Annotated in this window: 102 protein-coding genes, 1 pseudogene and 2 riboswitches (1 of these 105 cut by a window edge); of the genes and pseudogenes, 41 read left to right on the top strand and 62 right to left on the bottom strand. The window is 66.1% G+C overall.

Annotated features, from left to right (window positions below; all coding sequences use genetic code 11):
- Positions 1–1,015, top strand: partial view of an ABCB family ABC transporter ATP-binding protein/permease gene (locus ACUCV3_RS16590; protein WP_279727369.1) — the 3' portion only. The gene continues 830 nt to the left of window position 1, outside the view; 1,015 of the gene's 1,845 nt are visible here — the last part of the coding sequence; the start codon falls outside the window, past its left edge; it ends in the stop codon at positions 1,013–1,015.
- A 4-nt stretch (positions 1,016–1,019) separates the two neighbouring features.
- On the opposite strand, the gene bluB is transcribed toward ACUCV3_RS16590, so the two are convergent.
- The 11 genes from bluB to phhA all read right to left on the bottom strand — a co-directional run bounded on the left by bluB (position 1,020) and on the right by phhA (position 14,222).
- Positions 1,020–1,655, bottom strand: a complete 636-nt coding sequence (bluB, locus tag ACUCV3_RS16585; RefSeq protein WP_279727368.1) for a 5,6-dimethylbenzimidazole synthase — start codon at positions 1,653–1,655, stop codon at positions 1,020–1,022.
- Positions 1,655–2,260 carry a cob(I)yrinic acid a,c-diamide adenosyltransferase gene (gene cobO / locus ACUCV3_RS16580; protein WP_279727367.1) on the bottom strand — a complete coding sequence of 202 codons (606 nt, stop codon included), beginning with the start codon at positions 2,258–2,260 and terminating at the stop codon, positions 1,655–1,657. The genes bluB and cobO overlap by 1 nt, the downstream gene beginning before the upstream one ends.
- 2 nt (positions 2,261–2,262) lie before the next feature.
- Entirely contained in the window at positions 2,263–5,982 is a 3,720-nt protein-coding gene (gene cobN / locus ACUCV3_RS16575; protein WP_482240907.1) for a cobaltochelatase subunit CobN, read from the bottom strand.
- Complete coding sequence (gene cobW, locus ACUCV3_RS16570) at positions 5,982–7,034, bottom strand: cobalamin biosynthesis protein CobW (protein WP_279727365.1); 1,053 nt, start codon at positions 7,032–7,034, stop codon at positions 5,982–5,984. Before cobW ends, cobN begins: the two co-directional genes overlap by 1 nt.
- A gap of 177 nt (positions 7,035–7,211) precedes the next feature.
- Positions 7,212–7,453, bottom strand: a riboswitch (cobalamin riboswitch).
- 30 nt (positions 7,454–7,483) lie between these two features.
- On the bottom strand, positions 7,484–7,861 hold the full coding sequence (locus tag ACUCV3_RS16565; protein WP_279727364.1) for a Rieske (2Fe-2S) protein: 378 nt from the start codon (positions 7,859–7,861) through the stop codon (positions 7,484–7,486).
- Positions 7,858–8,502 (bottom strand): maleylacetoacetate isomerase, encoded by a 645-nt coding sequence (maiA, locus tag ACUCV3_RS16560; RefSeq protein ID WP_279727363.1) that lies wholly within the window; start codon positions 8,500–8,502, stop codon positions 7,858–7,860. Before maiA ends, ACUCV3_RS16565 begins: the two co-directional genes overlap by 4 nt.
- On the bottom strand, positions 8,499–9,791 hold the full coding sequence (fahA, locus tag ACUCV3_RS16555; protein ID WP_482240906.1) for a fumarylacetoacetase: 1,293 nt from the start codon (positions 9,789–9,791) through the stop codon (positions 8,499–8,501). The genes maiA and fahA overlap by 4 nt, the downstream gene beginning before the upstream one ends.
- Entirely contained in the window at positions 9,788–11,104 is a 1,317-nt protein-coding gene (hmgA, locus tag ACUCV3_RS16550; protein WP_482240905.1) for a homogentisate 1,2-dioxygenase, read from the bottom strand. The genes fahA and hmgA overlap by 4 nt, the downstream gene beginning before the upstream one ends.
- Positions 11,097–12,137 carry a 4-hydroxyphenylpyruvate dioxygenase gene (gene hppD / locus ACUCV3_RS16545; RefSeq protein ID WP_037519495.1) on the bottom strand — a complete coding sequence of 347 codons (1,041 nt, stop codon included), beginning with the start codon at positions 12,135–12,137 and terminating at the stop codon, positions 11,097–11,099. The genes hmgA and hppD overlap by 8 nt, the downstream gene beginning before the upstream one ends.
- A gap of 10 nt (positions 12,138–12,147) precedes the next feature.
- A complete protein-coding gene (locus tag ACUCV3_RS16540; protein ID WP_279727360.1) occupies positions 12,148–13,359 on the bottom strand; it encodes an amino acid aminotransferase in 1,212 nt (403 codons plus the stop codon).
- Positions 13,356–14,222, bottom strand: coding sequence for a phenylalanine 4-monooxygenase (gene phhA / locus ACUCV3_RS16535; protein WP_279727359.1), 867 nt, complete (start codon positions 14,220–14,222; stop codon positions 13,356–13,358). The genes ACUCV3_RS16540 and phhA overlap by 4 nt, the downstream gene beginning before the upstream one ends.
- Positions 14,223–14,316: 94 nt before the next feature.
- On the opposite strand from phhA, the gene ACUCV3_RS16530 reads away from it, so the two are divergent.
- Positions 14,317–14,802 (top strand): Lrp/AsnC family transcriptional regulator, encoded by a 486-nt coding sequence (locus tag ACUCV3_RS16530; protein ID WP_004209492.1) that lies wholly within the window; start codon positions 14,317–14,319, stop codon positions 14,800–14,802.
- Between the two features lie 46 nt (positions 14,803–14,848).
- Here ACUCV3_RS16530 and ACUCV3_RS16525 read toward each other — a convergent pair whose 3' ends face one another.
- Positions 14,849–15,835, bottom strand: a complete 987-nt coding sequence (locus tag ACUCV3_RS16525) for an alpha-ketoacid dehydrogenase subunit beta (RefSeq protein WP_125998009.1) — start codon at positions 15,833–15,835, stop codon at positions 14,849–14,851.
- The gene (locus tag ACUCV3_RS16520; protein WP_279727357.1) at positions 15,832–16,827 is read right to left on the bottom strand and encodes a thiamine pyrophosphate-dependent dehydrogenase E1 component subunit alpha; all 996 of its coding nucleotides are present in this window, start codon (positions 16,825–16,827) and stop codon (positions 15,832–15,834) included. The genes ACUCV3_RS16525 and ACUCV3_RS16520 overlap by 4 nt, the downstream gene beginning before the upstream one ends.
- A gap of 204 nt (positions 16,828–17,031) precedes the next feature.
- On the opposite strand from ACUCV3_RS16520, the gene ACUCV3_RS16515 reads away from it, so the two are divergent.
- Together ACUCV3_RS16515 and ACUCV3_RS16510 are read left to right on the top strand one after the other, a co-directional pair.
- Positions 17,032–18,039: a zinc-dependent alcohol dehydrogenase family protein gene (locus tag ACUCV3_RS16515; protein WP_482240904.1), complete on the top strand. Its 1,008-nt coding sequence runs from the start codon at positions 17,032–17,034 to the stop codon at positions 18,037–18,039.
- Positions 18,040–18,055: 16 nt separating this feature from the next.
- Positions 18,056–18,355: a hypothetical protein gene (locus ACUCV3_RS16510; protein WP_017500048.1), complete on the top strand. Its 300-nt coding sequence runs from the start codon at positions 18,056–18,058 to the stop codon at positions 18,353–18,355.
- A 129-nt stretch (positions 18,356–18,484) separates the two neighbouring features.
- On the opposite strand, the gene ACUCV3_RS16505 is transcribed toward ACUCV3_RS16510, so the two are convergent.
- Positions 18,485–20,173, bottom strand: a complete 1,689-nt coding sequence (locus ACUCV3_RS16505) for an FAD-dependent oxidoreductase (RefSeq protein WP_482240903.1) — start codon at positions 20,171–20,173, stop codon at positions 18,485–18,487.
- A gap of 134 nt (positions 20,174–20,307) precedes the next feature.
- On the opposite strand from ACUCV3_RS16505, the gene ACUCV3_RS16500 reads away from it, so the two are divergent.
- Entirely contained in the window at positions 20,308–21,108 is an 801-nt protein-coding gene (locus ACUCV3_RS16500) for an enoyl-CoA hydratase/isomerase family protein (protein ID WP_279727353.1), read from the top strand.
- Between the two features lie 142 nt (positions 21,109–21,250).
- On the opposite strand, the gene ACUCV3_RS16495 is transcribed toward ACUCV3_RS16500, so the two are convergent.
- From ACUCV3_RS16495 to ACUCV3_RS16465, 7 genes are all read right to left on the bottom strand, one after another.
- Positions 21,251–22,354 (bottom strand): Gfo/Idh/MocA family protein, encoded by a 1,104-nt coding sequence (locus tag ACUCV3_RS16495; protein WP_482240902.1) that lies wholly within the window; start codon positions 22,352–22,354, stop codon positions 21,251–21,253.
- A gap of 1 nt (position 22,355) precedes the next feature.
- Positions 22,356–22,586, bottom strand: coding sequence for a biotin/lipoyl-containing protein (locus ACUCV3_RS16490; RefSeq protein WP_004209482.1), 231 nt, complete (start codon positions 22,584–22,586; stop codon positions 22,356–22,358).
- Between the two features lie 118 nt (positions 22,587–22,704).
- Entirely contained in the window at positions 22,705–23,358 is a 654-nt protein-coding gene (locus ACUCV3_RS16485) for a carboxymuconolactone decarboxylase family protein (protein ID WP_004209481.1), read from the bottom strand.
- A 22-nt stretch (positions 23,359–23,380) separates the two neighbouring features.
- The gene (locus ACUCV3_RS16480; RefSeq protein ID WP_037508193.1) at positions 23,381–23,683 is read right to left on the bottom strand and encodes a DUF1330 domain-containing protein; all 303 of its coding nucleotides are present in this window, start codon (positions 23,681–23,683) and stop codon (positions 23,381–23,383) included.
- A 17-nt stretch (positions 23,684–23,700) separates the two neighbouring features.
- Positions 23,701–25,050: an MFS transporter gene (locus ACUCV3_RS16475; protein WP_482240901.1), complete on the bottom strand. Its 1,350-nt coding sequence runs from the start codon at positions 25,048–25,050 to the stop codon at positions 23,701–23,703.
- Positions 25,051–25,211: 161 nt separating this feature from the next.
- Positions 25,212–26,630, bottom strand: coding sequence for an acyl-CoA reductase (locus ACUCV3_RS16470; RefSeq protein ID WP_482240900.1), 1,419 nt, complete (start codon positions 26,628–26,630; stop codon positions 25,212–25,214).
- On the bottom strand, positions 26,627–28,012 hold the full coding sequence (locus ACUCV3_RS16465; RefSeq protein WP_482240899.1) for a hypothetical protein: 1,386 nt from the start codon (positions 28,010–28,012) through the stop codon (positions 26,627–26,629). Before ACUCV3_RS16465 ends, ACUCV3_RS16470 begins: the two co-directional genes overlap by 4 nt.
- Before the next feature lie 69 nt (positions 28,013–28,081).
- Between ACUCV3_RS16465 and ACUCV3_RS16460 the strand changes: the two genes are divergently transcribed.
- The 3 genes from ACUCV3_RS16460 to ACUCV3_RS16450 are packed head-to-tail and all read left to right on the top strand — an operon-like array spanning position 28,082 to position 30,872.
- A complete protein-coding gene (locus tag ACUCV3_RS16460; protein WP_482240898.1) occupies positions 28,082–28,735 on the top strand; it encodes a TetR/AcrR family transcriptional regulator in 654 nt (217 codons plus the stop codon).
- A gap of 50 nt (positions 28,736–28,785) precedes the next feature.
- The gene (locus ACUCV3_RS16455; RefSeq protein ID WP_270091914.1) at positions 28,786–30,012 is read left to right on the top strand and encodes an MFS transporter; all 1,227 of its coding nucleotides are present in this window, start codon (positions 28,786–28,788) and stop codon (positions 30,010–30,012) included.
- Positions 30,009–30,872, top strand: a complete 864-nt coding sequence (locus ACUCV3_RS16450; protein ID WP_279727348.1) for an SDR family NAD(P)-dependent oxidoreductase — start codon at positions 30,009–30,011, stop codon at positions 30,870–30,872. The genes ACUCV3_RS16455 and ACUCV3_RS16450 overlap by 4 nt, the downstream gene beginning before the upstream one ends.
- A gap of 94 nt (positions 30,873–30,966) precedes the next feature.
- Here the strand turns inward: ACUCV3_RS16450 and ACUCV3_RS16445 are convergent, their stop codons facing one another.
- The 4 genes from ACUCV3_RS16445 to ACUCV3_RS16430 all read right to left on the bottom strand — a co-directional run bounded on the left by ACUCV3_RS16445 (position 30,967) and on the right by ACUCV3_RS16430 (position 36,955).
- On the bottom strand, positions 30,967–31,902 hold the full coding sequence (locus tag ACUCV3_RS16445; protein ID WP_279727347.1) for an SDR family NAD(P)-dependent oxidoreductase: 936 nt from the start codon (positions 31,900–31,902) through the stop codon (positions 30,967–30,969).
- A 2-nt stretch (positions 31,903–31,904) separates the two neighbouring features.
- The gene (locus ACUCV3_RS16440; protein ID WP_482240914.1) at positions 31,905–32,942 is read right to left on the bottom strand and encodes an NAD(P)H-dependent amine dehydrogenase family protein; all 1,038 of its coding nucleotides are present in this window, start codon (positions 32,940–32,942) and stop codon (positions 31,905–31,907) included.
- Between the two features lie 26 nt (positions 32,943–32,968).
- Complete coding sequence (locus tag ACUCV3_RS16435) at positions 32,969–35,158, bottom strand: TonB-dependent receptor (RefSeq protein WP_482240897.1); 2,190 nt, start codon at positions 35,156–35,158, stop codon at positions 32,969–32,971.
- A 132-nt stretch (positions 35,159–35,290) separates the two neighbouring features.
- A complete protein-coding gene (locus ACUCV3_RS16430; protein ID WP_279727343.1) occupies positions 35,291–36,955 on the bottom strand; it encodes an MFS transporter in 1,665 nt (554 codons plus the stop codon).
- A gap of 160 nt (positions 36,956–37,115) precedes the next feature.
- On the opposite strand from ACUCV3_RS16430, the gene ACUCV3_RS16425 reads away from it, so the two are divergent.
- The gene (locus tag ACUCV3_RS16425; RefSeq protein WP_482240896.1) at positions 37,116–38,372 is read left to right on the top strand and encodes an acetyl-CoA C-acetyltransferase; all 1,257 of its coding nucleotides are present in this window, start codon (positions 37,116–37,118) and stop codon (positions 38,370–38,372) included.
- Between the two features lie 82 nt (positions 38,373–38,454).
- Positions 38,455–38,919 (top strand): MarR family winged helix-turn-helix transcriptional regulator, encoded by a 465-nt coding sequence (locus ACUCV3_RS16420; RefSeq protein ID WP_004209468.1) that lies wholly within the window; start codon positions 38,455–38,457, stop codon positions 38,917–38,919.
- 114 nt (positions 38,920–39,033) lie between these two features.
- Here ACUCV3_RS16420 and ACUCV3_RS16415 read toward each other — a convergent pair whose 3' ends face one another.
- The gene (locus ACUCV3_RS16415; protein ID WP_004209466.1) at positions 39,034–39,336 is read right to left on the bottom strand and encodes a hypothetical protein; all 303 of its coding nucleotides are present in this window, start codon (positions 39,334–39,336) and stop codon (positions 39,034–39,036) included.
- Between the two features lie 198 nt (positions 39,337–39,534).
- Positions 39,535–40,326 (bottom strand): SDR family oxidoreductase, encoded by a 792-nt coding sequence (locus tag ACUCV3_RS16410; protein WP_279727338.1) that lies wholly within the window; start codon positions 40,324–40,326, stop codon positions 39,535–39,537.
- Positions 40,327–40,545: 219 nt separating this feature from the next.
- On the opposite strand from ACUCV3_RS16410, the gene ACUCV3_RS16405 reads away from it, so the two are divergent.
- Genes ACUCV3_RS16405 through ACUCV3_RS16385 form a run of 5 tightly spaced genes read left to right on the top strand, consistent with a single transcriptional unit; the run spans position 40,546 to position 46,150 of the window.
- Positions 40,546–41,772, top strand: a complete 1,227-nt coding sequence (locus ACUCV3_RS16405; protein WP_279727419.1) for a CaiB/BaiF CoA transferase family protein — start codon at positions 40,546–40,548, stop codon at positions 41,770–41,772.
- Positions 41,773–41,808: 36 nt separating this feature from the next.
- Entirely contained in the window at positions 41,809–42,099 is a 291-nt protein-coding gene (locus ACUCV3_RS16400) for a hypothetical protein (protein WP_037508179.1), read from the top strand.
- 10 nt (positions 42,100–42,109) lie between these two features.
- Complete coding sequence (locus tag ACUCV3_RS16395; protein WP_279727337.1) at positions 42,110–43,606, top strand: class I adenylate-forming enzyme family protein; 1,497 nt, start codon at positions 42,110–42,112, stop codon at positions 43,604–43,606.
- 1 nt (position 43,607) lies between these two features.
- Positions 43,608–44,762 carry a CoA transferase gene (locus ACUCV3_RS16390; protein WP_279727336.1) on the top strand — a complete coding sequence of 385 codons (1,155 nt, stop codon included), beginning with the start codon at positions 43,608–43,610 and terminating at the stop codon, positions 44,760–44,762.
- Complete coding sequence (locus tag ACUCV3_RS16385) at positions 44,756–46,150, top strand: amidohydrolase family protein (RefSeq protein ID WP_279727335.1); 1,395 nt, start codon at positions 44,756–44,758, stop codon at positions 46,148–46,150. The genes ACUCV3_RS16390 and ACUCV3_RS16385 overlap by 7 nt, the downstream gene beginning before the upstream one ends.
- Here ACUCV3_RS16385 and ACUCV3_RS16380 read toward each other — a convergent pair.
- Entirely contained in the window at positions 46,112–47,059 is a 948-nt protein-coding gene (locus ACUCV3_RS16380) for an enoyl-CoA hydratase/isomerase family protein (protein WP_482240895.1), read from the bottom strand. The two genes, ACUCV3_RS16385 and ACUCV3_RS16380, sit on opposite strands and share 39 nt — an antisense overlap.
- Before the next feature lie 73 nt (positions 47,060–47,132).
- Here ACUCV3_RS16380 and ACUCV3_RS16375 point away from each other — a divergent pair, with 73 nt between their 5' ends.
- The 3 genes from ACUCV3_RS16375 (at position 47,133) to ACUCV3_RS16365 (ending at position 50,915) form a co-directional block, all read left to right on the top strand.
- Positions 47,133–48,704 (top strand): class I adenylate-forming enzyme family protein, encoded by a 1,572-nt coding sequence (locus ACUCV3_RS16375; RefSeq protein WP_482240894.1) that lies wholly within the window; start codon positions 47,133–47,135, stop codon positions 48,702–48,704.
- A 77-nt stretch (positions 48,705–48,781) separates the two neighbouring features.
- The gene (locus ACUCV3_RS16370) at positions 48,782–49,648 is read left to right on the top strand and encodes a helix-turn-helix domain-containing protein (protein ID WP_278983936.1); all 867 of its coding nucleotides are present in this window, start codon (positions 48,782–48,784) and stop codon (positions 49,646–49,648) included.
- Complete coding sequence (locus tag ACUCV3_RS16365; RefSeq protein WP_037508167.1) at positions 49,641–50,915, top strand: amidohydrolase family protein; 1,275 nt, start codon at positions 49,641–49,643, stop codon at positions 50,913–50,915. The genes ACUCV3_RS16370 and ACUCV3_RS16365 overlap by 8 nt, the downstream gene beginning before the upstream one ends.
- Positions 50,916–51,081: 166 nt before the next feature.
- Here ACUCV3_RS16365 and ACUCV3_RS16360 read toward each other — a convergent pair whose 3' ends face one another.
- The 5 genes from ACUCV3_RS16360 to ACUCV3_RS16340 form a co-directional block, all read right to left on the bottom strand.
- Positions 51,082–52,443, bottom strand: coding sequence for an aromatic ring-hydroxylating oxygenase subunit alpha (locus ACUCV3_RS16360; RefSeq protein WP_482240893.1), 1,362 nt, complete (start codon positions 52,441–52,443; stop codon positions 51,082–51,084).
- Between the two features lie 74 nt (positions 52,444–52,517).
- Positions 52,518–53,297, bottom strand: coding sequence for an enoyl-CoA hydratase/isomerase family protein (locus tag ACUCV3_RS16355; protein ID WP_279727328.1), 780 nt, complete (start codon positions 53,295–53,297; stop codon positions 52,518–52,520).
- Positions 53,297–54,544 carry an acetyl-CoA hydrolase/transferase family protein gene (locus ACUCV3_RS16350; RefSeq protein WP_279727327.1) on the bottom strand — a complete coding sequence of 416 codons (1,248 nt, stop codon included), beginning with the start codon at positions 54,542–54,544 and terminating at the stop codon, positions 53,297–53,299. The genes ACUCV3_RS16355 and ACUCV3_RS16350 overlap by 1 nt, the downstream gene beginning before the upstream one ends.
- The gene (locus ACUCV3_RS16345) at positions 54,541–55,422 is read right to left on the bottom strand and encodes an HpcH/HpaI aldolase/citrate lyase family protein (protein WP_482240892.1); all 882 of its coding nucleotides are present in this window, start codon (positions 55,420–55,422) and stop codon (positions 54,541–54,543) included. The genes ACUCV3_RS16350 and ACUCV3_RS16345 overlap by 4 nt, the downstream gene beginning before the upstream one ends.
- A 10-nt stretch (positions 55,423–55,432) precedes the next feature.
- On the bottom strand, positions 55,433–56,599 hold the full coding sequence (locus ACUCV3_RS16340; protein ID WP_279727324.1) for an acyl-CoA dehydrogenase family protein: 1,167 nt from the start codon (positions 56,597–56,599) through the stop codon (positions 55,433–55,435).
- Between the two features lie 164 nt (positions 56,600–56,763).
- On the opposite strand from ACUCV3_RS16340, the gene ACUCV3_RS16335 reads away from it, so the two are divergent.
- The 3 genes from ACUCV3_RS16335 to ACUCV3_RS16325 all read left to right on the top strand — a co-directional run bounded on the left by ACUCV3_RS16335 (position 56,764) and on the right by ACUCV3_RS16325 (position 60,371).
- Positions 56,764–57,930 (top strand): CaiB/BaiF CoA transferase family protein, encoded by a 1,167-nt coding sequence (locus ACUCV3_RS16335; RefSeq protein ID WP_279727418.1) that lies wholly within the window; start codon positions 56,764–56,766, stop codon positions 57,928–57,930.
- A gap of 118 nt (positions 57,931–58,048) precedes the next feature.
- Complete coding sequence (locus tag ACUCV3_RS16330; RefSeq protein WP_017500016.1) at positions 58,049–59,431, top strand: aromatic ring-hydroxylating oxygenase subunit alpha; 1,383 nt, start codon at positions 58,049–58,051, stop codon at positions 59,429–59,431.
- A gap of 19 nt (positions 59,432–59,450) precedes the next feature.
- Positions 59,451–60,371 (top strand): TIGR03619 family F420-dependent LLM class oxidoreductase, encoded by a 921-nt coding sequence (locus ACUCV3_RS16325; protein WP_279727322.1) that lies wholly within the window; start codon positions 59,451–59,453, stop codon positions 60,369–60,371.
- Here ACUCV3_RS16325 and ACUCV3_RS16320 read toward each other — a convergent pair.
- Both ACUCV3_RS16320 and ACUCV3_RS16315 read right to left on the bottom strand, forming a co-directional pair.
- Complete coding sequence (locus ACUCV3_RS16320; RefSeq protein ID WP_279727321.1) at positions 60,368–61,282, bottom strand: acyl-CoA dehydrogenase family protein; 915 nt, start codon at positions 61,280–61,282, stop codon at positions 60,368–60,370. The two genes, ACUCV3_RS16325 and ACUCV3_RS16320, sit on opposite strands and share 4 nt — an antisense overlap.
- Entirely contained in the window at positions 61,282–62,427 is a 1,146-nt protein-coding gene (locus ACUCV3_RS16315) for an acyl-CoA dehydrogenase family protein (RefSeq protein ID WP_279727320.1), read from the bottom strand. The genes ACUCV3_RS16320 and ACUCV3_RS16315 overlap by 1 nt, the downstream gene beginning before the upstream one ends.
- Positions 62,428–62,567: 140 nt before the next feature.
- Here ACUCV3_RS16315 and ACUCV3_RS16310 point away from each other — a divergent pair, with 140 nt between their 5' ends.
- The 4 genes from ACUCV3_RS16310 (at position 62,568) to ACUCV3_RS16295 (ending at position 67,463) form a co-directional block, all read left to right on the top strand.
- Positions 62,568–62,882: a Rieske (2Fe-2S) protein gene (locus ACUCV3_RS16310; protein ID WP_279727319.1), complete on the top strand. Its 315-nt coding sequence runs from the start codon at positions 62,568–62,570 to the stop codon at positions 62,880–62,882.
- A gap of 238 nt (positions 62,883–63,120) precedes the next feature.
- The gene (locus tag ACUCV3_RS16305; RefSeq protein ID WP_347881895.1) at positions 63,121–64,329 is read left to right on the top strand and encodes an acyl-CoA dehydrogenase family protein; all 1,209 of its coding nucleotides are present in this window, start codon (positions 63,121–63,123) and stop codon (positions 64,327–64,329) included.
- Positions 64,326–65,306, top strand: a complete 981-nt coding sequence (locus ACUCV3_RS16300; RefSeq protein WP_279727317.1) for an acyl-CoA dehydrogenase family protein — start codon at positions 64,326–64,328, stop codon at positions 65,304–65,306. Before ACUCV3_RS16305 ends, ACUCV3_RS16300 begins: the two co-directional genes overlap by 4 nt.
- 24 nt (positions 65,307–65,330) lie before the next feature.
- Positions 65,331–67,463 (top strand): hypothetical protein, encoded by a 2,133-nt coding sequence (locus tag ACUCV3_RS16295; RefSeq protein WP_482240891.1) that lies wholly within the window; start codon positions 65,331–65,333, stop codon positions 67,461–67,463.
- A gap of 40 nt (positions 67,464–67,503) precedes the next feature.
- On the opposite strand, the gene ACUCV3_RS16290 is transcribed toward ACUCV3_RS16295, so the two are convergent.
- Positions 67,504–68,046: an Ivy family c-type lysozyme inhibitor gene (locus ACUCV3_RS16290; protein WP_482240890.1), complete on the bottom strand. Its 543-nt coding sequence runs from the start codon at positions 68,044–68,046 to the stop codon at positions 67,504–67,506.
- Positions 68,047–68,192: 146 nt separating this feature from the next.
- Here ACUCV3_RS16290 and ACUCV3_RS16285 point away from each other — a divergent pair, with 146 nt between their 5' ends.
- Positions 68,193–68,636 carry a hypothetical protein gene (locus ACUCV3_RS16285; protein ID WP_279727314.1) on the top strand — a complete coding sequence of 148 codons (444 nt, stop codon included), beginning with the start codon at positions 68,193–68,195 and terminating at the stop codon, positions 68,634–68,636.
- 142 nt (positions 68,637–68,778) lie between these two features.
- Complete coding sequence (locus ACUCV3_RS16280; protein WP_069335496.1) at positions 68,779–69,438, top strand: DUF6891 domain-containing protein; 660 nt, start codon at positions 68,779–68,781, stop codon at positions 69,436–69,438.
- Between the two features lie 28 nt (positions 69,439–69,466).
- Here ACUCV3_RS16280 and ACUCV3_RS16275 read toward each other — a convergent pair whose 3' ends face one another.
- The 5 genes and pseudogenes from ACUCV3_RS16275 to thiC all read right to left on the bottom strand — a co-directional run bounded on the left by ACUCV3_RS16275 (position 69,467) and on the right by thiC (position 72,960).
- Complete coding sequence (locus ACUCV3_RS16275) at positions 69,467–69,868, bottom strand: hypothetical protein (protein ID WP_482240889.1); 402 nt, start codon at positions 69,866–69,868, stop codon at positions 69,467–69,469.
- Positions 69,869–70,136: 268 nt separating this feature from the next.
- Positions 70,137–70,301 (bottom strand): annotated as a pseudogene (locus ACUCV3_RS16270) (LysR family transcriptional regulator); the annotation flags it as partial.
- Positions 70,302–70,486: 185 nt separating this feature from the next.
- Positions 70,487–70,753, bottom strand: coding sequence for a DUF2442 domain-containing protein (locus ACUCV3_RS16265; protein WP_004209434.1), 267 nt, complete (start codon positions 70,751–70,753; stop codon positions 70,487–70,489).
- Positions 70,737–70,970 (bottom strand): DUF4160 domain-containing protein, encoded by a 234-nt coding sequence (locus ACUCV3_RS16260; RefSeq protein ID WP_010335477.1) that lies wholly within the window; start codon positions 70,968–70,970, stop codon positions 70,737–70,739. Before ACUCV3_RS16260 ends, ACUCV3_RS16265 begins: the two co-directional genes overlap by 17 nt.
- A gap of 94 nt (positions 70,971–71,064) precedes the next feature.
- Positions 71,065–72,960, bottom strand: coding sequence for a phosphomethylpyrimidine synthase ThiC (gene thiC, locus ACUCV3_RS16255; protein ID WP_279727311.1), 1,896 nt, complete (start codon positions 72,958–72,960; stop codon positions 71,065–71,067).
- A 54-nt stretch (positions 72,961–73,014) separates the two neighbouring features.
- Positions 73,015–73,124, bottom strand: a riboswitch (TPP riboswitch).
- A 108-nt stretch (positions 73,125–73,232) separates the two neighbouring features.
- Here thiC and ACUCV3_RS16250 point away from each other — a divergent pair.
- The 6 genes from ACUCV3_RS16250 (at position 73,233) to ACUCV3_RS16225 (ending at position 83,165) form a co-directional block, all read left to right on the top strand.
- Complete coding sequence (locus ACUCV3_RS16250) at positions 73,233–73,517, top strand: hypothetical protein (protein WP_029547380.1); 285 nt, start codon at positions 73,233–73,235, stop codon at positions 73,515–73,517.
- Between the two features lie 20 nt (positions 73,518–73,537).
- Positions 73,538–75,634, top strand: a complete 2,097-nt coding sequence (locus ACUCV3_RS16245; RefSeq protein WP_279727310.1) for a prolyl oligopeptidase family serine peptidase — start codon at positions 73,538–73,540, stop codon at positions 75,632–75,634.
- Between the two features lie 621 nt (positions 75,635–76,255).
- On the top strand, positions 76,256–79,600 hold the full coding sequence (locus ACUCV3_RS16240) for a transglutaminase family protein (protein ID WP_482240913.1): 3,345 nt from the start codon (positions 76,256–76,258) through the stop codon (positions 79,598–79,600).
- Between the two features lie 3 nt (positions 79,601–79,603).
- Positions 79,604–82,087, top strand: coding sequence for a circularly permuted type 2 ATP-grasp protein (locus tag ACUCV3_RS16235; RefSeq protein WP_482240888.1), 2,484 nt, complete (start codon positions 79,604–79,606; stop codon positions 82,085–82,087).
- Positions 82,084–82,989, top strand: coding sequence for a transglutaminase family protein (locus tag ACUCV3_RS16230; protein WP_482240887.1), 906 nt, complete (start codon positions 82,084–82,086; stop codon positions 82,987–82,989). Before ACUCV3_RS16235 ends, ACUCV3_RS16230 begins: the two co-directional genes overlap by 4 nt.
- Complete coding sequence (locus tag ACUCV3_RS16225; RefSeq protein WP_125985443.1) at positions 82,986–83,165, top strand: hypothetical protein; 180 nt, start codon at positions 82,986–82,988, stop codon at positions 83,163–83,165. Before ACUCV3_RS16230 ends, ACUCV3_RS16225 begins: the two co-directional genes overlap by 4 nt.
- 154 nt (positions 83,166–83,319) lie before the next feature.
- Here ACUCV3_RS16225 and ACUCV3_RS16220 read toward each other — a convergent pair whose 3' ends face one another.
- Both ACUCV3_RS16220 and ACUCV3_RS16215 read right to left on the bottom strand, forming a co-directional pair.
- Entirely contained in the window at positions 83,320–84,690 is a 1,371-nt protein-coding gene (locus tag ACUCV3_RS16220; RefSeq protein ID WP_482240886.1) for a cytochrome P450, read from the bottom strand.
- Positions 84,687–85,811 (bottom strand): hypothetical protein, encoded by a 1,125-nt coding sequence (locus ACUCV3_RS16215; RefSeq protein ID WP_482240885.1) that lies wholly within the window; start codon positions 85,809–85,811, stop codon positions 84,687–84,689. Before ACUCV3_RS16215 ends, ACUCV3_RS16220 begins: the two co-directional genes overlap by 4 nt.
- Positions 85,812–85,832: 21 nt before the next feature.
- On the opposite strand from ACUCV3_RS16215, the gene ACUCV3_RS16210 reads away from it, so the two are divergent.
- Together ACUCV3_RS16210 and kdsA are read left to right on the top strand one after the other, a co-directional pair.
- Positions 85,833–86,126: a hypothetical protein gene (locus ACUCV3_RS16210; protein WP_125998056.1), complete on the top strand. Its 294-nt coding sequence runs from the start codon at positions 85,833–85,835 to the stop codon at positions 86,124–86,126.
- A gap of 5 nt (positions 86,127–86,131) precedes the next feature.
- Positions 86,132–86,959 (top strand): 3-deoxy-8-phosphooctulonate synthase, encoded by an 828-nt coding sequence (gene kdsA, locus ACUCV3_RS16205; protein WP_007706803.1) that lies wholly within the window; start codon positions 86,132–86,134, stop codon positions 86,957–86,959.
- 27 nt (positions 86,960–86,986) lie between these two features.
- Here the strand turns inward: kdsA and ACUCV3_RS16200 are convergent, their stop codons facing one another.
- The 4 genes from ACUCV3_RS16200 to ACUCV3_RS16185 all read right to left on the bottom strand — a co-directional run bounded on the left by ACUCV3_RS16200 (position 86,987) and on the right by ACUCV3_RS16185 (position 92,781).
- Positions 86,987–88,252, bottom strand: coding sequence for a glutamate-5-semialdehyde dehydrogenase (locus tag ACUCV3_RS16200; protein ID WP_482240884.1), 1,266 nt, complete (start codon positions 88,250–88,252; stop codon positions 86,987–86,989).
- A gap of 238 nt (positions 88,253–88,490) precedes the next feature.
- Entirely contained in the window at positions 88,491–89,594 is a 1,104-nt protein-coding gene (locus ACUCV3_RS16195; RefSeq protein WP_099233209.1) for a helix-turn-helix transcriptional regulator, read from the bottom strand.
- A 110-nt stretch (positions 89,595–89,704) separates the two neighbouring features.
- The gene (locus ACUCV3_RS16190; RefSeq protein ID WP_010335491.1) at positions 89,705–90,352 is read right to left on the bottom strand and encodes a class I SAM-dependent methyltransferase; all 648 of its coding nucleotides are present in this window, start codon (positions 90,350–90,352) and stop codon (positions 89,705–89,707) included.
- Positions 90,353–90,492: 140 nt separating this feature from the next.
- Positions 90,493–92,781, bottom strand: a complete 2,289-nt coding sequence (locus ACUCV3_RS16185) for a CDC48 family AAA ATPase (protein ID WP_026109514.1) — start codon at positions 92,779–92,781, stop codon at positions 90,493–90,495.
- 337 nt (positions 92,782–93,118) lie between these two features.
- On the opposite strand from ACUCV3_RS16185, the gene ACUCV3_RS16180 reads away from it, so the two are divergent.
- Together ACUCV3_RS16180 and ACUCV3_RS16175 are read left to right on the top strand one after the other, a co-directional pair.
- Positions 93,119–94,003, top strand: a complete 885-nt coding sequence (locus ACUCV3_RS16180; RefSeq protein ID WP_004209412.1) for a LysR substrate-binding domain-containing protein — start codon at positions 93,119–93,121, stop codon at positions 94,001–94,003.
- Positions 94,004–94,095: 92 nt separating this feature from the next.
- Positions 94,096–95,253, top strand: a complete 1,158-nt coding sequence (locus tag ACUCV3_RS16175; RefSeq protein WP_482240883.1) for a GGDEF domain-containing protein — start codon at positions 94,096–94,098, stop codon at positions 95,251–95,253.
- A 21-nt stretch (positions 95,254–95,274) separates the two neighbouring features.
- Here ACUCV3_RS16175 and ACUCV3_RS16170 read toward each other — a convergent pair whose 3' ends face one another.
- Complete coding sequence (locus ACUCV3_RS16170) at positions 95,275–95,946, bottom strand: glutathione S-transferase family protein (protein WP_004209410.1); 672 nt, start codon at positions 95,944–95,946, stop codon at positions 95,275–95,277.
- Between the two features lie 152 nt (positions 95,947–96,098).
- On the opposite strand from ACUCV3_RS16170, the gene acs reads away from it, so the two are divergent.
- Complete coding sequence (gene acs, locus ACUCV3_RS16165) at positions 96,099–98,042, top strand: acetate--CoA ligase (protein ID WP_482240882.1); 1,944 nt, start codon at positions 96,099–96,101, stop codon at positions 98,040–98,042.
- A 118-nt stretch (positions 98,043–98,160) separates the two neighbouring features.
- Complete coding sequence (locus ACUCV3_RS16160; RefSeq protein WP_482240881.1) at positions 98,161–98,673, top strand: cytochrome b; 513 nt, start codon at positions 98,161–98,163, stop codon at positions 98,671–98,673.
- 134 nt (positions 98,674–98,807) lie between these two features.
- On the opposite strand, the gene ACUCV3_RS16155 is transcribed toward ACUCV3_RS16160, so the two are convergent.
- Together ACUCV3_RS16155 and ACUCV3_RS16150 are read right to left on the bottom strand one after the other, a co-directional pair.
- Complete coding sequence (locus ACUCV3_RS16155) at positions 98,808–100,016, bottom strand: UbiH/UbiF/VisC/COQ6 family ubiquinone biosynthesis hydroxylase (protein WP_125985592.1); 1,209 nt, start codon at positions 100,014–100,016, stop codon at positions 98,808–98,810.
- A gap of 195 nt (positions 100,017–100,211) precedes the next feature.
- Positions 100,212–101,303: a branched-chain amino acid aminotransferase gene (locus ACUCV3_RS16150; protein WP_069338818.1), complete on the bottom strand. Its 1,092-nt coding sequence runs from the start codon at positions 101,301–101,303 to the stop codon at positions 100,212–100,214.
- Between the two features lie 154 nt (positions 101,304–101,457).
- Between ACUCV3_RS16150 and ACUCV3_RS16145 the strand changes: the two genes are divergently transcribed.
- Together ACUCV3_RS16145 and ACUCV3_RS16140 are read left to right on the top strand one after the other, a co-directional pair.
- Entirely contained in the window at positions 101,458–102,483 is a 1,026-nt protein-coding gene (locus tag ACUCV3_RS16145; protein ID WP_063976061.1) for a threonine aldolase family protein, read from the top strand.
- Entirely contained in the window at positions 102,473–103,408 is a 936-nt protein-coding gene (locus ACUCV3_RS16140) for a DMT family transporter (RefSeq protein WP_279727296.1), read from the top strand. The genes ACUCV3_RS16145 and ACUCV3_RS16140 overlap by 11 nt, the downstream gene beginning before the upstream one ends.
- Before the next feature lie 7 nt (positions 103,409–103,415).
- Here the strand turns inward: ACUCV3_RS16140 and ACUCV3_RS16135 are convergent, their stop codons facing one another.
- From ACUCV3_RS16135 to ACUCV3_RS16080, 12 genes are all read right to left on the bottom strand, one after another.
- Positions 103,416–103,574 (bottom strand): hypothetical protein, encoded by a 159-nt coding sequence (locus tag ACUCV3_RS16135; RefSeq protein ID WP_004209402.1) that lies wholly within the window; start codon positions 103,572–103,574, stop codon positions 103,416–103,418.
- Positions 103,575–103,651: 77 nt separating this feature from the next.
- Positions 103,652–104,467, bottom strand: coding sequence for a Rossmann-fold NAD(P)-binding domain-containing protein (locus tag ACUCV3_RS16130; protein ID WP_482240880.1), 816 nt, complete (start codon positions 104,465–104,467; stop codon positions 103,652–103,654).
- Positions 104,468–104,492: 25 nt separating this feature from the next.
- Positions 104,493–104,855 (bottom strand): HesB/IscA family protein, encoded by a 363-nt coding sequence (locus ACUCV3_RS16125; RefSeq protein ID WP_125998063.1) that lies wholly within the window; start codon positions 104,853–104,855, stop codon positions 104,493–104,495.
- Complete coding sequence (locus ACUCV3_RS16120) at positions 104,855–105,316, bottom strand: SUF system Fe-S cluster assembly protein (protein WP_010335502.1); 462 nt, start codon at positions 105,314–105,316, stop codon at positions 104,855–104,857. Before ACUCV3_RS16120 ends, ACUCV3_RS16125 begins: the two co-directional genes overlap by 1 nt.
- Positions 105,313–106,518: an aminotransferase class V-fold PLP-dependent enzyme gene (locus tag ACUCV3_RS16115; protein WP_279727294.1), complete on the bottom strand. Its 1,206-nt coding sequence runs from the start codon at positions 106,516–106,518 to the stop codon at positions 105,313–105,315. Before ACUCV3_RS16115 ends, ACUCV3_RS16120 begins: the two co-directional genes overlap by 4 nt.
- On the bottom strand, positions 106,515–107,267 hold the full coding sequence (locus ACUCV3_RS16110; protein ID WP_279727293.1) for a SufD family Fe-S cluster assembly protein: 753 nt from the start codon (positions 107,265–107,267) through the stop codon (positions 106,515–106,517). The genes ACUCV3_RS16115 and ACUCV3_RS16110 overlap by 4 nt, the downstream gene beginning before the upstream one ends.
- Positions 107,264–108,025, bottom strand: coding sequence for a Fe-S cluster assembly ATPase SufC (gene sufC, locus ACUCV3_RS16105; protein WP_048936788.1), 762 nt, complete (start codon positions 108,023–108,025; stop codon positions 107,264–107,266). Before sufC ends, ACUCV3_RS16110 begins: the two co-directional genes overlap by 4 nt.
- Positions 108,026–108,032: 7 nt before the next feature.
- Entirely contained in the window at positions 108,033–108,488 is a 456-nt protein-coding gene (locus tag ACUCV3_RS16100) for a hypothetical protein (RefSeq protein ID WP_048936865.1), read from the bottom strand.
- 35 nt (positions 108,489–108,523) lie between these two features.
- Entirely contained in the window at positions 108,524–108,757 is a 234-nt protein-coding gene (locus ACUCV3_RS16095) for a cytoplasmic protein (RefSeq protein ID WP_080993525.1), read from the bottom strand.
- Positions 108,758–108,819: 62 nt separating this feature from the next.
- Positions 108,820–110,304 carry a Fe-S cluster assembly protein SufB gene (gene sufB / locus ACUCV3_RS16090; RefSeq protein WP_010339231.1) on the bottom strand — a complete coding sequence of 495 codons (1,485 nt, stop codon included), beginning with the start codon at positions 110,302–110,304 and terminating at the stop codon, positions 108,820–108,822.
- Complete coding sequence (locus ACUCV3_RS16085) at positions 110,301–110,711, bottom strand: RrF2 family transcriptional regulator (RefSeq protein ID WP_004209390.1); 411 nt, start codon at positions 110,709–110,711, stop codon at positions 110,301–110,303. The genes sufB and ACUCV3_RS16085 overlap by 4 nt, the downstream gene beginning before the upstream one ends.
- Before the next feature lie 246 nt (positions 110,712–110,957).
- Complete coding sequence (locus ACUCV3_RS16080; protein WP_482240879.1) at positions 110,958–111,902, bottom strand: helix-turn-helix domain-containing protein; 945 nt, start codon at positions 111,900–111,902, stop codon at positions 110,958–110,960.
- Positions 111,903–112,057 lie beyond the last annotated feature (155 nt).

The raw sequence follows: 112,057 nt of genomic DNA, 5'->3' as shown, positions 1-112,057 counted from the left end.
CGGGGCGATGGCCTATACCGTCTGGGGCTGGAGCCGGGGGCAGTTCTCCACTGGCGACGTGGTGCTGGTGAACACCCTCCTGTCGCAGCTGTTCCGCCCGCTCGACCTGCTCGGCATGGTCTATCGCACCATCCGCCAGGGCCTGATCGACATGGAGGCGATGTACAAGCTGATCGATACTGAGACGGAGGTGGCCGACGTGCCCGGCGCCCCGCCGCTGCAGGTCGCGGGCGGCGCGGTTCGCTTCGACGCTGTCCGCTTCGGCTATGATCCCGAACGCGAAATCCTCCATGGCGTCAGCTTCGCTGTGCCGGCGGGCAAGACGCTGGCCATCGTCGGCCCATCGGGCGCGGGCAAGTCGACCATCGCCCGCATCCTGTTCCGCTTCTACGATATCCAGGGCGGTACCGTGTCGATCGACGGGCAGGACATCTCCGCCGTGACGCAGGCCTCACTGCGCGCCGCGATCGGCATCGTGCCGCAGGACATGGTCCTGTTCAACGACACGGTCGGCTATAATATCGGCTATGGCCGCGAAGGCGCGCGCCAGGATGAAATCGAGGCGGCGGCCAAGGCGGCGTCGATCCATGATTTCATCATGAGCCTGCCCCAAGGCTATGACACCCGCGTCGGCGAACGCGGCCTCAAGCTGTCGGGCGGCGAGAAGCAACGCGTCGCCATCGCCCGCACGCTGCTGAAAGACCCGCCGCTACTGGTGCTGGACGAAGCGACCAGCGCGCTCGACAGTCGCACCGAGACCGAGATCCAGACCGTGCTGCGCGACATCAGCCGCAAGCGCACGACCTTGGTGGTCGCCCATCGCCTGTCGACCGTGGTCGATGCCGACGAGATCATCGTGCTGGACGCCGGTCGCATCGTCGAGCGCGGCCGCCATGCCGATCTGGTCCGCGCCGACGGCCTCTACGCGACCATGTGGGCGCGCCAGGCAACCGAGCGCGACGACATGCCCGAAGAGCCGGGGATCGAGGACATGTTCGAGGTCGCCCCGCAATAAATGGTCAGCGCTCGCTGATCTGCGCCAGCGGATCGAGCCGGGCCTGCCAGCCCAGCCGGTCCAGTTCGGGCGTGTCGGCGACCGTCTCGGGATGGCCCAAGCACAGCAGGGCGGCGAAGGTCCAGTCGTCGGGCACTGCCAGCGTCCGCGTGACAAAGGCGGGATCGAGGATCGATACCCAGCCGAGCGCCAGCCCACGCGCCCGCGCGGCCAGCCACAGCGTGTGGATCGCCAGCATCACCGAATGGAGCCGGGTCTGCGGCATGGTCGCCGCGCCCAGCCCCGCGCCGGCCTGCGTCGCATCATCGCAGAAGACCGCGATGATCTCCGGCGCCTCGCCCAGCCCGTGCAGCTTCAGCGCGCGATAGGCGTCATGCCGGGTCGCGTCGGTTATCTGGCTGGTGGCCCGCTCCCGCTCGGCATCGACATGATCGGCCAATGCCGCGCGCAGGGGTGGCGTCCGCACCCGGACGAAGCGCCAGGGCTGGCTGTTGCCGACTGACGGCGCCAGTTGCGCCAGCGTCAGCAGTTCCAGCACCATCGCCTCGTCCAGCGGATCGGTGCGGAAATGGCGCACGTCGCGGCGCCAGGTCAGCAGCTCCGTCAGCGTCACGCAGAAATCGGGATCGAAGGCCTGCATCAATATTCGATGCCGGCCTGCGCCTTCACCCCGCTGCGGAAGGGATGCTTGATCATGGTCATTTCGGTGACCAGATCGGCCGCCTCGATCAGCGCCTCGGGCGCATTGCGGCCGGTGACGACGACATGCTTCATCTCGTCCCTGCCGGTCAGCACCGCCAGCACCTCGTCCAGCGGCAGATAGTCGTAGCGCAGCACGATATTGAGTTCATCGGCCAGCACCATCGCATAATCGGGGTCGGCGACCATGCGCTTCACCTCGTCCCACGCCGCGCGCGCCAGCGCGATGTCGCGGCTGCGATCCTGCGTGTTCCAGGTGAAGCCCTCGCCCATCGGCTTGAACTCGATCTGCTCGGGAAAGGCATCGAACACCGCCTTCTCGCCGGTGGTCATCGCGCCCTTCACGAACTGGACCACGCCGACCTTCTTGCCATGGCCGATCATGCGCACGACCATGCCCAGCGCCGCCGTGGTCTTGCCCTTGCCCTTGCCGGTATGGACGATCAGCAGGCCCTTTTCCTGGGTCTTGGTCGCCATGATCTTGTCATGGGCAGCCTGCTTCTTCTTCATCTTTTCCGCATGCTGTTCGTCGGTGCGTTCGACCATCGTCACTCTCCAGAAAGCTCGGCGAGCAGCATGCCCGCGCTGTTGGACTTGGGTTTCCACAGGCCGCGTTCCAGCGCCTCGCTCAGCCGGGCGGCGGTCTCGCGCAGGGCGGCGGGGTTGGCGTCGGCCATGAAGGCGCGCACGGCCTCATCCTCGATGAAGGCGGCGTGGACGGCGTCGAAATGATGGTCGCGCACCGCATGGGTGGTGGCGGCAAAGGCGAAGAGATAGTCGACCGAGGCGGCGATCTCGAACGCGCCCTTGTAACCATGGCGCATGACGCCGGCGATCCATTTGGGGTTGGTGACGCGGGCGCGGACGATACGGCCGATCTCGTCCTCCAGCGTGCGGATCACCGGCCGTTCCGGACGGCTATGGTCATTATGATAGCTGAGCGGCTTGGCACCTTTAAGATGCTCGATGGCGGCGGCGATGCCGCCCTCGAACTGATAATAATCGTCGCTGTCGAGCAGGTCATGCTCGCGATTATCCTGGTTCTGGACGACGGCATCGGCCTGGGAGAGGCGCGTGGCGAACAGGCTGCGTTCGCTGTCGCCCTCCACCCCCGCGCCATAGGCATAGCCGCCCCAGTCGAGATAGACGTTCGCCAGATCGGCGCGGCTGTGCCAGATCTTCTCGTCAATCATCGCCTGCAGTCCCGCGCCATAGGCGCCGGGTTTCGATCCGAACACGCGGGCACCGGCGCGGCGCGCGGCCTCCGCCGCATCGGCACCATCCGCCACCAGCGCCGCCTGCTCGGCGCGATGCCGGGCGGCGGCGGGATTATCCTCGTCCGGTTCATCCAGCGCCATCACCGCACGGGCGGCGCTGTCGATCAGGTCGATCTGTTCGGGAAAGGCGTCGCGGAAGAAGCCGGAGACGCGCAACGTCACGTCCACGCGCGGCCGGCCCAGCTCGGCCAGGGTCATCATCTCGAAGCCGACGACCCGCCCCGAACTCCATTCCCAGCGCGGCCGCACCCCCATCAGCGCCAGCGCCTGGGCAATATCGTCGCCGCCGGTGCGCATATTGGCCGTGCCCCAGGCGGACAAGGCGATGGCGCGGGGATAGTCGCCCTCGCGCTGGAGATAATCGTCGACCAGCAATTGCGCCGATCGCTGGCCCAGATCCCAGGCGACAGCGGTCGGCACGGCGCGGGTATCGACCGAAAAGAAATTGCGCCCGGTCGGCAGCACGTCGGGCCGGCCGCGCGTCGGTGCGCCCGATGGCCCCGGCAGCACGAACCGCCCGTCGAGCCCGGCCAGCAGGGCCGCCGCCTCGCGCGGACCACAGGCATCGACGCGCGGCGCCAGATCATCGGCGATCGCCGCCAGCACGGCGGTGCTAGCCGGGCCGACCGGCGCCGCGCCGTCGACCAGCGCCGCCGCCAGCAGCTCCAGTCGCTCGACCATGTCGCCATGGGTGCGCCAAGGGTCTGTGGATAAGTCCGCCAGCGGGGCCGGACGCAGCCCATGCCATGGCGCCCCCAGCAGGCAATCGAGCGGATCGAAACCCAGCCCCAGATCATCGGCCAGCGCGCGCAGCAAGGAGGCCTGCCCCGGATGATCCAGGCCACGCGGCGTGCGCGCCAGCGCGATCAGCAGGTCGCGCCGCAACCGCCCCTGCGGCGAGGCGGTGAAGACATGCAGCCCGTCGCGGATCTGCAATTCCTTGAGCTCGCACAGATAATTGTCGATCGCGGCAAGCGCGTCGTCATCGTCGCCGGCGGCGCCCGCATCTTTGTCCAGCCCCTGGCTGCGGGCAAGGTCGATGATATCGCGGCGCAGCCGGTCGAGCCGGCGCGGGTCCATGCCGGCGGCGAGATAATATTCGTCCACCAGCGCTTCGAGCTGTTTCAGCGGCCCATAGCTTTCCGCTCGCGTCAGCGGCGGGGTCAGATGGTCGAGGATGACGGCGCCGATGCGGCGCTTGGCCTGCGTCCCCTCGCCCGGATCATTGACGATGAATGGATAGAGTTGCGGCACCGGCCCGGCGCAGATTTCGGGGAAGCAATCGGCCGAGAGCGACACCGCCTTGCCCGGCAGCCATTCCAGATTGCCATGCTTGCCGACATGGACCAGCGCCTGCGCGCCGAAATCCTGCTCCAGCCAGACATGGAAGGCGAGATAGGCGTGCGGCGGCGGCAGCGCCGGGTCATGATAGCTGCTCTTGGGATCGATATTATAGCCGCGCGCCGGCTGCACCGCGATCGCGACATGGCCGAAGCGATGGACGGCGAGGCGAAAGGCGCCGTCGCGCACGAAGGGATCGGCCTCGGGCGCGCCCCAGCGATCGACCATGGCGTCACGCGCGCTGTCCGGCAGAGCGGCAAAGGCGGCGCGATAGACATCGAGCGACAGGCTGACCTCGCCCGGTCGGTCGATCGACGCCCGGTCATTGGTGACGCCGCCGGTCATCAGCCGCATCAGTGCAGCGCCATCGCGCGGGGCGTCGCCGATCGCATAGCCGGCCTCGCCCAGCCGGCACAGGATCGCGGCGGCGCTGGCCGGCGTGTCGAGGCCGACGCCATTGCCGATCCGCCCGTCGCGATTGGGATAATTGGCCAGCACCAGCGCAACCCGGCGCTCGGCAGGCGGCGTGCGGCGCAGCGCTGCCCAGTTGCGCGCCAGATCGGCGACGAAGGCGACCCGGTCGGGTGCCACGCGCGGCACGACGATGCCGCACTGGGTTCGCGCGTCGAACCGCTCGGCCGCCTTGAAAGCCACGGCGCGGGTGAAGAGGCGCCCGTCCACTTCGGGCAGGGCGACATTCATCGCCAGGTCGCGCGGACCAAGGCCACGGGCGGACCCGCGCCAGCTGCCTTCCTCGACCCCCGCAAAGGCGGTCTGCAGGATCGGGCAATCGGCCTGTTCCAAGATGCCCGGTACGCGCGGAACGGACGACGAGGAGGCGGCAAAGCTGGTCGCATTGACGATGATGTCGGGCGCGATATCGGCCAGCAGCCCGCCGAGCCAGTCGCGCACGAACGGCTCGCGCAACGCACGCACATGCACGGCGGCAACGTTGAAGCCGCGCGCGCCAAGGGTCGCTACCATCGCATCGACCGCGCTCAGCGTGCCGGCCACCACCAGCGCGCGATAGAAGATCAGCAGTGCCACCGGCCGCCCCTCGACCCAGGTCGCGCGCAGCTCGGCCACGCCCGGCCGGTCGTGACCTGGCAGGTACAGGCCCGCGTCGGCGATCGGCAGCGGATGATCGGGCTCGCCCGCATCCGCGCCGATCAGCCGCGCGGCGCAGCGCAGGAAGGAGAGCGCATTGGCGGTGCCGCCCTGGCGCAGATAGTCGCGCAGCTGCTCGCGCATCGCCGCCGGCACGGTGGAAGCCAGATCCAGCGCGGGATCGCCCTCGCGCCCATCGGCGATCGCGGCGAAGGCGATGCCCCGTTCACGCGCGACCTGCGCAATCTCGTCCACGCCATAGGGCCAATAGCTCTTGCCGCCGAGCAGGATGACGCAGACGAAGCGCGCCCTGGCGATCACCTTCTCGACATAGAGGTCGACCGAATAGGGATGTTTGAGCTGCAGCAGATTGGCCAGCCGCACGCTCGGCGCATCATCGGGCAGGCGCGCGGCAGCGGCGGCGAAACAGGCCAGGTCGCTGTCCGCCACGGTCAGGATGACGATGTCGCCGGGCGGCTGATCGAGGTCGATCGCCTCCTCGCCGTCGCTGATCGTTCCCGGCGTGGCGGACAGAAGATGCATCAGCCGAGCACGGCCTGGATGTCGGCATCGATCGCGGCGCGGTTCAGCCCCTTCTGGCCGATCACCACCAGCTGGGTGCGGCGCGCTTCCTGCGGCTGCCAGGGACGGTCGAAGAAATGCTGGATGCGCGGGCCGACCGCCTGCACGACCAGGCGCATCGGCTTGCCCGCGACCGCGACCATGCCCTTGACGCGCAGCACGTCATGGGTGGCGATCAGCGCGGACAGCGCCTCCACCAGCGTGTCGGGATCGACAACGGCATCGCCGCCGACGACGAAGCTGTCGAAATCATCATGGTCATGATCCTCGCCCTCCGCCTCATGGTGCGAGGGCCGGGCGTCGAGATCATCCTCTGCCGCCGCGACGATGCCCAGCAGCGCGCCGATATCGACCGCACCATGGGCGGCGCGGACGATCTTCACGCCGGGCCGCGTCTCGGCATCGACCTGCGCCTCGACCGCGGCCAGCGTGTCGGCATCGACCAGGTCGCTTTTGTTCAGCACCACCATGTCGGCGCAGGCGAGCTGATCCTCGAACAATTCCTCCAGCGGACTGTCATGGTCCAGATTGGGGTCGGCGGCGCGCGCTGCGGCCAGGGCGGCCTCGTCCGTGGCAAAACGGCCGGCGGCGACCGCATCGGCGTCGATCAGCGCGACGACGCCGTCCACCGTAGCGCGGGTGCGGATGTCGGGCCACTGGAACGCCTTGACCAGCGGCTTGGGCAGGGCCAGCCCCGAGGTTTCGATGATGATATGGTCGGGCGGGCTCGGCCGGTCGAGCAGCGCGGTCATGGTCGGCAGGAAATCGTCGGCTACGGTGCAGCAGATGCAGCCATTGGCCAGCTCGACGATATCCTCTTCCGGGCAGGCGGCGTCGTTGCAGCCCTTCACCAGTTCGCCGTCGACGCCGACATCGCCAAATTCGTTGATGATGAGGGCGAGCCGGCGCCCCTTCGCATTTTCCAGCAGATGGCGGATCAGCGTGGTCTTGCCCGCGCCCAGGAAGCCGGTGATGACGGTGGTCGGGATCTTGGCAGATGCAGTGTTGGCCATGACAAATACTCGCGCGCCGGAGCAACCGGGGCGGGAGCGAACCGGGCGCGCACGCACGGCCGGCCGGCATCGCGGACGGGCGCTTGTTCGCCCGCAGATGCGTGACCGCGCGGCTCCAGCCGCCAACCTGTCGCTCAGACGGAACACCGTGCCCCGGCCATCCCCTGGACCAAAGCAAGAGCGACCTAAACGCCGGCAGGTCTCCTGGCTTGCGGGTCATAGCGGGAGGAACGGCCTTCCCAGGCCTCGCAGGATTTAGCGTCCGGCCCAGTGGCTGCTGATCCCGCATCGGGGACAGCTTTGTTCATCACGCTCGCCGCTCACAGTTGCAGGGACAGCTGCGGATTTGGACGCCATGGCATCCGCACCGCCTTCCCATTTTAAGCCCCCGTGGGGGCACCGGCGCGATCATGTCGGGACGATGCGAAGCCCCGTCCCTGGGCCGGTTCCTAGTCGCTTTGGGCAGCGGTGACAATCCAGCCATCAGCGATGGCGAGCGGCCAAAGCCTAAGGCGCTGACCGACACAGGGGCCGCCGACACAGACGCCATCGTCGCGGCGGAAAATGGCGCCGTGCCAGCTGCATCTGATATGACTACCGTCCGGGGTCAGATAATCGTCCAGCTGCTGCGCCAGCGGCAGGCCGGCATGGGGGCATTGGTCGACAAAGCCGGCGACATGATCGCCATCCCGCACGGCAAATCCATGGAAGCGGCCGGCGCGCATCTGCAGCACGAAATTGCGCGCCTTGCCGTCGGCGATCTGGTCGATCGGGCAGAGGCGCACGCCCGCCGGCGTCGCGAACAGGCGCGTGTCAGTGTCACTCATATGTCAGCGTCGGGCTGGCGATCGGGGTGCGCGGCGGCAAAGGCGGGGAGCGCGCATGCCGCCGCGTCCACGGCGCACAGCCGCGGAAAGGGCGTCAGGTCGACGCCGAAGCGCCGGGCATTGTAGAGCTGGGGCACGATATGGCAGTCGGCGAAGCTGGGGCTGTCGCCGAAGGCGAAGCGGCCGCCATGCCGGGCGATCAGCGTTTCGAGCGCAGCAAATCCCTCGCCGGTCCAACGCGCGATCCAGGCACGGACCTGATCCTCGCTGGCGCCGAAATCCTGCCGCAGCGCCTGCAACACGCGCAGATTGCCGAGCGGATGAATGTCGCAGGCAATGATGCCGGCCATGGCACGGACGATCGCCGCATCGCCCGGATCGGCGGGCAGCAGGGGCGGCTGCGGCCAGCGCGCCTCGATCCATTCCAGGATCGCGCCGCTCTGCGTCAGCACGGTGTCGCCCGCGACCAGCGCGGGCACCAGCCCCTGCGGCGCCAGCGCTCGATAGTCGGGCGCGCGCTGCGCACCGCTGCGCAGATCATGGGTGACCTGTGCATAGTCGACACCCTTCAGGGCCAGCGCAATCCGTACGCGATAGCTCGCGCTCGACCGCCAATAGCCATGAAGGGTGAGGTCGCTCATCGCGCCGGCACGATCATCGCGCGGCATTCGCCAAAGCCGATCGGCACATGGCCGGGGGCTGATGCCGTGGCGCGCAATGTCACCTCGTCGCCATCCTCCAGGAAGCAGCGCGTCTCGCCCGATGGCAGGATGATCGGCTCGCGCCCGCCGCTGCTGATTTCCATCAGGCTGCCATAGCCATCGCGCGTCGGGGCGGAGATGGTGCCGCTGCCGAGCAGATCGCCGGGCATCAGGTTGCAGCCATTGGAGGCATGATGGGTGACGATCTGGCTGACGGTCCAGTACATGTTGCTCGCCGGCCCCTGGCTCAGCCGCATCGGCGGCTGGCCCGCGTCGCGCATCGCCTGGGTGGACAGATAGACTTCCAAGGTCAGCGCCAGCGCACCATGGGCCTGATCGTCGGCATCGCTGAGGTAAGGCAGCGGCGCCGGGTCGCCTTCGGGCCGGGGCGGCTGGGCGATGCGGAACGGCGCCAGCGCCTCGGGCGTCACCACCCAGGGCGAGATGGTCGAATGGAAATTCTTGGCCACGAAGGGCCCGAGCGGCTGATATTCCCAAGCCTGGAAATCGCGCGCCGACCAGTCGTTGAGCAGGCAGAAGCCGGCGACATGATCGGCCGCCTCGCCGATGGGGATCGGGCTGCCCAGATCATTGCCGGTGCCGATCCACACGCCCAGTTCCAGCTCATAGTCGAGCCGGGCAGTCGGGCCGACCACCGGAACCTCGGCCTCGGGCGGCTTGCGCTGGCCGCGCGGGCGGACCAACGGATCCCCCGACGGACGGATCGAGGATGCCCGGCCATGATAGCCGATCGGCACATATTTATAATTGGGCAGCAGCGGATTGTCGGGCCGGAACTGGCGGCCGATATTGTTGGCGTGATGGATGCCGACATAGAAGTCGCTATAGTCGCCGATCCGCGCCGGCAGGTGCAGCGTGCAGTCCGCCGCCCGGTGCAACAGCGGCTCGACCGCCGGGCGATGGGCCGGGTTCGACAGCAGCGCGCTGATCCGGCGGCGCAGGGCGACCCGCTCCGCCACCGGCAGCGCCATCAGGCCATTGAGCTGGTCTTCCAGCAGCGGTGCGCAATCGATCAGCCCGGCGCCGACACAGGCGGCCAGGTCCAATATCGCATCGCCGATCGCGACACCCGCGCGCGGCGGTCCGCCGGCGGGCGAGAACAGGCCATAGGGCAGATTCTGGATCGGGAAGTCGCCATGATCCTGCGCGCTCGCAACCCAGCTGGTGCGGGCGGGATCATGGGTTTCGTCTATGTGCCGATAGCTCATGGGGTCTCGTTCATCGGGGGAAGCTGGGCCTTGCGGAAGCCGGACCAGCATTCATCATAATCGGGTTGCAGTAGCGGGCTTTCCATCGCCCAGCGTGTCGGGCGCAGCACCATGCGGCTTTCGAACATGAAGGCCATGGTGTCGGCGATGCGCTGGGGCGCCAAGTCGGCGGCGATCGCCTTGTCATAGCTCGCCCGGTCGGGGCCATGGCCGGCCATGCCATTGTGCAGCGACGCGCCGCCGGGCGCAAAGCCGCCCGCCTTGGCATCATATTCGCCATGGATCAGCCCCATCAGCTCGCTCATCACATTGCGGTGGAACCAGGGCGGCCGGAACGTGTCCTCCGCCACCATCCAGCGCGGCGGGAAGATGACGAAATCGATATTGGCGGTGCCCGGCGTTTCGCTCGGGGAGGTCAGCACCGTGAAGATCGACGGATCGGGATGGTCGAAACTGACCGTGTTGATCGTGTTGAAACGGGTCAGGTCATAGCGCAGCGGCGCAAGATTGCCGTGCCAGGCGACGACATCGAACGGGCTGTGATCCAGCATGATTATCCACAGGCGGCCCATATACTTCTGCACCAGCGCATAAGGACGCTCGACATCCTCGAATGCCGCGATCGGCGCCTCGAAATCGCGGGGGTTGGCCAGGCCATTGGCGCCGATCGGCCCCAGATCCGGCAGGCGGAAGGGCGCCCCATAATTTTCGCAGACATAGCCGCGCGCCGCGCCCTCGGTCAGCTCGACCCGGAAGCGGACGCCGCGCGGGATCAGCGCAATCTGCAATGGCGCGACATCCATCACGCCCAGTTCGGTGACGATACGCAGCGCGCCCTGCTGCGGCACGATCAGCATCTCGCCATCGGCGCAGACGAAGGCGCGGTCGACCATCGAGGCCGTCGCGGCATAGAGATGCACGGCGCAACCCTGTCCCGCCGCGACATCGCCATTGCCGGCATAGCTGGTGAGGCCGTCGATGAAATCAACGTCACCCTCAGGCAATGGCAACGGGTTCCAGCGCAGCCGGTTGGGCGATGGCGGCACTTCGTCGAACGGCGCGCTGCGCAGCAAAACTGCAGCATCATAGGGTGCGAAGGGCGGATGCGCCGCCGCCGGCCGCATGCGATAGAGCCAGCTGCGCCTGTTCTCCGCCCGCGGCGCGGTGAAGGCGGTGCCGGACAATTGCTCGGCATAGAGGCCATAGGGCAGGCGCTGGGGCGAATTGCGCCCCACCGGCAGCGCGCCGGCCACCGCCTCGGTCGAGAAATGATTGCCGAAGCCGCTCATCATCCGGGGCGGCGCGTCACTCATCGACGGTGATCACGCCGCGACGGATCTGGTCCAGTTCGATCGATTCATAGAGCGCCTGGAAATTCCCATTGCCAAAGCCTTCATTGCCCTTGCGCTGGATGATCTCGAAGAAGATCGGGCCGAACATCGTCTCGGTAAAGATCTGCAGCAAGATGCCCTCCTCACCGACATTGCCGTCGATCAGAATGCGGTTGCGCTTCAACCGTTCCAGATCCTCGCCATGGCCCGGCACGCGCTGGTCGACCAGCTCATAATAGGTCTCGATCGTGTCCTGCAGCCGCACCCCGCGCGCCCGCAGCCGCTCGACCGTGTCATAGATATTGGCGGTGGTAAGCGCGATATGCTGGATGCCCTCGCCATTATAGTCGCGGATGAACTCCTCGATCTGACTCTTGTCGTCCTGGCTCTCGTTCAGGGGAATGCGGATCGCCTTGTCCGGCGCAATCATCGCCTGGCTGAACAGGCCGGTCGCCTTGCCCTTGATATCGAAATATTTCTGTTCCTCGAAGCCGAAGAGGGTGCGGTAAAATTCGCTCCACACCCGCATCTGGCCACGCTTCACATTGTGGGTCAGATGGTCGAGCAGGTCGAGGCCGACATTGTTGCGCGCTTCGGCTTCCCGCCAGCCGGGAAACTCGGCCCAGTCGGCATAGGGATCGCCGCCATCGGGCATGAAATAGAGGTAGGAGCCGCCAATCCCCTGGATCACCGTGTCATTCTCGTCCGTCGGCTTGCCGCCATGGTCGAGCGCCCAGCGCAGCGCCGCATCGGGATCGGCAACGCGAAAGGCCATGGCGCTGGCCGAGGGGCCATGTTCGCCACGAAAGGCAGCGACGCGTCCGGCATCGTCGCGATTGAGCATCAGGTTGATCCGCCCCTGCTTGTAGCGGGTGATATTCTTGGTCGGGTGTCGGTGGGTCGCGGTGAAGCCCAGCTGCTCGAACTGGGCGGCCATCTTCTCGGGCTCGGGCGAGGTGAATTCAACGAACTCGAAGCCGTTGAGGCCCAGCGGGTTGGCGGGATCGATGGTCATAACGGGTTCCTCAGGCAGAAGGCAGATGCGGCGAAAGGCCGGCGACAAAGGCGGGGATGGTGTCGAGCCGCAGCCCGGCGATGTTGATGCGGCCATTGCCGGCCATGTAGATGCCATGGTCGGCGCGCATCGCGGCGACGGCGGCAGGGGTTACCGGCAGCATCGCGAACATGCCGCGCTGGCCGGCAATGGCGGCAAGCTGCGGATGGGCCGCCGCCAGCGCGGCGCGCAGCGCATTGATGCGGGTGCGCATCTGGTCCAGCTCGTCCGTCCATTGCGCGCGCATCGCCGGCCGTTCCAGGATGGTGCGCACGATCGCCGCGCCATGATCGGGCGGCATCGACCAGATGCCGCGCGCCAGCGCGACGATGTTGGAAAAGGCGAGCGCGGTCAGCGCGGCATTCGCCCCCTGCACCCACAGCGCGCCCACCCGCTCGCGATAGAGGCCGAAATTCTTGTCGCAGCTATAGGCGACCAGCGCATCGGGCACGGCGGCCAACATCTGCCGCGTGGCGGCGGCGTCCGCTTCCAGCCCGTCGCCCAGACCCTGATAGGCGAGGTCGATGAAGGGGATCAGGCCGCGCGCCGCGCACAGATCGGTGATCGCCGCCCATTGATCGGCGCTGAAATCGACGCCGGTCGGATTATGGCAGCAGCCATGGAGCAGCAGCACGTCACCGGCCTGGGCCGCGGCCAGATCGGCCAGCATCGCGTCGAAATCGACCGCGCCGGCACCATCCAGGAAACGGTGCGACGCCAGCGCCAGCCCGGCCTCGCGGAAGATCGGCGCATGATTGGGCCAGGTCGGATCACCGATCCACACGGTGGCACCGGGCCGCGCACGGGCGATGAGGTCGGCGCCCAGCCGCAGTGCGCCGGTGCCGCCCGGCGTCTGCACACCGGCGATCCGGTCGGCCCCTGCCAGCGGACCAAAGATGATGGCGGCGAGCAGGTCGACAAAGCCCGTGTCGCCCTCCGGCCCGAGATAGGATTTGCTCCCCTGCTCGGCCAGCAGCAGCGCTTCTGCCGCCTTCACCGCGCGCATTACCGGGGTCGCGCCCGCCTCGTCGCGATAGACGCCGACGCCCAGGTCAATCTTGTCGGCGCGCGGATCGGCGCGATACTGCGCGATCAGCCCCAGCAGCGCGTCGGGCGCCTGGCGATCGAGCGCACCGAACAGGGACCGGCCGGGCGCCGGGGCAAGAAGGGTCGTGTCTGTCATAGAACCTCAGAAGCGCGGGCACGGGCATAGGCTTGGGTGCCACGGGTGTAGATGATGTCGGTGTCGGTGATCGCGTCGGTCGCGAAATCGGGCTGCCCTGCCAGTTGCGCATAAAGCGGGGCGAAGTCGGTCTCGACCGTCTGGCGCAGCAAATCCTCGAAACTGTCGATGACGAAATAGCTCTGCTGATAATCGTCGATGCGATAGCGGGTGCGCATCAGCCGCCTGAGGTCGAAGCCAAGGCGATGGGGCGAGGGATCGTCGAGCGCGAAGACGGATTCGCCATAGGAGGAGACGATGCCCGCGCCATAGAGGCGCAGCCCCTCGGGCCGGCGAATGAGGCCGAATTCGACCGTGTACCAGTAGAGCCGGGCCAGCCGCTCGATCGCACCCAGATCGGCGGCGCGCAGGCCGCCCTCACCATAGGCCTCCATATAGTCGGCGAAGACCGGATTCGCGAGCAGCGGCACATGGCCGAAGACATCGTGGAAAATGTCCGGCTCCTGCAGATAGTCGATCTGGTCGGGGGTGCGGATGAAGCGGCCGGCGACAAAGCGGCGATTGGCCAGATGCTCGAAGAAGACCCGATCCGGCACCAGCCCCGGCACGGCCACCACCTGCCAGCCGGTCGCGCGCATCAGCCGATCGGACAGTTCATCGAAATTGGGGATGCCGGGGCGGTTGATGCGCAGGATATCAAGCCCGGCCATGAACTCGGGCACCACCCGGTCGGGCAGCATGGCGGACTGGCGCGCGAACAGCGTATCCCACATCGCATGCTCGGCCGCGCTGTAGCGGTCCCACGCCTGCGGGATCGTCCAGTCGGTCGCAGCGCCTGCGGGTGGTTCAAGCTCCTCTACCATCACGCCAATCTCTCACAGAGTGGGCGTAATTGCCTTTCAATCGGGGAGAATTTACAAGGGATTTTGGGAAATCAATTCACCGATCGGCGATATCATGAACAAATCCGTCAATCTCGATGCGCTCGACCGCCGCATCGTCGCAGAGCTTCAGCGCGACGCTTCGCTCAGCAATGCGGACCTGGCCGAACGGGTCGGCAGCACCGCCCCTTCCTGCTGGCGGCGGATCCGGGCGCTGGAGGAGATGGGCGTGCTCAAGGGCGCGGTGCGCCTCGCCGATGCGGAGAAGCTGGGCCATGCCGTCAACATCTTGTGCAGCGTGCGGATGAAGAGCCACACCAGCGAAAGCGTCGACGCCTTCCACGCCTTTGTCGAGGCGCATCCGCAGATCATGGAATGCTACCTCATGTCGGGCGAATGGGACTATCTGATGCGGGTCGTGGCCTCCGACGTCGCCGATTATGAGCATTTCCTGATGCGCAACCTGCTCAAACACCCCTCGGTCGGCGGCGCTTCCTCCCACTTCGCCTTGTCGGTGACGAAATTCACCACGGTGCTGCCGGTGGGGGAAGCGGGACGGTAGGAAGAAAGCGGCCGGAGCAATTGCTGCCCCGGCCGTCTTCCGATCTTCAGGCCATCAGCGCCTTGACGGCTTCGGCCACGCGCTCGGGCGAGACGATATAGGCGTCCTCCAGCACCTTGGCGAAGGGCACCGGCGACTTGGGCGCGCCCAGGCGCCGGACCGGGGCCTTGAGCTGACCGAACAGTTCCTCGGCAATGGTCGAGGCGATTTCGCCACCCGGACCGAAGTCACGCACGGCTTCATGCACCACCAGCGCCCGGCCGGTCTTGGCGACCGAGGCCAGCACTGCTTCGCGATCCCAGGGGGACACGGTGCGCAGATCGACCAGTTCGGCCGAAATGCCTGCCTCCGCCAGCGCCGGCAGCGCGGCCTGGCAGCGCAGCAGCTGCGACGACCAGGAGACGATGGTGATGTCGCTGCCTTCCTGCACGATCCGCGCCTTGCCCAGCGGGATCGGCGTCGCGACCTCGTCCACCTCGCCCGGAATAAACAGGCTGCCGGCGGATTCGATGAAGATGCAGGGATCGGGATCCTGGATGCAGGACAGCAGCAACCCCTTGTAATCGGCCGGGGTCGAGGGCGCGACCACCTTGATGCCGGCGGTGTGGGCGAACCAGCCTTCCAGATGGTCGGCATGCTGGCCGGCGGTCTGCCAGCCCGCGCCGGTCAGGGTGCGGATGGTGATCGGCACCGTGCTCTGCCCGCCCGACATAAAGCGCAGCTTGGCGGCATGGTTGAAGATCATGTCCATGGCGACGGTGGTGAAGTTCATCAGCATGATCTCCGCCACCGGCTTGTAGCCGGCCAGTGCCGCGCCGATCGCCGCGCCGATGATCGCCTGTTCCGAGATCGGCGTCGACTTGACGCGATCGTCGCCGAAGCGGGTCGACAGGCCAGCGGTCGCGCCGGTGACGCCGCCGCCTTCACGGTCGGCGACATCCTCGCCCAGCACCAGCACCTTGTCATCCTCCGCCATCGCCTGGGCGAGCGCCGAATTGACGGCCTGGAGCGAGTTCATCTTCTTGGCCGTCATGCGGGCATCTCCTGGGCAAACACATCGCGGCGCAGTTCGTCGACCGACGGCAGCGGGCTGGCCAGCCCGAATTCCTGGGCATCCTCGACCTCGGCCTCGATCTTCGCCTGCATCTCGGCCAGCTGATCCTCGGTCGCGTGGCCCTGTGTCACCAGCCATGTCTTGAAGGCGGGCAGCGGATCCTTGGCGATTGCCGCGGCCTTTTCCTCCTTGGTCATGTACTTGTCGTCGTCGCCCAGCACATGGCCGAGGAAACGGAAGGTCTTGCATTCCAGCAGGGTCGGCCCCTCGCCCTCGCGGGCGCGGGTGATCGCTTCATGCGCGGCGGCATACATGGCGAGCGGATCATTGCCGTCGACAGTATGGCCGGGCATGCCGTAGCCGATTGCGCGCTTGGCGATGAAGTCGACCGAGGTGCCATTTTCGTAGCGCGTATGTTCGGCAAAGCCGTTATTCTGGCACACGAAGATCACCGGCAGCTTCCACACCGACGCCAGGTTCAGCGCTTCGTGGAAGGCGCCGATATTCGATGCGCCGTCGCCGAAATAGGCGATCGTCACCCGCTTCGATCCGTCGAGCTTCGCCGCCCAGGCGAGGCCATTGGCAATCGGCATGGAAGAGCCGACAATGCCGGTCGTCACCATCACCCCGGTTTCGGGATGGGTGAGGTGCATCGGCCCGCCCTTGCCCTTGCAGGTGCCATCGACCCGGCCGGCAATCTCCGCCCAGAGCGGGCGCAGCGGCATGTCCTTGGCCACCATGTCGTGGATGCCGCGATAGATGGTGCAGATCTTGTCGTCGTCGGTCAGCAGCGACGAGATGGTCGCGGGGATCACTTCCTGCCCGCGCGCCGAATAATAGGGCATGACCAGCCGCCCCAGGCGGATGGTCTTGCGGATCGCGTCGTCATTGCGCTCGATCCGGATCATGCGGCGGTAGATGTCCACCAGCGCTTCCTGGCTCGGCGCCGGGGCGTTGCTCAACTCTGCCATGGGTTCCTCGATGGCTATGGAATGTGCCCCCTGCATTGGCCGTCGGGCATCGGGGGTCAACTCGCCCCGGCGATATGTGGCCCTACGCCCCAAAAGGCGCGAAAATGCGTCGCTTTTCCGCGCGATTTCGCTCCACCGATATGCGGCCGGCGATGCTTGCAATGCGGTCCGATCGGCCCAAGCTGGCGGCAGGGAGAGCGCGCGATGACGAACATGCTGACCGCCGTCGCCAAGGGCGGCGAAGGTATTGAGGGGATCGCGATCCACAGCGTGCCGATCCCGGTTGCGGGGCCGGGCGAGGCGCTGGTTCGGCTCAAGGCGGCGACGCTCAATTTCCGCGATCTGATCATCGCCCGCGGCATGATGGCGGGGCTCGCCAAGGAACCCGATTATGTCCCCCTGTCCTGCGCCACCGGCGAGGTGGTCGCGGTCGGCGATGGCGTATCGCGCGTGAAGCCGGGCGACCGGGTCAATCCGATCTTCGCGCTGGGCTGGCTGGAGGGAAGACAGCCGAGCATGGCGATGCTGGGCGGCAGCGCCGACGGCGTCGCGCGTCAATATGCGGTCTTTCCGGCGGAAAGCCTGTGCATTGTGCCGGACGCGCTCGGCGATCTGGAGGCGGCGACTTTGACCTGCGCCGGCCTGACTGCCTGGAACGCGCTGTTCCTGCCCCGCCCGATCCAGCGGGGCGAATGGATATTGTGCCAAGGCACCGGCGGCGTCTCGATTGCGGCATTGCAATTGGCCAAGGCGGCCGGCGCGCATGTCGCCATCACCTCCTCCTCCGACGCGAAGCTGGCGCGCGCCCGCGCGCTGGGTGCCGACATCAGCGTCAATTATCGGACCGATCCCGACTGGCCAGCGGCGATCCGCCAGGCGCTGGGCGGACACGGTGTCGACATCGTGGTCGATGTGGTCGGTGCCAGCCAGGTGGAAACCGCCGCATCGCTGCTCAACCCCGGCGGGGTAATCGCCGCGATCGGCATGCTGGGGTCCGAATTCAGCTGGCACCTGGCCGATGTCGGCGGCCATCCGGTCGCCCGCATCTCGGTCGGCAACCGCGCCGAGCATGCGGCGATGCTGGCCTTTTGCGCGCAGCATCGCATCCGGCCGGTGGTCGATGCGGTCTATGATCTCACCCGTCTGGCCGATGCCTGCCGCCATCTAGAAAGCGGCCAATTTTTCGGCAAGATCGGGATAAACCTACTCTAAATTCTGGAACGGACGCATGGACAAGAATGAAAAGGCGCGCGAGGCGGCCGAGCGCGTGCTGCAACTGGAGGCCGAACTGGAGGCGGAGGGCGATGCCCGGACCGGTGGCGACGAACTCGCCCATTCGCGCGCGGTGCTGCACCAATGGGTCGATACGGTGGTCGCGGTCGTGGCCTCGCCGGGGGTCGGCCGCGTGACGCTGATCCACGCCGATGGCGGCCAGACCAAGATCGCCTCGCCCAGCCTGCCCTTCCTGCTCTCGCGTCCGGCCCGGTTCGATGCGCAGGATGAAAATTCTCCGTCCGACGCGGGTTGAAAGCCGCCCACGGCTTCCTATCTATGAATAGTCTCGGCCAGCCCCCTCAGGCCGAGACATCTTACCAGGCCCCCGGCGCACTCCCCCCGCGTCGGGGGCAATGGTTTTCCGGGCTATTCCCTTCCTTCATTACTGATTTTCCAGCCCCGCCGCATGGCGCGCGGCGATATAGCCGAACACCATCGACGGCCCGATGCTGGCGCCCGCCGCGACATAGACATTGCCCATCACCGATGCGGTGGTGACGCCGGTGGCATAGAGGCCGGGGATTGGCGCGCCCGCGCCATCGACCACCCGCCCGCGTTCATCGGTGACGACGCCGCCATAGGTGCTGACATCGCCCGGCACGACCGGCACGGCGTAAAATGGCCCCTTCTCGATCGACCCCATGGAGCGTTCCGCGGAAAAGGGATCGCCCACGAAGCCGCAATTGTCATAGGCGCGCGCGCCGCGATCGAAATCCCCATCCTTGCCGGCGGCGACGAAGCCGTTCCAGCGCGCCACCGTCGCGGCCAGGGTGGCGGGATCGGCGCCGATGCTGGTCGCCAGCCCCTCGATCGTGTCGGCGCTGTGCAGATAGCCGCTTTCCACCCAGCCTTCGGGAATCGCCTTGTCGATGAAGCGACCGGCGACGGCATAAAGTTCGACATATTGACGGTCCAGGATCGCCCAGCTCGGCACCGCCGGCACCACGGCGTTCCGCCGGACCATCGTTTCACAATAAAGCTCGTAACTGCCCCCTTCGTTCATGAAGCGGGTGCCGCCCTGATCGACCAATATGGCGTGCGGCTTGCCAGTCATCGACTGGGCACCGGGCGCGACATAGCCCTTGTCCCAGCCGGGCGCGGGGGTGAGCTGATAGCCGACCATCTGGTCCATCTGTGCCAGCCGGCCGCCGATCCGCTCCAGTTCCTGCTGCATCTCGCCGGTGTCGCCCTCGGGCGTCTGCGACCATTCGGCGCGGGTGCCGGGCATGTAGCGGTCGCGCATCGCCTGGTTGCGGGCAAAGCCGCCGGCATTGACCAGCACGCCCAGCCGCGCGCCGATCCGCCAGGGCTTGCCGTCCTTCATCGTGACGACGCCGGTGGCGATCCCCTCCTGCACGACGATCTCGCTTACCGGCGTATCGGTGCGGACATCGGCGCCGGCAGCCAGCACGGCTTTCAGCATCCGTCCCTGCAGCGCGGCCCCGGCCGTGGTATATTTGCGGCCCAAAAGCTTGTCGCGAATGGTGCGCAGCGCGATCTTGGCCATCAGCTTGCCCGACGCCTTGTTGGTGCGACGATGGCTCTGCGCCTCCATCCCCTCGACCAGCGTGACGTTGAATTCGGCAAAGCCCTGGCGCAACCGGTCGGCCCAGTCGCCCAGTTCCTTGCGGTTGAAGGGCCTGGCCACCACGGTGCGCGACGTCTTGCAGCCGCCGGGCTGCTCATCATAATAATCCGGCCAGAAGGTCGAACCGCGTTGCAGCGCCACCCCCTGATCCACCAGGAAATCGACCGCGCGCGGCGCCTGCGTCACATAGGCGAGGCGCTTCTCGCGCGAGGTGCCGGGGGCCGGATGGCCGTCCAGCGCCTGCAGCGCGTCGAGATAGGTCATCGCCGCCTCGACACTGTCCGCCTCGCCATCGGCTGCCATGAAACGGTTGGCGGGAATCCACATGACGCCGCCCGACTTGGCGGTGGTGCCGCCGATCTTGTCGGTCTTTTCCAGGATGACGACCGACTTGCCGGCCTGGCGCATGACCAGCGCCGAACTCATCGAACCGGCGCCGCTGCCCACGACCACCCAGTCGAATATCTCGTCGAACCCGTCCATGCGCCGCTCTCCCTTTTCTGTGCGTCCGGGCTATCGTGCCGGGGCGATGATGGGGAGGGCGAAGCCACGCTCATCGCCACGGCGACGTTGGCGCCGCGCGGCGCCATGCTAGAGCAGGCCGTAAGGAGAGACGCATGAGCCATGACCTGCCCGATTATCGCACCATCCTGCTGGAGCGGCGGGGGCGGCTGTTGGTGATGACGCTCAACCGGCCGGAAGCGCTGAACGCGGTCAATCTCGACCTGCATGATGAATTGCCCGAGGCGCTGGCCTTTGCCGGGCGCGACAATGGGTCGGACGTGGTGCTGCTGACCGGCGCGGGCCGCGCCTTTTCCGCCGGTGGCGACATCGCCCATATGGAGCATAATGCCGCCAACCCGCATCTGTTCGATCATGAGGCGCGGCAGGCGAAGCGGATCGTTTCCGCCCTGCTCGACATCGAAAAGCCGGTGGTGTGCCGGATGAACGGCCATGCCGTCGGGCTGGGCGCGTCGATCGCCTTGCTATGCGACATCATCTTTGCCGCCGAGGGCGCGAAGATCGGCGACCCCCATGTCCGCATCGGCCTGGTCGCCGGCGATGGCGGTGCGGTCATCTGGGCGCAGCGGATCGGCCTGGCCAAGGCGAAGGAATATCTGCTGACCGGCGAATTGTTGAGCGCGGCCAAGGCGGCGGAGATCGGCCTCATCAACCATTGCCTGCCGGCCGATCGGCTGGACGAGGCGGTCGATGCCTTCTGCGCCAGGCTGCTGGCCGGGGCACCCAATGCGATCCGCTGGACCAAGATATTGACCAACATGGAATTGAAGCGGATCGCCGGCGCCGTGATGGAAGCCGGCATCGCCTATGAATCGCTCAGCGTCCGCACCGCCGATCATCGCGAGGGCATCGCCGCGCTGAAAGAGAAGCGGACACCGAAATTTACAGGGCGATAGAAGGCCACTGATCGATGCGTAGGCGACAGCCTTCTTCATACCGTCATCCCAGCGAAGGCTGGGATCTCTCTTTTCTTTCAAGCCCATCGCAAAAAGAAGAGAGATGCCAGCCTTCGCTGGCATGACGAACGGTGGTGGCGCGTCAGATAATATCCGCCACGCATCTCCAGCGGCGTTCGGCGCTGGAGATGCGGATCGCTTCCTGGATGCGTTCGACCTCGAGCGCGCGGGCGAAGTCCGGGGCTGCGGCGCCGCCACCTTGGATCGCATCCACCATGGCCTGCATCGACAGCGCCATCGGGTAGCTGGGCTGGGGCTCGCTCTGCCAGTCGAGGGCGATGCCGGGCGTCGTCTTGAACGCGTCAGCCAGCGCCACATCCTCCAGCGTGCCGCCCAGTTGCCCCGCGCGCAGCGTGCAGTCGCGCGCGGTCGGGAAAGTGGGCGAAGTGGAGACCATCCGGCCCTTGTCGCCGAACAGGTCGAGCAGGAAACCGTCGTGCAGCGCCATGCTCCAGCTGATCTGCATCTGCAGCACCAGCCCGCTTTCGAAGCGCAGGATGACATTGGCGAGATCGGTGGTTTCGGGCGTGATGGTGTCGCCGTCCGGGAAGGTCCAGCGCTTGAGTATCTGGCTGTCGTCGGCGACCAGTTCGGCGATCGGACCGAGCAGGTGGAGCAGCAGATAGAGCGCATGGCTGCCATTGTTGCGCACCGCCGACACACCCTGCCCGGCCTGCGCGAACCAGTTATAGGGGAACAGCTTGTTGGGCTGGTTGAACAGCGAGATGTTGAAATGACAGGTGCCGCCGAGCGGCGGGCCGATATGGCCATCGTCCAGCATCGCCTTCATCTGCCGCAGGGCGGGCAGATATTGCGAGAAGGCGTCGACCACGCCGATGCTGGTGCCGCCTTGCCAGGCCGTGTTGATCGCCTTGCCCCCGGCCCAGTCGGGGGCGTGGGGGCTGGCATTATAGACATGTTTGCCATGGGCGAGCGCGGCCAGCACCATCGGCAGGCGGACGCTGGGCCGGGTGCCGAGGTCGACAATGTCGATGTCGGGATCGGCGCACATCTCCTGCGCATTCCAGAAGGCGCGCGGCAGGCCGAGCCGCTGCTGCGCGGCGCGAGCCGTCTCCTCGCGCGAGGTGCAGATCGCCGTTACCTCGACGCCGGGAATGGCGCGCCAGGCAGGCAGATGCGCGAAGGCGCCCCAGGCGGCGCTGACGATGCCGACGCGCAGCACCATCTTATTCGATCGTGCCCAGAACGGTGCCGACCTCATAGGTTTCGCCCGGCTGGGCGATGATGCGCAGCGTGCCGCTGGCCGGGGCCTCGACCTCGTTCGCCGACTTGTCGGCTTCCAGCAGATAGAGCGGCTGGCCCTCGGTAACGGTCGCGCCGTCTTCGGCCAGCCATTCGGCAATCTGCGCCTCGGTCATGGAAAAGCCGATCTTGGGCAGCAGGATGTCGGTGGCCATGGTGTGTCCCCTTTGAAACAGCGAATATCTGTTCCCCTGCTATCGCGCCTTTGCCGGCGGACAATGCGCAAAAGCGGCCCGCCGCCGCCATATCACCGGCGCGATAGAAGGGCGGGGATCAGTAACCGCGCGTGTCGGTCCAATTGTCACTTTCGCCCGGCTTGAAGGTCTTGCCCGGCGTCCTGCCCGATCCGGTCTTGAGGTCGAAGCCGATCGGGTCGGCCCCACCCTCGATGCCGACCCCGAAGGAGGAGAGCGCCCAACTGGTCATGACATAATGGCCGATCGAAAAGACCAGATCCATCTTCTGCCGCGTGTCGAAATGAGCGCCCAGCCCGTCCCAGGTGGCATCGCTGATCTTGCCATCCTCGATCAGTTCGTCGACCGAGCGCAGCACCAGCGCATCTTGCTCCGCCCAGTCGCCGCCTTCGGGAAAATCGCGGATCGCGCCAATCTCCTCCAGCGTGATGCCGGCGTTGAGCGCATAGCCGACATGATTATGCCACTCATAGGCCGAGTTCACCCGCCAGGCGACGCGCAGGATCAGCAGTTCGAGCGCACGCGTCGACAGGCTGTTCGCCATCAGCAGATGCTTGCCCCAGATATTATAGACCTTCCCCAGCGGCGGATGGTTGGCCATCACCATCATGACATTGGTCTTGGACCCTTCCTCCCAGGCATTGGGTTCGCCCCAGAAGGCGAAAACCTCGCGCGCGTCGTCGGTCCACTGGTCGCGCGGCAGATGGGAAATACGGGGGGTGATGTCGGTCATGATGCGTCCTTGATGGAGAATCTCAAAGTCCCTCGACCAGCAGCACGCGATAGGGCGCTGCCTTCATCCGATAGGGCAAGGCCGCCTGATATTCGGCGCTGTCATACCAGGCGCGGGCCTTGGCGGCGTCGGGAAATTCCAGGATGATCGCGCCGTCCGCGCCGTCGCCTTCCAGCAATTGCTGCGCGCCATAAACGGCGAGCGGACGGATGCCGTAATGGGCGACGAAGGTCGCGGCATTGGCGCGGTTCATCGCGCTATAGGTATCCATCGCTTCCTGATCGGCGATCGGGCCTTCGCGGGTGACGATCATATAGGCGGGCATCGGCAGCGTTCCTCGCGTCAGTGGATGGCGGCGGGCATAACGCTGCGGTCCCAGCCGCCGGCCGCGGCGAAATCCTTGCGGCAACTGCGGCTGGCGAACCAGGCGAGGAGGGTGCTGGGAATGCCGACCAGCAGCGCCCAGCGCATCGCCATGCCGAGCGAATCCTCGCCATAGACCGGGCGCAGCGCATCGCTGAGCGCGCCCACCAGCACCGGTCCGCCACCCAGGCCGACGACCTGGATCGACACCATCAGCACCGCGATCGCAGTGGCGCGCGAGCGCGAGGGCACCAGCCCCGCCACCACCGCCATCAGCGGCGCGGCGGAGAGGCCGCCCAGCAGCATGTTGAGGCCATAGAGCGGGAAGACCCGCTCGCCCGGACCGGTGAGGATCATCCAGCCTATCGCGGTGGCGCAGGCGCCCGACAACATCAGGATCCAGACATACCAGCGCATATCCCGGCGGCCGAGATAGTCGGCCAGCGGTCCGCCCAGCGTATGACCGATGGCTGAGCCGAAAAAGAGCGCGCCGCCCATCTGCAACCCGGCCTGGCTGGCCGGCATGCCATGGGTCCGTTCCATGAAGGCCGGCGCCCAGCTGATGAAGCCCATGGTCAGCAGCGCATTGAGCGACGCGGCGGCAATCAGCGGCGGCAGGGTGCGGATGGCCAGCAATTCGCGCGCAGTCTGGAGGAAGGGCACGGGCCGCGCCTGCTCGGCCGAGGCACCGTCGGCCAGGCCCGATCGGCTGTCGCGCAGGGTGAACCAGACGATCGGCGCCAGGATGAAGCCGGGGATGGAGGCGAAGATCAGCGTCTCGCGCCAGCCATAGGCCTGCACCGCCCAGCCGCCGACGGCCGGGCCGAGGAAGGTTCCGAGCGAGGCGCCGAGCAGGAAGATGGACAGCGCGGTCGCGCGCTGGCGGATCGGGAAAAGATCGGCAATCCAGGCCTGGGACGGCGGGGTGAAGCCGCCTTCGCCAAGGCCGATGCCGGCGCGGCCGATCAGCAATATCCAGAAGCTCTTCGCCAGACCGCAGACGATGACGGCGGCGCTCCACACCGTGGCGGCGATGGCGACGATCTTGCGTTTCGACCAGCCATCGGCCAGCCGCGCCAGCGGGATGATGGCGAGGATATAGACGATCGCGATGATCATGTCCTTGGCCATGCCGATCGCGGCGTCGGACAGGCCCAGTTCGTGGCGGATCGGCTCCACCATCACCACCATCAGATAGCGTTCGCCCTGAACCGAAGCCGACACCAGCACCATCAGCAGCAGGAAATAGGCGCGATAGGCCATGGAGGGCAGCGCTTCGGGCGGCGTGACGGCGGAAGCCGTGTCGAAATGCGGGTCGCTGTCTGCCATGCGCTTGTCCTCACCTGTTGCGGCGCGGTCGTGGCGCGCGACGATCATGCGGCTGGAGCCGTCTTGTCCGGACAGGATTTGAAACCGGTTCGACGCGGGAGGCAATGCGGGCGGGAAAGGATCGCTTGCGCGATGGCCGTTCCCCGCCCGGCCAGAGAGAATCAGGCGTCCTCGTCGCTCATCCAGTGGACGAAGCGCTGCAGCGGCAACATGCCGTCATGAGCGCCGCCCATCACATGCTTGGCCGCGCCGCCGAGCCGGACCACGCGCTGCGCCCCGGCGCTGGCGAGGCGATCGCGCAGTGCCAGCTTTGCCGCGGGCGGATAGATGCCGATCGTCTGGGTCGCGACATTCACATGGCGGACCGCCGCATCGAGCGAGGCGACATGGACGACATTGGCGGTCTTGTTGCTCGGATGGAAATCGACCGGCTCGTCGGTCAGGATGACGAGGCCCCGGCCGTCCGGCTTGCCCCAGACTTTGGTGTCGTCGCCCATCAGGGTCAGCATCTCGATCTCGTCGCGCACCTCGACCGGCAGCGGATGCGCTACCGCCGAGGCGGTTTCGCGATCCAGGCCGAGCGTTTCCTGCAACTTGGCGCAGAAGGCCTCCACCCCGGCCCGGTCGCCCTCGACGAAGATGAAGCGGCTGGCGAGGCAGGCTTCCTGATTCATCGTCGCGACGTCGGTGGCGGCGGCATCGGCGACATCCTCGATGACGGCGGGATCGAACCCTTCCGGTCCGATCATCGAGATTGATGTCTTGGGATCGAACGACACCATCTGGATGCCGGGGCCGAGATATTTGATGACATTCTTGATCGCGTCGCCGCCGCCCCAGGCGACGATCTTGTCGAAATATTGCGGGCGATAGAGCGTCCCTTCGATCCGCTCGTCGCCGCCGCGCCAATAGACCGCCGACATGGAGCGGACGACCGGATGATTAGGATCGACATCGGCCATGGTGCGCAGCATCGCGACGCAGGTGAAGGGGTCGCTCGACGGCATCTTGAAGACGTTGACCGCCTTCACCAGCGCGCCCTGCGCGATTGAGGAGATGCAGCCGGTGGGCGAATTGCCGGCCAGCATATGCACCATGCGCGGCGGAAAGGCGCGCAGTGCGCCCCGATTGCCGTGCATGTCGGTGCGTTCCACCCAGCGGTCGAGCGCGGCGGGATCAAGGAAGCTTGATTCGATGCTGCAGCGCAGCCCCTCGGGCGTCAGGAAATGCTTGGCCCGGCGGAACAGATTTTCCACCACCCGGCGCGGCAGCGGATTGACCTTGACCGTATGTTCCAGCGCCGCCTGCAAATAGGGATTGGTCTCGAAATCCATCCGCTGCCCGGCCTCAACCAGGAAATCGATGATCTCGCTGACCGGCACGTCGAGCAGCGGCGGCAGTTCGGATCGCGGCGCGACCAGCGCATTGAGGTCGATCTGCGGCGTCGCGAAATCGACGCCCAGGTCGCGCGAGCGATGGCGCACCGCCCCGCCCTCGACCAGTTTGCCGCGCACGAAATGATCGACGCGGATCGGTTCGGCCGCCGTTCCGACCGGGGCCGTCTGTTCCAGCACGCTCATGCCACACCTCGCACATAGGCATCGACGGTGCCCGCGCAGCCGATCTTGTCGTCGCCGTCCAGATCGGCATAGCGGGCGATAGTGTCGCGAATGGATGGCCCGCTATTGCCGCAGGCACAGGGGCTGTAGTCGACCGATATCCGGTCGCCGGTGATGACCCCGCCCCAGCGGCCGTCGAGCGACAGGTCGAAGAAGGCGGCCCGACCCTCGACCTCGCCATCATGATCATGCTCGATCAACGCATCGCCATCCTTGTCCAGGATCATCGGCACGATCCAGGGCGGCACATGATAACGCCCGCCCTCACGGCATTTGGGCATGCCGCTGTTGAGTTCCTGCATCGAATAATTCTGGAAGTGCCGGCCTTCGGGAATGTTGAAGGTTTCATGCACGAACTGCTGATAATCGTCCGGCAGTTGCGCGCGCTTCAGGCCGCCGCCGATATAGATGCAGTTGTCGGGGTTGAAATCCTTGGCGCTATAGCCGCGCTCCCGCACCGCCTTGGCGACATGGTAGAGCGCGTTCCACATGCCCGCGATATAGAGTTTGTCGGCGCGATGTTCGATCATCGCATCGGCGGCGATATGGACGGCGGCGTCCATCGCCTCCTGCCGGAAGCGGGACGTTTCCTCGAACTCGGCAATGTCGCCGGGCAGCGCGCTGCCGTCCGCCATCGCCTTGCGCAGCACGACCATGCGGGTCAGCGATCCGACAGTGATCGGCGGCACCGGATATTGGAACATCGCCTTGGCGGGATCGCCAAAGGCGGCCCGCTGGGCTTCCCCGATAATCTCGTTCTTGGGCACCTTGGCGACCGGGGCCAGGCCCATGATGCGGCGGTCCTGCGCCGGCTGCACGCCCGATCCCCAGGCAAAGACATTGACGGTATCGACCCTCGACCAGTCCATGTCCGCCTGCGACGCGATCAGCATCGCCGACTTGCCGGTGGTGCCGCTGGAGCAGGAGACATAATGGCCCGCCGCCTGCAGCCGGGCGATCCAGTCATCGACATCGGTGATGCCATCGAGGTCGATGTCGGTCACGGGATGGGCGGAAATGGTGTTGAGCCACTGGGTCAGCTTGTCCCAGCGCTGCTGCATCAGCCAGTTTTCGGGGTAGCTCTTGTACGCCGTATGCGGGAACAGCAGCTTCACCGCGTCGTCGAGCGAGGTCACCTCGCTGATCCCCGCTTCCCGCGCGCGGTGGCCGAGCAGGCGGATGCCATCCTTCTTTTCCTGAAACCGCTCGTTCAGCGCCGCAATCTGCGCGTCGCGCAATTCGGCATGGGGACTGTTGAATCGATAGTCCGAACTGACCAGTCCGGTGAGGCGATCGGCCTGCGCGCCCATATCCTGCTCCTTGCCCTTGTAGCTCCGGTGCATTAATAGCACCTTATGCGTATCATTATGCATGATTCGCAAAAGGCGGCAAGGGCCATAATGATGCTGGTCATGGACACTCCGATTTCAGATCCCCGCCCCGCCGCCGGGCGCCCGACCCGCGCGCAGGCGCAGGCACGCCAGGCCGAAATGCTCGACGCCGCGCTCGACATGTTCCTCGACAAGGGGTTCGAGCTGACGACGATGGAGGCGGTGGCCGCCGCCGTCGGCATGACCAAGCGCACCATCTATGCCCGCTATCCCGACAAGGCGGCGCTGTTCATGGCCGCGGTCGGCCGGGCGATCGCACGCACCGCTACGCCGCGCGCCGCACTGGAGGCAATCGCCGGTGAGGATCTGGAAACCACGCTGGTCGCGATTGCCCGGTTGCGCATCGCCGACCTGTCGACGCCAGAGGGTGTCCGGCTGCGGCGGATCATCACCACCGAATCCTATCGCTTCCCCGACCTTCTGATGCTGTCCTACAGCCAGGGCGCCCAGCCGGTGCATGACCATCTGGCCGACCTGCTGCGCCGCCATGATAGCGCCGGGGCGATTTGCGTGGACCGGCCGGACATGGCAGCCAGCCTGTTCATGACGATGGTGCTGGGCGGGCCGATCCGGCTGGTGGGATCACCCCAGCCGATGAACGCCGCCGAGGTGGACGACTGGGTGCGGGCCGCCGTGCGCCTGTTCCTGAACGGCATAAGGACAAGATCGGACTAGCAACCCGGACCACCCGCAAGAGGGGGCCGGCACCAGATGAGGAGAGGGATATGGGATCGGCCTATTGGGGTGAGTTGCGGACGCATTGGCGCCCCCTGCTCGCCGCGACGATGGGACTGGGCTTCGGCATCGGCCTGTCGGCCTATACGATGAGCCTGTTCGCGCCGAAGATGATCGGCGAGTTTGGCTGGGCAAAATCGCAATTCGCGCTGCTCGGCAGTTTCGGCCTGCTGATGCTGATCATGCAGCCGATCACCGGGCGGCTGACCGACCGCTTCGGCGTGCGCGCCGTCTCCGCCGTGGGCGTGCTGGCCGGGCCACTCGCCTATCTGGGCTTCGCCTTCCAGCCCGGCAGCATCCGCGCCTTCTTCGCCGTCGCCGTGCTGCAGATCATCCTTGGCACGCTCACCACATCGCCGGTCTATACCCGCATCGTCGCCGAACGGTTCGAGCGGGCACGCGGCCTTGCCTTCTCGATCGTGATGACCGGTCCGCCGCTGGTCGGCGCGGTCATCGCCCCGCTGCTCGGTGGCTTCATCGAGAGCCAGGGCTGGCGCAACGGCTATCTGCTGATGGGCGGCGTCACCCTGGTCTTCGGCCTGATCGCGGTGCTGCTGACGCCCGCCCATATCGGCGTGCATCCCCATGAGGAGGCCGATGAAGCAGGGACGCCCGCGCCGGTCGGCAGCCGCGTCATCTTCCGCAATCCCGCTTTCTGGGTGCTGATCGTCGGCATGGTGCTGGTCAATTTCCCACAGGGACTCGCCTCGGCCCAGATGAAGCTGGTGCTGATGGACAGCGGCGCGGCGTCGCAGACCGCGACCTGGCTGATTTCCATCTATGCGATCGGCGTGCTGCTCGGCCGCTTCGCCTGCGGCCTGTCGCTCGACCGGATGCCGCCGCACCATGTCGCCGCGCTGGCACTGGCGATGCCGGCGATCGGCATGGCGCTGATGGCCTCGCCACTGGATGCGACCATTGTCCTTGCCCTCTCCGTCGCGATGATGGGGCTGGCGCAGGGGGCGGAGGGCGACATCGCCGCCTATCTGGTCTCGCGCCGTTTTGGCCTGGGCGTGTTCAGCTTGGTCATGGGCTTTGTCGGCGCGGCGATCGCGGGCGGCGCGGCGCTGGGTTCGCTGACGCTCAGCCTGACCCTGAGCATTTGGGGCAGCTATGCGCCGTTCCTGGCGCTGAGCGCCTGCGTCACCCTGGCCGGCGCCGCCCTGTTCCTGACCCTGGGGCGCCGTCCCCCCACCATGGAGCCCGTCTACGCATGAGCGACACCCAACGCACCGCGATCGTCACCGGCGCCAGCGCCGGCGTCGGCAAGGAAGCCGCCCGCGCCCTGCTGCAACGGGGCTGGCGGGTGATCGGCATCGGCCGTGACGTCGCCCGTTGCGCCGCCGCAGAGGCCGATCTGAGGGCCGATGCCGGCGGCGATTTCACGATGCTGCGCGCCGATCTTTCCTCCATGGCCGATACCGCACGGGTCGCGCGGGAGATCGCGACGCTTGCGCCGGAGATCGATGCGCTGCTCAACAATGCCGGCGGCGTGGTAGCGGAGCGGACGATCACGCCCGAAGGGTTCGAGGCGACCTTTGCCTCCAACCATCTTGCGCCCTTCCTACTGACGCAGAAGTTGCTGCCCAATCTGCGGGCTGCTGCCCGTAAGCGGGGACCGGGCACGGTGCGCGTGATCGCCGTTTCCTCGACCGGGCATGAGCAGAGCCAGGGCATCCAGTGGGACGACCTCAGCTTCGCCGACAATTTCGTCGGCGGTGCGGCCTATTGCCATGCCAAGCTCGCCAATATCCTGTTCACCCGCGAACTGGCCCGCCGCGTGGCCGATGACGGCATCGTCGCCCACGCCATGCATCCCGGCGTGGTCGCGAGCAATTTCGCCAGCCACTGCGACGCGCCGATGCAGGCCTATATGGAATCGATCCTCGACCGATCGGTCACGCCGGCGCAGGCCGCCGACACATTGGTCTGGCTGGCCAGTGCCGAGGAGCCGGGGCGCAGCAGCGGCCGCTATTTCCATCAGCGCGCGGAACTGACGCCATCGGCGGCCGCGCAGGATGATGCGCAGGCATTGAAGCTGTGGCAGGTGAGCGAAGCGATGGTGGCGGGTTTCTAGAGCATCCTCCGATTAGGTTGGATCGGAGGATGCTCTAATTTCCTTTTGTTTGCCGCATTCTGAAGTCGGCTGTTCCAGCCGACTTCAGAATGCTCTAGCCCCGCCCCTCGGCCACGATGCGAAACTCGTCGAAGATATCGGTCGGGATGGCATAGCCGGCGCCATCGTCACGGATCCTGTCGATATGGGCGGCGACATCCTCGGCGGTCGGCGGCGCGTCCAGCCCATGGTCCCATCCCGTGGTCGCGCCGACGAACACCCGTGCGATCCGGCCGCCGAGCGCGGAATAGATGCTGTGGGTCGATGTGCAGCGCTCATGGGCCAGATACGCGACCAGACCAGCGGTAAAGCGCGGATCGAAGCTGGGGCCGAGCGCCCGGCCCCAGGGATTATGGCCCAGCGTCCCCTGGCTCATGCCCGCCGACATGCGGCTGGCGGCATTGGGCATCACCGCGTTGCAGAGGATGCCGTGCGGCCGCCCCTCCTCCGCCAGATTGTGCATCAGCCCCATGATGCCACCCTTGGCCGCGCCATAGGCGGACAATTGCCCCATCCCCAGCATGCCGCCGCCCGATGTGGTGAGCACCAACCGACCCCCGCCCTGCGCCCGCATATGCGGCCAGGCAGCGCGCGCGACGTTGAAGGAACCGCGCACATGGACGGCGAGCAGCGCGTCGAGATCGGCCGCCGTCAGATCCTCGACCGGCGCAAAGCGCATATTGCCGGCATTGGCGATCACCGCGTCGATCCGGCCAAAACGGGCGATGGCGAGGTCGATCATCGCCTGCGCGCCGTTGGGCGACGACACATCATCGCCATTGGCGATCGCGATGCCGCCCGCCGCGATGATCTCTGCCACGACGGCCTCGGCCATGGTCGAGGATGCCCCCTCCCCCGTCACCGATCCGCCCAGATCATTGACGATGACCGCGCCGCCGCGCGCGGCGATGTCCAGCGCATAGGCGCGGCCGAGACCCCCGCCCGCCCCGGTGATGAGGATGGTGCGGCCGGTAAAGTCGATCCTGTCCATGCTCACCCCAATTGCGCGATGATCTGCGGCAGGTCGGCGGTGGTGCGGATGCCCGGCGGCGCATCGCACACCGCCGCAATGGCATTCACCGCGCGGTGGGCGGTCAGGCCCGGCGTGAAGGCGGCATAATCCTCCGGCGCGACGGGGAAGGTGATGTGGACGTCGAGCGGGGTGTCGCCCTGCACCTGGATACGCCAGCCAGACTCGCGCAATTCCCAGTCGGGCCGGTCTATGTCGCGGGTGCAATACCAGTTGGCGCGGAAGCGCAGCACGGCCTTGTCGCCCCGCATCCCCGATATGGTGATGCGCTGGGCGCCGACGGTGCCGGCGGCGATCGTGCCGGCCGCGATCGTCACGTCGCGGGTCGCCGCCGCCATTTCGCCGAATGCCTCCCACCGGTCTACCGCGATGCCGGCAGCGTCGGCCAGCTGGGCGAGTGACCCCGCAAAATCATGCTTCACATAATCGACCTTGCGCTGGTCGAACGCGGTCGGCGCAACGCCATAGCCCATGATGTTGAACAGCAGGTCAGGCGAATCCCGGCTTTCCATGTCGGCAAACTCGTCGATCGTCAGGCAGTCATGCCGGCGCGAGAGCGAGAGCAAGGGAATGGTCAGCGCCTCGGTCACGAAACCGGGGCTGGAGCCGGTGCTGTAGATCGCGCTGTGGCCGGCCTGGCAGGCGGCCTCGATCCGGGCGCGGACATCCGGGTCCATGGAGGCGGGGTGGTGGAAATCGCCGCGCGTGGTGACGACATTCTTGCCCGACGCCAGCAGCCGGCACAGTTCGTCGATGTCGGTCCCCTGCCGCATATAGAGGACGCAATCGGCCGGGGTTGTGACCAGTGCGTCGACATCGCTTGTGGCGGTGATGCCCTGCGGCGCGGTGCCGGCGAGCGTGCCGGCATCCTGCCCCGCCTTGGCCGCCGAACTGACCCACAGGCCGGCCAGGTCCAGCCCCGGATGTTCGATCACCGCGCGCAGGGCGCGGCCGCCGATATTGCCGGTGGCCCACTGGATCACCCGATAGTGTTTGCCCATCGCCATCCTCTCCCTTGCCGCCCCGATCAGAATTTGACGCCGGCCTGGACGCCCCAGGTCGCGGGCGCACTCCAGACATTGCCGATGCCGAAATTATTGCTGAGCACCTGGGTGCGGTAGCGGCTGTCGGTGACATTGTCGCCGAAGACGGCCAGCGAGAAGCGGTCGCTGGCATCGGTCCATTCCGCACGCAGCGCCAGCACCTCATAGCCCTTCTGCGCGAACTGGGTGCCGGACGGGCCGAAATAGAATTTCGAAGTGTAATAGAGATTGCCCGACAGGGCGAGCGAACCGCCCGCCAGATCGAGCGTGTAGCGCGCTCCGACATTGCCGGTGAAGTCGGGCGTGCGCTGCATATGCACGTCGTTGAGCTGGGTCGGCACGACGACGAAGCTGATCCCCTGCGCCGCGCAGGCGGCCAGGGTGCAGCGCGTGTAGATCGGCGCATCCTCGAAATTGGTGTAGCGCGCATGGGTATAGGCGGCGCCGACATTGAACTGGAACCGGTCGGTCAGCCGGTAGGAGAGCTGGCCTTCCAGACCATAGATTTCCGACGAGGCGGCGTTGATGATCTGGGCCGAGGGCGGGTTGCCGCGATAGAGCGACACCTGCAGATTCTTGTAATCATAATAATAGGCCGACAGGTCGACCGACAGGCGGCGGTCATCATATTTGAAGCCCGCTTCAAAGGCGTCGATATCCTCCGGCGCGACCTTGTTGCCGGTATTGCCGCCAACGTCGAGAATGCCCGACTTATAGCCCTTGCTATAGGAGGCGTAGACGCTCGATTCCTCGCTGGGCTTGTAGCGCAGCACCGCGCGCGGCGTGAACTTGTTGCCCTTGAGGTCGGGCACATAGGTGCGGACGCCGGAGAAGGGGATGATATAATAGGCGTCGCCGATCCTGTCGTGGCTGTAGCGCCCACCCACCGTCAGGAACAGGTCGGGCGTGAAGGCATAGGTGAGGTCGGCAAAGGCCGCATAGGATTTGCTGTTGGTGCCCGAACCGCCCAGCGCAATGCTGGCGAGCGGATCGCCGGCGGCCGGCGTGCCGACGCGCGTGCCCCATCGGTCCTTGTTGTTGAAGTAGAAGAGGCCGGCGGTCCATTGCAGCGGCCCGCCCGGCTTCGAGGTCAGCAGCAATTCCTGCGAGACGGTCTGGCTGCGCACCGGAATGTGCAGCAGGAAGATGTTCGCCGCCGTGCTGTCCAGATCCTCGACGATCAGCGAATTTTCATCGCGATACTGGGTGTAGGAGGTGAGATCGGCAAAGCCGAGGTCCGCCTTCAGCGTGCCCTGGATCACATCATTGTTCGACAGGAATTCGGTCGGGCCGCCGGTCGCCACGTCATTATGCTTGGTCGCGTAGAGGCTGGGCGGCAGGTTCGTGCCCGCGCCGCCAATATCGTCACCGACATAGATATTGGTGTTGAGCAGGGTCGGATCGTCCGTGTCGCTATGGGTGTAGCGCAGCAGCAGCGACACGGAATCGCTCAGGTCCGCCTTGATCCCGGTTCGCACCGACCAGTTGCTGTAGCGCCCGTCCCGGTCGCTGCCGGTGGTGATATTGTGGACGAAGCCGTTGCCGCGCCGGAACAGCCCTTCGACATCCATCGCCACATCCTGGACCACGCCGAAGGTGGCATAGCCCTGCACCGCCAGACTGTTGAAGCGACCATAGCTGACCTTGAACTCGCCCGCGCCGTCGCTGCTGGGATCGGCCGTGGTCAGCAGGATCGCGCCGCCGGTAGTGTTGCGACCGAACAGCGTGCCCTGCGGTCCTTTCAGCACCTGCACGCTTTTCAGGCTCATCAGCTGGAAATCGGCGGCCAGCGGGTTGGGCGAATAGAAGCCGTCGACATAGATGCCGACATTGGCGCCGCCGCCCGAGCTGGCGACCGCCGTGCCGACACCGCGAATGGTCGGCTGGACGAAGGCGGCGGCGCTGTCGAAGCGCAGCGCCGGGGTGACGGTGGCAATGTCGGTGAGCTGGCTGGCGCCGGCGCTGGTCAGCTGATCCTGGGTGACGGTGGTGATGCTGATCGGCACGTCGCGCGACAATTCAGCGCGGCGCTGGGCAGTGACGATGATCAGATCCTGGTCATTCTGGGCCGGCGGCGGCGGCGCCTCCTGCGCGACAGCCAGGTGCGACACGGTAGCCAGCAGCATGGCCGCGCCAATGCCCGACGAACGAATAAGCGTCTTCCGATGGATCATCCTTGCCTCCCATGATCGGTGCCGGTGGTCCGGCCTTCCCTATGGGCGGCATGATAAGGCCGAGAACCGCGGTCTCGCGCGCAGATAAGCGGCCGGCGGCTGACTCATCGCCTCGGCGTTGCCGCGCACGGTTCAGGGGCCAAGATATCCGATCGTATCCTGTCGCGGATCGGGCGAGTCCGCGCGCCAGCGGACCGATCCGAACGGCCGCTCCAGCCGCCGCCGCACCCGCACCTCGCCAGCCTTGCGGTCGAAGGCGCGCGCCACCTGCTGCGCCAGCTTGTCGGCCTGGGTGAAACGATCGCGCATATGGAGATAATCGCCCCAGGTCGGGCATTGATAGCGCTCGGTCCACAGCGCGGGATTGGCGATGTCGCGCGCGATCGACCAGTTGAAGCCGCCATTGCGCATGCGGGTGCGCTGCACCTCCACCATCGCCGCATAGAAATCGCGCGCCTGGTCGGGATCGACATCATAGTCGATCTCGATGATGACCGGGCCGGAGCGACGGGTGAGCGCCATGCCGACTTCCGGTTCGCCCGCGATGACGAAGGGCTCGACATCCGCCTCGCTGGTTTCGGGCAGCGGCAACAGCCAGCCCAGCAACGGCAATATGGCCAGTGCCAGCCCCGATCCATAGAGGGCGATGTCGACCGACCAGCTTTGCGCCACCAGCCCCCAAAGCAGCGCGCCAATCGCGATGCCGCCGGTCAGCGCCGAGGAGAAAAGCGACAAGGCCCGCGCCGTCACCCAGCGCGGCGCCGACAGCTGCACCGCGACGTTGAACAGGGCGATGGTCAGGATATTGGCGCCCCCCGCGACCAGCAACGCCAGGCAGGTGAGCGGCACATGGCGGCTGAACCCAACCAGTGCCAGCGCGATCCCGCTGACCAGCGCCAGCACGGCGGTCGTCCGCTGCGTTCCGAACCGGTCGCGGCATGGCCCGACCAGCAAGGCCCCCAGCACGGCGCCCACCCCGCTGGCGCCCAGTAACAGGCCATAGACACTGGCATCGCCACCCAGCAGATCCTTCGCCACCAGCGGGGCCAACGCCGACGCCGACGCCCCGGCCAGCCCGAACAGGAAGGCGCGCAGCAGCACCGTGCGGATCGCCCCGGCATGCAGCGCATAGCGCATGCCCGACACCATCGCCCGGTGGAATTGTTCGGGCGGCAGGCGCGCGGGCACATGACGCCGCTGCCAGACGAAGAAGGCGAGGAACAGCGGCAGATAGCAGATGGCGTTGATCGCAAAGGCGGCATGGGCGCCGGCCGCCAGCACGATGATGCCACCCAGCGCCGGGCCGAAGCTGCGCGCGACATTATAGCTGATCGTGCCGAGCGCGACGGCGGCGGGCAGCAGGCGCGGCCCGACCTGTTCGCTGATCGACGCCTGCCAGGCCGGCGAATAGAGCGCGACGCCCGCACCGATCAGCGAACAGAAGGCAAGCAGCATCCAGGGGCCGGTATGGCCGGTCCAGGCCAGGAAGGTCAGCGTCACGGCACTAAGCATCGAGAAGGCGAGGCCCGCCATCGCGATCCGGCGACGGTCGAACATGTCGGCAAAGGCGCCGGCGGGCAATGTCACCAGCATCAGCGGCAGCATCATCGCGGTCTGGACCAGCGCGACCATGCTGGGCGACGCGCTCATCCGCGTCATTTCCCATGCCGCGCCGACGCCCAGGATCAGCTGACCGAAATTGGAGAGAAGGCTGGCGGTCCAGATGCGGCGGAACACCGGTTCGCGCAGCGGCGCGAAGCTGCCGCCCGTCGCCTGCGCGACATCGCCTTGCGCCATCCGTCTCCCTCCTCATCATCTGCCCGCCCAGCCTGCACCAGCCGGGCGACGCAGGCCAATCGGCGCGCGATCAATCGCCTGTGCGATTGGGGGCCGTCCCGCTTCCATGCGATAGGATGCGAGAGCCGCGCCTGCGGCAAAAGAGACCGGGAGAAGATGCTTGACCGATGCCTATATCATTGATGCCGTCCGCACCCCGCGCAGCATCGGCAAGATGGGCAAGGGCGCGCTGTCGCACATGCACCCGCAGCATATTGCAGTGGCGGTGCTGAAGGCGCTCAAGGATCGCAACAATCTGAACACCGCCGATGTCGACGACATCATCTGGGGCACCAGCGCGCAGATGGGGCTGCAGGGCGGCGACCTTGGCCGGATGGCCGCGCTCGATGCGGGCTATGACGTCAAGGCTTCGGGCGTGACGCTGGATCGCTTCTGCGGCAGCGGCCTCACCGCCACCAACCTGGCCGCGGCGCAGATCATGTCGGGCATGGAGGATCTGGTGATTGCCGGCGGGACCGAGATGATGTCCTATGTCACGTGGTACGGCCAGTCGCTGCGCGAAGCGGGCGTGAAGGCCGCTGGCGGGCTTGGCACCGGCAATATCCGGTTGCAGGACAAGCATCCCCAGTCGAACCAGGGTGTCGCCGCCGATGCGATCGCCGCGATGGAGGGCATCACCCGCGAAGAGCTGGATGCGTTCGGCGCGGAGAGCCAGCGCAGGGCCGGCATCGCGCTCAAGGAAGGCCGCTTCGCCAGGTCGACCGTGCCGGTGCATGACGAGGATGGCAGCGTGGTGCTGGACCATGAGGAATATCCCCGCCCCGACACCACCGCCGAGCAGCTTGCCGGGCTGAAACCCGCCTTCGCCGCCTTCATGGACATGCCCTCGCGCCAGGACGGGCCGACCTTCCGCCAGCTCATCAACCAGAAATATCCCGATCTGGCGATCGAGCCGCTGCATCATGCCGGGACCTCGTCGGGCGTGGTCGATGGCGCCGCCGCGATCCTGCTGGCCTCTAAAGCCTATGCCGACGCCCATGGGCTCAAGCCCCGCGCCCGCATCGTCGCGACCGCCAATGTCGGCGACGATCCGACGCTGATGCTGAACGCGCCGGTCCCGGCCGCGCGCAAGGTGCTGGCCAAGGCCGGGCTGACCGTGGCCGACATCGACGTGTTCGAGGTCAATGAAGCCTTTGCCGTGGTGACGGAGAAATTCATCCGCGATCTGGGCGTCGACCGCGCCAAGCTCAATCCCAATGGCGGCGCGATCGCGCTGGGCCACCCGATCGGCGCGACCGGGGCGGTGCTGATCGGCACCGCACTCGACGAGCTGGAGCGCAGCGGTGGCCGTTATGCCCTGATCACCATGTGCGCGGCCGGGGGCATGGCGCCCGCGATCATCATCGAACGTGTCTGATCGGATCGTCCGGCCGCCGCGCTGCGCCGAACAGGAGGAGGCTGCTTTCGTTTCGCCGCGATGGCGCTATGCTGCGCGCACAATGGAAAGCCTGCAGGACAAGACACTCGCCGACAACCCGCCGGCGCTGATGCGCAACGCGACGATGAAGCTGACGATCATCGCGCGTCAGCTGCGCGCGCATTTCGACCAGAGCGTGGTGCGGCTGGGCGTCACCCGCTCGCAATGGACGGTGATCGCGGCGGTCGCGCGCTATCCCGGCACCACCCAGCGCCATATCGCCAATCTGCTGGAAATGGCCGAGGCATCGGCCGGACGGCTGATCGACCGGCTCTGTGCCGACGGCCTGCTGGAACGGCGGCAGAAGGATGACGACCGGCGCGCCCATGCCGTGTTCCTGACCGAGCGCGGCCAGGCGATCACCATGCAGCTATCCGGCATCGCGCAGGAGAATGAGGAGGTCGCCTTCGCCGGCTTCTCGGCCGAGGATTTGAAGCGCCTCAACAGCCTGCTCGACACGATTTCGGAAAATATCGTCAAGCCCTGAAGGCCGCCGGCGCCCAGGCGCCCCACCCTTCCCGGACATAAAAAAGGACCGCTCCGGCAAGGAGCGGCCCATTCGCTATCGGCCGGCGCAGGGGAGGCCGCGCCCGGCGATCTCTTAGTGCGCGGTCAGCAGATCCTTCTTCGACAGGCTGGTGGTCAGCTTGCCGTCGGCGGCGGTCAGGCTGGACGCCGGCACGTTCACCATCTTGCCGTTGAGGATGATCTGGGCGTTGCCGTCGGCAGCGACGCGATAAATGGCGGCCAGACGATCGCCGCTGGCGGTGTAGAGCATCTTGCCCTTGTAGTCGGCGGCGGCGGTGGCCGCGCTGATCTGGACGGCTTCGCCAGCAGCAGCGACCTGCGGCAGGGCGGCAGCGGCGAGAGAGAGCGACAGGGCGATCTTGGCGAAACGAGTCATGGCACAACCTCTTCAACTAAAAACTGGTCGGGGAGATATATCCCTTAACACTAAGCTAGGTTAGCTATTGTCTGCGACAATGTCAACCTAGCTTAGTATTTATTTTTGCATGTGCGAACAGCGGCTTGGACAGGCAGACAAAAGGCCGCGTCCATATGGAACGCGGCCTTTTCGCCCAAGGAACGCAGCGCCGGAGATTCAGCGCGGCGGAAAGCGAATCGCGCCGTCGATGCGGAACAGCTGGGCATTGATGTAGCTGTTGCGCGTGATCTCCAGCGCCAGCCCGGCAAATTCCTCGGGCTTTCCAAGGCGCTTGGGGAAGGGGACGCTGTTGTTGAGGCTTTCGTACATGGCCGGATTCATATCCTTGAAACGCAGCATCGGCGGCGTCGCGAAGATGCCCGGCATAATCGCGTTGACGCGAATCCCCAGTTCCATCAGGTCGCGCGCCATCGGCAATACCATACCGTTGACCCCGGCTTTCAGCGAGCCATAGGCGACCTGGCCGACCTGCCCATCCTGCGCCGCAGCACTGGAGGTCAACAGGATGCTGCCGCGTTCGCCATCCTCCAGCGGGTCCAACCCGGCCATGCCGAGCGCCGCGATCGAGGCGATGCGATAGCTGGCGACCAGCACGCCTTCGGCCGAAATCGCATAATCCTGCGTCGACATGCGCTTGAAGCCGCCGGTTTCCTTGTCCTTCGACACGGTCTTGCCGCCCTTCGACACGACCGCGCAATGGACCAGGATGCGTTCCTGCCCCTGCGCCGCCCGCGCCGCGTCGAAACCGGCGAGCACGCTGTCTTCCGACATGATGTCGACCTGGCAGAAGGTGGCGCCGACCTCCGCCGCGATCGCCTGACCGCTATCCTCGTTGATATCGAAGATCGCGACCTTCACGCCGGCTTCGCGCAGCGCCCGCACCGTCGCCAGCCCCAGGCCCGACGCGCCGCCGGTCACCACTGCGGACAGGGAAGAGTCGAGTTTCATGGCATGTCTCCCACATCTGTTTTCGGACCGGCTATGGCACAGCGGCAAGGCGGCTCAAGCCATGGCCCGGCCGACGCCGGCAATATCGCTGCGGCGCTAGGGGGCCGGGGCGCATCGCGATAGCGATAGCAGGCCCGGCGGACTTGCGGCGACCGGCGCAGCTTCTACCCTTTCCCCAACAGGCCGCATCATGCGGCGAATGAGGGGATGGCTGATTTTATGACCCAGGTGATGAAGGGGGTGCGCGTTCTGGAAGTGGCGCAGTTCACCTATGTGCCGGCTGCCGGCGCGATCCTGGCCGACTGGGGCGCGGACGTCATCAAGATTGAACATCCGGTGCGCGGTGACACGCAGCGCGGGTTCCTGAACATGGGCGGGGTGCAGCTCGATCCACTGCGCCATACCCTGTTCGAGCATCCCAATCGCGGCAAGCGCAGTGTCGGCATCGACCTGTCGACGGAGGAAGGCCAGGCCGTGCTCTATGAGCTGGCCAAGAGCGCCGACGTATTCCTGACCAACTATCTTCCCCAGGTGCGGCAGAAGAACAAGTTCGACATCGAGCATATCCGCGCGGTCAATCCGAACATCATCTATGCCCGTGGCAGCGCACTGGGCAACAAGGGGCCGGAGCGTGAGGTGGGCGGCTTCGACGGCACCTGCTTCTGGTCGCGCAGCGGCGTTGCCCATGCGATGACGCCAGAGGAACTGCCCGGCCCGCTGACCCAGGGCATTCCTGCCTTTGGCGATTCCATCGGCGGCATGTTCATTGCCGGCGGCATTTCCGGTGCGCTGTTCCACCGCGAAAAGACCGGCGAGGCGGTCGAACTGGACGTCTCGCTGCTGTCGAGCGCCTGGTGGGCGTCGGGCGCGCTGATCGCGCAGGTGATGGAGACCGACATATTGACCCGCAACGGCATGCCGAGTTCCGGCGGGTCGCTGCGCAACCCCTTCATGGGCAATTTCCGCACCTCGGACGGCGGCACGATCAACCTGTGCATGGTCAGCCCCACCGGCCTGATCGCCGATACCTTCGCCCATGTCGGCGTGCCCGAGGCAGCCGACGATCCGCGCTTCAAGGATGTGCTGGCGCTGATCGAGAATGCCGGCGCGGCGAGCGACATATTGGTCAAGGCCTTCGGTCAGAAGCCCTTCGCCTATTGGCGCGAGCATTTGAAGACGATGAAGGGGCAATGGGCGCCGATCCAGAGCTTCAAGGATCTGCTGACCGACGAGCAGGCGATCGCCAACGACATGATCATCGAAGTGGAGGGCGCCGATGGCGGCGCGCCGCTTCGGCTGGTGCGCGGCCCGGTGCAGTTTGACGGCCAGCCGGTGCAGACCACGCGGTCGCCCCAGGCATCGGAACATACCGAACTGGTGCTGATGGAACTGGGCGTCGAGTGGGACCAGATTGAACAATGGAAGGCCAGCGGCGCTATCGCCTGAAGGGGCGACGTCGGGGGGCTGGAAGGCAGGAATGATATGAAACCGGGTACGAAACTGAAAAGCGCGGTGTGCGACACCGAAGTGATGGTGATCCGCAGCGGCGCCGGCACGATCGAATGCGGCGGCAGCGCCATGGGCGAAGCCAAGCCGGAAGCGGTCGGCACGCCTGCCGCCGATTTCAGCGCCGGCACGCTGATGGGCAAGCGCTATGTCGATCCGGCCGGCAATTTCGAATTGCTGTGCGTCAAGCCGGGCAAGGGCTCGCTGTCGGTCGACGGCGTGGCCCTGAGCCCCAAGGACGCCAAGCCCCTGCCCGCTTCGGACTGACGCGCACCCCATGAACATCGCCCTGTTCCTCGAAATGGCGGCCGATGCCGCGCCCGACCGCATCGGCCTGGTCTGTGACGGCCAGCGCTGGAGCTATGCCCGGCTGCTGGCCGGCGCGCGCGGCGCCGCCGCGCTGATCCGGGACAGTGGCTGCAGCCATGTCGCGCTGCTCGACGAGAGCAGCGAGGCGGCGGCGATGGCGCTGTTCGGCGCGGCGATTGCCGGCGTGCCCTATGTGCCGCTCAACTATCGGCTGGCCGACGCCGACCTCGCCGCGCTGCTGGCACGGATCACCCCGGCGCTGATCGTCGGCGATGTCGCGCGGGTCGAACGGCTCTGCCCCTCGGCCGACAACAAGGTGCTGGCGCGCGCCGATTTCGTGACCGCTGCGCTGGACGCTGCGGCCGATGCGCCGATCGAGGCGGACGAGGGCGATGGCGTCGCCATCCAGCTCTTCACCAGCGGCACGACCGCCGCGCCCAAGGCGGCGATCCTGCGCCACGCCAATCTGGTTTCCTATATATTGGGTACGGTCGAGTTCGGCGCCGCGCCGGAAGAGGATGCCGCGCTGGTGAGCGTGCCGCCCTATCATATTGCCGGCATCGCCGCCCTGCTCAGCTCTATCTATGCGCTGCGCCGCATCCTGCTGCTCCCCGCCTTCGATCCGGCCGCCTGGCTGGACCTGGCGGCGGGCGAGCGGGCGAGCAATGCCTTTGTAGTGCCGACCATGTTGTCGCGCATCATCGAGACTGTCGACAAGGGTGTCCGCCCCGACCTCAGCAATCTGCGCGCGGTCGCCTATGGCGGCGGCAAGATGCCGCTGGAGCTGATCCAGCGCGCGCTCGACCTGTTTCCCGATACCGGCTTCACCAACGCCTATGGCCTGACCGAGACCAGCTCGACCGTCGCCCTGCTGGGACCGGACGAACATCGGGCCGCCCATGTCGCGACCGATCCCGCCGCCCGCGCTCGGCTGACCTCGGTCGGCCGGCCGCTGCCGACGGTCGAGATCGAGATTCGCGACGAGGATGGCCGTTGCCTGCCCGCCGGCGAGCCGGGCGAAATCTATGTTCGCGGCGACCAGGTGTCGGGCGAATATCGCGAGCGCAGCGCGCTCGACGCCGATGGCTGGTTCCCGACCCGCGACGCCGGCTATATCGATGCCGAAGGCTATCTTTTCCTGTCGGGCCGCGCCGACGATGTGATTGTGCGCGGCGGCGAGAATATCTCGCCCGGCGAGATCGAGGATGTGATGCTGGCCCTGCCCGCCATCGCCGAAGCGGCCGCCGTCGCCATCCCGTCCGCCGAATGGGGCGAGGCGGTCGGCCTGATCGTGGTCGTGCGCGACGGGCATGCGGCGCCGGCCGACGAGGAGCTGAAGCAGGTCATCCGCGCCCGGCTGCGTTCTTCGCGAGTGCCCGAGCGCGTGCTCTTTGCTAAGAGCCTGCCCTATAATGAAATGGGCAAACTCCTCCGCCGGGAAATCAAGAAGCTGTTCGCAGCCTGACATGGCTTTCGCCCTGCCGCTCGCCGGCTGGGCCGAGGCGCAATTGCAGGCGATCCGGGCGCTGGCGGGAACGCCGGCGCTGGCCGGGTTGAGCGGCGCGCAACTGCTGGGCGAGCGGGCGGCGCTGAACGGCTTTTCGATACCGGGGCGGCGTTCGGCCGGTGGGGGATGCCGGCTCTACGACACGATCGACGGACAGGTCGCGCTGACCCTGGCACGGGCCGACGACCGGGACTTGATGCCGGCTCTGTTCGGCGATGTCGGCATCGAAAGTGACAGCGATATTGTCACGGCTTTCGCTACTGCGCAGACCAGCGCGATCGTGACACAGGGGCGTCAACTGGGCCTCGCGATCGCGGCGATCGACGAGGTGCCCGCCAGCCCCACCTGCCGCCTGATGGTGACAGGGGGTGAGCGGCCGATGCGCGACGGGCCGCCGCTGGTGATCGACCTGTCGGCGCTCTGGGCCGGGCCGCTGGCCGGGCATCTGCTGGGGCTGGCCGGCGCGCAAGTGATCAAGGTGGAGAGCCGCAACCGGCCCGACCGGATGCGCGCGGGCGATCCGCTGCTGTTCGGGCGGCTGAACCAGCATAAGGCCAATATCGCGATCGACCTGCGCGATACGGAGGATCGGGCGGCGCTGATCGCGCTGATCCGCCGCGCCGACATGGTGATTGCCGCCGCCCGGCCGCGCGCGCTGGCGCAATTGGGGATCGATGCCGATGCGCTGGTGCGTGCGGTGCCGGGGCTGGTCTGGGTGACGATCACCGGCCATGGCGCGGAGGGCGACGCCGCCCACTGGATCGGCTTTGGCGATGATTGCAGCGTCGCCGGCGGGCTGAGCGCCGCATTGCGGCAGGCAAGCGGGCGGATCGGCTTTGGCGGCGATGCCTGCGCCGACCCATTGACCGGAATCCATGCTGCCCACCTGGCGCTGGCACAGTGGCATGGCGGCATGGGCGCGCATCTGATGCTGTCGATGAGCGCCGTGGTGGCCGAGGCGATCGCCTCGGAACGGGCGCGTGACGCGGCCGGCTTTACCGCGACACTGCAACGCTGGGCCGACGCCGAGGGCCTTGCCTTTCCTGCCGTTGCGGCGCGAACCACGGGACCGGTCGCGGCGCTGGGGCAGGATAATGGGGCCTGGCTATGCTGATCCGCGATGCCGAACTATGGGGCAAGGGCCGGGCCGACCTGCGCATCGCCGAGGGACGGATTGCGGCAATCGGCACGCTTGCCGCTTTACCCGGCGAGGCCGTGGTAGACGCCCTTGGCGGCGCCCTGCTGCCCGGCCTGCACGACCATCATATTCATCTCGCCGCCCATGCGGTCGCCCGCGCCTCGCTGCCCTGCGGGCCGCCGGCCGTGACCAGCGAAGCCGATCTGGCCGCCGCGCTGGCACAGCCGGGCGAGGGCTGGCTGCGCGGCATCGGCTATCATGAGAGCGTCGCCGGCCTGCCCGATGCGTTGACGATCGACCGTTGGCAGGCCGAGCGACCGGTGCGCATCCAGCATCGGTCGGGGCGCATGTGGCTGCTCAACAGCCGGGCATTGGATCTGCTGCTAGCACTGGATGCGCCGCCGCCGGGGCTGGAGCGGATCGACGGGCGCTGGACCGGACGCTTGTTCGACGAGGATGGCTGGCTGCGCCGGGTGCTGGGCGGCACGCCGCCGGCCCTCGACACGGTGGGGCACGAACTGGCGCGCCATGGCGTCACCGGCGTTACCGACATGTCGCCCGGCAACGATGGCGCAAGCCTGCGCTACTTCGCCGCCGAGCGAGGGACCGGTCGCCTGCCCCAGCATCTGGTTGCCGCCGGCACGCTGACGCTGGGTGACGCACCGCCGCCGCCCGGCATCGCGATCGGCCCGGCCAAGCTACATCTGCATGAAAATGCCCTGCCCGACTTCGACCAGTGCGTCGCTTTCCTGCGCGCCGCGCATGAGCAGGGCCGGGCGATCGCCAGCCATTGCACGACCGAGACCGAACTGGTCTTCACCCTCGCCGCGCTGGCACAGGCCGGCGCGCGGCCGGGCGACCGGATCGAACATGCCGGCATCACCCCCGATGCGCTACTGGAGCAGATGATCGAATTGGGCGTGCAGGTGGTGAGCCAGCCGCATTTCATCGCCGAGCGCGGCGATCAGTATCTGCGCGATGTCGAACCGCGCGAGCGGCCCTTGCTCTATCGGTTGGGCGCCTTTGCCCGCGCCGGGCTGGTGCTGGCGGCGGGCAGCGACGCGCCCTATGGCGTTGCCGATCCTTGGGCGGCGATGCGCGCGGCGGTGTCGCGCGAAACGGCTGGTGGTGCGGTCATCGGGCAGGACGAGGCGCTGACGCCCGAGGCGGCGCTCGCCCTCTATCTCGCCGATCCGCTAGATTTGCGCCAGCAGCGTGCGGTCGCGGTCGGGTCGCCGGCCGACCTGTGCCTGCTGGATCGCTCCTGGGCGCAGGCACGGGACCGCCTGCGGGCGGAAGATGTCGCGATGACGTGGATCGCCGGATCAGTCGTCCATGATCGTGTCGACCAGACCCCAGCCTAGGGCCGTGCGGGCGTTGATCCGCTTGCCCGAGAGGATCATCAGCGCCGCACGTTGACGCCCGATCCGTCGGCTGAGCGAGACGCATCCGCCCGCGCCAGGGATGATCCCCATCGCCAGTTCGGGCAGATGGAACCAGGCGTCGGCGCTGGCTGTGATGTGCCCGGCAAAGGCCGCCATTTCGAGGCCCGATCCGACACAGCCACCCTGGACATGGAGCGACAGCCGATCGGCGCAGCGCAGCAGCGCATGGGCCGGCAATGTCTGCATCCTGATATCATGGGCGGCGGCAGGATCGCGCGTGGTGCCGAATTCGCTGAGGTCCGCCCCGGTGCAGAAACTGCGGCCCGCGCCGCGCAGGCTGACATGGGTGATGTCAGGATCGAGCGCGGCAATGTCGAACGCCGCGCGCAGCCCGTCGCGCAGATCGCGGTCGATGGCATTATGGGCATCGGGCCGATCGATCAGGATCGCCAGCCGGTCGCCGTGCCGATCCACGCTGATGGTGCCGGGCGATTGCATCGGCGCAGGGACTTGCGCGGCCAGCCAGCGGGCATGGCCGGCGCTGCCCTGAAGCAGACCATAAGCGAGCGATTCCGCGACCAGCGCCTGGGTCGGGTCCAGCCCGTCGATCAGCCGCAGCAATTGCACCAGCACCCGCGCCGCTTCCGGCTGAGCCGCGATCTGCTGCGTGATCGCATTGAGCGAGACCGGCAGTTCGATCAGCGCATCAAGCCGGGACGCGAGCGGATGGGTTGGATCGCCGATCCCCAACAGGGGAAAGGGCGGCAGGTGCAACGGCGCATCGCTGTGCGGCGCCCGGTCGAGATCGACCAGCCCATAGGGCTGCGCCGCCCCGGCCCAGGGAAGGGTCAGGCCATCGGGGTCGATCAGGGCGGCAGGGCCGGGCATGGGTGGCAGGGTAGGACCGGGCCGAAGCGCGGCAAAGGCGGACGCAGCACTGATCGCCACGGCGTTGCGGACAATGGCTGACCAGCGCCGCGCCCTGCCGCAATATCGCGCCATGGAGACGGATCATCCCAGTCTGCGCGCGCTCGCCGCCGCCGCCCTGCAACGGCCGGCCGATCAGGCAGCGATCCTTTATGAGGGCGAATGGATCGCTTGGGGAACGCTGTGCGCGGTAGCCGAGGAGATTGATGCGGCACTGGATGCGAGCGGCATTGCCCCGGACGCCCCGGTCGCCTTCGTCGCGCGCAATCGGCCGGCGGCGCTCGCCGCGCTGCTGGGCCTGATTGCGCAGGGGCGGACGATCCGCATGATCTATGCCTTTCAGTCGGACGCCGCGATCGCCCGCGACCTGACGCGGATGGCCCCCGCTGCGCTGGTCGCCTTTGTCGAGGATATCGGGCCGGAGATCCGGACGGTGCTGGCCGCCGAAGGCATCGCGGCAGTCGTGATCGACGGCATGGCCGCCGCTGCCCTGCCGGGTCATGAATATGCCTCGCCAAAAGTTCAGCAGCGCCACGGCCCTGCCGCGCCGCAGATCGAGATATTGACCAGCGGCACCACCGGACCGCCGAAAAGTTTCGCCATACCCTATGCGCTGCTGGAACGGCATTTCCTCTCGACCCCGCTGACCCGGCAACAGGCGGACAATCCCCAGGCCGCACCGCCCTTCCTACTCTATTTTCCGCTCGGCAACATCACCGGCCTCTATTCGACGCTGCCGATGCTGCTGCGCGGACAGCGGGTCGAGTTGCTGGAGCGCTTCTCGCTCGCTGCCTGGCATGCCCATGTGCGGCGCTGGCGGCCCAGCCATGGCGGCCTGCCCCCGGCCAGCGTGCAGGCGGTGCTGGACGCTGACTTACCGGTCGAAGACCTCGCTTCCCTGCGCGCGATCGGCTGCGGCGCGGCGCCGCTCGATCCCGGCGTGCAGCAGGCGTTCGAGGCGCGCTACGGCATTCCCATCCTGCTCTCCTATGGCGCTACCGAGTTCGCCGGCCCGGTAGCGTCGATGACCGCCGCGCTCCATGCCGAATGGGGATCTCGCAAGATCGGGTCGGTCGGCCGCGCCATGCCGGGCGCACAGTTGCGCATCGTCGATCCAGACAGCGGCATCCCGTTGCCGCCCAACAGTGAAGGTCTGCTGGAAGTCATTGCGCCGCGAATTGGCCCGGACTGGATTCGCACGTCCGACATCGCGCTGATCGATGCCGATGATTTCCTGTTCCTGCGCGGCCGGGCGGACGGCGCGATCATTCGCGGCGGCTTCAAATTGCTGCCCGAGTCGATCGAACGCGCACTGATGCTGCACCCCGCCGTCGCCGAAGCGGCGGTGACAGGCATGGCGGACCACCGGCTGGGGCAAGTGCCGGCGGCTGCGATCCGGCTTCACGCCGATTTTGCTGCACCTGCGATCGCAGCATTGGAAACGCATGTGCGCCAGCATCTTCCTGCCACCCATGTTCCGGTAAAATGGCTGTTCGTCAGGGACTTGCCGCGCACCCCGTCGCTCAAGACCGATCGCCGCGCGCTGCAGGCGCTGTTTGCGAATATGTCGCCGGAAACGGAGAATGAGACAGAGAATATCACATAAACGAGGGTATCTCATTTTCTGTTGACAGCCTCCCGGCGTTAGTGAACAACCATGTTCAATAACGAAGGAGAGGAACCATGGCTCTGATCGAGTCCCATAAGCCGAGGGTAGCCAAGACCGAGTCCAACAAGGCGAAGATCGCCAAGCGCGTGGTCGAGGTACTGGAATTTTTCGACGAGGATCATCCGCAGGCGACGGTGATGGACATTGTCCGTCGCTTCGACCGCCCGCAGTCGAGCACGTCCGAATTGCTGTCGAGCCTGGTCGATCTGGGCCTGCTCCACAAGGATCCCGGTTCGCGCGCCTATTCGCCGACCCCGCGCGCCGCGATGCTGGGTGCCGCGATCCAGCCGCGCATGGTGCGCGATGGCGTCCTCAACGGCCTGATCGATCGCCTGTCGGCCCAGACCGGCCTTGGCATTGCCGTGTTCGGCATGGTCGGCCTCAACATCCAGATCGTTCACTGGCGCGCCGGCAAGAAGGCGCTGCGCACCTCGGCCAATAACGGCCTGGCCGGTGGCCGCCAGGAACGGCTGACCGACTCCGCCGCCGGTCTGCTGATGCTGTCGACCGTGCAGCAGCCGCGCCGCGACGGCCTGATCCGTCGCCTCAATGCCGAAGCGCCGCAGGAGCGCAAGTTCGTCTTCGCCGATGTCGCCAGCCAGGTGCAGCGCTGCCGTGACGAGGGCCATATCAGCGGCTTTGCCGGCTTTGGCTCGATCGCCGACGTCACCGCCATGCTGCTGCCCCACATGCCCGACGGCCAGCCGCTGGCGATCGGCTTCGTCTATGAACCGTCCGACCAGATCGACGCCGCCGGCCTGCAGCGCACGCTCAGCGAAGCGGTCCGCCGCTCGGTCGAGGAACAGTCGCCGGCCGCCTCCGTCCAGCCGATCTTCGAATCCGCCAGCTGGCAGGGCGCGCTGGAGGTGAAGCATGGCTGATGTGAAGGACAAGGACGTCGCCGACGCCCAGGCCGCGCGCAAATATTGGTCGGCCGAAGGCTATACCGAAGGCGGCGTCATCCGCGAGGTTGACTACAGCACCCAGTCGGGCGGACTCGACCCGTCGCTGGCCGGCATCAAGATCGTCGATACCGACACCCATATCACCGAGGCGCCCGACCTCTTCACTTCGCGCGCGCCGGCCAAGTACAAGGCCAAGGTGCCCTATGTGAAGCAGGACGCCGACGGGGTCGAACGCTGGTATGTGGGCGACCGCAATTTCGGATCGATGGGCGGCAACGTCATCCGCGCCGACAATAACAAGCTGCTCGGCCGCCTGGCCTTCCCCAAACTGGCGCAGGCGCATCCGGGCGGGCATCTGATCAAGGAGCGGCTGCAGGCGATGGACGATATGGGCATCTATGCCCAGATCGGCTTCCAGAATTCGGGCGTGACCCAGGCCGGATCGCTGATGTCGCTGGGCGACCCCGACCTCGCGGTCGCGATCATCCAGATGTATAATGACGCCTCGGCCGAATATCAGCAGGTGTCGGGCGAGCGCATCTTCAACATGGCCCATCTGCCCTTCTGGGACCAGAAGGCGATGGAAGCCGAAGCGCGGCGCTGCGTCGACATGGGCCTGCGCGGCTTCGTGCTGCCCGATACGCCCGAACGCGTCGGCGTGCCGAGCTTCCTGCATGATTATTGGACGCCCTTCCTGGAAATGTGCGAGGCCGAAGGCCTGCCGCTCAATTTCCATCTCAATGCGGCGATCGACCCCAATACGCTCACCTGGGACGGCTTCGGCTTTGAACAGACGCTGTCGGTGGTCGCCACCATGTTCTCGATCGGCAATGCCGCGACGCTGGGCAACTGGATGGTGTCGGGTCGCCTGGACCGTCATCCCAAGCTGAAGATCGGCCTGATCGAGAGCGGCGCGGGCTGGGTGCCCTTCGCGATCGAGGCGCTGGAGCATCAGTTCGACGAAATGCTGCCGAGCAAGGTCGGCCTGCTCAACAAGCGGCCGTGGGAATATTTCCGCGACCATTTCTGGGTCACCTTCTGGTTCGAGAAGGTCGCGCCCAAGCTGCTGCTGGAAACGATCGGCGTCGACAAGGTCATGTTCGAAACCGATTTCCCGCATCCGACCTCGCTCTATCCGGGCGTGCAGGCGCATCTGACCGATGTGCTGGGCGGCTATGACTTTGCAGTGAAGAAGAAGGTGCTGCAGGACAATGCGGTGAACCTCTACAAGCTGCCTTTCTGAGGGGCGCAATCCGGATGAAAACGGAAAGGGGCGCTCCTGCCGGGAGCGCCCCTTTCCATTGGAGGGCGGTCGTCGAAGACAGTCATTGGTGAAAATGGAGACGCGACAGCGCTCCGCCGCCAGACAGATGATCGGCGGCGAAGGGCCATGATCGCGGCAATGTCGGTCAGTCCAGCGGCTTTGGTGCGCCCGTCCCCATGTAGCGGGACAGGTTATAATGCAGGCTGGCCACCGCCCGCTCCATATAGGGGTTGGGCTGGGTGCCGCGGAAGCCGACATTCTTCATGCCCTGCTGCACCGCCTGCATATTGGTGAAATCCTGTTGCAGCACCGGCGGCCATTGTTCCGCGCTGGTATATTCCCATTCGGTGGCCGGCGTTTCCGCGTCCGGGAAGAGTTCATAGACTGCCGCCTCGAAAATGCACTTGTCCGGGTCCGCGCCATAGGGGCGCGCCGAATAGCAGAGCATATTGTTGACGGCATGGCCGATCTGGAAATTGGGGAAGATCTGCCAGGCGGTGCCGCTTTTCGCCGTATGGGCGGGTTCGACCACCGGCCAGAAGACGCCACGCTTCTCGTCATCGGCGCGCGCCGTGGCGAGCCAGTGCTGCAGCACCTGCGGCGCGGGGGTGCCCTCGGGCAGTTCGTCCTTCAGCCGCTGGGCGGCGGCGACCAATGTCATGGTGGTGTTGGTATTGGCATTTTCCCAGGTGAAAAGTTGCATTTCCGCCGTCGACAGGCGCGGGTCTTCGCCCGATCCGATGCGCAGCTTGGCCTGATTCTCGTCCATATTCTTGGGCGCTTCATAGCCGATATTGGTGTGCAGCCCATGTTTGCGCGCCCAGCCGCGAAATTCGCCGAAGGCGTTGAATTCGGGGTGGGTGGTCTGGACATGATAGGTCTCGCTGAACGCCTCCATCGCGACCTTCCAGTTGCAGTCGAAGATGATCCATTTGCGCCAGCGATAGCGCATATTCTGAAGGCCGAAGGGATCGAGCATGTCGGGCACGACGCCCAGATAGTCGGCGAGCGGGCCGCAATCGGGATCGAGGTTGATCCACGCCCAGCCGCCCCAACTATCGACGCTGACCTTGCCGAGCGCGGTACGCTGTGCCGTCAGCTTGCCCTGCCAGTCATCGGCATGGTTGGCGAAGGCGCATTGGCCCTGGCGGTCGAAGGTCCAGCCATGGAAGCCACAGATGATCGACTTGCGGTTGCCCCGCGCGTTGCGCTGGCCTGCGGGCGTATCGATCAGGCGGCGGCCGCGATGCGGGCAGACATTATGATAGGCGCTCAGCTCATCCGGCCCGGTGCGCATGATGATGACCGAATCTTCGAGAATGTCATAGGTGACGAAATCGCCAACCTCGGGAATATCCTCCAGCCGGGCCGCCTGCAGCCAGACCTTGCGCCACAGCCGGTCCTGCTCGGCGCGGGCATAATCCTTGGACACATAGGCTTCGACCGGGACGACGACCGGCTCGATCAGATCCTCGCCGGGCGTGCCGATGCTGCTGATCTCGTTCATGGCCTATTCCTTCTCCATTTCACCCTTTTGCCACGCCCGCGTCACCCGGACTTGACGATTTCAGACAGCCGGGCTCAGCGCCCGGTCCATTGCGGCGTGCGTTTTTCGGCAAAGGCGCGCGGTCCTTCCTGCGCGTCCTTGCTGTTATAGGTATGTTCGGAGGCGGCGCGGGCGGCCTGCAGCGCAGCGGCGCGGCCCATCTCGGTCGCCAGCATCACCGTGTCGCGCCCGGCCTTCACCGACAAAGGCGCACCCTCCAAAATCTCCGCCGCCAGATCGAGCGCGGCCTGCATCAGCGCACCCGGCTCGGCCAGGCGATTGACCAGGCCGATTTCGTAGGCTCGGCTCGCGGTGATCGGTTTGCCGGTCAGGATGATCTCCATCATGATCCGCTGCGGGATCATGTGAATGAGCGGCGCGGCCCAGGGCGAGCTGCGCCCGACCTTCACCTCGGTAATGGCGAAGCGCGCGGCCGTGCTGGCAACGCACAGGTCGCAGGCCTGGGCGATCATCCAGCCGCCGGCAAAGGCGACGCCATTGACCGCCGCGATCGTCGGCTTGCTGAGTTCGATACTGTCATAGGGCAGCGGGAACATGGCGCGCGGCGGGACGGTCATGCCGGTGTCGACCATTTCCTTGAGGTCGCCGCCCGCGCAGAAGGCCTTGTCCCCCGCGCCGGTCAGGATGGCGACGCGCAGCGCCGGATCATGTTCGAACCGGTCCCAGGCGGCACGCAGCCCCTCGCGCACGTCGCGGCCCAGGGCATTGCGCTGGTCGGGGCGGTTGATGGTGAGGATAGCGATGCCGTCGGGCCGCGCCTCGAACAGAACCGCGTCGGTTGAAGCGTCGGGCATCAATACCCCCTCTGCTGGATGATATGGGCCGCCCGCTCCAGCTCCTCGCGGAAGGCGGGGTCGGCGATGGCGATCAGGCGGCGGGTGCGTTCGGCCAGCGTCTGCCCTTTCAGTTCCGCCGCGCCATATTCGGTGACGATGATGTCGACATCGCTGCGCGCGGTGGTGACCGGGCCGGACAGGCTGGGCACGATCTTGCTCAAACTGCCGCCCTTGGCCGAGGCGGAGAGCGCGATGATCGAGCAGCCGCCGGGCGAGCGGGCACCGGCGCGGACGAAATCGACCTGGCCGCCGGTGCCGCCGAGATAGGCCGCGCCCGACTGTTCGGCATTGACCTGGCCGGTCAGGTCCACCTCCAGCGCGCTGTTGATGGTGACGAGGCGCGAGAGCCGCCCGAGGACGGCGGCATCATGGGTGTAGCTGGTCGCGCACATGCGGATGGCCGGGTTGTTGTGCGCCCAGTCATAGAGGCGGCGGGTGCCGATCAGCGCCCCGTTGATCGAGACGCCGGTGTCGATTTCCTTGCGGGCGTTGGTCAGCACGCCGGCCTGCGCCAGTTCGACCAGCCCGTCGCCCAGCATGCCCGAATGGACGCCCAGATCCTTGCGATCACCCAGCAGCCGCAATATCGCGTCGGGCACCGCGCCGACCCCGGTCTGGATCACCGATCCGTCGCCGATATAGGCGGCGCAGTTGCGGGCGATCGCCTCGTCGGTGGTGCTGATCTTCGCGGGCGCCACCTCGACCGGCGGGCGCGACACGGGGATGGCGACGTCGATGGCCGACGCCGGGATCAGCTCGCCCGGCACATAGGGCACGGCTTCGTTGATCTCCGCAATCACCACCCGCGCCTTGTCCACGGCGGCGCGGACATAGTCGCCGATCAGGCCGCAGCTATGATTGCCGTCGGCATCGGCGGGGCTGAGCTGGATCATCGCCACGTCGCAGCCGATGATGCCGGCCGTTATCATCGGCGCGACCTGGCTGACATGGATGGGGATGACCTGCAGCTTGCCGGCTTTCGTCATCGACCGGAGCGCGCCGATCGCGCCCATGGAGGAAAGGCGGAAACTGTCGGCGCTCTCCGGCGCGAACAGGCCTGAGAAGCTGGTGGCGATGAAGGCGGACAGGTCGCCGATCCGCGCGCCCTGTTCGATCAGCGCGCTGACCAAGCTGACCGGCTCGCCGCAGGCCTGGCCAAAGACGATGCGGTCGCCGCGCCGCAGATAGGGGGTGAGGTCGATCACAAGGCCCCGACCTGGCGCAGCAATTGTTCGGCGCGGCTGAGATAGGGCCGGTCGAGCATGCCCCCCTTGTAGCCGATCGCGCCGACGCCGGGATTGGCGGCGAAGATGTCGACGATCGCCTGCGCCTCGGCAATTTCCTCTTCGGTCGGGGTGAAGGCCGCGTTGATGACGTCGACCTGCGCCGGATGGATCGCCAGCATGCCGCGATAGCCGTCGCGCCGCACGTTCTCGGCCCGCGCCTTCAGCCCGTCTAGATCGCGGAAATCGCCCTGGATCGTCTCGATCGCGGTGACGCCGGCGGTGGCGGCGCCCAGCAGGCACATGGAGCGCGCCAGTTCATAGGTGAAGCCATAGCTGCCGTCGGCATTGCGGTTGGAACTGGCGCCGATCGAGTCGGCCAGATCCTCCGCGCCCCAGGTCAGCGCCACCACGCGCGGCGCGCCCTTGTAATCGCCGGTATGGAACATGGCTTCTGCCGTTTCGGTGACCAGCACGATCAGCGGGGTCGATCCCCGTTCGATGCCATGCGCGGCCTCGAACGCGGTCAGATAATGGTCGAGCAATTCGACATCCTGCCGGCCATAGACTTTGGGCAGCATGATGCCGCCCGGCCGCGCCGGCATGATCGCGGCGAGATCATCGAGCGTATAGGGGCCGTCGAGCGGATTGACCCGGACCCACAGCCGCTCGCGCCCTTTGCTGCGGGCGGCGAGAAAGCCATGCACCATCTGGCGGGCGAGCGGCTTGTTCTCGGTGGCGACCGCATCCTCCAGGTCGAACAGCGCGATATCGGCGGCGCTGTCCGCCGCCTTGGCCATCTTCTTCTCGCTGTCGCCCGGCGCGAACAGCCAGGAGCGCATCTTGATCGGCAGCGTCATCGTTTTCGCCTCAATAGGATTTGGGCAATTCCAGCACCTTTTCGGCGATGAAATTGAGGATCATGTGGGGGCTGACCGGGGCGGTGCGCGGGATCAGCACTTCGCGCAGCAGCCGTTCGACATGATATTCCTGGGCATAGCCCATGCCGCCCAGGGTCAGCATCGCGGTATGGCAGGCCTCGAACGCGGATTCGGCGGCGAGATATTTGCCGCTGTTCGCCTCCACGCCGCATTCCTCGCCCTTGTCGAACAGGGTGGCGGCCTTCATCACCATCAGGTTCGCCGCCTCCAGCTGCATCCAGCATTTGGCGAGCGGATGCTGGATCCCCTGATTCATTCCGATCGGCCGGTCGAAGACGATGCGTTCGCGGGCATAGCGGGCGGCGCGCTGGATCGCGTTGCGACCGATGCCGATCGCTTCGGCGCCCAGCAGGATGCGCTCCGGGTTCAGCCCCTTGAGGATGATCCTGAAGCCCTGACCTTCCTCGCCGATCCGATCCTCCTCGGGGATGAAGAGGTCGTTGATGAACAGCATGTTGGAGCCGACCGCGTGGCGGCCCATCTTGGGGATCAGCTGATGCTCGATCCTGTCACGATCGAGTTTGGTGAAGAAGAGCGACAGGCCCTGCGTCTTGTTCTTCACTTCATCGAGCGGGGTGGTGCGGGCGAGCAGCATCATCCGGTCGGCGACATGGGCGTTGGTGATCCAGATCTTCTCGCCATTGACGCGATAGCCGCCCTCGACCCGTTCGGCTCTGGTCTTGAGCTTGGTGGTGTCGAGCCCGGTATTGGGCTCGGTCACGGCAAAGCACATCTTCTCCGCGCCCGAGATGATCGGCGGGATCATCCGCTGCTGCTGCTCGGCCGTGCCGAACAGGGCGATCGGCTCCAGGCTGAAGACCGGGCCGTGGATGCTGGACGCCGCCGTCATGCCGCCGCCCGCTTCCGCCACCGCCTGCACCATGATCGCGGCCTCGGTGATGCCCAGGCCCGCGCCGCCGGTGGCTTCGGGCATGGCGATGCCCAGCCAGCCGGCGTCGGCCATCGCCCGGTGGAAATCGAACGGGAAGACGGCATCCCTGTCCCGTTCCAGCCAATAATCGTCGGGGAACTGGGCACAGAGCTGGAACACCGCGTCGCGGATGTTCCTCTGGTCTTCGGTCAGGGCAAAATCCACGTCTCTGGGGGCCTTCTGCTGGCGTCTGGATGATCGCCTGCGGGTATCATCCGGCCTCCCGCGCGCACAATCGGGCGGCCCCACATATCGGTGGGGCGAAGGGGTTGCGCGTGGATTTCGCCGCGCCCTTGGCCTAGCCCCAAGGCAGTTATGGGGAGAGGATGATGGACGCGACGCACATGCCGAAAGGGCCGCTGGCCGGGATCCGCGTGGTGGACCTGACGGCGATGGTATTCGGCCCCTATGCGACCCAGATCATGGCCGACATGGGCGCCGACGTGATCAAGATCGAACCGCCGGCGGGCGATGCCACGCGCTACATCAATGCCGGGCCGACGCCCGAGCTGGGCGGCGTCTTCACCAACGTCAATCGCGGCAAGCGCAGCCTGGTGCTGGACCTGCGGCAGGAGGGCGACAAGGCGACGCTCCGCGCGCTGATCGCCACCGCCGACGTCTTCATCCATTCGATGCGCGGCAAGGCGATCGCCAAGCTGGGCTTCGACTATCAGGCGGTGAAGGCGATCAAATCCGACATCGTCTACACCAATTGCTATGGCTATAGCCGGCGCGGGCCGGACGGCGACAAGCCGGCCTATGACGACACGATCCAGGCGGAATGCGGCATTCCGCATCTGCAACAGCTGATGACCGGCAAGCCCGATTTCATGGCAACGATCATCGCCGACAAGGTGGCGGGCCTCACTGGCCTTTATGCGACGATGATGGCGCTGTTCCACCGTGAACGCACCGGCGAGGGGCAGGAGGTGGAAGTCTCCATGTTCGAGACCATGGCGTCCTTCATGCTCACCGAACATGCGAGCGGCATGCTGTTCGAGCCTCCGCTGGGGCCGGCCCATTATCACCGCGTCGTCGCCCGCAACCGCAAGCCCTATGCGACCAAGGACGGCCATGTCGCCGCGCTGGTCTATAATGACAAGCATTGGAACGCCTTCGTCGCGGCGGTGAACCCGCCCTGGGCGACCGACGAGTTCGACACGCTGGCCAAGCGGGCGAAGCAGATCGACCGGGTCTATGGCCTGCTAGGCGGAACCTTTGCCGAGCGGACGACGCAGGAATGGCTGGAGCTGCTGGAGGCGCTGCATATCCCCGCCGCGCCGCTGCGCACCACGGACGAACTGTTCGACAATGCGCATCTGAACGCGATTGGCTTTTTCGAGACGGTGGAGACGCCGCAGGGGCCGGTGCGCTTCCCCGGCGTGCCGACCTGGTTCTCGCAGACTCCCGGTCGGGTCGCGGGCGGCGCGCCGGAACTGGGCGCGCACAGCCGGGAGGTGCTGGACGAACTGGGCGTGGGCGCTTCCGACGCCTGATCGTCCCATCGGTAGGGCGATGGGTTGGGGCGCTGCCTTGGCGCTCCCCGACCCAGCCTTTACCACTTCATCCAAGCAAGAAATCTGGGTGAGGCATGGCATGGTTGAGGCTGCTGAAATGACGCGTGCGGGCTTCCCGCTGGAAATCAGCGATCCCGAGCGCATTCCCACGGCACGCTATTATGACGCGGATTTCTATCGCCGCGAATGCGAGGAATTATGGCCCCATGTCTGGCAGATGGCCTGCCGCGTGGAGCAGGTGCCGGAGGTCGGCGACTGGATCGAATATAGCAATCTGGGCAAATCCGTCATCATCGTGCGGACCAAGGACGGTATCAGCGCCTATCATAATGCCTGCCGCCATCGCGGCGTGCCGCTGACCGAGGGCAGCCATGGCAATTGCAAGGGCAAGGGCTTCATCTGCCCCTTCCATGGCTGGCGCTGGAATATCGAGGGCAAGAACACCTTCGTCTATGGCCGGCACATGTTCAGCGAGCATCAGCTGGACGAGCAGGATCTGGCCCTGCGCCCGTGCCGCACCGAGATCGAGATGGGCTGCGTCTTCATCAATTTCGACGATGACGCGCCGTCGCTGCGCGAACAACTCGGCCCGCTCGCGGTGGGGCTCGACGCCTATAATGCCGACAAGATGCGCGCCGAATGGTGTTTCGGCACGGTGCTGCCGGCCAATTGGAAGGTCGCGATGGAAGCCTTCATGGAAGGCTATCATGTCATGCGCACCCATCCGCAGCTGCAGCAGAAGGTGCCGATCCTCTACAACATGATGTACGGCATGGACACGGGCGGGATCGGCGTGCCGATCAATCCCAACCGGTCGATGAAGGAAAATATCGTCGACCAGGTCGACCATATGCAGCTGCTGAGCGAGGGCATGGCCGGCATGTGCCATGCCAAGGATGTCGCCGTCGCCCGCACCCTGATCGACGTCGAACTGCCCGAAGACCCGCAACAGGCGATCATGCACTGGTTCGGCATGGTCAATCATTGCGTGACCCAGGCCGGGCAGGCGCGCGGCGAACCCACGCCCGATCTCAACAAGCTGGCGGTGGAAACCCCGGTCAAGTCGGTGGAATTCATCTTCCCCAACTATTTCCTGCTGCCCTTCCTCTCCAGCATGGCGGCCTATCGCATCCGCCCGCTCGGCCCGGAAAGCTGCATGTTCGAGCTATGGTCGCTGACGCATTTCGCCGAGGGGCAAGAGCCGCCGGTGGTGATGGAGCCGGTGATGCTGCCTTATGACAGCGACCAGTTCCCGATGATCCCGCGCCAGGATTATTCCAACATCCCGCTGCAGCAGAAGGGGCTGCATGCCGAGGGTTTCGACTTCATGCGCCTGTCCAAGGTGATCGAAGGGCTGATCAGCAATTATCAGCGGATCATCGACGGCTATATCCGGCATGAACCCATGGACAAGCTGAGCGCCGCGACACAGAAGCTGGCCGGCAATTTCGACGGCCCGGTGCTCGACCTGGGCTTCTGAGCCGGCGGGAGGCGGGGTCATGAAATTCGCCTTCGGCATGCCCCGGCTGATCGAGCTGAAGGCGACGATGCAGCCCTGGGAATTGTCGGTCACGGGCGCGGACCAGACGCGGCTGGCGAAGCTGGCCGATGACCTGGGTTACGACATGATCAGCGTGCCGGAACATTTCCTGATCCCGCGCGCCCATGTCGACCTGTCGGGGCCGCATCATTTCCATGCCTATGCGGCGATGGGCTATTATGCCGGCGCCACGAGCCGCATCCGTATCAACAGCTCGATCGCGATCCTGCCGCTGCAGCATCCCGCGATCACCGCCAAGGCGCTGTCGACGATCGACTGGCTGTCGGGTGGCCGGGCGATGGTGACCTTTGGCGCGGGCTGGCTGGAGCAGGAGTTTGACCTGCTCGGCGTCCCCTTCCACCAGCGCGGGCGGATGTGCGACGAATATCTGGCCGCGATCGTCGAGCTTTGGACCAGCGACGATCCGCAATTCGAGGGCGAGTTCGTCTCTTTCCGCGATGTCGCCTTTGCCCCGCGCCCGGTGCAGCAACCGCATCTGCCGATCTGGATGGGTGGGGAAGCCGACGCCGTGCTGAAGCGCGCCGCGCGCCATGCCAGTGGCTGGTGGCCCTATCTGACGAAACCCGAGGATATCCCGGCCAAGATCGACTTCATCAAGTCGCAGCCGGGCTATGACGGCCGTCCATTCGACGTGATGTACGGCTTTGCCACCAGCCGGGTCGGCGAGGGTCATGCCGTGGTCGACGATCCGCGCGCCCGGCCGGGCATGACCGCACCGGAGATCATCGATCGGCTCGGCTGGTTCCAGACGCTGGGCGTCACCATGAGCTCGGTGCCGATTCCGGCGGTGCGCAGCATCAGCGAATATGAGGATTATGCCCGCTGGGTGATCGAGGAGATCAAGCCCAAGCTGGGCTAACCCCAAAGCGCGTCGGCGGCGGCGAGCGCCTGGCCGCCGCGTCCGCCGAGGTCGCCGATCAGCGCCTTGAGCCGATAGGTCCACAGGTGCAGCGGATGCTCCAGCGTCATGCCCATGGCGCCGAGGAACTGGTGGAAGTCATAGACGCAACTGCGTGCCGATTCCTGCGCATGGAGTGCCGCCAGCGCCGCGTCGCCGGCATCCAGCGTGGCCGCCGCCTTCATCGCCAGCCAGTAGAGGCCATTGGCGCGCACCTGCGCCTCGGCCAGGCGATGGCGCAGCGCCTGGAAGGTGGCGAGCGGGCGGCCGAACTGCTGGCGATCGGTGACATAGGTCGCCGTGCTGTCGAGCGCGGCGGCGAGCAGGCCCGCCGCCTCCGCCGCCAGCGCCACGCGCCAGCGGGTACGGATATCGTCGGCCGACACGGCGTGATCGGTCAGGTCGTCCGGCTGGGCGATCAGGCTGCCCATCGGATAGGCATAAAGCGCTTCCGGTTCGGCCCGAATATGCTCAGGCGCCGCGACGAAGCTGCGCACCCGGTCCGGCCCGACCAGGAGCACCGTCGCGCCGGGGGCAAGGAAGCGGACCGGACGATGGGTCTTGCCTTCCTCCACCAGGCAGAGCGGGCGCGGTGTCGCGTCGCCCAGCAGCGGGCGGATGAGGGCGCTGGCCGCCGCCTCTACCGCCTGGGGCAGGCGGGCCAGCCGCTCGACCACCAGGGCAGCGCTGATTGCGCCCAGATCCGGATCGAAGCCGATGTCGAGGAAGCCGCCTTCGGCGAGGTCACGGTCGAGCGCGTCGCTGCTGAGGGCAAAGCCCGCCTCATGCAGCGTCGCGCCAGCATAAGGCCGGGTCAGCGTGTCGATCGCGTCGAGAATCGCGATCTGGTCGTCGGTCAGGGACAGGTTCATCAGCGCGGCTCCCGCGGCAGTTTGAGCACATCGCTGGCGATGATGTTGAGCTGGATCTCCGCCGCGCCCGCAGCGATGCCCGCGACGATCCCGCGCTGGTGATGCATCTTGAGATAGGGATGCGCGTCGGCCAGCGCCTGCGGCAGATATTCGACGATGAATTCGCACACCCGCCGTTCGGCCATCACCGTGGCGAAACGGGCGGAGCTGGATTCGGCGCCGATCGCCTCGCCCCGGCAGCGGCGGTCGACGATCGCATAGCTGGCCATCCGCGCCGCTTCGCACAGGGCAGCGGCATGGGCCGCCTCGATCCGCACCGCCTCGCCGGCAAATTCACCCTGGGCCTGCAATAGCATTACCGCACGGTCGAGCGCCGCGCGGGCGAGCGCATAGCGCGGAATGCCGAGCCGCTCATTGGTGAGCGAATAGCCGATGATCTCCCACGCCTGGCCTTCCTCGCCCAGCCGCGCCTCCACCGGGACAACGACTTCGTCGAAGAAGACTTCGTGAATATCGCCCTCGCCGATCAGCGAGGGGATTTGCCGCACGGTGATGCCGGGCGTGTCCATCGGCACCAGCAGGATGGAAATGCCCTGCTTGCGATCGTCGCTGGTGCGGCAGACCAGGAAACAGGTGTCGGCAAGCCCCGCATAGCTGGTCCAGATTTTCTGCCCCGATACGCGATAGACATCGCCGTCGCGGGTCGCGCGGGTGCGTAGCGAGGCGAGGTCGGAACCGGAACCGGGTTCGGAAAAGCCCTGGCACCAGAGTGCGCGACCGCCGGTGATGGCGGGGAGATAGCGCGCCTTCTGCGCCTCCGATCCGTAGCGGATCAGCGTCGGTCCGACCCAGTTGACGTTCATATATTGGCCGCCGCGCGGTTCGCCCGCGATCCACATTTCCTCGGCCAATATGGTCTGGTGCCAGGGATCGAGCCCCTGGCCGCCAATCTCCTTGCTCCAATGCGGGGTCAGCAGGCCTTCATCGGCCAGGCGCCCGCAAAAGCTGCGGGCATAGTCGGTCAGCGCGGGCGAGGCCGGGCCATGCTGCGAGAAACGCTCCCAGTCCTGCGGCAGCGTCGCGGCAAGAAAATCGCGCAACCGCTGGCGAAAAGCCTCTTCATTCTGCGTCCATTCAAAATTCATTGGTCCACGCATCCCCTGCCGAACAGGGATGCGATACTTAAGAGCGGCGCGGCGCGACAGGGCGGCGGGCAAGAGAACGCCCCGGTGATGGGCGTGGGCCGGGCCTTGCCGCGCTCCACGGGGTTGGGCAGCTTTCGGGCATGAGCGAGCGCGATTATAAAATGGCAGCCCCCCTGGATGCGGTGCCGCTGGGCAAGACCAAAAGCGTGACCATCGACGGACGGACTATCCTGTTGTGCAACAGCGACGGGCAGATTCATGCCATCGCCGCGCTCTGTTCCCATGCCGACGAACCGCTCGCCTGCGGTCGTATTCGCCTGGGCTGGATCGCCTGCCCGGCGCATGGCGCCCGGTTCGACCTGGAGACCGGCGCGCCGCTGACCGGCCCGGCGAGCGAACCGATCGCCACCTATCCGGTCCGCATCGTCGACGACATGATCGAGGTGGCGATCTAGCCCTGTTCCCTTTTCGTCATCCTGACGGAGGTCAGGATCCATTTGGCACTACGGTTGAGAGCGAGCGCTGAATGGATCCCGGATCAAGTCCGGGATGACGGAGGAGGTGGTTGCGTCGTTGCGTGTCCGATCGAAGGAAGGGCTTACCAGCCATCGCCTTGGGGATATCGCCGGCCGCCATCTTGCGGGGGGCGGCGCAATTGGGCCTAGCGTCGAGCATGAGAGGAACCGGAACGGGATGGAGGGGCAGGCTTTGACCGACGCGCTCGACAGGCTGCGGCAGGAAGTGCGCCAGTGGCTGGCCGACAATGCGCCGCAGGGCTGGCGCGAGCGCAGCAGCAGCGAGGCCGCCTTCCTGCAGATCCAGCGCGACTGGTTCGCCAAGCTGGTCGAGGGCGGCTATGCCGTGCCGCACTGGCCGGCCCAATGGCCGGGCGGCGGCCGCTCGCTTGCCGAACAGAAGATCCTCTATGAGGAACTGGCGCGCGCCGATACACCGCGCCTGCTGCTGTCCTTCATGTCGACCTATCATGCCGCCTGCACCCTGTTTGAATGGGCGAGCGAGGCGCAGCAGGCGCTGCTGATCCCGCGCATCCTGGCGGGCGAAATCTGGTGCCAGGGCTTTTCCGAACCCAATGCCGGGTCCGACCTGGCCAATGTTCGCACCCGCGCCGAGCGGGTCGGCGACCATTATGTGGTCAATGGGCAGAAGCTCTGGTCGACCATGGGCCAGTTCGCTGACAAATGCCTGTTGCTGGTGCGCACCAGCAATGACGGGCCGAAACAGGCCGGCCTCACCTATCTGCTGCTCGACCTCAAGGCACCGGGCGTCACCGCGCGGCCGATCCATCAGATACATGGCGACGAGGAATTTGCCGAGCTGTTCCTCGACAATGTCGAGATTCCCGTCGCGGACCGGCTGGGCGCGGAAGGCCAGGGCTGGGCCGTGGCGCAATCCACCCTCTCGTCCGAACGCGGCCTGACCCTCTTGGAACTGAGCGCCCGGCTGCGTGGCGCCTTGTGGCGGCTCGGCGACCTGATCCGCGCGCAGGGCCGGCAGGACGATCAGGGCATAGTCCGCGACTTCGGCCGGTTGAGCGCCAAGGTGGATGCGACCTGCGCCGTCGCCGACCAGTTCCTCGCCAACCGCATCGCCGGGATCGAGCGGGTCGGCGACGCGTCGATCGTCAAGCTGTCCTACTCCCGCACGCTGCGGGAATTCACATCGCTCGGGATTCGGCTGGGCGGCATCGACGCGCAATATCACAGCCCGATCACCTTTGGCGGCGGCATGGAGACCGGCAACTGGATGGCCGATTTCATGAACAGCTATGCCTGGACCATCGCCGGCGGCAGTGACGAGGTGCAACGCAACATCATCGCGGAACGGCTGGTCGGGATGCCGCGCGAACCCAAGAGCTGGACCTTGAAGGAGGGCGCGGCATGACCATGACCCGCGCGGAAGTGCAGGACGCGGCCGACAAGGCGTTCGGCCAGAGCGATCTGGCCCCGGATGCGGCGCAGAGCTGGGCGCTGATCGCCGAGATGGGCTGGCTGATGATGGGCGTGCCGGAGGATCTGGGCGGCCTGGGCCTTGGCCGCGAGGCGGCGGGCGTCATCCATCAGGGCGTGGGCAAGGCGCTGGTGCCCGGCTCCGTGCTGGCGCAGATGCTGACGATCGAGGCGCTGACGGCGGCCGATGACCTGCCCGAGCGCGACGCGCTGATCGCCGACGCCATGGCCGGCGAGGTGATGACCGCATCGCTGGCGGGCGGGCTGGATGGCGCCGACCGGCTGACCTGCGTGCCCGATGCCGATACCGCCAGCCATGTTTTGCACGTCACGGCCGACCGGGTGGCGCTGGTGCCGGCCGAGCAGTTTGCCGTCACCTATCGTGCCGGATGGGACAAGAGCCGTCGCCTGTTCGATGTCACGCTCGAAGGGCCGGGCCTTACTCTTGCAGAGGGCAATGCCGCCCGTGCGCTGGCCGATCGGATCGAGGCGCTGCGCCTCTTCTGCCTGGCGGGCGACAGCCTGGGCGGCGCGGAGGCGGCGCTGGCGATGACCGTCGCCTATCTCGAAACGCGGCAGCAGTTCGACCGGCCGCTGGCGCTGTTCCAGGCGCTCAAGCATCGCGTCGCCGACATGCGCACGCAACTGACCGCCGCCGATGCCCTGTTCTGGAGCCGGGCGCAGCAGGCCGACGTCGATATCATCACCCTGGGCGCGCTCAAGGCGCTGGCCTGCGCCGTCTATCGGCTGGTCGCGGAAGAGGCGATCCAGCTCCATGGCGGCATTGGCCTCACCATGGAGCATCCCTGTCACCTGTTCCTGAAGCGCGCGATGCTGAATGGCGCGCTCGGCGGCGATGCGGATCATTGGGACGAACAAATGGGCAGGGCGGCGCTGGAGGCTGCAGCCTGAACCGGCAAAAAGGGAGAGGAAGCGATGCGTCGATCGATTGCAATGGGCATGACAGCCCTGTCAGCGCTACTGATGGCCGGCATGGCGGGGGCGCAGCAGGGCAGCGCACCTGCCGGGCCTGCAAGCGCCGCCGAAGACCCGCTCTTCACCCAGCCCTATATCGACATCGACGAATGGCGCGATGCGCCGGTGCGGCACCGCTATGTCCATGGCGGGTTCAAGGGGACGGAGACCCGTTTCTCCTTCTATTTCCCCGACAAGGCGCACTATCAGGGCCGCTTCTTCCAGCATATCACGCCGGTCCCCGATGACGAGAATCTGGCGCAGAAGCTGACCGATGGCGAGGAAAATTATATCGGCTTTTCGATCGCGTCGGGCGGCTATTATGTCGAGACCAATGGCGGCGGCCGCGACCAGGTGGGCATGCCGGGCAAGCCCAATGACTTCACCATCGCCGCCTATCGCGCCAATGCTGCATCGGCCCGCTATTCGCGCGTCGTCGCGCAGCAGATGTACGGCGGCAAGCGCCCCTATGGCTATGCCTTTGGCGGCAGCGGCGGCGGCTTCCGCACCGTCGGCTCGATCGAGAATACCACCGGCGTGTGGGACGGCGTCGTCCCCTATGTGCTGGGATCGCCGATGGCGCCGCCCAACATGTTCTCCGTGCGGATGCGCGCGATGCGGGTGCTCAATGACAAATTCCCGCAGATATTGGACGCGGTCGAGCCGGGCGGCTCGGGCGATCCTTATGCCGGGCTAACGCCGCAGCAGGCGTCGGTGTTGCGCGAGGTGACGGCGATGGGTTTCCCGACGCCCAGCTGGTTCGGCTGGAAGACGATGGGCATCCACGGCTTTGCCGCCCTCTATGGCGGGATGGTGATGGCCGATGCCGGCTATTTCACCGATTTCTGGACCAAGCCGGGCTATCTCGGCCATGATGATCCCAAGAGTTTCGAGGGCTATCGGCTGCAGCATGATGCGACCATCGCTGCACCGATCAGCGCGGCGCAGGCGGCGGACCTGAAGCTCGACACCCGCATCACCGACGGCGCGGCCAATGTCGACAATGCCTTTGCCGCGCTACAGGGCCGGGCGGCACAGCGTATCGTCGCCTTCCGCCTGTCGAGCCCGCCACCCGCCACCTATTTCGTCGGCGGCGACCTGATCGTCGGGTCGGGCGCGGCGCAGGGCAAGCGGCTGACGATCAACCGGATCGCCGGCGATGTCGTGATCCTGGGCGTGGTGGACGATGCCGTGGTCGACCTGCTGAAGGCCGGCAACAAGGTGCGCGTCGACAACAGCAATTTCCTCGCTGCCGAAACCTATCATTGGCATCAGGTGCCGCCGGCCGATGCCGGCTATCCGGTCTGGGACCAGTTTCGCGGGGCCGACGGCAAGCCGCTCTATCCGCAGCGCCCCTTCCTGCTCGGCCCGCTCTTCACCGCCGCGACCACTGGCAAGCCGATGGGCCAGCCGCCGATGACCGGGCAGTTCCAGGGCAAGATGATCCTGGTCGAAAATCTCTGGGATCGCGAAGCCATGCCTTGGCAGGGCGACTGGTATCGCCAGCGGGTGATCGCCGCGCAGGGCGCGGGCGCAGACCAGAATTTCCGCATCTGGTTCACCGACCATGCGCTGCATGGCGACAGCAGCCATCAGGAAGACCCGACCCGCACGGTCAGCTATCTGGGCGTGCTGGAGCAAGCGCTGCGCGACCTTTCCGCCTGGGTGGAAAAGGGCGTCGCCCCGTCCGCCAACACCGCCTATCGCATCGATCATGGCCAGGTGATCGTGCCGGCCGATGCGACGGCGCGCGGCGGGATCCAGCCGGTCGCCAGCGTCACCGCCAATGGCAGTGCCAAAGCCGTCGTGAAGCCCGGCGCGGCCGTGACCTTCCGCGCAACCATCAGCGTGCCGCCGGGCACCGGCCGGATCGTGTCGGCGGAATGGGATTTCGACGGCAGCGGCGCCTTTGCCGAGAAGGCGAAGCTGCCCGGCGGTTCGGGCAGCAGCCTGACCCTGACCACGCGCCACAGCTTCGCCGCGCCAGGCACCTATTTCCCCGCGCTGCGCATCGCGTCGGAGCGCAAGGGCGACGGCGCCACCCCCTATGCCCGCATCCAGAATCTGGGCCGGGTGCGGGTCGTCGTCCAATAGCGGCAGAGGCGGCGCCGCATCATGTGGCGCCCCTGTCCCGTCAGTTCGACACGTCAGGGCATTGGCCGGGACGCTTTTCTTCCTTGCCGGCCTTGAACCAGCGGGTCGACTGGGCATCGACGGCCTCGTCATAATAGCAGACCTCGGCCGTGCCGCTGGCCGGATCGACCAGGGTCAGCCATTGGTGCGGGCCGCAATTATGGGTTTCGCACGACCAGGCCGCAACCTTGCCGTCGACGGTCGCGATCGGCGAGGAGGGGCCGCCATCCTCCAGCACCCATTTGCGCACCACCTTGTCCGCGACCGCCGCCTTCACCGCCGCGACCACGGCCGGATCGGCATTCCAGCTATGGGCGCCGATCTTGTCGAAGGGATATTTGCCGACATACTGGCTGAAGGCGTCTGCGCTGGGCGCGGCGGCGTTGGTCGCGTTGGCGGCGTTGGCCATGGCATTTTCGACCGCGTTGACCGCATTGTCGGCGGCGTCGTCGGCCGGGCTGCTCTTCTCGCCGCTGCAGGCGGCCAGCGCGACAGACAGGAGGACGGGCAGGGTCAGGACGGTCCAGAGGCGGTGGCGGGTCATCGGCGGTCCTTTGCGCGGTAGGGATGACCCCATGGTGGGGCGGGACGCGGCAGCGAGCAAGCGTGATTGCAGCCAAGACGCGGAAATTGGCGGCTGATCCGTCTGTAGGGGCAGATGATCTTCGATTGCGAAAGGCCCCTTGCCCGATGCGTTTCCCCCCTGCCCTGATCCTGCTCGCCGGCCTGGCTGCCGCACCCGCCACCGCCCAGACCGCGGCCCCCGCCGACGGCCCGTTGAAGGTGGAAAATTACTACCGCGTCAAATGGGGCGGGATGGGCCAGTTCCTGACCGCCTATCACAAGCAGCATGAGGCCTTGCTGCGCGAGATGATGCGGCAAGGCTATATCACCGAGGTCACGGTCGAGATGCCCTTCACCCATATGGGCGGCAGCACGCGGTGGGACGTGCGCACCACCATTGTCTACAAGCATGGCGCCGACGGCGTGGGCGCGGGCGAAGCATATAAGGCGGCGATGGCGGCGGCCAAGGCGCGGATGTTCCCCGACAAGGCGGCGTTCGATGCCGAGGAGGCCAAGCGCATGGCGGTGACGGAAGATCATTGGGACGTGGTGCTGGAACCCGCGCCATAAGGATCGGCAGGCCATTTGGGGGCATCGCTGCGGCGGACCGTGAAGCTGTCGCGATTCATGGGTCAAATGCCCCCTTTTCCTTTGCCCGAAGCCACGCCATGTTGGAGCCGAGTAAAGTGCATCGCGGGAGGCAGGCAAACGCATGTTCGGCGCATTGTGGAAACGAATCTTCGGCAAGACCAACGCCCCCGAGCAAGAACCCGCCCTTCCTCCCTATGATCCGCTCGCGGCGCTGCGCGACCAGGTGTGGCGCGACGTCGCCGGGGGATTTCATGACGATGATGCGATCCTGACCGCCGCCCACGACACGTTCGTCGAAGAACTGCCCGGCCCGACCCTGCGCCGCGAGGCATCGGCCGCGCTGCGTCAGGCGCTGGCCGAGCATAATGCCGCCGAAAAGGCCTGGCCCGACATGACCGATTGCGACCGACTGGACGCCGCCTTTGCCGCGCTGGAAGCCGAGGGCGTGATCGCGCGGCAGAATTTCACCTGCTGCGGCAGTTGCGGCGCGATCGAGATCTGGGACGAGATCGAGGAAGCGATCGGCGAAGGGCGCCCGGCCGAGGGCTATGCCTTTTTCCACATGCAGGACACCGAGGCGGCGGTGGAGGGCGAGGCGCTCTACCTCAATTACGGCGCCTGCGCAGCCGGCGAGGCGGCGGCGCTCGACATCGGCCGGCGGATCGCCGCCCAGCTCGACGCCCATGACCTGGCAGTCGACTGGGACGGCAGCTGGAGCATGCGCATCCAGGTGGTACTCGACTGGAAGAAGCGCCGCACCCTGCGCATGCTGGAGGCCTGAACCGGCGGCGCCTGCTGCGCGCCGACCGTCACCATATCGCGATGCTCGGGTGGAAGCCGCCCTCCTGCCCGCTATGGGTGGCATGCATGTTGATGCGCGTCGGCACGAAACTGGTGCCGCGATATTCGGGTATGATCCTGAACTGATCGACCAGCCCCTCACGGGTGAAGCGCTGTAGCGTGCCGCTAATCTGGTCGAGCGCGGCGCCCGCTTCGGGTGGGACATAGCTGATATTCGCCTTGCGCCTCGGCCCGCCCAGACGGATCGGGAAGAGATAGATGCGCACCAGCGCCCCGGTCGCCACCAGCGCCTCCGCCTGTTCGCGCGAGGTGACATGAGAAAAATCGGGCTTGGCCGCTGCCGGATCGGGCGCGCCGACGATGATCGCGGCGAGCAGCAGCGGCAATAACGAAGCGAGACGATGAACCATGGACTTCCTCCTCTGAGGACGAATCATGTTCGTTATTTGTTCTCATATTTTCGGCGATCCTGCAAGCCCGCACGGACGAAGGGCGCAGGGTCACACCCGAAGTTCACAGCGTTATCGACCTTTCCGGGGCATTTGCGCCACTTTTGCACCGGCAGCGCGTCACCCACGCGCCTGCTCTGCATCAGAACGCGCCACCGGGGCGACGCATAACGCGCCCATGATGCCCCGGTGACGCGACTAGTCTGCACCTGTTTTGCACCGATATGCCTCAGCGCCGCGTCGCGGTCTGCGGGCGAAGCTGGGTGGCGATCGGGTCGGCCATCGCCTGGGCATGGAGCGTCAGCGCGTTGCTCCAGTCCCGGTCGAAGGCAGTGCCGGCGAGGCGGCGGCGCAGACGATGCGCGCTGGATGGCGACATGCCGACCATGCGCGCGGGCTGCGCGGGCGGGGATGGACTGTGTCATTCCCCAGGGTAGATCAGAGGATCGCCGTGTAGGACAGGGGATATTGGCGGAACCGAAGCGCTAGTTCGCCCACACGCATAATATGACGCGATCTTCACACATGATCCGCTCGGCCAGCAGCATTGCTGCCGCAAACTCGGCATAGTCTGAAGGCTTACCGAGCATGGTGTACCGGCGCAGGCGCTCCCCGGAGCAATCCTTCCGTGCTGAGATCCTCGTCAATATCCGGCCAATGAATGCCATAGCCACCACCGGCGACTTCCCAAACGGCACGCTGATCGGGTGTCGCGCTGGCAAGGCGTGGATACCAGGCAAGGGGGACAGAGATGGTCCGACCGTCCATCAGGTCGACGATCAGGCTATCCGCATCGCAGCGAACATCGGCAACACGTTCGTCGGTGATCCTAGCCGAAATATTCATGCCAAGCCTCCAGCAGGCGCGCCCGATGGGCCTCCACCATCGTGATTATGCCATTTATCTCCTGGCGACGAAAGCCGGTGTTCCTTGCGAGGGATATAGGGTCTAGCCAGACCTTGATCGAAGCGCCGCCCTTGTCGACATGGACATGGGGCGGTTCATTGGGTTCGTGGCTGTAGAAATAGAAGCGATAGCCATCGAGGCGCAAGATGGTCGGCATCGGTCACGGTTCCCCATAGGATGCCGAACCATCTATAATGAAGCGGTGAGCGGATCACCCGGTAAAATCGAGAAAGTTACCGGGTGCCAAAGCCTCAATCATGCTCCCTGCCGCCGGCGCCCATATAGAGTTCGCTGCCGGTTTCCTTGAAGAGTTTGCTCATCTCTTCCATGCCTTTCAACGCGGCGGCCTTGCTGGCTTCGGCGACTTCCGCGCCGGTGAGACCGGCTTCTAGGAAACCGTCGGCGGGCTGGTTCTTCCTGGCGGCGAAGTCGCGCACTTCCTGGGTGATCTTCATCGAGCAGAATTTAGGGCCGCACATGGAGCAGAAATGGGCGCTCTTGGCACCTTCGGCCGGCAGGGTCTGGTCGTGATATTGTTCGGCCGTGTCGGGATCGAGGCTCAGGTTGAACTGGTCGCGCCAGCGGAACTCGAAGCGGGCGCGGCTGAGCGCGTCGTCGCGGACCTTGGCGGCGGGGTGGCCCTTGGCCAGGTCGGCGGCGTGGGCGGCGAGCTTGTAAGTGACGACGCCGACCTTCACATCGTCGCGGTCGGGCAGGCCCAGATGCTCCTTGGGCGTGACGTAGCAGAGCATCGCCGTGCCATACCAGCCGATCTGCGCCGCGCCGATGCCGCTGGTGATATGGTCATAGCCCGGCGCGATGTCGGTGGTGAGCGGCCCGAGCGTATAGAAGGGCGCTTCGCCGCAGACCTGCAGCTGCTTTTCCATATTCTCCTTGATCTTGTGCATCGGCACATGGCCGGGGCCTTCGATCATCACCTGCACATCCTGTTTCCAGGCACGGTGGGTCAGTTCGCCCAGCGTGTAGAGTTCGGAGAATTGCGCTTCGTCATTGGCGTCCGCGATCGAGCCGGGGCGCAGGCCGTCGCCCAGCGAATAGGCGATGTCATAGGCCTTCATGATCTCCGTGATCTCGTCGAAATGATCGTAGAGGAAGCTCTCCTTGTGGTGCGCCAGGCACCATTTCGCCATGATCGAGCCGCCGCGCGAGACGATGCCGGTGACGCGCCTGGCCGCCATCGGGATATAGGCCAGGCGGACGCCCGCATGGATGGTGAAATAGTCGACGCCCTGTTCGGCCTGTTCGATGAGAGTATCGCGGAAAATGTCCCAAGTGAGGTCTTCGGCAATGCCGCCGACCTTTTCGAGCGCCTGATAGATGGGGACGGTGCCGATCGGCACGGGCGAGTTGCGGATGATCCATTCGCGCGTGTCATGGATGTTGCGGCCGGTCGACAGGTCCATCACCGTGTCGGCGCCCCAGCGGATCGACCAGACCAGCTTGTCGACTTCGGAGGCGACGTCGGAGGCGACCGCCGAGTTGCCGATATTGGCGTTGATCTTCACCAGGAAATTGCGGCCGATCGCCATCGGCTCGGATTCCGGGTGGTTGATGTTCGACGGGATGATGGCGCGACCGCGGGCGACTTCATCGCGGACGAATTCCGGGGTCACATAGTCGGGGATGGAGGCGCCCCAGCTTTCGCCGTCGCGGACATATTCGGCGAGGCGGGCGCGGCCGAGATTTTCGCGCTCGGCGACATATTCCATTTCCGGGGTGATGATGCCGCGACGGGCATAGTGCATCTGGGAGACGTTGGCGCCGGGCTTGGCGCGCAGCGGGCGCTTGACGACATTGGGGAAGGGCTGGACGCCGCCCGAGCGATCGGGGCCTTTGAGGCCATTATCTTCCGGTCGGATTTCGCGCGCATCATATTCCTCGACATCGCCGCGATCGCGGATCCAGTCACGGCGCAGCTGCTGGAGGCCGGCCATGATGTCGATGCGGGCGTCGGGATCGGTATAGGGGCCGGACGTGTCATAGACGCGGACAGGCGGCTCGCCGCTCCCCGGCTCCAGATGAATCTCGCGCATGGCAACCTTGCGCGGGCCGATATGGATCTTCTTCGAGCCGCGAATGGCTCCCGTAGTAACGCGCATTTCGGTGCGGGCGGGGACGTCTGCCATAACTTCTCTCTCCTTCAGGCGGAAAGAGAGTGCGGGCGGTGTCACGGGACGAGTGGCACGACGCGCTTCCCTCCCTACGCCAGTGTCAACTGGATCAGGTTCAGCGGGTCGCGGCCACAAAGCCGCCTCTCAACCGTCTGCGGACGGTCCCCCGGGGATATGGGCAATGGATAGCGCAAGCGCAGCGACAGGGGAAGCCCTTCGCGAGCCGATCGCCTTGCGCCGGGGCGATGGAGACCATAATTGGAAGGAGATCCAGCAAGAGGCCGATCGTGCAGAACAGCGCCCCACCCCATCCCGATTCCGAGAAGGCCCGGCGCAAGGCGTTGCGGCACGAGATGCGGATGGTGGCGGTGCGGCCGCGGCGCTGGGGGCTGTGGCTGCTGACGCTGGGTGCGCTGCTGCTGATCCTGCCGTCGGCCTTTGGCGTTCATAGCCTGATGGGCTGGTCGCCGATGCTGCTGGGGCTGGTCGCCTGCGCCGCGTCGCTGCCCTTGCTGGTGGCGGGCGCGGTGCTACGGCGGCGCTATCTGAAGGGCCAGCTCGCGCGGGATTGAGGACAACAAAGGGGGGCGCAATGAAGAGGTTTTTGACGATGGTTTCTGCTGCCCTGCTTACCGGCGCTGGCGCGCCCGCCCCCGCGCCTGCCGACGATCCGTTTGTCTGGCTGGAAGACTGGACCGGGCCGCGCGCGATGCAGTGGGTGGAAGCGGAGAACAAGGCGACCGTCGCCACGCTGCAGGGCGATCCGCGCTATGCCGGCTATTACAGGCAAGCGCTGGCGATCGCGTCGGCCAAGGACCGGATCGCGATGCCGATGCTGATCCATGGCCGCATCTATAATTTCTGGCGCGATGCCGACCATCCGCAGGGCGTGTGGCGCTATACGTCCGAGGCCGATTATGCGTCGGCGTCGCCGAGCTGGACGACCGTGCTGGATCTGGATGCGCTGTCCAGGGCCGAGGGCAGGAAATGGGTGTGGAAGGGCGCGACCATCCTCGACCCCGAGGAACGGATCGCGCTGCTGGCGCTGTCGGACGGCGGCGAGGATGCGGTGCGGCTGCGCGAGTTCGACCTGGTCGATGGCCGTTTCGTGCCGGGTGGGTTCGACATTCCCAACGCCAAGCAGAATGCCGAATGGCTGGACAAGGATACGCTCCTCCTGTCGCGCGACTGGGGGGCGGACAGCCTGACCAAGTCGGGCTATCCCTTCGTCATCAAGACGCTGAAGCGCGGGCAGAGGCTGGAGGACGCGCAGGAAGTGTTTCGCGGCGCGGCGAGCGACCAGCTGATGTCGATGCCGATCCTGCTGAGCGACGGGCAGGGCAATCGGGCCGCCTTCCTGTTTCGCGGCGTCACCTTCTTCGGCAACGAGACCTGGCTGCTGACGGCGCAGGGGACGAAGCGGCTGGCGCTGCCGGCCAAAAGCCAGTTGCAGGGCATGGTCGACGGGCAGGTGCTGATCCAGACCAGCGAGGAATGGACCAGCGGCGGCGTGACCGTGCCGGCCGGGGCGCTGGCGAGCGTGGCGCTCAAAGCCCTGCAGGATGGCGGCGTGCTGACGCCCGAGATATTGTTCGCGCCGACGCCGCGCCAGTCGATCGACGGGGTGGTGGCGACGCAGAATCGGGTCGTGCTGAGCCTCAATGACAATGTGCGCGGGCGGGTGCGGGTCTATGCGCGCGGCGCCAAGGGATGGGCTGCGCAGCCGGTCGAGCTGCCCGACAATGCGACGATCAGCACGGTCGCCGCGTCCGACAAGAGCGACAAGACCTATCTGGCGGTGGCAGGATTCCTGGCGCCGACGACATTATGGGCGATGGACGCGGCCGAGCCCAAGCCGGTGCAGGTCAAGGCGATGCCGGCGCGGTTCGACGCGGCGGGGCTGGTGGTCGAGCAGTTTGAGGCCACATCGAGCGACGGGACGAAAATCCCCTATTTCATCGTCCACAAGAAGGGGATGACGCCCGACGGCAGCACGCCGGCGATCATGACCGCCTATGGCGGCTTCGAGGTGCCGATGACGCCCAGCTATGCCGCGATCACCGGCAAGCTGTGGCTGGAGCGGGGCAATAGTTTCGTGCTGGCCAATATCCGCGGCGGCGGCGAGTTCGGCCCGGCCTGGCATGAGGCGGGCCTCAAGACCAAACGCCAGATCATCTATGATGATTTCGCGGCGGTGGCGCAGGACATCTTTGCCCGCAAACTGTCCAGCCCCAGGAAGTTCGGCATCTATGGCGGGTCCAATGGCGGGCTTTTGATGGGGGTGGAGTTCAACCAGCATCCTGACCTCTGGAACGGGGTGGTGATCCAGGTGCCGCTGCTCGACATGATCCGATACGAGCAGATCGCGGCCGGCGCGTCCTGGGTCGATGAATATGGCAGCGTGTCGGTGCCGGAGGAAAAGGCGTTTCTCGAGACAATCTCGCCCTATGCCAATATCCGCAAGGGGGTCGCCTATCCCACGCCCTATATCTGGACCACGACCAAGGACGACCGGGTCGGCCCGCAGCATGCGCGCAAGTTCGCCGCGCGGCTGAAGGACTATGGCCTGCCCTATCTCTTCTACGAGGATACCGCCGGCGGTCATTCTGGCGATGCAGATATCGAACAGGGCGCGCGGTTGCAGGCGATGCAGATGGTCTATTTCAGCCAAAGGCTGGAGGGAAAATAGAGGCCAGGCCGCGTAGACAAATTCAGCGCGCGCCGAATGGCCGGGATGGGTGGGAACAAGACATAGCCCCTCCCTTCCAGGGAGGGGGTGGGGTGGGTTGCGAGCGCAGCGAGCTTCTGCCCTATCGACCGTAGACCGCCGCTACGCGGCGCACCCACCCCCGGCCCCTCCCTGGAAGGGAGGGGAGTAGGAAACGTCCGCATTTGGTCGTTTTCAGACTATCCTCCCCTGCAAGGGGAGGTGGCTGGCCGAAGGCCAGACGAAGGGGTATCCCCCTCTCGATAGCGTGACACCCCTCCACCACTTCGTGGTCCCCTTCGGCAGAGTCGCGTGCCTCTGCCGAACCTTGCAGGGGAGGATTTTACAGCCGCTTTTGGTCGCTTCCTGCCAATCACGACCTGCGTCATCCTGACGGAAGTCAGGATCCATTCGACGTTACACCCGCGCGAAAGCGCTGAATGGATCCCGGATCAAGCATGCCCTGAGCCTGTCGAAGGGGCCGGGATGACGTCGGTTAAATGAGGGGATGGCCGGGGCTGACGCGAACGGAAATTGCGAGAATCTTTGGCGAAGCGACAGTTTCGCATTGCATTGCAGCAAAGCGTGGTTTCTGATCGCATCATGCTCAAGGCCGCGCTGCACCACCTGACCGCCTATCGCTATAGCCGCCCGATCCGTCTGGGTCCGCAAGTGATAAGATTGCGGCCCGCGCCGCATAGTCGCACCAAGATCCCCAATTATGCGCTGAAGATCGAGCCGGCGAACCATTTCCTCAACTGGCAGCAGGATCCGCACGGCAACTGGCTGGCGCGGATCGTCTTTCCCGATCCGGTCGATCATTTCAGTATCGAGGTCGATCTGCTGGCCGATCTGGATATCATCAACCCGTTCGACTTCTTCGTCGAACCCTATGCGGAAAATTACCCCTTCAGCTATGACGAGCAGCTGGAGACCGATCTGGCCGCTTATTATGACGTCGAGATGCAGGGGCCGTTGTTCGAGGAACTGGTGGCCCAGCATGCCACGTTCGAGGGGCGGACGATCGACTTCCTGGTCGATGTGAACAGCAAGCTGCAGCAGCGCATCGGCTATGTCATCCGCATGGAAACCGGGGTGCAGACGCCCGAGGAGACGCTGGACATCGGCACCGGATCGTGCCGCGATTCCGCTTGGCTGCTGGTGCAGCTGCTGCGCCGGCTGGGCTTTGCCGCGCGTTTCGTGTCGGGCTATTCGATCCAGCTGGTTGCCGATGTCGAGCCGATCGAGGGGCCCAAAGGCGTTACCCAGGATGTGGTCGACCTGCATGCCTGGGCCGAGGCCTATGTGCCCGGCGCCGGCTGGATCGCGCTTGATGCGACCAGCGGCATGTTTGCGGGCGAGGGCCATATCCCGCTCTGCGCCACACCCCATTATCGGTCCGCAGCCCCGATCAGCGGCATGGCCGAACCGGCCGAGGTCGATTTCAATTTCGCCATGAATGTCAGCCGCATTGCCGAGGCGGTGCGGATCACCAAGCCCTTTACCGAGGGACGCTGGGCGTCGCTGATGGCGCTGGGCGAGCAAGTGGACGCCGACCTGATCGCGCAGGATGTGCGGCTGACCACCGGTGGCGAGCCGACCTTCGTCGCGGTCGATGATCCACAGGCGGGCGAATGGAATGGCGATGCCGTCGGCCCGACCAAGGCGGGCTATGCCGACCGGCTGATCCGGCGGCTGCGCGACCGTTTTGCGCCGGGCGCGCTGCTGCACCATGGCCAGGGCAAATGGTATCCGGGCGAAAGCCTGCCGCGCTGGGGCTATTCGATCTACTGGCGCGCGGACGGCGTGCCGATCTGGCGCGATGCCGGGCTGATCGCGGGCGAGCCGGAGGCGGGCGATACGACCATTACCGCCGAGGATGCCGGCCGCTTCCTCACCGCCATGGCGGAAGGGCTGGGGGTCGAGACCGATTTCGTCCAGCCGGTGTTCGAAGATGCGCTGGCCTGGTCGGTGAAGGAGGCGGAACTGCCCGCCAATACCGAGCCGGGCGACCCCAAGTTCGACAATCCCGAGGAACGCAGCCGGATGGTGCGCGCGTTCGAGGGCGGCCTTTCCAAGACGGTCGGCTATGTGCTGCCGATCCAGCGCTGGCAGACGCAGGCGAGCGCGCCGCGCTGGCAGAGCGAGGTGTGGAAGGTGCGGCGCAAGGCGCTGTTCGCGGTGCCGGGGGATTCGGCACTGGGATACCGCCTGCCGCTGGGCACCCTACCCTATGTGCCGCCGTCCGATTTCCCCTATATCCACCCGCAGGATACGAGCGAGCCGCGCGAACCGCTGGCCGATTATCGTGCCGAGGCGGAAGCCGAAACCAGCGCACCGGCGGAACGGTTCGAGCGGTCCGAAGTCGCCACCGCCGAGCATCAGGACCGGCAGGAACAGGTCTTCATCGAAGGCGCGGTGCGCACCGCCGTCACGGTCGAGCCGCGCGGCAATTTCCTGTCCGTCTTCATCCCGCCGGTGAAGACGCTGGACGATTATCTGGAGTTGATTGCGCAGGTCGAGAAGGTGGCCGAGGCGACGCGCATCCCGGTGCGGATCGAGGGCTATGCCCCGCCGTCCGACCCGCGCGTCAACGTGCTGAAGGTGACGCCCGACCCCGGCGTGGTCGAAGTGAATATCCAGCCGGCGACAAGCTGGGCGGAGACGGTGGCGATTACCCAGGGCGTCTATGAGGATGCCCGCGAGGTGAAGATGACCGCCGACAAGTTCATGGTCGATGGCCGGTCGGTCGGCACCGGTGGCGGCAATCATCTGGTGCTGGGCGGGGCGAGCGTGAACGACAGCCCGTTCATCCGCCGGCCGGACTTGCTCAAGAGCTTCGTCCTCTACTGGCAACGGCACCCCTCCCTCTCCTATCTGTTTTCCGGCCTGTTCATCGGCCCGACCAGCCAGGCGCCGCGCATCGACGAGGCGCGGCACGACAGCCTCTATGAGCTGGAGATCGCGCTGGCGCAGGTGCCCAATCCGGTGCGCGACGGGGAGGACAAGCTGCCGCCGCCCTGGCTGGTCGACCGGCTGTTCCGCAACCTGCTGGTCGATGTGACCGGCAATACCCACCGCACCGAAATCTGCATCGACAAGCTGTTCTCGCCCGACGGGCCGACCGGGCGCCTAGGCCTCGTCGAGTTTCGCGGGTTCGAGATGCCGCCAGACCCGCAGATGAGCCTGGCCCAGCAATTGCTGCTGCGCGCGCTGACCGCCTGGTTCTGGCGCGAGCCGCAGCAGGGCAATCTGGTGCGCTGGGGCACGGCGCTGCACGACCGTTTCTTCCTGGGCCATTTCGTCTGGGCCGATTTCCTGGAGGTGCTGAACGACCTGCGCCAGGCGGGCTATGATTTCGATCCTAACTGGTTCGAGGCGCAGCGCCAGTTCCGCTTCCCGGTGCATGGCAGCGTGGAGGCCGGCGGCGTCGGGCTGGAGATCAGCCATGCGCTGGAGCCGTGGAACGTGCTGGGCGAAACCGGCGCGATCGGCGGTACGGTGCGCTATGTCGACAGTTCGACCGAGCGGTTGCAGGTGCGTGTGTCGGGCCTGGTCGCCGGGCGCCACATCGTCAGCTGTAACGGGCGGCGAGTGCCGATGACGCCGACCGGCGTGCCAGGCGAGGCGGTGGGCGGCGTGCGCTACAAGGCATGGGCGCCAGCCAATTGCCTGCACCCCAATCTGCCTGCGAATGCGCCACTGACCTTCGATATCTTCGACAGCTGGAGCGGGCGATCGCTGGGCGGCTGCGTCTATCATGTCGCCCATCCGGGCGGGCGCAATTATGACGATGTGCCGATCAACAGCTATGAGGCGGAGGCGCGGCGCAAGGCGCGGTTCCAGGATCATGGCCATACGCCCGGCCCGGTCGACATGCCGCCGACCGAACCCCCGAGCGAATTTCCGATGACGCTGGACCTTCGGTTCAGGCATCCCGAATATTAGACGATGACCGACTCGCCTGTCCTGCCGGGTCTCGAAGCGTCCGGCTGGGCCGGCGACTATCTGGCGCGCGCGTCGGGCGGCGACCTGTTCGCCGGGGCGCCGGCAGAGATGGCGCCACGCTGGCGGGCGATGCTGGATCGATTGTCGGAACAGGGACAGGGCGATCCGGCGACGCTGGCCGGCAATGTCGAGCGGCAGGCGCAGGATCTGGGCCTGGCGTTCCGCCTGACCGGCGACGAGCAGGAGCGGCCCTGGCCGCTGAGCCCGATCCCGATGCTGATCGGCGCTGGCGAATGGACCCGGATCGAGCAGGGGCTGATGCAGCGGGCCGAGCTGCTGGAGCGGGTGATCAGCGACATCTACAGCACCCAGAGCCTGGTGCGCGAGGGCAAGCTGCCCGCCGCCGTGGTGACCGGCAGCCCGCATTATTGGCGGGTGATGACCGGCGCCGCGCCACCGCGCGGCCATTATCTCCATTTCTATGCTGCGGACCTCGGGCGCGGACCGGATGGCGAATGGCGCGTGCTGGCCGACCGGGTGCGCACGCCCGTGGGTGTCGGCTATGCGCTGGAGAACCGGCTGGCGCTGTCGCGCGCGACCGGCGATCTGCTGGGCGCAATGAACACGCGGCGGCTGGCGCCCTTCTTCGCCGATCTGCGCCGGGGCCTGGCGGTCGATTGCCAGCGCGCCGATCCGCGCATCGGCCTGCTGACGCCGGGCCGGTTCAACCAGAGCTATGCCGAACAGGCGCATCTGGCCCGTTATCTGGGCCTGATGCTGGTCGAGGGCGATGACCTGATCGTCAGCGACGGGCGCCTGTTCGTGCGCACGATCGAGGGGCTGAAGCGGATCGACGGGCTGTGGCGCTGGATGGACAGCCGCTTCCTCGACCCGCTGGCATTCGACGGGGAATCGCGGATCGGCGTACCCGACCTCTATGATGCCTGCGCGCGCGGCGGGCTGATGGTCAGCAACTGGCCGGGTGCGGGCGTGATCGAGGCGCGCGCCTTTGCCGCCTTCCTGCCGCAACTGGCCAAGGCCCTGCTGGGCACCGAATTGCTGCTGCCCAATATCGCCACCTGGTGGTGCGGGCAGGAGCGCGAGCGCGGCCATGTGACCGGCCATCTGGACGAGTTGCTGGTGGCATCGGCGTTCGACCGGGATGCGGCGGGGCTTGGCCCGGCGCGATCGGTGCAGGGATCGATGCTGGACGCGGACCAGCGCATGACCTTGCTGGAGGCGATGGCGCGGCGGCCGATGGACTATGTCGGGCAGGAAGTGGTTAAATTGTCCACCACCCCGGCGATCGTCGGGGGGCGGCTGACGCCCCTGCCCTTCACCCTGCGTGTGTTCGTGGCGCGGGATGGCCTGGGGCAATGGCGGATCATGCCGGGCGCCTTTGCCCGGCTGGCCGCGCATGGCGATATCCGTGCCGCCTTGATGGGCGAGGGCGACATGTCGGCCGACATGTGCGTGATCGACAGCCAGCCGGTGCCGCCCGATACGCTGCTCGGCGATGGCGGGGCGCCGGCGATCCGGCGGATCGGCGGGCTGTTGCCGACCAAGGCGGCGGACAATCTCTATTGGCTGGGCCGCTATATCGAGCGGACCGAAATGACGCTGCGGGTGATCCGCGCGGTCATCGGCGAATCGATCGAGGTCGACATGGGGCCGTCGTCGGATTCGCCGACCATGGCGCGGCTGGCGGGGCAGCTTGCTTTATGGGGGGCCACCAGCAACGCGGCGCAGCCGGTCGGCGCGCTGTGCGCGCAGGCGCTGGGCGATGCGCGCCAGCCGGGCAGCGTGCGCGCGTTGATGGGCGTGGTCGCCAATATCGGCGAGGGGCTGCGCGACCGGCTGGCAACCGATTTCTGGCGACTGGTGCGCTTGCCCCTGCCCGCGTTCGACGGGGCGGTGACCGAGACGCTGCTGGATGCGGCATCGCGCATGATCGAGCGGATTTCGGCGCTGTCGGGGCTGGCGGCGGAGAATATGGCGCGCACCGAGGGGTGGCGCTTCCATGACATGGGGAGGCGGATCGAGCGGGCGATTACCGGATGCCGGCTGACCTTGCTGCTGGGCAGCGACTGGGCGTCGGCCGACGACCTGACCGTGCTGCTCGACCTGCATGACAGCCAGATCAGCTATCGCAACCGCTATCTGACCGGCCCGTCGCTGCCGCCGGTGCGCGATCTGGTGGCGCTGGAGCCGCAGAATCCGCGCTCGATCGCCTATCAGACGCAGCGCATCGGCGAACATGTCGCCGCTTTGCCCACGCTGCGCGGCGACGGCATGCCGGAGGAGCCGCAACGGCTGGCCGGCGCGCTGGCGGCGACGCTGGCGCCGCTGACCGGCGACATGCTGACCATGGCGGCGCTGACCGATATCGAAAGTCGGCTGCTCGCCTTGTCCGACGCGATCGGCCAGCGCTATTTCCTGCAGGTCCGCAAGACGGAAAAGGTCGAAGGCGCAGAGCTGCTGTCATGATCTACCATGTCCGGCACAGAAGCATATTGCGCTATGGCGCGCCGGTGCGGGTCGCCCGCTTCAATGTGCGGCTGCGGCCGATGGCCTGGGCCGGGCAATGGACCGCCGACTATGCCTTGAGCGTCGATCCCGCGCCGCTGTCGATCGAGGCGCGGCCGGGCGCCTGGCCGGTGCATGTCGAGCGGCTGGTGATCGACCAGCCATTGCGGCAATTGACGATCGAGAGCCGCTTTCGCGCCGGGGTCGCGGGCGGCGCGCCGATCCTGCCGCAGGCCGACGATCCCAGCATCGCCATGGTCGCGCGCGCGGCGCTGGCCGATCGCGACATCAGCGCGTCGGCAGCGGCACAATTCCTCTATGCCTCGCCCCGCGCGCCGATGCTGGACGCGATCGGCAGCTGGGCGGGCGCGATGCTGGCGCCCGATCGACCGATCGTCGCGGCGGCATGGGAACTGGCGCAGCGGATCAAGGCGGAATTTGCCTATGACCCGAGCGCCACCGATGCCGGCACGCCGGTGGCCGACGCCTTTGCCGCGCGCCATGGCGTGTGTCAGGACTTTGCCCATGTGATGGTGGTGGCGCTGCGCCTCGCCGGCCTGCCCGCCGCCTATGTCAGCGGATACCTCCGCACCTATCCGCCGCCGGGCATGCCCCGGCTGGTCGGCGCCGACGCCATGCATGCCTGGGTGATGCTGTGGTGTGGGCCGACGCGCGGATGGATCGGCTTCGATCCCACCAATGGCGTCATCACCGGCGAGGATCATCTGTTCATCGCCATGGGCCGCGACTATGCCGACGTCGCGCCGATGGACGGGCTGTTCGTCGGCGGATCGGGCCAGAGCATCAGCGTTGCCGTCGATGTCGTGCCCGAAGACGAACAGGCAAAAGAGGAAGTCGCATGATCGCCGCCATCATCCTGGTCCTGGCCGGCCTTTACTGCCTGGCGCGCGGCGTCATGGATTTGCGCGCGAAGCGCTGGGTGTGGGGCGTGCTGGGGATCGTCGCGGGAATCGCGATCATGGCGGCGCCGATCCCGACGCAGGTGCAGGTGGAACTGCCGGCGGCGCAGGGCCGATAGGGCACAGCTCAAATCTATCCTCCCCTGTAAGGGGAGGTGGCAGCGCGCAGCGCTGACGGAGGGGTATCCCCCTATCGAGAGCGTGACACCCCTCCACCATTTGCGATGCAAATGGTCCCCCTCCCCTTGCAGGGGAGGATCTGCGAGTGTCGGGTTACCCCACCCGCTCGAACAGCAGCTTCATGCCGGTCCTGGGGCGGATGGTGAGGCGGCTGATGGGTTCGGGTTTGAAGCCGGCGGGCATCGTCAGCTTGTAGCGGCGGATGACCGAGGCGATCACGGTCATCACTTCCTGCTGGGCGAAGCCGGCGCCGACGCAGACGCGGGGGCCGCGGCCGAAGGGGAACCAGGCCTGTTTCACCATGTCGGCATTGGCCGGATCATCGAACCGGTCGGGGTCGAAGGCGTGCGGGCAGGCCCAATTATCCTTGTTGCGCTGGGTCAGCCAGGGCGCGACGACCAGCATCGATCCTTCTTCAAGGCTCTTGTCGCGCATCTCCATCGGGCAGGTGACTTCGCGCGGGAAGAAGGCGACCGGCGGATAGAGGCGCAGCGTTTCGCGGAAGATGTTGCGGACATGGCCCATATCCTTGAGCATTGGCGCGGTCAGCGCTTCGGCTCCGGCGATGCCGGCCACTTCGACGCGGACCCGATCCTGGATATGGGCGCATTCGGCGAGCATGTAGAGCGCCCAGGTCATGGTGCTGGCCGAGGTTTCATGACCGGCAAGGAAGATGGTCGAGACCTGTTCCATCACCTGTTCGCAGGTGAAGTGAGCGCCGGTCTGCGCATCCTGCACCTCGATCAGCGACTGGAGAATGTCGCGATGGGGCGCCTCGCCCCGGCCATGATAGCCTTCATAGCGGGCCTCGACGATCGGGCGGAACACGTCATGGATGGCGCGGGCCGGCCCTTTCGAGCGCTTTTCGAACCAGCCGGCGGGGATGCCGTAGAGGCGCAGCATCGAGGCCGAATGGGCGAGCCGCTGGAACCGGCCAAAGGCGGTGTGGATGATGTTGGAGCGTTCCTCGTCCAGCGTCTGCGAGAAGAGGGTGCGGAAGATGATGTCGGCCGCGACATGGGTCATCATCGGGTCGATATCGACCGGCTTTGTCCGATCGGCGGCATCGAGCCGGGTGAGCAGATCGTCGGCGGCGGCGACCATCAGCGGCATTGAGCGATTGAGCGCAGTATGGGCGAAGGCCGGATTGACCATCGCCCGCTGACTCTCCCAATCCTCGCCATTGGCGGAGAAGACCGAATTGCCGATCAGCGGATCGAGATTGCGGACCAGTTCGCTATGCTTAGGGAAGGCGGTGCCGCCCTTGAGGATCTTGTCCACCAGCGGCAGTTCGTTGGCGATATACATGGTCTGACCCGGCATGCGGATCTCGCCCATCTTCATCGTGTAGCTTTTGTCGAACAGCACATGGATCCAGCTGTGCCAGCCGCGCAGGAAGCGCTTGATAAGGCCGCGCTTCGACTTGGGCGGTTCGGGATAGGGGGGCGTGAAGGACGCGCTCACGGGATCGTCCGGAAGGCGGCGACGGCTTCGTCCACGGTGCGGCGGCCAGCGGTCAGGCTCACGAAATCCAGCGGCGACAGGCGGTCACCGACCCTGAGATAATCGAAATGCGCCTCATATTTGTTGGACCAGCCCCCGTGATAATTTTCCGGCTCGTAGAAGAGATGGAAACGCGGCGATAGCATGTCCACCCGCGCGGCAAATTGATCGGCGACAAGGCGCAGCGGATTGACGTTGTAATAGGCTGCGCCGTCGGGCGGCGAGCTGATGTCGACATAGCGGAAATGCTGGTCGGCGAGGGCCTTCAGGTCCGCATGATACCAGCCGGCATCGCGGCGCAGGCCGATGACCGGCACCACCTGCCCCATGCCGACCATGACGAAATGGTCGGGCAGCGCGTCACCCCGCAGCGCGAGGATGCGGCGCAGCAGGCTCATGCCCAGGATCGTGCCGGCGCTGTGGGTGACGAGCTGGACCTCGTCCCAGTCGCCGTCCAGCTCCGCCGCGATGCGGGCGGCGAACTGGTCGAGCCGGGCATTAAGCTCGTCGCCCGGCCCGTCGGCGGCGAGCGCGCCATGATAGGTCATGAAGCGCAGCAGCCAGGGCACGACCAGCTTGTCGAGGATGCGGCCAGAGAAGAAGGCGCTGATGCCGATGCCGACCAGCGCGGCGATCCAGAAGGGCAGCAGCAGCGACAGCAGCAGCGCCGGGACCAGCGCCAGCAGCAGCGGGATCAGCACGGCCAGGATCGGCGGATAGAGGATGGTGATGACCGGGCCGCTGCGCAATTTGCGCATCCGACCGAACTGCATCAGCCGGGCATGGCCGGCATAGGCGCGGGCAGCGCGCCAGGCGAGGGTGAAGGGATGGCGGATCCAGACCTTGCCGATCAGATCTTCCCAGCGGAGATATTCATAGTCGGTCTCGACCCCGGCGCTGGCGTTGGTGACGGTCCAGATCGCGCTGTTGGCGGGGCCGGCGCGGCGCGCGCTGACCTCCACCGCCTCGCCGGTCAGCGCGGTGTAGCGGGCCGCCTGATCGCGATAGAGCTGGTGATAGAAACGGACGCCGCGCGGATCAAAACCACCTAGGTAAAAGACTTTACGCTTGAATTTCTGCACTGCCCCGGTCCTAATCGGGACATGACCACGCCCGAACGCGACTACTGCTATTTCATAGACCATCGCAAATACAACCGGAATGTCGGTTGCAGGAAGCATGACAATATGTACGGCATCAATGGCGGCGGCAGCGAGCGCGACCGGTGGCATGCCGACATGACATTCTATCGCCATATGAAGGCCAATGGCGATCCGATGGCGCTGCCCTCGCTGCTCGCCTGCCTGACCTTTGGCTGGTTCTGCTGGAATTATCATCCCGGCAAGGGGCTGTGGCGCGGACAATTGTTGCGCCGCTTCGCAAAGGCGCCCAAGTGAGCGGCATGAGCGATCCCAAGCATGTGAAGGTCGGCCCGGTCACCTTCGGCAACGACCTGCCCTTCGTCCTGATTTCCGGCCCCTGCCAGATCGAAAGCCGCGACCATGCATTGTTCATGGCCGATGCGCTGGCCAAGGCCGCGGCGGATGCGGGCGTGCCCTTCATCTTCAAGAGCAGTTTCGACAAGGCCAACCGCACGTCGGTATCGGGCAAGCGCGGCGTCGGCATCGATGCGGGGCTGGCGATCCTGGCCGAGGTGAAGGCGACGCTGGGCTGCCCGGTGCTGACCGATATTCATGGCCCCGAACAGGTGGAGGCGGCAGCGCAGGCGGTGGACATCCTGCAGATCCCGGCCTTTCTCTGTCGCCAGACCGACCTGCTGATCGCGGCGGGGAAGACCGGCGCGGTGATCAACGTCAAGAAGGGGCAGTTCCTGGCCCCCTGGGACATGGCGGCGGTGGCACAGAAGGTCGCATCGACCGGCAATGAACGCATCCTGCTGACCGAGCGCGGCGCGAGTTTCGGCTATAATACGCTGGTCAGCGACATGCGCGCGCTGCCGGTGATGGCGGAAACCGGCTATCCGGTCGTGTTCGACGCCACCCATTCGGTGCAGCAGCCCGGTGGACTGGGGTCGGCCTCGGGCGGACAGCGCGACTATGCGCCGCTGCTGGCGCGCAGCGCGGTGGCCGCGGGCGTGGCGGCGATCTTCGCCGAGGCGCATGAAGACCCCGACAATGCCCCGTCGGACGGGCCGGTGATGCTGAAGCTCGACTGGGTCGGGCCGATGCTGAAGCAGTTGAAGGCGATCGATACGGTGGTGAAGGGGTAAGTCTCCCCCTTCACCCCGCAAAATGCCCTAGGGGCGGGCCTGGCCGCGACCGCGCACGATCCATTTATAGGTGGTGAGCCCTCCGAGCGCGACCGGGCCGCGGGCGTGGAGGCGGCCGGTCGAGATGCCGATTTCCGCGCCCAGGCCGAACTCGCCACCATCGGCGAACTGGGTCGAGGCGTTCCACATCACGATCGCGCTGTCGACGGCGTTGAGGAAGCGCTCGGCGACCGCCGCATCCTCGGTGATGATGGCGTCGGTATGGTGGCTGGCATGGACGGCGATATGGGCGATCGCCTCTTCCACGCCGTCGACCAGCCGGATCGAGACGATGGCGTCGAGATATTCGGTGTCCCAATCCTCATCCGACGCGGCAATCACGCGATCGTCCATCGCCTGCACCGCATCGTCGCCGCGCACTTCGCACTTGGCGTCGAGCAGCGCCTTCACCAGCGCGGGGGCATGACCATAGGCGCGGTCGATCAGCACCGTTTCGGTCGAACCGCAGACGCCGGTGCGGCGCAGCTTGGCATTCAAGACCAGGCTTTCCGCCATGGCCGGATCGGCCGCGCCATCGACATAGCTGTGGTTGATGCCGTCGAGATGGGCGAGCACGGGCACCCGCGCCTCTTCCTGCACCCGCGCCACCAGGCTCTTGCCGCCGCGCGGCACGATGAGGTCGACGAAATCCGATGCGCGCAGCAACGCGCCGACCACCGCGCGATCGGTGGTGGGAACGAGCTGCACCGCATCGGCGGGCAGGCCGGCGGCGGCGATCCCCTCTGCCATGGCGGCGTGGATCGCGCGGTTGCTTTCCTTCGCCTCGCTGCCACCGCGCAGGATCACGGCATTGCCGGCGCGCAGGCAGAGGGCAGCGGCATCGGCGGTGACGTTGGGGCGGCTTTCGTAGATGATGCCGATGACGCCCAGCGGCACGCGCACGCGGCTGAGTTCCAGCCCATTGGGGCGCACGCTGGCGTCGATCACGCTGCCGAGCGGATTGTCGAGGGTCGCCACCTGATCCACGCCGGCGGCCATGGCGGCAATCCGATCCTCGTCCAGCCGCAGCCGGTCGAGCATCGCGGCGGACAGGCCATTGTCGATGCCATTGTCCATGTCGCGCGCATTGGCGGCGAGGATGGCGGGCGCCTGATCGCGCAGGGCCTGGGCGGCGCGGCGCAGCGCGTCGACCTTCTGCGCGTCCCCGGCTGGCGCGAGCAGGGCGGCGGCGCGGCGCGCACGCGCGCCCATCTGCGCGATCAGCATTTCGGGGGTCTGCGTCAGGTCGTTCATTGGTAATCTCGCTTCAAATCCGGCAGCGGCTTAGCACGAAAATGTCGCGGGACGGAACCCTGACGAAGCGGGAAGATGGCAGGGAGCGATTGCCGGCGGCCGACCCATGGGTCGCATATGGATCGGCCGTCAGCAGGCAAGATGCTCCTGCCCCGTCGAGTCATCTAGCCGTTCCACGAAGCCGGCGCATACCCCGATCGGGGTAAATTGCGCAATTCACGCAATAAAAATCCGGATGTCAGCTGCTCATCATCCCGACGATGCGCACCAGCTGCGATTCCCGGTTGCAGCCCGTCTTGTCATAGATGGAGCGCAACTGGGCCTTGAGCGTCTCGGCCGAAACACCGCGCCGCGCGGCAATATCGGCACGGGTCATGCCAGCGGCCAGATGAATGGCGATATCCGCTTCGGCCGGGGTCAGGCGGAAGGTCCGCATCAGCAGGCGGACATGGCGCTCGGTCGGCGCGCCCACGCGCGCGACGATGATTGCATGCGGCGCGAAGGGTAGCGACCAGGGCCGGGACGGCAGCGGGAAAAATTCCAGCATGATGCCCACCCCCCCATCGGCATCGGCCAGCGCCACCGGATCGGCCTCCCGCGCGGGCGCGTCGACCACGGCCCGGACCGAACGCAGGATGGCGCGCGTCTCATCGCTCCGTTCGCTCTGCAACCAGCCATCACCGACCCGCAGCCGGCTGGTGGAGAGCAGGGCTTCGGCGCGCGGCGTCATGCCCCCGACCCGCCCCGTCGCGTCGAGCAGCCAGCAGGCGCGGTCCATGGTTTCGAACGTGCCGGCCAGCAGCGCGAACCCCTGATGCTCGATCGCGCGCTGCAACCGCACGGCGTTGCGGGCATGGCCGGCGACATGGGCGAACAGGTCGCGCTGGTCCTGATCGGTCCGGCCATCCTTGCGACCACGCAAGAGGGCCAGGCCGATCATCATGTCGGGACCAGCGAAAAGCCGGGTCTGGCAGCCATCGAAAATATCATAATCGCTGCACAGATCGAGATAGTCGGCAGAACGCAGGCTCTGCCGGGCGATGTCATAATGGGCTTCGTGGACGATGTCGGGGCGCCCGGACAATTGATCGGCCGCGACGCGGAAATTGAGATCGGGCGCGGCCCCATCGATGGTTGCCGACTTGTCGACAATATCCGGCTCTACATCACTGATCCAGTTGAAGCCGGCAGCTCCATGGCCAAAGCCGATCAACTGACCATGGCGCGACCCCGTCGCCTGCGCCATCGCACGGATCGCCTGATCCCACAGATGCGGCTCCAGCGCAGCCGACAGAAAGAGGTCGGCCCACGGGTCGCTGCCTTCGGCGTAATAAGACGCCATATAACCCCCTTGTCCCCAGGCAATTGGTTGCCCAAGTCGATCGCGGAGTCAAACGCGCAGCAGGCCGAATTACGTAATTTCTGCCAGATATTGATACAGATCAGGAAAGATCAGGCCGCCTGGGCCAGCGCCTCGTCCTTGGCCGCGCGGAACAGGCGGCAGGGCGGAATGTTGCGCCATTCCAGTTCGTCGCTGACCTGGCCAAACAGCGGGTCGATCAGGCGGCGGACATAGCGCGAATATTGGTAGATGATGAAGCTGCCGCCCGGCCGCAGCACGGCGCGCGTCTCTTCGCAAATGGTTTCACCCACGCCCGCCGGCAGGGTGGAGAAAGGCAGGCCCGAAAGGACGTAATCCGCCTTCTGATAGCCCGCTTCCTTGACGAAGCGGCGCACGTCGGCGGCCGAACCATGGACGACGCGCAGGCGCGGATCGTCGATCGCATCCTCCAGATAGGCGACGAAATCGAGATTGAGGTCGATCGCCAGCAGGATCGCGTCGGGGTGCATGCGATCGAGAATGGCCTGGGTGAAGGTGCCGACACCCGGACCATATTCGACGAACAGGCGGGTCCGTGCCCAGTCGACGCCGTCCAGCGAGCGCGCGACCAGTTGCGACGAGGAGGGGATGACCGAACCGATCATGCCAGGATGCTTCATGAACTGGCGGAAGAACATGGCCCACTGGCTGCGGAAGGAGCGGCTGCCACCGCGCGTCGAAATCCTGGTCTTCTTGTCTTTGAACGGTAGGGAGGCCATCAAAATCCGCCTGACTGACTAACAGAATCGGCCTCGCAAAATTGATGTCCGCTGGCAAGCGGCTTTGCGCGCCACGGGATAGAACGCGCGGCCAGGCGATGGGTTCACCCACCGTCGGCCGCGCGCTTATCCCAAGTCCATCAGCGTTCGCGGGCGCGCAGCATGCCGGGCGCGATGAAGCCGATCGGATCGACCTGCATCGCGCTCTGTTTCAAGGTCGCCTGGATCTGCTCATATTCCCGCTCCATTTCCGGCGTCACAGAGGCGCGGGTTTCCTCCAGCGCCGCCTCGAAATGGGCCATGGTGACGGCTTCGACCCGCAGCGACTGGCGCAGCGCGATCAGGCCGGCCCGGCGGGACAGATCCTCCAGGTCCGCGCCGGTGAACCGCTCCGTCCGGGCCGCCAGCTGATCCAGATCGACGTCGGACGCCAGCGGCATCTTCTTGGTATGGATCGCCAGGATGCGCTTGCGTCCGGCCTGGTCGGGCACCGGCACATAGATGAGTTCGTCGAAGCGGCCGGGGCGCAGCAGCGCCGGATCGACCAGGGTGGGCCGATTGGTGGCGCCGATGACGACCACCGACTGCAATTCCTCCAGCCCGTCCATTTCGGCGAGGATGGTGTTGACCACCCGCTCCGTCACGGCCGGCTCGCCAAGGCCACCGCCACGGGCGGGGACCAGGCTGTCCAGTTCGTCGATGAAGATGACGGTCGGCGCCACCTGACGCGCGCGGGCGAACAGGCGGGCAATCTGCTGCTCGCTCTCGCCATACCATTTGGACAGGAGGTCGCTCGACTTGGTGGCGATGAAATTGGCCTGCGCCTCGCGCGCGACCGCCTTGGCCAGCAAGGTCTTGCCGGTGCCCGGCGGGCCATAGAGGAGGAAGCCCTTGGCCGGGCGGATGCCCAGGCGCCGGAAGGCGTCGGGATCCTTGAGCGGCAGTTCGACCCCTTCCTTGAGCCGCATCTGCGCATCGTCGAGGCCGCCAATGTCGGCCCAGCCGATATTGGGCGCCTGCACCATCACCTCGCGCATGGCCGAGGGCTGGACCCGCTTGATCGCCGAAAGGAAATCCTCCCGCGTGACGGACAGATCCTCCAGCACGTCGGGCGGGATCGTGCCTTCCTCCAGATTGAGGCGGGGCATCAGCCGGCGCACCGTCTCGATCGCGGCCTCGCGGGTCAGCGCGGCGAGATCGGCACCGACAAAGCCATAGGTCATGCGCGCCAATTCGGCGAGATCGACACGGTCGCCCAGCGGCATGCCGCGGGTGTGGATGCCCAATATCTCGCGCCGGCCGCGTTCGTCGGGGACGCCGACGACGATTTCGCGGTCGAAGCGGCCGGGACGGCGCAGCGCCTCGTCGATCGCCTCGGGCCGGTTGGTGGCGGCGATGACGACCAGATTGGTGCGCGGCTCCAGCCCGTCCATCAGGGTGAGAAGCTGGGCGACGAGGCGCTTTTCCGTCTCCCCGGTCACCTGGCCGCGCTTGGGCGCGATCGAGTCGATCTCATCGATGAAGAGGATGGAGGGTGCCGCCTTGGCCGCTTCCTCGAAAATGTCGCGCAGCTTCTTTTCCGACTCGCCATAGGCCGAACCCATGATCTCGGGTCCGTTGATGAGGAAGAATTCGGCTTCCGATTCATTGGCGACGGCGCGGGCCAGCCGGGTCTTGCCGGTGCCCGGCGGGCCATGGAGCATCACCCCCTTGGGCGGATCGACGCCCAGTCGCTCGAACAATTCGGGATAGCGCAGCGGCAGCTCGACCATCTCGCGCAGCTGGTCGATCGTTTCGGCCATGCCACCGACATCATCATAGGTGACATCGGCACGGCGGGATTCGCGCGGCTCCTCATATTCCGCGCGCAGCTCCACCTCGGTCTCGGCATCGATATGGACGATGCCCTTGGGCACGGTCGACACCACGATCAGGCGGATTTCCTGGAGTGCATAGGCCGGCGCCGCCAGCATCTGGCGCAGATGGGGTGGCATGTCGCCGGGCGGCACCTGTTGCTGGCCGGCGGTGGCGACGACATCGCCCGCGACGAGGGGGCGTTGAAAGAAAACCCGCTTCAGCGCATCGGGATTACCCTGGAGACGGAGATTATTTTGTGCAGGCGCGAACACGACGCGCTGGGCCGGACGCGGATCGATCTTGCGCAATTGAACAAAGTCGCCCGAGCCGACGCCGGCATTGGCGCGCTGCAAACCATCGAGGCGCAGGACGTCCAGACCTTCATCTTCCTTGTAGGGGCGCACCACCCGCGCCGGAGTCGATCGCTTGCCGACAATCTCGACAACATCGCCTTCGGCCAGTTGCAATTCGGCCATTACCGTCAGCGGAAGCCGCGCCAAACCGCGCCCGGCATCCTCCGGCCGCGCATTGGCGACCTGAATCCTGCGTCCGCTGCTGTCCTGATCGGCCATGGTCATCCCCGTCCTTTTGGTTGCGAAACGAAGATAGGTAACGCCGGGGGTGAGGGAAAGGGGCCGTGCTTCGTTATGCCCGGAACAAAAAAAGGGCCGGCGCAAGCGCCAGCCCGGAAAGTTTATAGGAGAGGATGCCTGAAAGGCCTTTCCTATGTGCGCTGCAGCAGGTAATTTTGCAAGTGCGAAAAGAATCGGCCGGTTGCAATTTTTGCATCTTGCCATTTGCCGCGTTTTCCTGCTCATTGCAGGTCAGGATGCTTGAACCGGGGAAGCGCGCCGTTCGATAATGACAGATGATGCGACGCAGCGGACCGGCTTATAGAATTTGACGATTATGCGCAGATTGCCGCCTCTTACGGCCCTGGAGGCCTTTGTTCAGGTTGCCCGTCTTGGCTCGGTCAAGGCGGCTGCCGAAGAACTCGCCCTGTCGACGCCGGCACTCAGCCGCCGCGTCCAGGCGCTGGAGCGGTTCATCGGACGCCCGCTGTTCGACCGCAAGCATCAGGCGCTGGAGATCAATTCCGAAGGCCAGCGGCTGCTTGACGACATCGCCCCGGCGCTGGATTCGCTCAGCCAGGCCCTGGAGAATATCCAGAGCGGCGGCAACCAGTTGCGCCTGCGCCTGGCGGTGATGCCGCTGTTCGCGACGCAGCGCCTTTTCCCGCATCTGGGCCGGCTGCGCCAGCAGCACCCGCAGTTGCATATCGACATCGAAACGACGCCCCATGCCGTGGCGCGGCTGGGCGAAGGGCTGGACGCGGCGATCGTGCTGGCCAGCAAGGATATCGACCCGGCGCTCTATGCCTATGAGCTGGACCATGAGCAGGTCTATCTGATCGGCCGGCGCGAGATGGTGGAAGGCCCCAATGCGCTGGCGTCGCCCAGCGAACTGGCGCAACAGACGATCCTGCTGCATCGCGACATGGCCCTTTCCTTCGATGCGTGGAAGGACGTGGCGGGCATTCCCGACCTGCAGCCGCTGGCGATCGACAATTATGATTCCGGCCAGCTGATGCTGGAAGCCGCCGCCCAGGGACTGGGCGTGGCGGTCATGCATGCCAGCCATTTCGAACAGTCAGGCGATCCCCGGCTGATCCGGCTGTTCCCCAATATCCGCTGCGACAGCCCCTATCGCTATTATTTCGTCTGTCGCCCGCGCGCGTTGCAGACCCGGTCGGTGCGCATCTTCCGCGACTGGCTGGTGGCAGCAAATATCTGAATCCACGTAGAAAATTCGTGGCGGATTGAAGTTCCTGCGACTTTTGCCGAGCGCCCCCTTAACCTTGATCGGGCGCCTCCGTTATAAGCGGCATGACTGGGGCATCCACATCCACCGCCGGCTCGCACCATGGGCTGACCGACCGCCTTTCCCGCTGGGCCCGTGGCCTGTCCGGCAAGCCGGACGAACCGCAGGTGGAAAGTGAGCCACGCGCGCGCGCCGGCAGTGCCGCCAGTCGCGAAATCAATCGCCGTCGGCGCCTCTATGAGGAAATCGGCGAATTTCTGTTCGCCCATGATCTGGACCTGACGCCGCTCAATTTCGGCGTTGCGCTCGACTATCTGACCGGGGCTAGCATCGGCGTGGAAAAGGCGGTGCAGGCAGTGCTGATGGAGCGCGGCAAGATCAGCAACGCCTGGATGGAATCGCTGGCCGCCAGCCAGCGCGCGGATGAGGTGACGCCCGACGCGCTCGCCTCCATGCTCGACAAGGTCGAGGAAAATCTGGACGAATTCACCGGGCTGATGACCGAATCCCGCAATTCGGCCAAGGATTATGGCGCCGCATTGCAGGAACAGGCCAAGGGCCTGGCCGCCGGTGCCGACAATGAGCCGATCCTGGCACGGCTGGTCAGCCTGACCCGGTCGATGGTGGAAAAGACCCGCCAGGTCGAAACCCAGCTGCGCGAGAACCAGAAGCAGACCCAGGCGCTGAAATCGAGCCTGGAGACCGCGCGTCGCGCCGCCGAGCATGACCATCTGACCGGCCTGCCCAATCGCCGTGCCTTCGAGGGCGTGCTGCGCGAGGAGTTGAAGCTGGCGAAGGAAGGCGACGAGCAATTGTCGGTCGCCTTCTGCGACATCGACCATTTCAAGCTGGTCAACGATACCCATGGCCATGAGACCGGCGACCGGGTGCTGAAATTCGTCGCGGGGCTGCTGGCCAAGGCGTCCGATGACCGCTGCCATGTCGCCCGCCATGGCGGCGAGGAGTTCGTCATGCTGTTTCGCGGCAAGACGGCGGCCGAGACCTGCGAGGCGGTCGACGCAGTGCGCGAGGATCTGGCCAATCGCAGCCTGGTCAACCGCACCAATGGCGAGCGAATGGAGCGGGTGAGCTTTTCCGCCGGCGTCGCCAATGTCCTGGCCTATGAAGACCCGCGCGCCGCGCTGAAGGCCGCCGACCGGGCGCTCTACCTGGCCAAGGAACATGGCCGCAACCGCGTCTATCTGGCGGCCGAAGCGGACTAGGCCGCTTCGTGCCCGTGCCCTTTAGAAATCGGGCTTTTCATAATGGGTCGGCGGGGTGATGACTTCCATCCGTTCGGACAGGAGCGGACGGAAGGAGGGGCGTGACTTGAAGCCGGCATACCAGCGCTTGACCGGCTCATGCCCGGCCCAGTCGATGCCGCCCAGATAATCCGCCACCGAAAGATGCGCTGCCGCCGCGATATCGGCAAGGCTGAGCGTACCGCCGGCCATCCAGCTGCGATGGTCGAGCAGATAATCCATATAGTCCATATGGACGTTCGCGCGACGCATCGCTTCGCGCAGGACGCGGGCATCGGGCGAGACGCGCTCGATCAGCCGCTTCTTCATCCGTTCATGCAGCAGCGGGCCAACGACATCGCCGTAGAAATTCTGGTCGAAGAAGGCGGTCAGGCGCCGCACTTCCGCCCGGCCCGCCGCCGTGCCGGAAATGAGCGGGAATTTTTCGACCGTTTCCTCGAAATATTCGCAGATCGCCTGGCTGTCGATCAGCGTGACGCCCTTTTCCTGATCGACGACCACCGGGGTGGTGCCGGCCGGATTGAGATCCAGAAACTCGTCGCGCATTTCCCAGGGAGATTCGCGCACCAGATCATAGCCGATGCCTTTCTCGCCAAGCAGCAGACGGACCTTGCGGGAGAAGGGACAGAGCGGGAATTGGAAAAGTTGCCACATATGATCTTCTGTTAGGCCGGGGCCGCGCGCCGGGAAAGGCGCAAAAACACAGAAACGCGGCGAAACGCGCATCGCCCCTTTAAGTCGTGCTGCGCGCCTCCTACAACCTGCTGCAAGCGCATGGAATTTAGCGCACAGGAAAGGATAGCTGGATGTCTGACGATTTCTTCCCGGTTCCCTCCCAATGGGCCGCCCAGGCCCTGTTGGACCGGGAAGGCCGCGCGGCCGATTATGCACGCTCGATCGAGGACGCCGACGCCTATTGGCTGGAGCGGGCGCAGCGGCTGGACTGGATCACGCCGCCGACCAAGGCCGACGAAAGCAGCTTCGATGAGGCGGATTTCGGCGTCAAATGGTTCGCCGACGGTGAACTGAACGTCAGCGCCAACTGCATCGACCGGCATCTGGCCGAGCGCGGCGACCAGGTCGCGATCATCTGGGAACCCGACAGCCCGGACGCCGATGTGCGCCGCTACACCTACAAGCAGGTGCATGAAGAGGTCTGCCGCCTCGCCAATGTGTTGAAGGAAGCGGGCGCGCGAAAGGGCGACCGGATCACCGTCTATATGCCGATGATCCCCGAGGCGGCCTTCGCCCTGCTCGCCTGCGCGCGGATCGGCGCGATCCACAGCGTGGTGTTCGGCGGCTTTTCGCCCGAGGCGCTGGCCGGGCGTCTGGTCGATTGCGATTCGACCATCGTCATCACCGCCGACGAAGGGCGCCGCGCGGGCAAGACCGTGCCGCTGAAGGCCAATGTCGATGCTGCGCTGGCCGAGGCACCCTGCGTCAACAAGGTGGTCGTCGTGCAGGCGACCGGCGGCGCGGTGCAGATGCAGGAGGGGCGCGACATCTGGCTGCATGAAGCCGCGGCGCAGGTATCGGCCGACTGCCCGCCCGAACCGATGAATGCGGAAGACCCGCTGTTCATCCTCTACACCTCAGGCTCGACCGGCAAGCCCAAGGGCGTGCTGCATACGAGCGGCGGCTATCTGCTGTGGGCCAGCCTGACGCATGAACTGTGCTTCGACTATCGGCCCGGCGACATATGGTGGTGCGCCGCCGACATCGGCTGGGTCACGGGCCACAGCTATATCGTCTACGGCCCGCTGGCGAACGGCGCGACGACCCTGATGTATGAGGGCGTGCCCAACTGGCCGACCCCGGCGCGCATCTGGGAAGTGGTCGACAAGCATCAGGTCCACACCATCTTCACCGCCCCCACGGCGCTGCGCGCGCTGATGAAGGAGGGCGACGATTATGTCCATTCGACCAGCCGCGCGTCGCTGCGCGTGCTGGGCACGGTCGGCGAACCGATCAATCCCGAAGCCTGGCGCTGGTATCATAGCGTGATCGGCGAAGGCCGCTGTCCGATCATCGACACCTGGTGGCAGACCGAGACCGGCGGCGCGATGATCGCGCCGATGCCGGGCGCCACCGACCTGAAGCCCGGCAGCGCCACCCTGCCGATGCCCGGCGTCATTCCCCAGATATTGGACGGCGACGGCGCAGTGCAGGAGGGCGCGACCGAAGGCAATCTGGTGATCGCGGGCAGCTGGCCCGGCCAGATGCGCACGGTGTGGGGCGACCATGACCGCTTCTTCCAGACCTATTTCACCACCTTCCCCGGCAAATATACCACTGGCGACGGCGCGCGGCGCGACGCCGACGGCTATTACTGGATCACCGGCCGGGTCGACGACGTCATCAACGTGTCGGGCCATCGCATGGGCACGGCCGAGGTCGAGAGCGCGCTGGTGCTGCATGAAAGCGTCGCCGAGGCGGCCGTGGTCGGCTTCCCGCACGACATCAAGGGCCAGGGCATCTATGCCTATGTCACGCTGAACGCGAATGAGGAGCCGAGCGACGACCTGCGCAAGGATCTGGTGAAATGGGTGCGGACCGAGATCGGCCCGATCGCCACGCCCGACGCGATCCAGTTCGCGCCCGGCCTGCCCAAGACGCGTTCGGGCAAGATCATGCGCCGCATATTGCGCAAGATCGCCGAAGGCGAAGTGTCCGCGCAGGCGCTGGGGGACGTTAGTACACTTGCCGATCCGTCGGTTGTGGATAATCTGGTCGCCAATCGTCAGGGATAAAAGACACGCCGGATAAGGAACTTATCGTGCCCGTGCGTATCCTTTCGACATAGCTGGGCCGTGCGGGCGGGGTAGCGCGCGCAGGGCCCAGGCGAGACTTCCGTAAAAGGAGCAGCCCATGGCCCGTTACACGTCCGTCGCCCGCCTGTTGCACTGGATCATCGCGATCCTGATCCTGGTCAATCTGTGGCTGGGCTTTGCCCATGACAGCCTGCCCAAGGAATGGAAGGTGATGCCGGTCCACAAGTCGATCGGCCTGACCGTATTGGCATTGACGCTGGTCCGGCTCGGCTGGCGGCTGGCCCACAAGCCGCCGGCGCTACCGGCCGCGATGCCGGGCTGGGAGAAGCTGGCCGCCAACCTCACCCATATCGCCTTCTACGCCTTCATGCTGATCGTGCCGCTGTCCGGCTGGATCATGTCGTCGGCGGGCGAGCGGCCCTTGAACTGGTTCTTCCTGTTCGACGTGCCGAAATTCGGCGTGGCCAAGGGCGATGCGATCGTCGGCATATCGCACGAGGCGCACGAGCTGATCCCCTGGCTGTGGAGTGCACTCATCATCGTCCACATATTGGCGGCGCTGCGCCATCATTTCATGCTGAAGGACGGGGTTTTGCGGCGGATGCTGTGATCTCCCTCTAACGTCATGCTGAACTTGTTTCAGCATCCATCAGGCCCGACAGGCGGTTGGCCTGATGGGAGAAATGGACCCTGAAACAAGTTCAGGGTGACGATGATGGTTAAGCGACTATAGCTCGCCTGCCCCTAAACCATCTCGCCGGCGAGCAGGCGCGGGAGGGCGCCGGACTGGCCGCGGGCTTCGGCCATGAAGCGGTTCTTGAGCAGGCTGGTGCGCTGCACGGCGGCAAGGCCGGCGCGGCGGACCAGCGAGGGCAGCTTGCCGGGAATGTCGAACAGGCGGACCAGACCGTCCATCGCGACGCTGGTCATCATCGTGTCGAGGCCGCGCCAGCGCTGATAGCGGGCGAGCAGCTGCGCATCGCCCGGATCGAGGCCGAGGCGCATGCCTTCGACCAAGACTTCGACCAGCGCCGCCACGTCGCGGAAGCCGAGATTGAGGCCCTGGCCCGCGATCGGGTGGATGGCATGGGCGCTGTCGCCGACCAGCGCGAGGCGGGTGTCGGTGATGCGCGCGGCATGGTGGAAGCCGAGCGGATAGGAGGAGCGCGGGCCGGCCAGGCTGATCTCGCCCAGGAAGCCGCCGATGCGCTTCTGCATTTCGGCGAGCCAGGCGCGTTCCGACAGCTTGAGCATCGCCGGCGCCTGATCGGTGGGCACGGTCCACACCACGGCCGAGCGTGTGCCCGGCAGCATCGGCAGCAGCGCGAGCGGGCCGCCGACATAGAAGATTTCATAGGCAGTGTTGGCGTGCGGCACCTCATGGTCGATCGCGGTGACCATGGCGGTGTGCTTATATTGCCATCGGGTGGTGTTGATGCCCGCCGCCTCGCGCGTGGGGCTGTTGCGCCCTTCCGCCGCGACCAGCAATGCGCCGTGGATCGTCGCGCCGTTCTGCAGCGTCAGGGTGACGCCATCGGCATTGCGATCCACATGGACGGCACGATCGGGCTGGAAGATGGTGAGGTTTTCGACCTCGGCCGCGGTCTGCGCCAGCGCGATGCGCAGGTCGCGATTGGGGAACATCGTCCCCATCACGCCATCATCCGCGTCCGGCACGAAGTCGAGCGCCCCCGGCTCCAGCCCGTCGCTGACCCAGATGCGGTCGATCGGGCAGCCCTTGCCTTCCAGATGCGCGCCGACGCCGATCGCCTGAAGCATGGCATGGCTGGTCGAGCTGATCGCCGAGACGCGGCCGTCGAAACCGGCGGCCGTGGCCTGCACGGGGTCGGCCGGATCGATCACGGCGCATTGCACGCCATGGCGCGAAAGAGCGATGCCCAGGGTGAGGCCAACCAGGCCCCCGCCAAGAATGACGACGTCGAAGCGTTGCATGGGCATCTGTCTAGGCGCTTGAGAGCGCTTTGAAAAGCATCGCCCCCGCTTTCAGGGTGAAAGCGGGGGCGACAAATTGTCTCAGCGTCTTTTGCGCCTACGGCGCATCGGCACCGGCCCACACCCCCACCCGGCCGCCCAGACATGGTATCCTGATGGGAGGCCGGGTGGGGGCGTGGGCCGGAGCGGACTAGATCAAAGAGTGCGGACCCAGCCGGCCGGATCGGCCACGCTGCCGCGCTGGATGCCGGTCAGTTCGGCGCGCAGGCTTTCGGTGACCAGGCCGCCGTCGCCATTGCCGACGGTGAAATCGCCGTCGGTGCTCTTGACCGTGCCGATCGCCGTGACGACGGCAGCGGTGCCGCAGGCGAATGCCTCGCGCAGCTTGCCGCTGGCGGCGTCGGCACGCCACTGGGCGAAGCTGTATGGCTCCTCGCGCACCTCATGCCCCTTGGCGCGGGCGAGGCTGATGATCGAGTTGCGGGTGATGCCGGGCAGGATGGTGCCGGTCAGCGGCGGGGTGACGATCGAGCCGTCATCCATGACGAAGAAGACATTCATGCCGCCCAGTTCCTCGACCCACTTATTCTCGGCGGCGTCGAGGAAGACGACCTGGTCGCAACCATGCTTGATCGCTTCCTTCTGCGCGACCAGCGACGCAGCATAATTGCCGCCGCACTTGGCAGCGCCCGTGCCGCCGCGCGCGGCGCGGGTATAATGTTCCGACACCCACAGGGTCACGGCCTTCTTGCCGCCCTTGAAATAGGCGCCGGCGGGCGAGGCGATGACGCAGAAAATATACTCGTTCGACGGGCGCACACCCAGGAAGGCTTCGCTGGCGAACAGGAAGGGGCGCAGATAGAGGCTGCCCTCACCCGACGGGATCCAGTCCGCGTCGATCTTCACCAGCTGCTCGACCGCTTCGAGGAACAGGTCTTCCGGGATCGCCGGCATCGCCATGCGTTCAGCGGACTCGGCGAAGCGACGGGCATTTTCCTCCGGCCGGAACATGGCGACGCTGCCGTCGGCCAGGCGATAGGCCTTCATCCCTTCGAAGATTTCCTGGGCATAATGGAGCACGGCGCAGGCCGGATCGAGCTGGAACGGCTCGCGCGGACCGACGGCGTGGCTGTGCCAGCCCTGCCCCTCGGTATAGCGGATGGTGACCATATGGTCGGTGAAGAGCCGGCCGAAGCCCGGATCCTCCAGAAGTACCGCGCGCGCGTCCGCCGCCACAGCCTTGCTGCTGGGGGTAACGGTAAAGCGCGACTTCTGTTCGACGTCCATGGTGAGTCTCCTTATGCGTTGGACGGGGGCGCCTATGTCACATCCGGCCCCGCGAAACAATTGGTCATATATGCTGACCAATTTTGGAATAAAGAGCCAAGGCGCTGTCGCTGGCCTCTTCCCGTCCCAGCGCGCGCCCTGTATCGCATGCGCCATGCACTTCTTTTCGGACAATGCCACCCCGATCTGCCCTCAGGTGATGGCCGCCATCGCCGGCGCGGACCATGCCGACCATGGCTATGACGGCGACGCGTGGAGCGCGCGACTGGACGGCGCCTTTTCCGACCTGTTCGAAACACCGGTGAAGGCGCAATGGATCGCCACCGGCACCGCGGCGAACAGCATCGCGCTCGCCTGCCTGTGCCCGCCCTATGGCGGGGTGATCTGTCATGAGGAAGCGCATATCGTCGTCGACGAATGCGGCGCGCCGGGCTTCTACACCCATGGCGCCAGCCTGATGGCGCTGCCGGGCGTCGGCGCCAAGCTGTTGCCCGATGTCGTGGCGGCGCGGCTGAAGGCGATCCGCCCCGACGTGCATCAGGTGCCGGCGCGGGCGATCAGCATCACCAATGCGACCGAATATGGCATGGTCTATACGCCGGACGAAGTCGCGGCGCTGGGCGAGATCGCTAAGGCCCATGGGCTGGGCTTCCACATGGACGGCGCGCGCTTCGCCAATGCGGTGGCGCATCTGGGCTGCGCGCCGGCCGATGTCACCTGGCGGGCGGGGATCGACATCCTTTCCTTCGGCTGCGTCAAGAATGGCGGCATGGTGGGCGAGGCGCTTCTGTTCTTCGGCCCCGAACGCGAGGCGCGGGCAGCGGAAGCGGCGCGCTGGCGCAAGCGGGCGGGCCATCTCTTTTCCAAGGGGCGCTATCTGGCCGCGCAGATATTGGCGATGGTCGAGGACGGACTGTGGCTGGACAATGCCCGCGCCGCCAATGGCGCAGCGCAGGCGCTGGCGCAGGCCGCGGCCGGGCGGCTGATGCACCCGGTGGAGGCCAATGAGCTGTTCGTCTGGCTGACCCCGGCGGAAGCGGCGACGCTGCGCGCGCAGGGCTTCGACTTTTATGACTGGGGCGAAGGTGCAGCGCGGCTGGTGACCAACTGGTCCCAGGATGCGCAGAGCGTCGCGCCGCTGGCCGCCGCGATCCGGGCATTGGGGCATCATGACGCCTGACGACAGGGCACGGCGCGGGATGGAGCGGGGCGGGATGGAGCGGGGCGGCATCGCCCTGCCCTTCATCCTCGTCACGCTGATCTGGAGTTCGACCTGGATCGTCATCCGCGACCAGCTGGGCAGCGTGCCGGCCAGCTGGTCGGTCTGCTATCGCTTCCTGCTGGCGGGTGTGGCGATGGCCGCGTTCGCACGGATGCGGGGCGTGTCGCTCAATATCGGGCGGGGCGGGCTTGTCTTTGCCGCGCTGCTGGGCACGGCGCAGTTCGTGCTCAATTTCAACTTCGTCTATCGCGCCGAAGTCTATCTGACGTCGGGCGTGGTGGCCGTGGTCTATGCGATGCTGCTGATCCCCAACAGCATCCTGGCCTGGATCTTCCATCGCCAGCCGGTCAGCCGGGCCTTCATCGGCGGGTCGGTGATCGCGACGGCGGGCATCGCCATGATGCTGGTGCATGAATATCGCTTTGCCGGGATCGACCCGGACAAGGTGGTGCTGGGCGCGGCCTTTGCCTGTGCCGGGCTGATGAGCGCATCGACCGCCAATGTGATGCAGGGCATGGACATCGCCCGCCGGCTGCCGATGATCGCGGTGCTGGCCTGGGCGATGCTGATCGGCGCCGGGATCGACGCGGCCTTTGCCTGGATCACCACCGGGCCGCCGGTGATCGAGCCGCGGATCGGCTATCTGCTGGGCATAGGCTGGCTGGCGCTGGCGGGATCGGTCGTCACCTTCCCGCTCTATTTCGGGCTGATCCAGCGCATGGGCGCGGGTCGGGCCGCCTATACCAGTGTGCTGATCCCGGTGATCGCGATGCTGATCTCCACGGTGGTGGAGGGCTATCGCTGGAGCGGGCTGGCCGTGCCGGGCGCGCTGCTGGCGATCGCCGGCATGGTGATCGCGCTGCGGGCCAAGACCAGGAGCTGAACGCGGTCTAGAGCCTGACGCCGCCGGGCTGGTAGCGCAGCTTGGCCATGTTGAGGCGGGCGATCAGGCTGCTGAGCGATTCCGGCGCGGGGGCCGCGCGATCGGGCACGGACATGGCGTTGATGCGGTCACCGAGCGTGGAAACAGTCTTGTCGATGCTGGTCATGACACACCCTTGTTGATGCGGTAATCCCGCTTTCGGCGCACGCTGGTTAACGGGGCGTAAACCATGCGACGAACCGATCAGCAAGGCTGATTTTCTTCCACAAGACAGGCCCTTAGACCTTCGACATGGGTGGGGTAAAGAGGTTTCCAGCTGAGCAGCCGTCGTGCCCGGCCATTGGCGACGCGGCGGTTTTCGGCATAGAAGGCCAGCGCCTGGGGCGAGAGGTCCGCCTGTTCCAGCGACAGCAGCGGCGGTAGCGGCTGGCCCAGCAGTTCGCAGGCGGTGGCGATCACATCATTCTGGGCGCAGGGCCGGTCGTCGGCCAGATTATAGGCACCGGGCGGGCCGTCAAAGGCGGCGATGATGCCGCCGACGATATCGTCGACATGGACCCGGCTGAATATCTGTCCGGGCAGGGCGATGCGATGCGCCTTGCCGGCCCGGACGCGATAGAGCGCGGAGCGGCCGGGACCATAGATGCCGGGCAGGCGGAAGCGACGGACATCGGGCCGCAAGGCGCCCCAGGCGAGATCGGCGCGGGCGCGGGCGGTGCGGCGCCCCTGCCCCACAGGGCTCGCCTCATCGACCCAGGCGCCGGCCGCATCGCCATAGACGCCGGTCGAGGAGAGATAGCCGACCCAGAGCGCCGGCGCGGCGGCGATCGCGGCGCCATAGCGGGTAAGGACGGGATCCTCCTCGCCCTCGGGCGGGACGGAGGAAAGGATATGGGTGGCGCCGGCGATGGCGGCGCGGACGGCCGGTTCATCATCGAAGGCGATCGCCTGGGCATCGGCGCGGCGGCGGACGCCGGTGACTTGCCAACCCTCGGCCCGCAGTCGGGCGGCGAGGCGGGAGGCGCTATAGCCCATGCCGAGGATCAGCATGTGCAGCATCGGCGCCCTCCCCCTTAAGCCGGTATCAGACCGTGAAGCTCTCGCCGCAGCCGCAGCTGCCCTTGGCATTGGGATTGGCGAAGACGAAGCCGGCGGTGAAATCATCCTCGACCCAGTTCATGGTCGAACCGATGAGATAGAGGACCGAGGCACCGTCGATGTAAAGGACGCCACCGGGGGTCTCGATCTTCTCGTCGAACTTGGCTTCTTCGGTGACATAGTCGACCGAATAGGCAAGGCCCGAGCAGCCGCGCTTGGGGGTCGACAGCTTGACCCCGATCGCGCCTTCGGGCGCCTGCGCCATCAGCTCGGCGATGCGGCCTTGCGCGCTGGGCGTCAGCATGACGGCCGCGGGGCGGGCGCGAGTCTTGGTGGTCGTCTCGGTCATCAGAGCATTCCCAGTTCGAGCTTGGCTTCGTCCGACATCTTGCCCGGATCCCATGGCGGATCCCAGACCAGGTTCACCTCGACATCGCCGACGCCGGGCACCGCGCCGACGCGCAGTTCGACTTCGCCAGGCATGGATTCGGCGACCGGGCAATGCGGCGTGGTCAGCGTCATGGTGACGACGGCATGGCCGTCGCTGGTGACGTCAACGCCGTAGATGAGGCCGAGATCATAGATGTTGACCGGGATTTCGGGGTCGAAGATTTCCTTCAGCGCATCGATGATGCCGTCATAGAGATCGCCGCCCGGCTCACCGGCCGCGACTTCGCTGGGCTTTTGCGCCAGGAAACCGTCGAGATAGTCGCGCTGGCGCGGAGCCGCCTCCGCCTCTTCCACGCGCGCCTTGGGCGGGGTTTCCACCGCGTCGACTTCTTCCACCATGAACTTCTTTTCCTCGGTCATCCGAAGATCTTCCTTACCCGTTCAATGCCCTTGACCAGCGCATCCACGTCGCTGTCGTCGCTGTAGATGCCGAAACTGGCCCGTGCGGTCGCCTCGACGCCCAGATGCCGCATAAGCGGCTGGGCGCAATGATGGCCGGCGCGGATCGCGACACCCGTTTCGTCCAATATGGTGCCGACATCGTGCGGATGCACCCCCTCCACCTCGAAAGAAAGGATGCCGGCCGAATCTTCGGGGCCAAAGACGCGCACGCTGTTGATCTGGCCGATCGCGGTGCGGGCCTTGGCCACCATGGCGCATTCATGGGCGTGGATGGCGTCCAGCCCGATGCGCTGGACATAGTCGATCGCCGCCGACAGGCCGACGACGCCGACGATATGCGGCGTCCCCGCCTCGAACCGGGTCGGCGCGGGGGCATAGGTGGTCTTTTCGAACGTCACCTTGTCGATCATCGATCCGCCCCCCTGATAGGGCGGCATGGCGTCCAGCAGTTCCTTGCGCCCCCACAGCACGCCGATGCCGGTCGGGCCGTAAAGCTTGTGTGCGGAGAAGACATAGAAGTCGCAGTCCAGCGCCTGCACATCGACGGCGAGGCGGGGGACTGCCTGGCAGCCGTCGATCAGGATCTTGGCGCCGACCATATGGGCGATGTCGGCCGCGCGGCGGCAATCGAGCACGCTGCCGAGCACATTCGACACATGGGCGAGCGCCACCATGCGGTGCTGCGGCGTAATCATCGCGCGCATCGCGTCGAGATCGATCCGGCCATCCTGCGTCAGCGGCACGACGTCGATCTGGGCACCGACCTTTTCGGCGACGATCTGCCAGGGGACGATATTGCTGTGATGTTCGAGGGTCGACAGCAGGATGCGGTCGCCGGCCTTGAGCTGCGTGCCGGCCCAGCATTGGGCGACCAGATTGATGCCCTCGGTCGCGCCGCGGACATAGACGATCTCGCTGTCCGACGCGGCGCCGATGAAGCCGGCAACCTTGCGCCGGGCGGCCTCGTAGGCGAGCGTCATATTGGCCGAGCGTTCATAGACGCCGCGATGCACGGTGGCATAGTCCGGGCCATAGGCGCGGGCGATCGCGTCGATCACGGCGGTCGGCTTCTGCGCGGTGGCGGCGCTGTCGAGATAATGCCAGTCGCCGACACCGGGGAAATCGTCCCGCAGGCGCAGGCCTTGGGCGAGATCGGTCATACCAGCGTCCCCAGCTTGGCGAGCGCCGCTGCCTCGAACCGTTCGCGCAGATCGTCCTGCGCGACATCGTCAAACACGCCGGCGACGAAGGCCTTGAGCAGCAGCGTCTTGGCGGTGGCTGGGTCCATGCCGCGCGACGCCATGTAGAAGAGCGCCTGCTTGTCCAGTTCGCCGACCGTGGCGCCATGGGCGCATTTCACGTCGTCGGCATAGATTTCCAGTTCCGGCTTGGCGTTGGCCGTGGCGGTGCGGTCGAGCAGCATCGCCTTGATCGACTGGAAAGCGTCGGTGCGCTGGGCATCGCGGGCAACATTGATGCTGCCGAGATAATTGCCGGTCGCATGGCTGCCCAGGATCGAGCGAACGGTCTGGCCGCTGGTCGCGTCGGGCTGGGCATGGGTGACGCTGGTGATGATCTCCAGCGTCTGCTCGCCACCGCCGATGATCGCGCCGTTCAGTTCGAAATGGCTGCCCTTGCCGAGCGTGACAGCGAAAGTGACACGTCCAAGCTTGCCGCCGATGTTGAGCAGATGGAAATCGAACCGGGCACCGTCCGCGATATCAATGACATAGTCATGCACCGCGGTCGTGCCATCGGCCGCGTCCTGCAGCAGATGGTCATGCGCGCTTTCGCCCTCCGCCACCGTGATCCGGGTCGCGGCCGGCACCGGCCAGATGGCGGCGAGTGCGTCAAGATCGCTGTAACGCCAGGCTTCATCCTTGCGCGTCGGGAGAGCGAGGAGGGTCACGCCGCGGTCACCTCGGCCCCAAGCACTTCTGAATAGCCTTCGCTTTCGAGCTGCAGCGCCAGTTCCGGGCCGCCCGACTTGACGATCCGGCCGGCGGCCAGAACATGGACGAAGTCCGGCTTCACATAGTCGAGCAGGCGCTGATAATGGGTGATCAGCAGCACCGCCTTGTCGGGCTTGCGCATGATCGCGTTGATGCCCGCGCCGACGGTCTTGAGCGCGTCGATGTCGAGGCCCGAGTCGGTTTCGTCGAGGATCGCGAGCTTGGGATCGAGGATCCCCATCTGCACCATTTCGGCGCGCTTCTTCTCACCGCCGGAAAAGCCGACATTCACCGGGCGCTTGAGCATTTCCATGTCGAGGCCCAGCAGCCCGGCCTTTTCCTTGGCCAGCTTGATGAATTCGCCGCCGTTCAGCTCCTTCTCGCCGCGCGCGCGGCGCTGCGAATTGAGGCTTTCGCGCAGGAACTGCAGGTTGGAGACGCCGGGGATCTCGACCGGATATTGGAAGCCCAGAAAGAGCCCGGCAGCGGCGCGCTCATGCGGGTCCATGGCGAATAGGTCTTCACCCTCGAAGGTCGCGGTGCCGCCGGTCACGTCATAGTTCGGACGGCCACCCAGCGTGTAGGCGAGGGTCGACTTGCCGGCGCCGTTCGGCCCCATGATCGCGTGGATTTCGCCCGCATTGATCTGGAGCGACAGGCCCTTGAGGATCGCCTTGCCGTCGATTTCGTTGGTGAGATTGTCGATCGTCAGCATCTTGTCTTTAGTCCTTGTGCGCGCGCTGGAGCGTCCGCGCGGTCCAGAAGGCCATGTCGCGCACGTCGCCCGGCGCGGGGAAGAGCGTGTCGATATGGCGCTTGATCGGCATATAGGGCCACCAGTCGGCGTCCGGTTCGGGCGCGCCCTTTTCCAGCAGCGCGACGACGAATTCGCTGACCGGGCCCATGCGGGCAAGGTTGGGTGCCTTCGCCTTGTGGAAGGCCTTGTCGGTGCGCAGCTTCTCGGTCATGGCGACGTCGCCCTTCTCCAGCGCATCGCGGCATTCGGTCTGATAGGCGTCGAGATCGCCGAAATCCTTGACGGCGCGGGTCTGCAACTCGCCGTCTTCCAGCTCATAATCCTCGGTCAGGATGCGGATCGCGGCGGTCCATGCCTGGCCATTGCCGACATCCTCCGCGAAATCGGCGAGGGCATCCTGGATATCGTCTTCGTCGCTCAATTGTCCGTCCTTCAAAATCTCAAATTCATCGATCGTCAAAACCAGATGCTATGCATCCGCTTGAGAAATGCTTCATCCGAAACGGGGAAACCGGAGGCATCGCCGATCACAGAATCAATACCGCATTCCGGACACATGGCTGTGCCGCCATCATCCACCCAATCATCTATCCGGGCAGCAGGGAAATTGGTGCAGCAGTAAAAGCAACCAGCCACATTACTGGCTTCCAGCTCCTGCCGATGATTAGCGCTATGAACATGCGCCTCCACCTCGGCTCCACCCTGTCGCTTTAGCTCAGCAAGCCGGGCAGCCACTGCATCCGACGCCCCTGTCACCCCACGCTGCCTTCCAGGCTGATGCCCAGCAACTTCTGCGCCTCGACAGCGAATTCCATCGGCAGTTGCTGCAGCACTTCCTTGGCGAAGCCGTTGACGATCAGGCTGACCGCGCTTTCCTGGTCCAGGCCGCGCTGCATCGCGTAGAAGAGCTGGTCGTCGCTGATCTTGCTGGTGGTCGCCTCATGCTCGATCTGGGCCGAGGGATTGCGCACCTCGATATAGGGCACGGTGTGGGCGCCACACTGGTCGCCCAGCAGCAGGCTGTCGCACTGGGTGAAGTTGCGCACGCCTTCGGCGCTTGGGCTCACGCGGACTAGGCCGCGATAGGTGTTGTTGCTGCGGCCGGCCGAGATGCCCTTCGACACGATGGTCGAGCGGCTGCCCTTGCCATTGTGGATCATCTTGGTGCCGGTATCGGCCTGCTGCAGATTGTTGGTCAGCGCGACCGAGTAGAATTCGCCGACGCTATTCTCGCCGTTCAGCACGCAGCTGGGATATTTCCAGGTGATGGCGGAACCGGTTTCGACCTGGGTCCAGCTGACCTTGCTATTGCGGCCCTGGCAGAGCGCGCGCTTGGTCACGAAATTATAGATGCCGCCCTTGCCATTCTCGTCGCCGGGATACCAGTTCTGGACGGTCGAATATTTGATCTCGGCATCGTCGAGCGCGACCAGTTCCACGACGGCGGCGTGGAGCTGATTCTCGTCGCGCATCGGTGCGGTGCAGCCTTCGAGATAGGAGACATAGGCGCCATCGTCCGCAACGATCAGCGTGCGTTCGAACTGGCCGGTATTTTCCGCATTGATGCGGAAATAGGTCGACAGCTCCATCGGGCAGCGAACGCCCTTGGGGATGTAGACGAAGGTGCCGTCGGAAAAGACCGCGCAGTTCAAGGTGGCGAAATAATTGTCGTGCATCGGCACGACCTTGCCCAGCCACTTCTTCACCAGGTCGGGAAATTCGCGCACCGCTTCGCTGATCGAGCGGAAGATGACGCCCGCTTCCTCCAGCTCCTTGCGGAAGGTGGTGGCGACCGAGACCGAGTCGAACACGGCATCGACCGCGATCTTGCGGCTGCCCTTCACGCCGGCGAGCATTTCCTGCTCGGCGATGGGGATGCCGAGCTTCTGATAGGTGGCGAGAATTTCGGGATCGACCTGATCCAGCGAATCCAGCTCCACCTTCTTCTTGGGCTCGGCGTAATAATAGGCGTCCTGATAGTCGATCGGCGGGACGTTGAGCTTGGCCCAGTCCGGCGCTTCCATCTTCTGCCACATGGCGAAGGCCTTCAGGCGCCAGTCAAGCAGCCATTGCGGCTCATTCTTCTTGGCCGAGATGAAGCGGACCGTATCCTCGTTCAGGCCCTTGGGCGCGAAATCCTGCTCGATGGCCGACGACCAGCCATGCTCATAGGTGGAGGCGCGCTCGGCGGCCTCCAGCGCTTCCTGATTACGGACGGTGCTCACTTCTTCAGTCATGCCATTTCTCGTGTCAGGCTGGCGATGGTCACGTTCGCGAGCGCTTCGCGGATCGCGTTGTTCGCCAGATTCATGTGCGGACGGATGCGGCAATCCTGTTCCAGATTGCAGTCATGCGCCCCCTGTTCGCTGCATGCGGTCATGGCGATGGGGCCTTCGACCGCCTCCACCACGTCCGCCAGGGTGATCGTCGCGGGCGGGCGCGACAGGCGCACGCCGCCACCGGTGCCCCGGCTCGATTCGAGCAGACCCGCCGCCGACAGCCGGCTCACCAGCTTCTGCGCGGTGGGCAGCGGGATGCCGGTTTCGGCGCTGAGCGTGGTCGCGTTCATCTTGGCCGCACCGCAGTGGCGGGCGGCGGCAGACATCAGCACGACGGCATAATCGGCAAAGCTCGATAATTTCATGCGTGTTGCGAACCATTCTCAAATCGGATCGAATCAATCCGATTGGGCATGTGGTCCCACTCGCCCCCGGAATCAAGGCATTTTTCCTACCTTGGGAGTCTGTTTGGAAAATGCGCGAAAGAGCGCATTTTCAGAGCCGCACCAGCCCACACCCCCACCCGGCCACCCAGACATGGTACCCTGATGGGCGGCCGGGTGGGGGCGTGGGCTGGTGCGGATGCACCAAAGGCGCATTCCAAACGGCGATCAGCTCAGCCGGTTGAGCACCGCGACGTCGCCGCCCAGGGTACGACGGAGCAGGGTCAGCTGGACCACGGCGGTCGGCTCGGTCTGGAGCTGGTGCGGGGTCATGCCGATGAAATGCTTGATCTCGCGAATGAAATGCGACTGGTCGTAGAAGCTGCCATCGTCGCACAGCGCCTGCCAGCTTTCATGGTCGAGCGCGATCCGCGCGCTGCAGCGCAGGGCGCGATATTTGCGGGCGAGCAGCTTGGGCGGGGCGCCATAGAGTTTGTTGGTGATGCGGGCGAGCTGGCGCGGCGACAATTCGGTCATCTCGCTCAGCACCTCGATCCGGGGCGAGCCTTCGCCGATCAGCCAGCTGTCGATCGCCCGCAGGATCGCCCAGGTCGCTTCGGGCAGCGGCTTGATCCGTTCGGCGAGGAAGGACCAGGTGAGCGCGGCCATGGCGTCGCCATCCTCCATACGCTGCAACTGGGCGAGCAGATCGAGAAAGCCGTCGTCCCGTTCCGCCGCCAGATCACACAGGCCATCAGCCAGCTTGTCGGCCTCGCCGCCATGCAGCGCCAGCCAGCCGGCCGGCAGCAGCGACACGCCCAGCAGCCGGGTCGGCGCATCCAGTTCGAAGCGGGTCGCGCCCTGCGTGGGGCCGATCAGGCCGATAGCCGGGGGGCGCTGCACCGACCCGTCCTGAAAATGATAGCGCCCATCGCCCCGCAGCATCAGCCGCAGCTGCGCGACATCGGCGCGGGTGACGTCGGCATAATGGTCGGCCGCCACGGAAAATATGTAGAGCGAGCCGAAATAGGGCCGGACCTTTTCCGGCGGGGTGAAATAGCGCAAGCGGACCGGGCCCTGTTCGGCATCCACCGAATAGGACAATGGCCCGCGATTATCCGGCACCACCCCCCGCGCCGCGCTCAGCGGCAGATCCCAATGTTGCGGCCCCATAGTTTCACCCCAGTGGCGGCATTATGAGCGCGGCCAACGACCGTGCAAGAGCCATGACGTCACCATGACGATTTTTCGCCACAGCGTTGCAACAAAAAAATGACCCGGCAGCTTTCACTGCCGGGTCAGGAAAAGGTCTCATCAGCCAAAATGGC

It is taken from the genome of Sphingobium sp. VMM (assembly GCF_056790315.1).
The sequence above is the reverse complement of the archived record's forward strand: the minus strand, read 5'-3'. Positions and strand labels throughout refer to the sequence as shown.

What these genes read in the sequence shown, in the direction of transcription:
- bluB (WP_279727368.1), bottom strand. Translation starts at nt 1,655, where the DNA reads ATGCAGGCCTTCGATCCCGATTTCTGCGTGACGCTGACGGAGCTGCTG.
- cobO (WP_279727367.1), bottom strand. Translation starts at nt 2,260, where the DNA reads ATGGTCGAACGCACCGACGAACAGCATGCGGAAAAGATGAAGAAGAAG.
- cobN (WP_482240907.1), bottom strand. Translation starts at nt 5,982, where the DNA reads ATGCATCTTCTGTCCGCCACGCCGGGAACGATCAGCGACGGCGAGGAG.
- cobW (WP_279727365.1), bottom strand. Translation starts at nt 7,034, where the DNA reads ATGGCCAACACTGCATCTGCCAAGATCCCGACCACCGTCATCACCGGC.
- ACUCV3_RS16565 (WP_279727364.1), bottom strand. Translation starts at nt 7,861, where the DNA reads ATGAGTGACACTGACACGCGCCTGTTCGCGACGCCGGCGGGCGTGCGC.
- maiA (WP_279727363.1), bottom strand. Translation starts at nt 8,502, where the DNA reads ATGAGCGACCTCACCCTTCATGGCTATTGGCGGTCGAGCGCGAGCTAT.
- fahA (WP_482240906.1), bottom strand. Translation starts at nt 9,791, where the DNA reads ATGAGCTATCGGCACATAGACGAAACCCATGATCCCGCCCGCACCAGC.
- hmgA (WP_482240905.1), bottom strand. Translation starts at nt 11,104, where the DNA reads ATGAGTGACGCGCCGCCCCGGATGATGAGCGGCTTCGGCAATCATTTC.
- hppD (WP_037519495.1), bottom strand. Translation starts at nt 12,137, where the DNA reads ATGACCATCGATCCCGCCAACCCGCTGGGCCTCAACGGCTTCGAGTTC.
- ACUCV3_RS16540 (WP_279727360.1), bottom strand. Translation starts at nt 13,359, where the DNA reads ATGACAGACACGACCCTTCTTGCCCCGGCGCCCGGCCGGTCCCTGTTC.
- phhA (WP_279727359.1), bottom strand. Translation starts at nt 14,222, where the DNA reads ATGGTAGAGGAGCTTGAACCACCCGCAGGCGCTGCGACCGACTGGACG.
- ACUCV3_RS16530 (WP_004209492.1), top strand. Translation starts at nt 14,317, where the DNA reads ATGAACAAATCCGTCAATCTCGATGCGCTCGACCGCCGCATCGTCGCA.
- ACUCV3_RS16525 (WP_125998009.1), bottom strand. Translation starts at nt 15,835, where the DNA reads ATGACGGCCAAGAAGATGAACTCGCTCCAGGCCGTCAATTCGGCGCTC.
- ACUCV3_RS16520 (WP_279727357.1), bottom strand. Translation starts at nt 16,827, where the DNA reads ATGGCAGAGTTGAGCAACGCCCCGGCGCCGAGCCAGGAAGCGCTGGTG.
- ACUCV3_RS16515 (WP_482240904.1), top strand. Translation starts at nt 17,032, where the DNA reads ATGACGAACATGCTGACCGCCGTCGCCAAGGGCGGCGAAGGTATTGAG.
- ACUCV3_RS16510 (WP_017500048.1), top strand. Translation starts at nt 18,056, where the DNA reads ATGGACAAGAATGAAAAGGCGCGCGAGGCGGCCGAGCGCGTGCTGCAA.
- ACUCV3_RS16505 (WP_482240903.1), bottom strand. Translation starts at nt 20,173, where the DNA reads ATGGACGGGTTCGACGAGATATTCGACTGGGTGGTCGTGGGCAGCGGC.
- ACUCV3_RS16500 (WP_279727353.1), top strand. Translation starts at nt 20,308, where the DNA reads ATGAGCCATGACCTGCCCGATTATCGCACCATCCTGCTGGAGCGGCGG.
- ACUCV3_RS16495 (WP_482240902.1), bottom strand. Translation starts at nt 22,354, where the DNA reads ATGGTGCTGCGCGTCGGCATCGTCAGCGCCGCCTGGGGCGCCTTCGCG.
- ACUCV3_RS16490 (WP_004209482.1), bottom strand. Translation starts at nt 22,586, where the DNA reads ATGGCCACCGACATCCTGCTGCCCAAGATCGGCTTTTCCATGACCGAG.
- ACUCV3_RS16485 (WP_004209481.1), bottom strand. Translation starts at nt 23,358, where the DNA reads ATGACCGACATCACCCCCCGTATTTCCCATCTGCCGCGCGACCAGTGG.
- ACUCV3_RS16480 (WP_037508193.1), bottom strand. Translation starts at nt 23,683, where the DNA reads ATGCCCGCCTATATGATCGTCACCCGCGAAGGCCCGATCGCCGATCAG.
- ACUCV3_RS16475 (WP_482240901.1), bottom strand. Translation starts at nt 25,050, where the DNA reads ATGGCAGACAGCGACCCGCATTTCGACACGGCTTCCGCCGTCACGCCG.
- ACUCV3_RS16470 (WP_482240900.1), bottom strand. Translation starts at nt 26,630, where the DNA reads ATGAGCGTGCTGGAACAGACGGCCCCGGTCGGAACGGCGGCCGAACCG.
- ACUCV3_RS16465 (WP_482240899.1), bottom strand. Translation starts at nt 28,012, where the DNA reads ATGCACCGGAGCTACAAGGGCAAGGAGCAGGATATGGGCGCGCAGGCC.
- ACUCV3_RS16460 (WP_482240898.1), top strand. Translation starts at nt 28,082, where the DNA reads ATGGACACTCCGATTTCAGATCCCCGCCCCGCCGCCGGGCGCCCGACC.
- ACUCV3_RS16455 (WP_270091914.1), top strand. Translation starts at nt 28,786, where the DNA reads ATGGGATCGGCCTATTGGGGTGAGTTGCGGACGCATTGGCGCCCCCTG.
- ACUCV3_RS16450 (WP_279727348.1), top strand. Translation starts at nt 30,009, where the DNA reads ATGAGCGACACCCAACGCACCGCGATCGTCACCGGCGCCAGCGCCGGC.
- ACUCV3_RS16445 (WP_279727347.1), bottom strand. Translation starts at nt 31,902, where the DNA reads ATGGACAGGATCGACTTTACCGGCCGCACCATCCTCATCACCGGGGCG.
- ACUCV3_RS16440 (WP_482240914.1), bottom strand. Translation starts at nt 32,942, where the DNA reads ATGGGCAAACACTATCGGGTGATCCAGTGGGCCACCGGCAATATCGGC.
- ACUCV3_RS16435 (WP_482240897.1), bottom strand. Translation starts at nt 35,158, where the DNA reads ATGATCCATCGGAAGACGCTTATTCGTTCGTCGGGCATTGGCGCGGCC.
- ACUCV3_RS16430 (WP_279727343.1), bottom strand. Translation starts at nt 36,955, where the DNA reads ATGGCGCAAGGCGATGTCGCGCAGGCGACGGGCGGCAGCTTCGCGCCG.
- ACUCV3_RS16420 (WP_004209468.1), top strand. Translation starts at nt 38,455, where the DNA reads ATGGAAAGCCTGCAGGACAAGACACTCGCCGACAACCCGCCGGCGCTG.
- ACUCV3_RS16415 (WP_004209466.1), bottom strand. Translation starts at nt 39,336, where the DNA reads ATGACTCGTTTCGCCAAGATCGCCCTGTCGCTCTCTCTCGCCGCTGCC.
- ACUCV3_RS16410 (WP_279727338.1), bottom strand. Translation starts at nt 40,326, where the DNA reads ATGAAACTCGACTCTTCCCTGTCCGCAGTGGTGACCGGCGGCGCGTCG.
- ACUCV3_RS16405 (WP_279727419.1), top strand. Translation starts at nt 40,546, where the DNA reads ATGACCCAGGTGATGAAGGGGGTGCGCGTTCTGGAAGTGGCGCAGTTC.
- ACUCV3_RS16400 (WP_037508179.1), top strand. Translation starts at nt 41,809, where the DNA reads ATGAAACCGGGTACGAAACTGAAAAGCGCGGTGTGCGACACCGAAGTG.
- ACUCV3_RS16395 (WP_279727337.1), top strand. Translation starts at nt 42,110, where the DNA reads ATGAACATCGCCCTGTTCCTCGAAATGGCGGCCGATGCCGCGCCCGAC.
- ACUCV3_RS16390 (WP_279727336.1), top strand. Translation starts at nt 43,608, where the DNA reads ATGGCTTTCGCCCTGCCGCTCGCCGGCTGGGCCGAGGCGCAATTGCAG.
- ACUCV3_RS16385 (WP_279727335.1), top strand. Translation starts at nt 44,756, where the DNA reads ATGCTGATCCGCGATGCCGAACTATGGGGCAAGGGCCGGGCCGACCTG.
- ACUCV3_RS16380 (WP_482240895.1), bottom strand. Translation starts at nt 47,059, where the DNA reads ATGCCCGGCCCTGCCGCCCTGATCGACCCCGATGGCCTGACCCTTCCC.
- ACUCV3_RS16375 (WP_482240894.1), top strand. Translation starts at nt 47,133, where the DNA reads ATGGCTGACCAGCGCCGCGCCCTGCCGCAATATCGCGCCATGGAGACG.
- ACUCV3_RS16370 (WP_278983936.1), top strand. Translation starts at nt 48,782, where the DNA reads ATGGCTCTGATCGAGTCCCATAAGCCGAGGGTAGCCAAGACCGAGTCC.
- ACUCV3_RS16365 (WP_037508167.1), top strand. Translation starts at nt 49,641, where the DNA reads ATGGCTGATGTGAAGGACAAGGACGTCGCCGACGCCCAGGCCGCGCGC.
- ACUCV3_RS16360 (WP_482240893.1), bottom strand. Translation starts at nt 52,443, where the DNA reads ATGAACGAGATCAGCAGCATCGGCACGCCCGGCGAGGATCTGATCGAG.
- ACUCV3_RS16355 (WP_279727328.1), bottom strand. Translation starts at nt 53,297, where the DNA reads ATGCCCGACGCTTCAACCGACGCGGTTCTGTTCGAGGCGCGGCCCGAC.
- ACUCV3_RS16345 (WP_482240892.1), bottom strand. Translation starts at nt 55,422, where the DNA reads ATGACGCTGCCGATCAAGATGCGCTCCTGGCTGTTCGCGCCGGGCGAC.
- ACUCV3_RS16335 (WP_279727418.1), top strand. Translation starts at nt 56,764, where the DNA reads ATGGACGCGACGCACATGCCGAAAGGGCCGCTGGCCGGGATCCGCGTG.
- ACUCV3_RS16330 (WP_017500016.1), top strand. Translation starts at nt 58,049, where the DNA reads ATGACGCGTGCGGGCTTCCCGCTGGAAATCAGCGATCCCGAGCGCATT.
- ACUCV3_RS16325 (WP_279727322.1), top strand. Translation starts at nt 59,451, where the DNA reads ATGAAATTCGCCTTCGGCATGCCCCGGCTGATCGAGCTGAAGGCGACG.
- ACUCV3_RS16320 (WP_279727321.1), bottom strand. Translation starts at nt 61,282, where the DNA reads ATGAACCTGTCCCTGACCGACGACCAGATCGCGATTCTCGACGCGATC.
- ACUCV3_RS16315 (WP_279727320.1), bottom strand. Translation starts at nt 62,427, where the DNA reads ATGAATTTTGAATGGACGCAGAATGAAGAGGCTTTTCGCCAGCGGTTG.
- ACUCV3_RS16310 (WP_279727319.1), top strand. Translation starts at nt 62,568, where the DNA reads ATGAGCGAGCGCGATTATAAAATGGCAGCCCCCCTGGATGCGGTGCCG.
- ACUCV3_RS16305 (WP_347881895.1), top strand. Translation starts at nt 63,121, where the DNA reads ATGGAGGGGCAGGCTTTGACCGACGCGCTCGACAGGCTGCGGCAGGAA.
- ACUCV3_RS16300 (WP_279727317.1), top strand. Translation starts at nt 64,326, where the DNA reads ATGACCATGACCCGCGCGGAAGTGCAGGACGCGGCCGACAAGGCGTTC.
- ACUCV3_RS16295 (WP_482240891.1), top strand. Translation starts at nt 65,331, where the DNA reads ATGCGTCGATCGATTGCAATGGGCATGACAGCCCTGTCAGCGCTACTG.
- ACUCV3_RS16290 (WP_482240890.1), bottom strand. Translation starts at nt 68,046, where the DNA reads ATGACCCGCCACCGCCTCTGGACCGTCCTGACCCTGCCCGTCCTCCTG.
- ACUCV3_RS16285 (WP_279727314.1), top strand. Translation starts at nt 68,193, where the DNA reads ATGCGTTTCCCCCCTGCCCTGATCCTGCTCGCCGGCCTGGCTGCCGCA.
- ACUCV3_RS16280 (WP_069335496.1), top strand. Translation starts at nt 68,779, where the DNA reads ATGTTCGGCGCATTGTGGAAACGAATCTTCGGCAAGACCAACGCCCCC.
- ACUCV3_RS16275 (WP_482240889.1), bottom strand. Translation starts at nt 69,868, where the DNA reads ATGGTTCATCGTCTCGCTTCGTTATTGCCGCTGCTGCTCGCCGCGATC.
- ACUCV3_RS16265 (WP_004209434.1), bottom strand. Translation starts at nt 70,753, where the DNA reads ATGAATATTTCGGCTAGGATCACCGACGAACGTGTTGCCGATGTTCGC.
- ACUCV3_RS16260 (WP_010335477.1), bottom strand. Translation starts at nt 70,970, where the DNA reads ATGCCGACCATCTTGCGCCTCGATGGCTATCGCTTCTATTTCTACAGC.
- thiC (WP_279727311.1), bottom strand. Translation starts at nt 72,960, where the DNA reads ATGGCAGACGTCCCCGCCCGCACCGAAATGCGCGTTACTACGGGAGCC.
- ACUCV3_RS16245 (WP_279727310.1), top strand. Translation starts at nt 73,538, where the DNA reads ATGAAGAGGTTTTTGACGATGGTTTCTGCTGCCCTGCTTACCGGCGCT.
- ACUCV3_RS16240 (WP_482240913.1), top strand. Translation starts at nt 76,256, where the DNA reads ATGCTCAAGGCCGCGCTGCACCACCTGACCGCCTATCGCTATAGCCGC.
- ACUCV3_RS16235 (WP_482240888.1), top strand. Translation starts at nt 79,604, where the DNA reads ATGACCGACTCGCCTGTCCTGCCGGGTCTCGAAGCGTCCGGCTGGGCC.
- ACUCV3_RS16230 (WP_482240887.1), top strand. Translation starts at nt 82,084, where the DNA reads ATGATCTACCATGTCCGGCACAGAAGCATATTGCGCTATGGCGCGCCG.
- ACUCV3_RS16225 (WP_125985443.1), top strand. Translation starts at nt 82,986, where the DNA reads ATGATCGCCGCCATCATCCTGGTCCTGGCCGGCCTTTACTGCCTGGCG.
- ACUCV3_RS16210 (WP_125998056.1), top strand. Translation starts at nt 85,833, where the DNA reads ATGACCACGCCCGAACGCGACTACTGCTATTTCATAGACCATCGCAAA.
- kdsA (WP_007706803.1), top strand. Translation starts at nt 86,132, where the DNA reads ATGAGCGATCCCAAGCATGTGAAGGTCGGCCCGGTCACCTTCGGCAAC.
- ACUCV3_RS16200 (WP_482240884.1), bottom strand. Translation starts at nt 88,252, where the DNA reads ATGAACGACCTGACGCAGACCCCCGAAATGCTGATCGCGCAGATGGGC.
- ACUCV3_RS16195 (WP_099233209.1), bottom strand. Translation starts at nt 89,594, where the DNA reads ATGGCGTCTTATTACGCCGAAGGCAGCGACCCGTGGGCCGACCTCTTT.
- ACUCV3_RS16190 (WP_010335491.1), bottom strand. Translation starts at nt 90,352, where the DNA reads ATGGCCTCCCTACCGTTCAAAGACAAGAAGACCAGGATTTCGACGCGC.
- ACUCV3_RS16185 (WP_026109514.1), bottom strand. Translation starts at nt 92,781, where the DNA reads ATGGCCGATCAGGACAGCAGCGGACGCAGGATTCAGGTCGCCAATGCG.
- ACUCV3_RS16180 (WP_004209412.1), top strand. Translation starts at nt 93,119, where the DNA reads ATGCGCAGATTGCCGCCTCTTACGGCCCTGGAGGCCTTTGTTCAGGTT.
- ACUCV3_RS16175 (WP_482240883.1), top strand. Translation starts at nt 94,096, where the DNA reads ATGACTGGGGCATCCACATCCACCGCCGGCTCGCACCATGGGCTGACC.
- ACUCV3_RS16170 (WP_004209410.1), bottom strand. Translation starts at nt 95,946, where the DNA reads ATGTGGCAACTTTTCCAATTCCCGCTCTGTCCCTTCTCCCGCAAGGTC.
- acs (WP_482240882.1), top strand. Translation starts at nt 96,099, where the DNA reads ATGTCTGACGATTTCTTCCCGGTTCCCTCCCAATGGGCCGCCCAGGCC.
- ACUCV3_RS16160 (WP_482240881.1), top strand. Translation starts at nt 98,161, where the DNA reads ATGGCCCGTTACACGTCCGTCGCCCGCCTGTTGCACTGGATCATCGCG.
- ACUCV3_RS16155 (WP_125985592.1), bottom strand. Translation starts at nt 100,016, where the DNA reads ATGCAACGCTTCGACGTCGTCATTCTTGGCGGGGGCCTGGTTGGCCTC.
- ACUCV3_RS16150 (WP_069338818.1), bottom strand. Translation starts at nt 101,303, where the DNA reads ATGGACGTCGAACAGAAGTCGCGCTTTACCGTTACCCCCAGCAGCAAG.
- ACUCV3_RS16145 (WP_063976061.1), top strand. Translation starts at nt 101,458, where the DNA reads ATGCACTTCTTTTCGGACAATGCCACCCCGATCTGCCCTCAGGTGATG.
- ACUCV3_RS16140 (WP_279727296.1), top strand. Translation starts at nt 102,473, where the DNA reads ATGACGCCTGACGACAGGGCACGGCGCGGGATGGAGCGGGGCGGGATG.
- ACUCV3_RS16135 (WP_004209402.1), bottom strand. Translation starts at nt 103,574, where the DNA reads ATGACCAGCATCGACAAGACTGTTTCCACGCTCGGTGACCGCATCAAC.
- ACUCV3_RS16130 (WP_482240880.1), bottom strand. Translation starts at nt 104,467, where the DNA reads ATGCTGCACATGCTGATCCTCGGCATGGGCTATAGCGCCTCCCGCCTC.
- ACUCV3_RS16125 (WP_125998063.1), bottom strand. Translation starts at nt 104,855, where the DNA reads ATGACCGAGACGACCACCAAGACTCGCGCCCGCCCCGCGGCCGTCATG.
- ACUCV3_RS16120 (WP_010335502.1), bottom strand. Translation starts at nt 105,316, where the DNA reads ATGACCGAGGAAAAGAAGTTCATGGTGGAAGAAGTCGACGCGGTGGAA.
- ACUCV3_RS16115 (WP_279727294.1), bottom strand. Translation starts at nt 106,518, where the DNA reads ATGACCGATCTCGCCCAAGGCCTGCGCCTGCGGGACGATTTCCCCGGT.
- sufC (WP_048936788.1), bottom strand. Translation starts at nt 108,025, where the DNA reads ATGCTGACGATCGACAATCTCACCAACGAAATCGACGGCAAGGCGATC.
- sufB (WP_010339231.1), bottom strand. Translation starts at nt 110,304, where the DNA reads ATGACTGAAGAAGTGAGCACCGTCCGTAATCAGGAAGCGCTGGAGGCC.
- ACUCV3_RS16085 (WP_004209390.1), bottom strand. Translation starts at nt 110,711, where the DNA reads ATGAAATTATCGAGCTTTGCCGATTATGCCGTCGTGCTGATGTCTGCC.
- ACUCV3_RS16080 (WP_482240879.1), bottom strand. Translation starts at nt 111,902, where the DNA reads ATGGGGCCGCAACATTGGGATCTGCCGCTGAGCGCGGCGCGGGGGGTG.